The following is a 115,343-nucleotide window of genomic DNA, read 5'->3' as shown; positions in this document are numbered from 1 at the left end:
CGCAATAGGATTATCAATAATCACACTCATCCAGTATTTTAACAAATATTCATTTATGTCATCATCGCCATCGCGTATTTTGAGAGGTACTCCTTTGAAACGTCTTTTTGCATCGAGTTCATGGATTTGCTCGCCAAAAACAAGCGGAATATATGAGTTTGGTGTGTACAATGCGCAGATATTGTCCATTCCCTGTCCAGATTCTAGGATTTCAGAAAGATAATCCTTTTTTGTTCTACAACTGATACCAGTCAAATCATACAATACGGTTACTCTCCAGAAGTTCTTCTTCTCGACCGTATATGCGTTGTTGAGATATTTCGAAGCTGCAAAGAAACCCACTGTGGCCATAACCGCAAGCAAAAATACGGCCAATAAACGGCCAAAACGCACAAGCGAGATCGCATTACCTTTTGTCAGGTTTGGCATCAGCGAGGAGAATAGTAGAAAAACCATAGGGATCACCGCTGCCGCTGCATTATGGCGAGTCGACACGGCCGCAAACGCGATAACCAGTCCTATGATCGCAACAAAATATTTGACTGGTTTGCTTAATGTGTCACGTTCCGCTCCGAAACCAGTAATCACTGACAAACCAAGTAAAAACATAAGCAAGGAGGTGAGTGTGATGTCGGACCAAACAGCGCCCAATATTCCAATAATTGGTGGGAAAAAACCAAACAGCATACAAACTAGAGAACTCAGCCTTGAATAGGTTTTTGCCAGAGAGTAGCAAGCCATAAACAGACCAGCATAGTAAAGAAGCATGTTCAAGACCAACATACCAGCAGGTCCTTCAACAACATATTGATCTAAGAACTTCCAAAGGTACACATTAAAAATGGGAAATGAGTCAGAAATATTGTCTGTTCTAGCCTGAGTGAGAATATTTATCGAATCTGGAGACATCGCCCCTGGATAAAAATGCTGTACGACGAAGTAAAACGCTAAAAAACAAGGTAGCCCAATTTTAATTATTCTTGCAACGTTACTTGACTCTTTCTTTAGCAGCACATTTAACAAGCTGTTACTCAAAATAAAGAGTGGTTTATTTTTCATGTTCAACAGCCGAAAATTTATCTTCAATTTTCTTTTCTAGTATCGCTATATGCCTAACGAGCTTGGTATGCTTATCTAGCAATGCACGATTTTTCAAGTGCAGATTAAATACTACTATGGCACCACCCACAACAAAGAAATAAAGTAGAAGATCAGCCCCACGACCAACACCCAAGGCATTTGCGATCGAGTTAGACACTTCTGGAAATATAACCAGAAAGACACCAAAAAATGAAAAAACAGAAATCAATAACGAGACAAAAAAGAATTTCTTTCTCTGCTGAATAGCATAGATGAAAAAGATTAATAGAAAAGCCGCTAGTATTAACTTAATCATCATTTATATAACCTATTAATCAACAAATCTAATACTATGGAAATGGAATTTGAAATTTTCTGCCCTTTCGACACCGAATACTCAGTATATTTAATCGTCACTGGTACTTCGCACCATTTTAGATTCTTATTGCAAATTTCATCGATGATTTCAGATGCATGCGCCATACCACGTTGAGTGATAGAAATTTCGTTCACTGCGCGCGCAGTAAGCAACCTCAGACCATTATGCGAGTCAGTCAGCGTTACACCACTGGTTGCATTCGTAAACGCTATCGCCGCTTTTAGTGTGAGCAGCTTTTTCTTCGAGATATTTTCTACTCGACCAAGAAAACGACTACCCAAGGCAATATCCGCTTGCTCTTTCTCAAGCGCCTCCACCATCACGAAGATATCTTCGTACATGTGTTGTCCATCAGCATCAAACGTGACGACATAATCAAAGTCGATTCCTTTCAGATAGCTAAACCCAGTTTGCAATGCCGCACCTTGACCCAAATTATCACAGTGACTAATCACTTGAGCACCCGCAGCTTTCGCTATCTCTGCCGTATTGTCACTGGAGCCGTCATTCACTACCAACACATTGTTTGTAACGTTAAGCAGTACATCTTTGATGACATCACTGATAACACTCGCTTCATTATAAGCAGCAATTAAAACCCACAGCCTTCCATCAGAAAAACGGCGAGTACTATCTGAATTCATTTTTCATTTCCTAGTATGTACAGCAAACTAAACAGGTTTACTTTCGTTGACTAGCGCTACACTATTTTTAAATATTCTCTGGCAATCCTATCTGCGTTTGCCATAATCGTAAGAGTATGCGACTTTTCTGTGAGATTAGGTAAAGAAGAACCATCGACCAAGTACACATTTTCTAACCCAATAACTTCCCCTGACAGTTTACATTGCCCCAACACGGGTTTTTCTTTCATCGGAAATGTCGATGCGTAATGAATACATGCGCCAGGTTGTGTAAATTTAAAACTGAAAGGAAACAATATCGCACCAAGTTTTAAAAAATTACTCCTTAAAAGTCCTTTAACTTCCTTACCCGCAGCTTGGTATCGTTCATCATATTTCCCTTCAATTTTCATGTTACCTTTTTCATCAACAATAATTTTTGATTTAGAAAAATACCCTGGTAGGAACACATTACCTATGACACATGCGTTCATTAACCGGCTCAATAGTTTAAGTGCGTTAGCCTGTCCCATTGGCACATATCGGGAAAACTCAAACAGTGGTAAGCCTTGTGTTCCTAATATTGAACCAAACGCACTGTCTTTCTTTTTCGTTTTGACATTGAAGGAAAGTTGCCCCAGGCCAAACTCACTGCTTTCAACTTTGCGACCAAAAAAGCGAGGAATGAAAAGCAAAAATGCTGCTGCCGGGCAACTTTGCACTTCAATTTCCTTGTTTTTAATTTTTAACGATCGAACAAGAACTTTTGTACTTGAAAGAGTCCCAGCGGCCAAAAATACCGCTGAAGTACGGTAAGAATATGACACCCCATCTCTTCCGACGGCATGTATTTCGCTCCCTTCTGGTAGAGACTCAACATCCGTTACACGTCGATCTTTAATCAAGGTAAAGTTAGGTGAGCGAAGCAACGCATCAAGATCATATTTCGCTGAGTAAATAGCTTTCTTAGCACACCCCCAAAGGCAGTTTCCAGACTTGTCACACTTTTGTCTATCACCTCTTTGCTCATTGAGCACAGCGATGCGTGAGCGCCCTAGTTTGAATCTACTACTTCCAGCATTCTTAACTCTGTAATTATTATTAATGTAGGAAGCCAGAGGATCTATCTCGATGGGATCTGAAGACCAGCTATCCAGACCAAAATAATACTTCATATCATCTGAACAACGCCCACTGATACCCATACGATGTGCAACAGTCGCGTAAGATGTATACATTTCTCTATAGTGGTGCCCAAAGTGATAGATCAGATTTCTTGAATCCAATGCAGCAACACCAGCCCCCCACGCCGTCGACAGCCCACCGAGCGCCATAGAGCCTGCAACAAAAAAATTCTCTGTCTGAGTATTCAGTTGTTCACTAAAATCTTTAAACACATGTGATAGTGTTGGTACACGAAACTTAGGTGATACCGCACCAGCATTTTTTAAGGAGAAATAGGTTTTTCCCAGCATCCATTCCCACTGCATCTTATCATTTAGACGACTTATATAGTGAGGTACCGCTGGGCTGCTCAATGCAGTATCATTCCCCCAATCCAGCATCAATACTTTCTTTCCACTTGCTATTAATGGAAAGGCAGTTGAAGTCCCTGCTGGACCACTTCCGATAATGATTACATCATATATCATATTTTTTATCTCTCGTCGGGTGAAAACCATATAAGAGTTTAAAAATTGGCGCAGTAACTATGGCAACCACCTCTTTGAAAAGAGTTATTACAATATCTCTCATTGAACTGCTAACAGTTCTATTTCGACAGTTTACAAACTCATTAAATCCTTCAGGAGTCGTCTCAATCAATATCGATGCAGTCACTATTCTGTCAAACAGTTCTGGGTGTCGTGACAAGGTGTTATCGTAATATTTAATGAGGCTTGGCGAAAAAATAAGTCGCTCTTTCAAATAAAGAGGCACACCATCATACAATGTCTCAATGACGTGAACATAACGTTTTATCAGGCTAGCCGATGGCGGGCGACCGTATACATAACTTAATACCGCTTTGGCTTCTCGAATGAGTAAGTATCTATTGACATTGCAGCTTCTACAAATACTTGGTATAGGTTCATCTTGGCAAAGATCTGATTCAAATAATTGATATCCAAAACTCAGCGCTAGATAACGATCCAAACCAAATGGCTTCAAAGAGGAGTATTTCATCACTTCATTTAAAAGGTAACTTATCGGTTTGGGTATATAAAAAAATACTACACTTTTATTTAGCTTAAAAAAGGCTGCTTGACTAAGAAAATCGTCAAACGCCATCGTATTGGTTATTATATTTAGCTTCTGCTTTGTTGGGTTGTCATCGAGAATCGTTTTAACACTCGTGCAAACTTGCCCAATGTAAGACGTTTGAATTTTCGGTATCGGCTTAAATATGGGTATCAGTGGAAGTTTTTCACTCAAACCAAGCAACATTTGATAGAAACCTTGCGGCTCACCACCATACACTAAGCCTAATCGCAACACATAAGCATTAGGTAGAGAGGAAAGATAATTTTCAATCTCCAACTTTACTCTCGCATATTTGGTTTGAACGGATTTCTGTGCTGACAAGCTGCTGAAAAAGATAAACTTAGCTCCCATCGAAATAGTGTCTTCGTAGAGTTTTTTTGCCGCAGATATTTCTGTTTCTATTGACAAATCTGCTTCTTTATCAAGTTTGGTGATTGCGGCAAGGTGCACGACGGCATTTACATCTTTTGGAAGATAGAAATTCTGATAGTCTGCAAGACTATACTTCAACGAAGTTACTCTCCTCTGGCAGCTTTGTTCACCGCTCCTAGAGCAGGCAATGACGTCTACACCATCTTTCGTCAGCGCATTGATTAGCGATTTGCCGATGTACCCCGTTGAACCAGTAATTAGTACTTTCAATCAGTTATACCTTAAATATAATCTTTTTTGTCACATAGAAGCTAAGTATCATAATCAATACATCAGAACAGAACTTGAGTATAGATATATGTGTACTAAAATAATATTCAAACACAAGTAACAGTGTTGTGCCTAACATTGAGTTAGTAATTACAGCAAGTATATATTTCATTACTTGAGCCAATATGTGGTTTTGGTCGGCGTCTTTAAAGGTTACATAGCGATGCCCTAGAAAAGACATTGCTGCGGCAAAGATCTTCGATGAAACATTGGCGAGAACAACATCCAACTTTACGCCCATGGTCAGCAGCAAAAACATGCCCATCTCAAGCAAGTAAACCACTCCTTGAAGAAAGAAGTAGATGATTAATGATTTCATTTTTTATCTATCAGAAAAGACTGTCACTCACTTATTCATCAACAACAATTTTGATAGCAGAACGTACGGAGAAGTATTGTTCAAGCGTTTTACGTCCGTTTTCACCTAATTGCTCTCTCAGATTGGCATCTTCCGTTAATTTTCTAGCTGCCTCTGTGAGTAATTCATCCTCCCCATTGATATACGCAAACCCACACTGATTGTCGTTGATGTATATTGATAAGTCATTGTCGGGATTAAGACTACCTAAAATCGGGAGTCTATTTGCTTTATATCCGAGCAGTTTGCCTGGGAAATTATGTGCTTTATGACTTCTTGCTAATGAGAACAGACCTACATCTACCTGCGTGAGAATATCGGCGTAAACTTCCTGACTGACAGCCCCCATAACGGACAAATTGTCAAGCATCCACTCTTCTTTCTTTTCAAGAACCAGATCGAATTCATCACCCTGCCCAACAAAGAGAAAATGAGCAGAAGGAACGTCTTTCATACTCCTAACCAAACGAAGCAGGTTTGCCATATCTTGCGCATGGCCGATATTGCCACCGTAGAAGAAAAGGACTTTATCCTCTGTCTCGGTTTGTTTTCTAATATCAATCAGAGAACATGACATGCCATGGCACTCCATATTTGACCAATTTCGAAGCACTTCGAGATTCTTAAACTGTGGATGTAATGAACTGAAGTAAGTTATATTAGCGTCGGACATCAAGCCAATCTTATGAGACGCTTTATAATTTAAGCGTTCAAAACACTGGAAATATCGTGCGACGATTGACCCTTTTCGAATGATTCCCTCATCAATTGCCCACTGAGGAAACATATCTCTAAGTATCAGATAGATTCGCGAATTGTGCTTCTTCCTCATCCAGTGCATTAACGGCCCAAAAAAGATGGTCGGAGAATAATTAATACAGAGCTCGAACGGGTTTTCTTGAACTTTTTTGCGGATGGCCACCCAAGCCCGAAAAGATAAGAGCGACTCATTAATCGCCCTCTTTACCATGCCAACACCTCGAAGTGTACCGCTTCGAAAACGCCACACTTCAACATTGTTTACATAGTCAATAACCAGAACGCGCTCTTGATTAGACTTTCCCGGAGTAATAACAACAACGTCATGTCCTTGGGACTGCAATTCGACCGCCAACTCGTTGAACATTTTCGCGTGAACACGTGTTCCTTCAGGCAAATATTCATCGGGGAACAGAGCAATTCGCACTAGTAGCGCCTCCAGACAACACGGTTTATGTAGTCTGTATAACTCAAAATCGTTCGAACCACTTTGTCTGATACGTTAGGGGCAACATAATCTTTGACGACATTGATTAATCGATTCGAACCTGATGCTTTCTGGTCTTCTAAGATGCTAATCGCTTGAATAATACGATCGACGTTCATACCCGTGAACATGACTGCACCTTCTTCAAAACCTTCTGGTCTTTCTTGAGCGTCTCGAATGTTGACCGCCGCAAGATTCAAAATTGATGCTTCTTCTGTGATGGTTCCACTATCACTGAGAACGATAAATGCGTCCTTTTGTAGCCTAACATAGTCAGAAAAACCAAGTGGCTTTAGAAGTTGCACGTTTTTGTGAAACTCAAGATTCAGCGCATCAATTTTCTTGCGCGTACGTGGGTGCGTAGACACAATAATTGGTAGTTCGTACTTCTCACCGATCACATTTAGGGCTTCAACAAATTTATGGATATTAACCGAATCTACGTTCTCTTCGCGGTGCACACTCACCACAAAGTATTTATTTGGCAAAACGTTCAGCTGCCCAGTAATGGTTGATTGCTCAATTTTGTTTTTATAGAACGCCAGTACCTCATCCATCGGACTGCCCGTCTTAACGATAAAGTCAGGTGAAATCCCTTCTGCCAACAAGTATTCACGCGCAATATCACTATACGGCATATTGACATCAGAAATATGGTCAACAATTTTACGGTTGATCTCTTCAGGTACGCGTTGATCAAAGCATCGGTTACCAGCTTCCATATGGAATAACGGGATTTTGTGTCGCTTCGCGGAAATAGCTGACAGTGCGCTATTTGTGTCACCTAAGATCAGCACAGCATCGGGTTTCACTTCTGTTAGCAATTCATCTGACTTACAGATCACTTGAGATATAGTTTCTGCTGCCGAGCCACCGGCACATTCTAAGAACATATTTGGTGCGCGAATTTCTAAATCATCAAAAAAAATCTGATTCAGTTCATAGTCATAATTCTGACCTGTATGAACAAAGATATGCTCGAAGTACGTATCCAGCTTCGCAATCACGCGAGACAAGCGAATAATTTCAGGTCTGGTACCTACAAATGTAACAACTTTTAGCTTTTTCATTTTTTATACCATTTGACAAAGTCTGCATGCATGTAATCGACAAGCTCTTCCCAGGAAGGAGGTGTAAAGTCAATTTCAGTCCTTAACTTTGTAGAATCCAACGAACGATCAATATTAAGTGTATCGTCTGCGTTGATCACAATATATTTCTTATAGGCGTTGGATACCAACTTTAGTAGCGCGCATTTGTCAATTGGATCAACTGACAAATGATATAGACCATTGATATCACTATCGAAGATTTTTTCGGACAACAATTTGGCGATATAACACGTAGGCAAACCCGAGAAAATAGCTTTCGTGAAACCTTTAACTTGCCCTTCTTGAGACAAAAACCAGTCAATCAAACTCAAGTTCGAATTCAGTTCGTGACCAATAATTGAAGTGCGCAATGTCAAGTGATTACCGTATTCCACCTCACCCAGTTTCTTTGATAACCCATATAGGTCAACCGAGTCCGGTGCAATTTCTTCGGTATACATACCTTGTTTACCAGTGAAAACACAGTCGGTTGAGAAATGGATAAGTTTGGCAGAAACCATATCACATAGAGCTGCCAGTTTATGGGGTAATAGAGAGTTAATAGAAATCGCCGCAACATGGTTTTTGGCGACATCATGCTGCTTGATCAAACCCACACAGTTGAGAACAAACTGAGGTTTCAGCCCCTTGATAACGCTTTCGATTGTGCTGAAATCATCAACATCAATGTCCGTGAAGATACTGGTTTCATAACCTTGGAAGTGTTCGCTTAACTGATTTGCACGAACAGTACCAAAAACATTCAAGTTTTTATTTTCACTAAGGTTTGAGAACAAGCTGTAACCCAGCATACCCGAAGCACCAATGACGAGTACTTTCATTTATACACCCTCTGGCACAAAAATATTGCCACTTTCAATTTCACGAATAAAATCCAGTTTACGCAGTAGCTCTTTCATTTCTTCAACATTCAGAAGTTGGGTATTGTGAGAGTTGTAGTCTTCGATTGCTGACAAATCCTTTTCTCCATTCTCGAAGTACTTGGAGTAATTCAAGTCGCGGTTGTCAGAAGGAACACGAAAGTAACGACCTTGCTCTTCAGCAACAAACATTTCTTCACGGCTACAAAGTGCCTCATACAGTTTCTCACCATGACGTGTTCCAATCACGTTCACGGTATGATCTTCTTTACCCATAATTTCTAGGATTGCTTTTACCAAAACGTCAATTGTTGCTGCGGGTGCTTTCTGAACAAAGATGTCACCGTTTTCACCGTTCTGGAACGCGTGAATCACGAGGTCTACTGCATCATCCAGCGTCATCATGAAGCGGGTCATATTTGGATCAGTTACAGTAATAGGTTGCTTATTCACTACCTGACGCATAAATAGCGGGATCACCGAACCGCGTGACGCCATTACGTTTCCGTAGCGCGTACAACAAATAGTCGTGTTGGTATGTTCCAACGAGCGGCTCTTTGCAACGATGACCTTTTCCATCATAGCTTTTGATATACCCATTGCATTAATCGGATAAACAGCTTTATCTGTGCTCAGACACACAACCCTCTTCACATTGTTTGTGATCGCAGCTTCAAGAAGATTCTCAGTACCAACAACGTTGGTTTTTACCGCTTCCATTGGGTAAAACTCACAAGACGGCACTTGCTTTAACGCGGCAGCATGGTAGATATAATCAACGCCACGAGTTGCACTCAACAAGCTATTGTAGTCACGAACATCAGCGATATAAAACTTAAGTTTATTATTATTAAATTTTTTACGCATGTCATCCTGTTTCTTTTCATCGCGACTTAGAATGCGGATTTCTTTAATATCGCTATCGAGGAATCTATTTAGAACAGCGTTTCCGAACGAACCAGTTCCGCCTGTAATTAGTAACGTTTTATCTTTAAACACGCTATACCTCACACATATTATTTAATAATTTAAAAAAGTCATTCCAGCCGGAATCAAAATTGGGTTCGAATTTTTTAAAGGTTGTCAGATCGGACTCTAACAACCTTTGAATCGCCTGAGACCAAAGTAACTCAGAGTCGGAGACAAATATTACCCCTTCGTAACGTTCTAGTATTTCACGCGAAAAGCTGGTGTCAGCACTTATAATTGGTTGCCCGTTGCTCGCAGCTTCAAGCAGGGGTAAGCCAAAGCTTTCAATTTTACTCGGATATACCATTGCAGATGCTTGTATGTAAAATTTTTGTACATCTAAAAAGCTCAATTTACCCAGATACACCACATTGCTCGCCAGACCTAAGGCGTCTATCAAGCTGTCTAGATAGAGTGATTCTCCTCTGGCCATGGTTAAATAGAAGCCAATCTGCGAAATGTCATGATGCTGCATCAGTTCGTGGAGTGCCCTTAACACAACCTCATGGTCTTTAAACGGCTCAGGCGTTGCAGGGTAGAACAGCGACACTCGATGCTTAATTCTCTCGTCTTTTGGCTCATGGCCGTTTTTCACCGACAAATTCACATCTGGCTTTAGTACGTATGTAGCTTCATTACGAAGAGAAAACTTATTGACTAACGCCTCTTTCATCCAGTTTGTCTGAACGACAAAACGCGTGTGCTTGTCGTTGTACAGCAAGATGAAAAATGGATAGACGTACTTATAGAATGCCAGACCTCTTTCTCTTTTGGAGAAAAACGACCACTTCATGTCACTCAATGGAACCCCTTGATGGAGATATACTATCTTAGGCTTATTAGGAAAATATACCGAGGTATTCTGTAGTGAAACCACAGCATCAGGATCGATATTCTTTGCCTTTAGCGTTGCACGCAGCCCCTTCCAATCCCAAATAATTCTCTGAAAAGAAGATTGACGCTTTACGCGAGTAACATGAAAATTTTCTTTGTCGCGGACATTTTTGATCTCATCATTAATGAACAGATAATAGTCATGTTGGCTATCGCTGCATTCAATAAGTTGATTTAGTATTGTCAGCCCGCCACCACCAATCAGGCTAGTGGCCGAAATCGCTATTGCTTTTTTTTTCATCACATTAAATTTATTCTTGGCGAAAAACCATCACCACTTCTTCACCACACTTTTTGCTGAACATGGCTATCAGGTATGCCCCCCAAGAAAACGGAACCAACATTGACCATCTAACCACTTTTCCTAGTCCAGTAGCCCAAAACTGCCCAACAAATGACTCGTTATAGATGCCAAGAAACATACTGTTTTTCGTCATCACTTGACTCTTTGAAGAAGAGAATGATGAAAGCTCTATCAGCTTGCAGGCGCTGTGAACGCAAAAAACATTAACGTGTCTTGGTGTTTCCCAACCACGCCAGTTATCCTTAAATACTTTACGGGTCAAAGAGCCGGTGTTGGGTGTACTCGCATAAATAATACCTTCTTCATTGAGCAGTAACTTGAGACGTTCCAGTTCTTTGAGTGGTTCTGAGACATGCTCAATAACATGATTGAGAAAAATCACGTCAAATTTAGCGTCTGTAGCAAGTGATGGAAGTACTTCACATCCTGCATTTTTAGCAACTTCCATCGCTTTGCTGTCAAAGTCATATCCGTAGACATTCCCAATGCCAAAAGCTTTCAGTTTGCGAAGAAAATTACCGTTACCACAACCAAAATCGAGCACTGACGTGGATGCCAAATCTTGGCCAGTAAACAGCGTTTCCCAATCGGAATCGAAATGGCACATTTCTTTGGGGATCAAATGCGTCAATATTGACAAATTCTGTGGTGTTGTTTCTCTATGCGTTGAATACTCACCGTAAAGTGTCGATAAATCAAATTTTTCAGGCACTTTGGCAGAAACGTGGCCGCAGTTTGGGTTTAAGCACTGAACATAATCAAACTTAATAGATAGAGCACATTCATAGTCTGGCCTTCCTGGCAAAATTTTTTTCGTCTCACTCGAACAAAAAAGACATATATTCTCGTTTTTCAAGAGGTTCTCCGTTTCATCTAAGACTCTCACTCCTTCCATATTCCTTATAAAAATGAAAAGGCTCAATTATTTTTCAACGATCGTTTTAACAATTAAATTGATTAACACTGCTACTGATAAATAACTCTTGCGTTGAAGCGTTACTTGGCATTCATAAACTCAACGTATTTATCTACTGCTTCATTGATATTTTCGCAGTTTGCGATCACGGACTTACCACCGCTCGGCGTAGGATTTTTGAGCCTAATCAGGATGTTTTTCAATCGGTTAAGTTTTAACTTCACTTTTTCCATTATGAGAGACGATAAGCTGATTGAAACGCCTAATTCTTCACAATTTCTTTTCGCGATGGCAATTTTGTTACCGTATTCAGCATGATTTGTCTGACACAGAGAAATCAATCTCGCAAAGTTAAATTTGTCTGCGAGATTGTATATATGAAGAGTCTCAATTGCTGCCTGAGACCAAGTCGTCTCAACAGAGAAGAAACGAGGTATACGCTCGTCCCATTTAATATCCTTAAATGGCTTGATATGTTCGTCGTCATCGAGAGAGCCTTTGTGCTTGTTCAGCGCACTTCGTCCTGTATTACTACCTCCAGAAGCGCCAGGAATAGTTACTGGATAATCGAGAGTATAATATTCGTCCGTTTGCGCAGCTAATGAAATAGCAATAGATATGTCAGGACTGATTCCTAAAAAGTAGTTACCGTTCTTTTCTTTAATTTTTTCCAACAATGTTTTCTGTACTATTCCGTGATATAGCTTCGGTAGTTCATCAGTACCTTGACAGGCATTCCTCAGTGCTTGCTGGAGTTTTTTCTTACTGTCGCATCTCTTCCAATCACCACTAAATTTATCGATATACAATTTTCCTGCATGTTTGTCGCCCCAGACTTTAGTAATAAAGTCTGGCCAAGAGTAAGTCGCAATGATTCGCGGAGAGAGAACGCTAACCTCGCGTTCTTTCATTAATTCAATCACTCGCTCTATTTCAGGACAAACACTGTCATCATCCCCAATCAAACATACATACTCACCCATTGAGGATTCTACAGCGAAATTGTAGTTTTCTGTCATCGATAGACGTTGGGTGTGATGCGTATATTTCAGCCGAGATATATGGCTATATTTTTCTAACAACGATTTTAACGAGTCAGATTCACTGGTATCACTCACGACAACTTCAACATTTTCGTGAGTGTACGCTAGAATTGACTCTATCGAATGAACTGCATATTTCTGTCGGTTATGAGTTGCAATAACAATCGATAACAAATACTCATTTTTCATCTATATGTCTCATCATATAAAAAGCATAAGTGGTTATTAATAGTAATGACATCATTCCGATTGGGATAATAATCAAAAGTTCATTAATATTCGATAATGATTTCAGTAAAAAATTAGCAAGCAGAAGAGTTAACATACATATAAATATAGGTATAAGCATACTAAATGCTATCCATTTAAATTTATTCTCTATTGCTGTAACATTTTCAAGATTAATAAATATAAGTAATAATATAATAACATTATAAGCAAACCAACATTTCGCCACGTCTATCGGCGTTAAATATGACGCTGAATAAGTCTGAGCAATAATCATAATTATACCCAAAAAAACATTGACCTTCACCAGATATGAAATTCTACCAAATGCAATTTGTGCACAATAAGGGATCATTAAAACACCTTGAATCAGACTGCCTAAAATTAAGTACCTTAATACTCCCGATACCTCTGTTGCTAAAACCTCATTGCCAAAAAATAGTAAGAGAACATATTTTGAATATGCTGCAGCGTAAATGCAAACCGATGTAACGCCGATCATCATGATCAATGAATTCTTAGTTATTTCTGCTTGATAACGATGCATTTGGTTGGAGGATTTGAGCTCCACCAATTTAGGGAAAAGGTAATAATAAAATGCAGAAGTGAAGATCATAGGAAAACTTGCGATAGTGAACGCTAAAGAGTAATAACCAAGAGTTTCACTCGATACAAATTTTGCCAGAATTAACTTATCACTTTGGAAACACAGAGAAGACATTATGACGAGAAACAACATCTTATTTTTAAAGCTCTTGTTTTCTAAATTATCATGCTCGTTGATTTCAAAAATATCATTATATTGAGATTGATAATGACAAAATTTATTTTTTACCACTAATTGCAATGCGATAGTGTAAATAACATTAGCGATAAGAAATATTAAGAAGTATGCGAAAACATTAAGACTAAAATATAGAACAACAAAAGTTGCTAATGGGTATCGCATTATACTGAACGCAATATATAGTTTATTGAATTTTACTTGATGCCCTGTTCCACACAAAGTAGCCTGATAATATATTTGTAAAAATATCAATGACAGAGATGCCGACATCATGATATTTATTTTACTTAGGCTATCACCGTGTGAATTAGCGAAATAAGTAAAGAGGAATAGCGAAACGAAAAAAAGCAGAAAGGATACCTTCAAAAAAGTGATGAAACACTGCCTTACAAACGAACCTGTCAGTAAGATATCTCCGCGCGAGTAAGAGTTTGAGATATTTTTTGTATAAGCTGCACTTATCCCCCCATCAAGAAGCATGAGAACAGATTGCATTGCTGTAAAAAGTCCTACAAGCGCATACCCCTTTGGTCCAATAGCATCAATTAGAAAAGGAAGTGAGACCAACATCATCAATGCTGACAAACATTTTCCAAGTATATTAGCTAGTAACTCTCGATTCATCCAAATCACCAAAAAGACGACGATATAATGTCGATATATAGACTATAGAAAATCCACTTAGCATAAATAAAGAAAATAGTCCGTATCTGACTTTATTATTATTTGCATAATAGACAGTCATATACTTAGATTCTTGGTATAATCCACGATTTTCAACAATCGATATTAACTCTAGGTAGGGTTCAAGAAGGTTGGAACAAAGTCTATCGAAGTAATAACAAGTACTTTTAGGATCTCTGAATCCATCAACATATTCTAACGTTGTTTTACGATATATTCTTTCAATATTTTCTTTGAAAAGATCCATCGAATCCCTATATAAATTTAAGTCACCGACTACTTTTACCATATAAATACCTGTTCCGACCCGCTTTATGTCAATCATCTCTTTGATTTTATGATAAAGAGTAACTGAATCCTCAATCATTAATAATTCTGGACGTTCATCTTTTATTAACTCAACTAAACCCTTAGCAAAAACTATATCTTCGGTGAGATTTTTAGTAAGCTGATCTAATGGCGGTTTTGGGTTTCTAAAATTACCATATCCATCATAAGTTGGCGTAATGAATAAGTAACCCTCATAAACTGTAGTATCTTGTTTTTCTGGCATGAATTTATATCCTAAGTATCCAGAAATTATCGTAGCAACCAGTAGTATTAAGAAGTTTTCTCTCAAATTTAAAAATATAATCCTCATGAATTAATTACCCTTGAGTTTCCATAAATTACTGGTAAAAAATATATCATTGGGAATGCCTCAAATGTTATCGTTGTCATTCCAAATATTACGTATACAGCAATAATTGAAAGTCTCGAACTATTCTTATCGATTAGTGCCTTATAAGTAAAGTAAATCACAACACCAAGATACATTAGAGAACCTAAATATCCAAGATTTCCTTGAACTGATGCAATAACTGAATCAGCAGCTTCATAAGCCTTACTAGGATCTAACATTGAAAAAAGTAAATTAGCCGTATTAGTATTGTAACCAAACTCACCAGACAGAAAACCTACATTTTGGAATGCAACCATTATCAGATTAAATCGTCCAACACCAGATAAAGCCACATAGTTTTCACGATTTAACAGACTATCTAAGTTAAGTAGAATAGTAGGTAATATGATTATCAATGATAATGCAGAAAACATTATGTACCGGATAGGCACGATGAATATCGTCAATAAAGCAACTAATGTAATCAAACCAGTACCAGATCTGGTCAAAAATATAGAAAATGCTCCAACTAAAAATAATAACATTGTTGCTTTTCTATTAAAATATTCTTTTTTATAAGCAAGAAAAGCAATTGCTGCACATGTGAAGAATGCACTTGTATTCGGTGCCATGAATATACCGATAACACGGGAAGACATACCAAAATCAGTAGTTCCAAACCAATGAGGCATAAAGGATAACTGGTAAATTTGAGTGACTATGTTAATAATAAAAATGTATGAAATAAGATAGACAGATGTCTTTTCGAGTTTTTTTAGGTCAATAACCGTTAGCCATATTATTATAAAGACAGGTAGTATCCATCGAAATCCAGCAAGAAAATAAATTTCCTTTGTATCAATGTATGTATATACTGCACTAATCAAAACAAACAAACCAAACATTAAAGTTGTAATCAAAAGTGGTGTTTTTGATCTGTACAAAAACAGTGGTAATAATGTAAAAAAAAGCGCGATGACAAGTATATCTTTTATAAATTTAAAAATAGGAAATATTCCTGCACTAGCGAGTGATGTAAAAGCACCAGAATACATAGGAATTTGATCAAAGACACTCATCACCGTAGTAAACGAGAGTAATATGAAATAAAGCCTTATAATTAAGGCCTCCATTTCTTCTTCGTTGTGAAGTCTTTTGATACCCAAAATATTTTTCGATATTGCTGTCATCTAATGGCACTCCCTTATGCGCGGAATCCGCATAAGTACCACCGTCATGCCCATCGCCCTAGCTATCATAGAAGTAGAGGAAACACCATAACTAAGATCACCAAATCGCTTCAAGAAATCCAACCGAACTTCTACGTATAGGCTAATCGCTTTCCAGTCATCTCGGCCAGAAAGTACAGCACAAATTGTTAACAAAATGATGTCAGTTAACTTGTGCTCGACTTTACCTTTTTGGTGGTAATCTGGAGTGATATCGAAATACATAAATGGTTGCTGGTTACTCATCATTAGACCTCCAATTTGTCTATGGAGGTAATTAGAAAACGCTAAAAATGATCGTCAAATTGATCATTGATTAATTAATTGTTTGTTGTTTGTTGTGTGATGCCGTTATCCATCGACACAAGAAAACTGTGAGCTCACTATGCTACAAACCGTTTAAAGATGCGTATGTTCATGATTTTTCCTTGGGCACGCTACCGCCCTTAGGTCTAACTCCTACAAGCGGTTCTACCTTAAGTGAACTCTTCCTTTACAAAATCAGGAAGTACTATTGGGCAGAAATACTACATCAAAACAATACATAGCGCGAGACTGTCGCTAGCCTAGATTAGATTTTGTGATTACAGCCACTAGCTAAGCCGCTATAATGCGCATAATTGTTCGTATTATAACCATAGGAATTTTGTATGATCATCGTAACGGGTGGCGCTGGCATGATTGGTAGCAACATTATCAAAGCGCTAAATGAACAAGGCATTAGTGATATTCTTGTTGTCGATAACTTAAAAAATGGGCGTAAATTCAAAAACCTAGTTGATCTGGACATTGCCGATTACATGGACCGAGACGATTTCTTGGTGCAGATCATGTCTGGTGAGGATTTTGGTCCTATCGAAGCCGTATTTCATGAAGGTGCTTGCTCTGCCACCACCGAATGGGATGGCAAGTATGTGATGCTTAATAACTATGAGTATTCTAAAGAGCTACTGCACTACTGTTTAGAGCGCGACATTCCATTTTTGTATGCTTCATCAGCCGCAACCTATGGCGATACTGATACCTTCATTGAAGAAAAAGAGTATGAAGGTGCGCTGAATGTATACGGCTTTTCCAAGCAGCAATTTGATAACTATGTGCGCCGCATTTGGCAAGAAGCACAAACACACGGTGAAACTCTTTCCCAAATTACCGGTTTTCGTTATTTCAATGTCTATGGCCCGCGTGAACAGCACAAAGGCTCAATGGCTTCTGTTGCTTTTCATTTAAATAATCAAATGAATGCGGGTGAAAACCCGAAACTGTTTGCAGGTAGTGAAACCTTCCAGCGTGATTTCGTTTATGTGGGTGACGTTGCGGCTGTGAATTTATGGTTTATGAACAGCGGTGTATCTGGTATTTATAACTTGGGTACCGGCAATGCTGAATCTTTCCAAGAAGTGGCCAAAGCCGTTATCAAGCACCATGGTAAAGGTGAAGTTGAAACCATTCCATTCCCAGATCACTTAAAAGGTGCTTACCAAGAGTTCACCGAGGCCGATTTAACGAAATTGCGCGCCGCTGGTTGCCAGCATCAATTTAAGACGGTGGCTGAAGGTGTGGCTGAGTATATGGCGTTGATTAATAAGTAGTGATGGCTGTAATCACTACCTCCTAACCTCCCCCTAAAAGGGGGAGGAACTAGTAAACATATCTCCCTAAAAGGCTGCTCTCTTCTTACTGGAAGAGTAATATGGAGTAACGATTGGAAGGGGAGGAATGAAAAATTGAGCATGTTTCTTAGATATATGAAAAGCATTGGCTGCTAACTCGTGGAGTATTGATGAACATATTAATGGCCTTATCTCAACTTGAGGTCACTGGGGCAGAGGTGTACGCCACTACTGTTGGCGATGAACTGACAAAGCGTGGGCATAAGGTATTTTATGTTTCCGATACGCTAACAAAACCTCACCAAGGGCTATTTTATAAACTCCGTTTTAATAAACGCAGTATTCCTCGCCGCTTTTGGCATGTGGGTTTTCTTATTTATCTGATTAAGAAACACCATATCCAGCTAGTGCATGCTCACTCTCGCGCCTCCAGCTGGAGTTGTCACATTGCTTGCAAATTAACAAATACGCCTATGGTCACCACAGTACATGGTCGTCAGCCTGTACACGCATCTCGTAAAAAATTTCACGCCATGGGTGACAAAGCACTACCGGTTTGTGAGGCCATTGAACAACAACTCATGACTGAATTGAATGTTCCACAAAGCTCGCTCGTCGTAAGCCGAAACGGCATTGAAACGCAAGAATTCGCTTGGCAAAACGCTCCTCAAAATAGCAAACCTGTGGTCAGTATTATTGGTAGGTTAACCGGCCCCAAAGGAGATCTTTGCTATCGGTTGCTCGATGAGTGTTTAGACTCAGCAAAATACCAGATTCAGGTCATATCTGGCTCTAAAATTGAAGCGCGTTTTGATAAGTTTACTTCTGACGTTCACTTTCTTGGTTATTCACAAGATGTCGTCTCGATACTTGCTCAATCAGACTTAGTCATTGGGGCTGGCAGAGTAGCAATGGAATCTTTGCTGTGTGGACGGCCTACCCTGGCAATCGGTGAGGCAAGTGCAATTGGTATTGTCGATGACGATAATATCGCTGCGGCCATGACAAGCAACTTCGGTGACATCGGGCCTAAAGATCTCGATATTGATTTTTCAAAAGTTAGTCAATATGTAGAACAAGGGTTAAAAACGCCGCACTGTTCACCACAAGTCAGTGAGATAATCCACAACAGCTACAGCTTAACCAATGTGGTCGATCAAATAGAAGATATTTATCAAACGGTTTATGTTGAAAAGCTGCGTAAAGAGATGCCGATTATTATGTATCATCGCTTTATTAAGGATGAAAGTGAAAAGGGCGTACATGGTACCTATCTGCATATTGACATGCTTGAAAAGCACTTCAACCTGCTAAAAAAAATGGGGTTTGAAACGCTAACCTTTAAAGATTTAGCGGATAAAGGGCTTATTCACCGCCTTGAATCAGGCAGGCGCTATATAATCTTAACGGTTGATGACGGCTATCAAGATAACTACGAATTGATGTTGCCGCTATTACGAAAATACGGTTTTAAAGCGGTTGTCTATGTAGTAACGGGGGAGGATTTTAACCGTTGGGATGTTGAAGTACCGAGCAACCCAGAAAAACCAGTGCCTTTAATGTCTCGTCAGCAAGTCAAAGCATTACACGATTCAGGGCTAGTTGAAATTGGCGGCCATACAATGACTCATCTATTTCTCAGCAAACTCAGTGAATCTGAACAGCGTAAAGAGATCTCACGCAATAAGCTTGAACTCGAAGAGCTACTAGGCGAACAATTGGTTTCTTTTGCATACCCCTATGGCGATCATGATGCGCACTCAAAACAGATCGTGCATCAATGTGGCTATCAATTTGCGGTTGCAACCAACAGCGGCCCATTGTTAATTCATCAAGATCCATATCAAATACGACGTATTGCTATTTTCCCTAAAACCGATGTGTTTGGCCTATGGCGCAAAGTGCGCGGTAACTATACATTCAGAAAATCGACGAAATAATAAGAATGGAATCACGAATGAACAAACTTCTTAACGTGAATAATTTTGCGCTATCATCATTATTCTTAGTTCCAGCACTCCTTCTATCGACTAATAATTTTAGTGTTGTCATTGTCGCATTTATCGTTTTATTCTCAATTCACGACCTAGTTAAGAATAGAACTCATTGTGATTTTAATAAATATGACTTACTGATCACTTGTTGTCTTGGTGCCTATTTTTTTGCCAATTTACCAATTACAATAGTCGATGGTAGTACGTTCAGGTACTTTCAAGGCGGTAGTCGTTTATTGTTATGTATTCCTGTTTATTTAATGTTCAGAAAAGCTTTCATCCTACACTCGGCACAAGCCTATGAATGGTTATCTATTGGCGTCATAGTTGGTTCTTTTGGTGCGCTGGTTATTGCTCTTTATCAGTTCGTTATACTCCATATGCCACGTGTTGACGGTTTTCTCTTTAGTATCAACTTTGGTTATTTGGCGTGCTCATTGGCATTTCTATCTTTATGTTTATCTATAAAAAATCCTAAATATAGAGTCTTATTATTTTTAGCATTCATCGCCTCAATTATTTCAACAGTATTAACTTTAACTCGTGGCGCCATATTTGCTATTCCGCTACTTCTGATATTGTGTGCGCTACTAAATTGGAAAAGACTAAATCTAAAATTAACATCAACGTTCATTGTGGGTTTTATCGCTCTATCATTAGGGACTTATTGGAATTCCGATTCAGTAAAACAACGAATAGATTATACAGCTTATGAGGTGTCTCATATTATTTCCGGAGATGTAGAAGCGGCAACATCTACAGGTACTCGATTCTATTTATGGAAAGCTGCAACGGAAGCGTTTAAACAAAGCCCATTCATTGGTTTACCTTATAATGAACGAGAAACTCTCAATAAGCAGCTTTATGCTGAAGGTAAAGTGAATGAATACACTCGGAATTTAACTCGTGGTCATGCCCATAGCCAATATTTCGAAATGCTAGCGAGTAATGGAATATTAGGTATAGTTGCCATTATTATGATGCTTGTAGTACCTTTTGCGGTCTTTACTCAACACTACAGGAAAACCGATAGCCTCTGGGGTTACACAGGTACGGTATTTGTCGCTGGGTTCATGCTCTTTTGCTTAACAGAAGCACCATTACAAGCTAACTTAATCAGCGCATTCTATGGCTTTATGCTTGCAACCTTCTTTGCTCTTATTCGTATAGAAAAGTACAATGCCGTTCAACAGCCAAACTGATGAGCAGCAGGACATGAAGATTCTGATTATCGGCCCTTCTTGGGTTGGCGACATGGTCATGTCGCAAAGCCTCTACACCACATTGAAGCAAAACTACCCCGCTGCGACGATTGATGTTCTAGCCCCCGCTTGGTGCAAACCGATTTTGGAGCGCATGCCAGAAGTGAATTGCGCCATTGAAATGTCGATTGGACATGGCGCATTTAATCTTGTAGGTCGATGGGCACTGGCTAAAGAATTAAAGCGCAATGGCTATACGCACACATACGTTTTACCTAACTCGGCTAAGTCAGCTTTAATTCCTCTGTTTGCTGGTATTCCATCTCGTACGGGCTGGAAAGGTGAATTTCGTTATGGTTTGCTCAATGATCTTCGCCCAAATCGCAAAGTTTTTCAGTTTATGGTGGAGCGTTATGTTGCTCTTGCTTATTCTAAGGAAAGCATGCTTAGTGAAGTTCAGCTAGAAACCTGCCCTCGCCCTTCTCTATTCATCGATAGCAAAGCTCAACAGTATGCAATGTCAAGATTAGGCTTATCGACCATAAAACCGATTATCGGTTTATGCCCAGGAGCAGAATTTGGCCCAGCTAAAAGATGGCCAGATAAATACTATGCTGAAGTTGCGAAAGCTTTGATTGAAAAAGGCCAGCAAATTTGGTTATTCGGTTCAGCCAAAGATAAAGTGGTAACAAGCGCTATCCGCAATGCACTTCCAAAGGAATTACAAAATTCATGCTTTGATCTAGCCGGTGAAACTTCCTTAATTGAGGTAGTTGATTTGCTTGCAGCTTGCCATACTGTCGTCTGCAACGATTCTGGGTTGATGCATGTATCAGCCGCTGTTGGGTGTAATATTGTTGCAATATATGGCTCAAGCTCACCAAAATACACACCACCATTGGCAGATAATGTCGAAATTATACACACTGACATAGAATGCCGCCCTTGCTTTAAACGCGAGTGTCCACTTAAGCACCTTGACTGTTTGAACAAGCTATCACCAGATTTGGTAATGGCTGCCGTAAACAAATTTATTGGATAAACTTGATGCAACATCTTTGGTTTGAACGCGGTGCTTATGCATCCAAGCAAGCAAAAAAATACTTAACTCATGAGTTTTCACCCGAGAAGGTGAAAAAGATCGCGATTTTTCGTCACGCTGCATTAGGTGATCAGGTCATTGTTCGCCCCTTTCTTATTGAAGCGAGAAAATTTTTTCCTAACGCAAAAATCACGCTAGTGGGTGTCTCTAACTATCAATATGGAACACCTTCAGATCTCGCTGATGAAACCATTTTTATGATTGGTCGACATCGCAAGCATGAACTGAATTGGAAGCAGAAGATCCAGCAATTTACGCAATTAGAAGAGCAAGACATCATCTTTGATGTCGCAGGTACCAGCCGCTCTTACTGGATGACGTTGTTCAGCAAAGCCAAGCTGAAATTTGGTTTCCCATACAAACCTTATTTATGTGGAAGCTTGTACAATATTGCGGTATTTCGATCTGATTTTCAGCCAGAGCTTGAATGCATGCTCGATATGCTAAAAATGCTTGGACACAATCCACAAAGGCCATTAGATTTTGCATATCCAAGTCACCTAGAACTGTACGATAAAGGACAAACTAAACCTAGCATTCTTTATTTTAATGGCGCATCAACTCAATCAAAAATTCTGACTCGAAAACAAATGAAGAGTTTCATTGAGCTCGCAATTACAACTTTTCCAAACCATCAACATGTCTATCTAGAAGGAAAAAATGATTTTGAAAAAGGTGATTTTCTTCGTCATTTGGAAGTTAACCATAATTTCACGATTCAGCCTTGTCTGTCATTAGATGAACTAGTCGAATACATTGCCAAGGCGCGCTTAGTGGTGGCTCCTGATACGGGAGTGAGAAATATTGCGGTGTCAACTCATACACCGACCGTTGGTATTTTCTACTCAACCGTACCATTTAGATACACTCCATTAGAAGGTGATCACCGTATTGTCATGAATGCGAACGGTGATATTCCTAGTAACGAACAAATTATTGCAGAGATGGCTACTGCATTAGAACAAAATAAAGAGACAGTATGAATAACTTCCCTATTATGGTTGCAAACCGCACCATCAAGTTGATTGGTAATATTTTTAAAGTGCTTTCATACCCATTCCACTTTGTTTTTCCTAAAGTACGATTCACTATTCCTGAATATTCTCCAGCCAAAATTCAAACAAAAAATAGCAGTGGTGTACCTAAAATTATTTGGCAAACCAACTATTCAAACCGTAGTAGTCTACCTATCTATTTGAATTATCTATTCAATCGTCTAATGTCACTAAGCTACGATTATCGCTATGTCAGCACCGAAGCACGAGAAGAATATTTACGCGAAAATGCATCACAAGAAGTTTATGATGCATATATGAAGTTGACCGATGGTGCTGCTCAAGCCGATTTATGGCGTGTGACAACTTTATACCAACAAGGCGGTGTCTATATGGATATTGATGCCACATTGGTTTGGCCGCTTAGTCGACTACTAAAAGGCATCAATGACGCGTTATATATCAAGATCAAAAATGGGACTGAAATTACTAATTACTTTTTAGCGACAGCGCCACAAAACCCTCATTTCCAGAAAGTGATGGATACGATTGTGTATAACATCCAGAACTATGATGTTAAAAAAGGAGTTTACGGGACAACAGGACCTGCGGTATTCAATGATGTTTTAAAAGATGAATCCATTCAATATCGTCGTCGCCGTCATGTTTGTATCCAAGGCACATTTACCAATGAGTATTTTCAATATTTAGACAAGCCTCGTGGTAAATGGACTCACCAGAAACCTGAAGATCTAATCAAGAAGTAAACGAGGTCATTGTGCTCATTCGTTGGCTGTATACGTTCCTACTCACTATTGTTTCTCCATTTTTGATGTGGAGTCTGTACAGAAAACGAGATGGCAAGCCATCCGTGGGTGCTCGCTGGAAAGAACATTTTGGTTTCACACCGCCACTTGAAACTAATAAATCACCGATTTGGATCCATGCGGTATCGGTTGGAGAAACACTTTCCGTTTCTCCACTGATAAAAAAACTCAAATCACAATATCCTGATCAGCCGATCGTTATTACCACCACAACGCCTACTGGCGCAGAACAAGCGGCTAAATTACAAGGCATCGCCGAACATCGCTATATGCCATTTGACTTCTCTTTTGCCATTCGTGGTTTTTTAAATGCTATCAAGCCTAGCCAACTACTCATCATGGAAACTGAGCTTTGGCCGAATACGCTACATACTGTTGCAAGAGCGGGTATTCCGATCACTGTTATTAATGCTCGTTTATCTGAGCGTTCATGCCAACGGTACGCAAAAGTTCAGCCAATATTTAACATGCTAGCGAAAAATTTAACTCGAGTACTATGTCAATATCCCGACGATGCACAGCGCTTTATTCGATTGGGTGTGGCAAAAGAAAAAATTTTCGTCACTGGCTCAATTAAGTTTGATATCGATATAGACCAAACAACCATACAAAAAGGCCAGCAGTTAAGATCTAATCTGGGGAGAAATCGTCCAATTTGGATTGCGGCAAGCACTCATCAAGGTGAGGATGAACAGGTATTAGCAGCCCATGCTGAAGTACTTAAAGAGCACCCTAACGCATTGCTTATTCTTGTCCCGCGTCACCCAGAGCGATTTAATGCTGTTTTTGAGCTGTGTAAAACACAATTTATTAGTGTGCGACGAACTGAAACAGAGTCTGAACTTGATCCAGAAGTACAGGTGTATCTAGGTGATACAATGGGAGAAATGCTGGTACTAATGGGTGCTGCTGACATTTGTTTTATGGGCGGAAGCTTACTGGGTGATAAAGTTGGAGGTCATAATATGCTTGAGCCTGCAGCACTAGGTAAACCAGTGCTAACAGGACCAAGTTACTATAATTTTACGGATATAACAGAACAACTAATCAAAGCTGAGGGATTAGAGGTTGTCACTACGGCTAAAGCAATCTCAAAATCTATATCTCAAGCATTCAATGATAAAAATGTACTTCACTCTAAATCACAATCAACTCGACTCGTAATTGATAAAAACCGTGGATCACTAGCGAACACAATATCAGCCATTGAACTAATAATTTAATTAGGTTAGTGCTTGCTTTAGCTGTTCCTCTCCAAAATTATTGATATCTGTAATAGCAATAATAACATTTGCATGTTCAGAGTTAGGGTGCCAGTTGCTGAAATTAACCTTATCTTGTTTATAAATTGCAATCTGCGGTTTATTAAAACCAGATGCGACGTGAACTATTGATGTATCAACAGAAACCACTAACTTCGCTTTCTCGACAATAGCAATGGCATCATAAATAGAATCACTCTGATCAAAGTGACGAATACTTGCAGTAGTAAGGGACATAGCGTCCAAAAGATCTCTTGTATCAGGAGCCGATAATAGAACCACACTCAATGACTTATCCCATTCTTTGATTGCACTAATGATTTTATTTATCGAGTCCTTGTTCAACTTCCTTTCGTTGCCACTACCAAATGGATTAATCAGCACAAACTCATTGATATTATTTTCAGTCAAGAAAAGTTGTGCTTTTTCCATAGAAGAGGGAACAAGAGGAACTATATAATTCTCTGCTGATTCAGTTATACCCAATAGAGTTGCAATATAGTTAAACTTATCAGCATAATGCATATTTCTAATATCATCAGAAATTTTTAAATTAATCAGCTTTAAATCAGGATCTAGGCCAATATTTATTTTAGACTTTAACTTATTCAGCAAATAAATATCTTTCATTTTCATATCAAGATTAAAAGCGACTACTGCATCGACCGACCCAACTTGCGTACAGACTTCTTTCATTTCACTGTATGACGGTCGCTTACTTAGATGCACAACTTGATCAACACCAAAGTGTTCTGTAAACAATGGTGCCATCGCAGAGGTAGTCAGCACTTTAATTTTTATTTCTGGGCGGTACTTTTTAAGTTTCTTGAGTACCCCGGAGGAAACAATAGCATCACCCAATTTTGCATCATTACGGATAAATAGAATGCTATTAACATTCTCTAAATCTAATTTAGATACTTTTGATGAATCAAAAAGAATGATTCCAAGATGACGTCTTATTTTATCTCTGGTAATTTGAAGTCGAGATATGAGTCCCCTTATCATAGATAATTACCTTTTAATTGATTTATGCATAACATTCCACCATGCCAATCTGATGGTCCTTGAAAGCCTTTCTATTTCTCTAAAAATTTTATTCTTTAAGGCAACTTTGGCTAATTTTGTTTTGTTCTGAATTTGGCTTTCCATATCAGATGGATTGTATATAGCATATGGCAATAATCCCATAGAAGATATGTGATGTTTATATGGTTCGCCAATAAAATTATCGACAGCACATAACCATTGCTCACTTTCGTCTAAAAATCTACGTGCCGCTTTCGGTGTAATGCTATATCCCCTAGCTCCTCCAGCATTATCCATCCACATCACAACTTGAAAGCCATCATGAGTATTTTCAATCATTTTACAATTAAAGTTTGTATCCTGAGGCTCAAGACGTAAATAGTCGTATTTTTTATGTAACTCAGGAAGCTTATCAATAACGAGCGAAAAAAATGGTGTTGGTAAAAAATCATCTTCAAATATTACTATGGGCTCATCTAACTCAACGCATTTTTCCCAGAGTGAATAATGACTCGCATATACGCCCTTTTCCCCAGGAGTCAAAGGTCTACCACGATATTTGATTCGATAATCATCATTTGGTTTCATAGCCAACTTAGGTGGTAATCCACTAAAACCATTTACAGCTTCAAAAAACTCACATTCAACATCTATTTCTGACAGTTTTTTCTGGACCCGATCTCGTCTAGCATTGGCCTCTTTCAAGTTAATCACAAATAATTTCATTTTCTTTTACTCTCACTATACGCATGTAATAGTTGATCAAAACTTATCTTTAAGGTGTTGATAGATCTCTTTTTTTGTTCTTTCTCAAACGATCGCTTCAATCTATCTAAATTTCCTTTCTTCCAGCTCTCGCCTTGTTGCTGGCAACACTTATCAAAATCAATAATCCATACCTTCTCTTGATCATCAATCAAGATGTTATGGATATTGAGATCGGTATGATTGACTTGTGCATCATGCATTTTGCGGATTTCTCGACCTATTTTTTCATACATTTCAGTCGGTAATGGACGTTCTTGTAAAATAGACACCAGATCGCGGGCGTTCGGGATTTTTTCGCTGAGTAAATCTGCCTGATAACAAAAAGTGCGCTTTACTGCTCGCGCGGCAATCGGGCGTGGAACATTTACCCCAGACTCTCTCAGAGTATTGAGCAATTCGAATTCTTGGAAACTGCGCGTTTTCTTCCAACCGGAAAAAAAGTAGTGATCACTAACTAACTTACCGAACAATCCACCACGCTTATAGTGGCGTAGTGCTGCTTCTATTTTTTCAGCTTTTACAAACCATGTCGTACCGCGCCCAGTAGCACAACCTGTGACGCTACCAGCCTGCTGCCAAAACTCAGGGTTAAAACAGCGGAGCGGATCTTCAACTAGCAAATGCTCGTCATACCAAATTGTTTGATTCTCTTTTTTCAGCGTTTTCATCGTTTCACTTTTTAATGACGAGATTGAATGTGCTTCATCGTGCTTGTTTGGCATTTTACATTTATCAGCGCTGTCTGCATAATTCTTACTAACTTTCTCTATACCGATGTCACTTATGGCTCTCTTTTCTTCTGCTCCATGCTCAATTTGTATATTGCGTCTGTCGGCGATTGGCGATGTGTGCAATGCAGTGGCCGCCGTGCAAGCAATTCAACACCAATGGCCTGAAACTCATATCACTTGGATCACTGGAAAGCTTGAAGCACAGTTACTCACTGATTTACCGAATGTAAACGTGGTTATATTCGACAAAAAACAGGGATGGAAAGCATATCAAAAATTATGGGCAGAACTTAAAGGGCAATCCTTCGATGCGCTTTTGCATATGCAGTATGCCTTTCGTGCCAGTATTGCCACACTGGGTATTAAAGCTAAATATAAACTCGGTTTTGATGCCGCCCGCAGCCAAGATTTCCAGCACCTGTTTACCAATGTAAAAGTGATATCGCCTCAAGCACCTCATGTATTAGATGGCTTACTCGCGTTTGCTGAATGCCTTGGAGTCAGAGATCTAGAACCTAAGTGGTCACTCACTTATTCAGATTCCGATCATCAATGGGCCAAGCAGCAACTTGCACATTCAAAGCGTAATTTAGTCGTGGTTCCTGCCGCGAGTAAGGCTTATAAAAATTGGACTGCTGAAGGCTATGTAGAAGTGATAACGCATGCTCAACAACTTGGTTGGCATATCATTTTAGCCGGTAGCCCTGCGCAAATTGAAGTTGATCTAGCAGCCGAAATAGCGAGTAAACTTACTCAGCCGGTACTCAATGTCGTTGGTAAAAGCCAGCTTAAAGAGATGTTGGCACTGCTCGACTTAGCCGATTTAGTGATAGCGCCAGATACAGGCCCAGCGCACATGGCCAATGCAATGAATACCCCAGTTATCGGTTTATACGCTCACCATAATCCACAGCGCACAGGGCCTTATCAGTATCGTGATTATGTGGTGTCTGCTTATGAAGAAGCACTGTTTGCCGAAACAGGAAAAACGAAAGAGCAAGTCAGTTGGCGTACTCGCGTCAAAGATGAACAAGCGATGCAGCGCATTCAAGCAAGCCATGTTATCCAAATGTTTGATAAGATAACGGCTGATTTTCAGCTAAACCCAATATCCGAGGAATGAATGTGAGCAAACCTACTTTAGCCGTTGCGCTGATCGTTAAAAATGAAGCGCAACATCTGCAAGCTTGCTTGGAAACCGTTCAACAATGGGTAGATGAAATCGTCGTCTTAGATTCAGGTAGCAGTGATAATACCGAAGAGATTGCGCGCCGTTATACTGACAAGTTTTTTGTCAATTCGCAGTGGCCTGGGTTTGGCCCACAGCGCCGCTTAGCGCAGTCGTATGTCGAGTCTGATTATGTGTTGTGGCTAGATGCCGATGAACGCGTGACCAAAGAGTTAAAAGAGAGCATTCAGCAAGCGGTCACCGCTAATAAACCCAATACACTGTATCAATTTGCCCGTTTAAGTTGGGTTTTTGGCCGCTATATTCGCCACTGTGGTTGGTATCCTGATCGCGTGTTGCGCCTCTACCCGACTCAATTAACGCAATATAACGAGGCTTTAGTGCATGAAAAAGTCGAAGTCGCTGATGGCATGAAAGTCGAGAATCTTGCAGGTGATGCGATTCACTACACCTATAACGATATTCATCATTATTTAGTTAAATCAGCAGGTTATGCCAAAGCATGGGCAGAGCAACGAGAAAAACGTGGTAAAAAAAGCAGCATTAGCCAAGGTATTTTGCATGCGCTTGGCTGCTTTTTGAAAATGTACGTTTTAAAAGCAGGCTTTTTAGATGGTAAGCAAGGCTTCTTGCTCTCTTTATTATCGGCGCACTCAACCTTTGTTAAATACGCCGATTTATGGGTTAGAACCAGCACTGAGCCGCCCAAGGGTTAAGTTCAGCTAACACCGCATTTATATCAATGCGGCTCATATCGGCCTGAGTTTCTTTGTCCGCTGCTTGCGGTGGACAAAATGCAATGTGGCGGCCTTGTGAGTTCAATGGTCGCCAACGCAGTGGCGTGGCTGAACGTTTGGCGGGGAAAAAGCCAACTGTGGGCACATCAATCGCAGCGGCAATATGCAAAGGCCCGGTTGAACCTGCGATAAAAATATCAGCGCAAGCAATCGAGCGTGAGAAATCAGCAAGCCCTTCATTTTTATCATACAGTGCCGCTCGCCCGCCCTTTTCTTCAATCAAAGCTTTTAACTGCGCGGCTTTCGCCTCTTCTCCCGGCCCGGCGGTGAGGATAATTTCTTGCTTGCCATCAATCCCCATCACTAACTGCGTGTATTGCTCTAGCGACAAATTATTCGCCGAACCGCCGCTTCCAGCATGAACAAACACCCACGGTTTACTTGTATCGAGATGAAGTTGCGTAGCCAGTTTGCTTTTTTGTTCAACAAGCTTCGCTTGATCAAATTGTAGATAAGGTGCGCTCGGCTCGACAACCTCTTTGCCAATATCATGCAAAAAAGCGCGTACCAAATCTAAGTTATACTCATATTCTGGTTTGGCTGATTGAGAGCGTTTTTGCTTAATTCGTTTGTTGTAAAAAATTTGAGCGAATTTAGTCGCCGGCGCTAAACGATAAGGAATACGAGATTTCCAAACTAATAGTGCATTGTAAGTGGTCGAGAAGAGGTTGATCGAGGCATCAAAGTGTTGCTGTTTAATCGCTTGAATACATTGTTTTTTCTGCGCAGAGGACGCGTGTTCCGTTGGGTCGACCATCACCGCATCAATCCACGGGCAAAGCTCGGCCAGCGCGACGGTATAGCTGGGGACTAACGCGGTAATATGGCAATCTGGCAACGAGGCTTTTAGCATCGCAAAACTTGGCCAAGCCAGCATGAAATCACCAATTTTATCGTTACGGATCACCAACAAATTGTTCATCGTCTCTTCTCTCACTCGCTAAGTGTCACAGTTTAATGCGGGCTACATCATACCGAGTTCAATAGGTAATTTTGAGTCTTTTTGTTAATATCAGTGCCAGTTAACCAATATGAGCCTTCCAATGTGAGCCAAAAAAGAATTTCGCGTGTGATTTATCCCGGCACTTTTGACCCCATCACCAATGGTCATTTGGATCTGATCGAACGCGCCGCCAATATGTTTGATGAAGTGATCATCGCCGTCGCCGCCAGCCCAAGCAAAAACACCATGTTTACTCTGCAAGAACGGGTCGCCTTTGCCAGCGCAGTCACTCAACATTTAGAGAATGTCACTGCCAAAGGATTTGCTGGGTTAATGGTCGATTTTGCGCGTGATGAAAAAGCCAATGTGCTGATCCGCGGTTTGCGTACTACGGTTGACTTCGAGTATGAATTTGGTTTGACCAACATGTACCGCCGTTTGATGCCAGGGCTGGAAAGTGTGTTTCTTACACCATCAGAGGAGCATGCGTTTATCTCCTCCACCATTGTGCGAGAAGTGGCGATTCATGGTGGAGAAGTTGATCAATTTGTTCCTGACATTGTCGCTAACGCCTTGCATGGCAAGAAAATATAGCCTTTAGGACGTACCTTATTTTTGGCAAGCAGAGCAGAAAAAGGTGTTACGCTGACCAATTTTTAGCGCTTCAATCGCTTGCCCACACGCTGGGCAAGGCTGTTGCGCTTTGCCATACACATTAAGCTCTTGAGCAAAATAGCCCGGTTTGCCATCCGCTTGTGCGAAATCTTTTAAAGTTGTGCCACCTTGTTGAATCGCCGTTGCTAAGACTGATTTAATTTCTCGCACGAGGCAATTCCATTCAGTCAGTGTCAGCGAATGAGCGGGCCGAGTGGGGAGAATTCGCGCATTAAACAGTGATTCACTCGCGTAGATATTGCCTACGCCAACCACTACTTTATTTTCCATAATAAATTGCTTAACGGCGATACGTTTGTTGCTCGCTTTTTGCGCAATATAATCTGCATCAAAATCATCGGTTAATGGCTCAGGACCGATATTACTCAACACCGAGTGGCTTTCTCCTTGCTCGCACCATAGCCAAGCGCCAAATCGACGTGGATCGTGGTAGCGCAGTACCTTGCCATTGGTTAATCGCAGATCAACGTGATCATGCTTACCTGCCGGAAAATCACACTCCAATACTCGCAATGAACCTGACATTCCCAAGTGAACAATCGCACTGCCAATATCGGTCTCTATCAATAAATATTTGGCTCGACGGGCAATATTGCGGATCACTTGCCCTTCTAACTGTTTCAGCTCTTGAGGGATGGCCCAACGTAATTTGGGCGTGCGGAATGTCAGTTGTTGGATCGTTTGTCCAACTAGATGCGGGCTAATCCCCATTTTACTTACTTCAACTTCGGGTAACTCAGGCATGATACATCTCGATTCTTCATTCGTCGTTCTTGGTTTGTTCAACGCTCAAAGAGAAATAATGACTCAGTTCGGAAAAAGAAAAGCTTCTTCTACCGAAAGTGCCACCCATTTCTCTTGCCAATTTTTCAATAACCAAAACTGGGGGGTTTGGTAGTAGGTGATCCTTTGCGGCTCTTCGCGATCCTGATACCACACCTCCACGGTTTGTGGGTTACGTAGTAGAGATGCAAGCGACTCGTAAGTGGCATCATCAACTTCAGTACCAACTAAACTCTGCCAGCGTTGTGCCAATATTTCAGGAGCAACTGAAATTGCTTTGCTTGATCGCCAACGGTTTTGATTCAGTTCAAGTGACCAGTCAGTAAAATGCAGTGCTTGCAGCTGTGCATTTGGATTAATCACATAAGGATAAGGGCTAGCAGGCGGTTCAATAAGATAAGTTTTGATGACTGTGGGTAAATTCAAAATGGCAATAAAAGCAATAACAGCCAAGATAAGAATATTATTCCAACGGCGGCGATTGATACGCATAAGTGATCCCTAAGAGTTTATCTTTGAGTAACTTAGCACATTATAGTGAGAGCTGACATTGCAGGGTACAAATTCCAGACAATAAAAAACCCAGCCAAAGCTGGGCCTTTCAATGCTTACAAAGCGTAAAATCAATTACTTGATTTTGCCTTCTTTGTAAAGAACGTGCTGGCGAACTACTGGATCAAATTTCTTGATCTCAAATTTGCCTGGCATGTTGCGTTTGTTCTTGTCAGTTGTGTAGAAGTGACCAGTACCTGCAGAAGATATTAGTCGAATTTTCTCACGAATGCCTTTAGCCATTGCTCAATTCCTCTTAAACGTTTTCGCCACGTGCACGGATATCAACAAGAACAGCATCAATGCCTTTCTTATCGATGATACGCATGCCTTTAGCAGTTAGACGTAGTTTAACAAAACGTTTTTCGCTCTCTACCCAGAAACGATGAGTTTGTAGGTTCGGCAGAAAACGACGCTTAGTAGCATTTCGTGCGTGTGAACGGTTGTTACCCGTTATTGGACGCTTACCAGTTACTTGGCATACTCGGGACATGAATGTCTTCTCCAAATCGTTTCAGCTCGATATCAACCTTGGTGGCCGAACCTCGTTCTCGATGTATTAAGAAGTTTGAGGTTAAAAACCGTTATGGAAAATCCATACAAGGCTATCAAAGGTCGCGTATTATACTAACTTGACATGCATTGCTCAAGACCCGAACAGATCCTTTTTACGGATTTGGCGATCTTTTTTTAAGCAGAGCTGATTTAGGTTGATAATTTAGTGCGCGAATCATACCAGAATAATCTTAAGTCACAACCTAAAATGTGATTCAAATCCACCCTCTTTCTGCAAAAGAAATTACCTCGCCGTCGCCCACCACAAAATGGTCCAAAATACGGATGTCCACTAACGCAAGCGCATCGGTTAATCGACGTGTGATTCTGCGATCGGCTTGGCTAGGCTCAGCAACGCCTGACGGATGATTATGAGCCAATATTAATGCCGCCGCATTATGGTGGAGCGCTCTTTTAACCACCTCACGAGGGTAAACGCTGGCCGCGTCAATCGTCCCCTCAAACAATACTTCATCGCTGATCACTCGGTGTTGATTATCCAAAAACAGAATATAGAAGGCTTCTCGATGGCGATCGCGCAGCACACTCGATAAATAAAGCTTGGTTTGCTCTGGGCTAGTCAAAGCGCCACCTCGTTTGAGCGTTTCGGCCAAATAGCGCTGCGTCATTTCAAGCACCGCCTGCAATTGAACGTATTTGGCTTCGCCCAACCCTTTATGGCGGCAAAACTCTTGCTGGTTGGCCGAAAAAAGCGCTCGAAGTGATCCAAACTCACGCAGCAGCAGATCCGAGAGAGCGAGCACATTCATTCCTTGAGTACCAGTACGAAGAAAAATCGCCAGCAGTTCAGCATCCGATAATGCATGAGGACCGCGAGCGAGCAATTTTTCCCGCGGCATTGATTCTGTGGGCAGTGATTTGAGGCTCATTAAGCACTCCTAGGGTTAAAGGTACTCAGACAACATAGAGAAATAGCCAAGCCTGCAACTTTGCTTCTCTTTATTTAGGCTTGATTCATGGTTTTTTGTAATTGATAAGTGATGAAAGACGCAGAAACACTCGTCCAATATGAAAGGATTGAGCGGATCATAAGGTCACTCGATGCGAGAGTTGTGCTAACATAATGCGCAGAATTTTTGAGGAAAAGATAATGCAAACACTGGCAGGAAAAAAGATTCTGCTCGGCATTAGCGGCGGTATTGCTGCGTATAAATGTGCTGAGTTAACGCGTCGTTTGATTGAACGTGGCGCACAAGTACAAGTGGTGATGACTCACGCTGCAAAAGAGTTTATAACGCCACTGACTATGCAAGCCGTCTCTGGCAGGCCAGTTTCAGATAGCTTATTAGACCCAGCCGCCGAAGCGTCTATGGGCCATATTGAACTTGCCAAATGGGCAGACTTAGTCCTACTGGCTCCCGCGACAGCGGATCTCATCGCGCGCGTCGCCGCAGGGATGGGTAATGATTTACTCACCACTTTGATTTTAGCCACCAATGCGCCAGTGGCCGTCTCGCCGGCAATGAATCAGCAGATGTATCGCAATATCGCCACACAAGAGAATATTGCCACGCTTAAACGCCGAGGCATGATGATTTGGGGCCCAGCAGCTGGTGAACAGGCGTGTGGCGATGTTGGCCCGGGCCGCATGCTTGAGCCAATGCAATTGGTTGAGCGCTGCGAGTTTTTTTTCCAAACAGAGGTGGCAAACAACACACTGCTCGCCGGTAAGTCACTGTTGATTAGCGCAGGTCCAACCCGTGAAGCACTCGATCCAGTCCGCTATATCAGTAACCACAGTTCAGGCAAAATGGGCTATGCGATTGCGCAGGCCGCCGCTCAATTAGGCGCGAAAGTGACTCTGATCAGTGGCCCGGTCAATTTGCTCACACCGCCACAAGTACAACGTATTGATGTGGAAAGTGCCTGCGATATGCATCAGCAAGTGATGGCGCAAGCGCAATCACATGATGTGTTCATCAGTTGCGCCGCCGTAGCCGACTATCGCCCTGAGATCGTCGCCGATCAAAAGATCAAAAAAACCGATGCGAGCGATCACATGCTCATCACCATGGTCAAAAATCCCGACATCGTCGCCAGCGTAGCTGCATTGAAAGAAAACCGCCCGTTCACGGTAGGCTTTGCGGCTGAAACGCAGCAAGTTGAAAAATATGCCCGCGCTAAACTGCTCAACAAAAAACTGGATATGATCTGCGCCAATGATGTTTCTGTTGCGGGCCAAGGCTTTAATAGTAACGACAATGCGCTGACCATTTATTGGCAAGGCGGAGAGCAAGCATTACCTTTGAGTTCAAAATCTGCATTAGCTCACGCGCTGATGCAACTGATCGCGAGTCAACTGTAGGCTACAGACAGACGTTCTAAGCTTCTTTTAGGGTTCATAGCGTTTATTGGGTGGTAAAATCACCACCCAGTTCAATCATTTTCATTTTTACGCTACGCAGTCCGAAAACTGTCCGTTAAACTACTGCGCTTAATGGACAATACCCAAACCATCTGAAGGGTATAAATATTTGCTCACAAGCATGTGGTAACTAAAAGGAAATCGGGTCATGGCCGTCAATAAGAAAATCAATCGTCGTGAAGAGATTCTACAAGCACTCGCTGAAATGCTGGAATCTAACGATGGTGCATCACGCATCACCACAGCAAAGCTAGCCAAACAAGTGGGCGTTTCTGAAGCGGCTTTGTACCGTCATTTTCCGAGTAAAGCACGGATGTTTGAAGGCTTGATTGAGTTTATTGAAGAGTCTTTAATGTCGCGGATTAATCGCATTTTGGATGAAGAGAAAGATACACTCAACCGCATCCGCTTAGTGCTACAGCTTATCTTGGCTTTTTCGGAACGTAACCCGGGCTTGACACGAATTTTATCCGGCCATGCTCTAATGTTTGAAAATGAGCGACTGCGTGAACGGATCAACCAACTGTTCGAACGCATAGAAACGTCACTACGTCAGATCCTTCGCGAACGTAAACTGCGTGAAGGTAAATCCTTCCCCGTCGACGAAAGCATTTTAGCCGCGCAACTGCTTGGCCAAGTGGAAGGAAGCCTAAATCGCTTTGTGCGATCTGACTTTAAATACCAACCGACGGCAAATTTTGAAGAGTATTGGGCATTATTAAGCGCTCAGATTCAGTAAAAACAAACCACCACCGTCGTGACAAAGAATCATCAGTGAAAGAATCAAGAGTAATGAGCAAAGAAAAATACGGTAAACCTGAGTTTTCCCTCTCGCTACTGCACCCTAAATATTGGGGCGTGTGGCTTAGCTTTGGGCTACTCGCTTTAATAGTAAACCTGCTTCCTTATTCTGCGTTACTAAAAATAGGACGCAGCATGGGCGCGTTTGGAATGCGCTTTGCTAACAAACGAGTACACATTGCCACGCGTAATCTACAGCTATCTTTTCCAGAGAAAAGTGCAGGTGAGATTGAGCATATTGTTAACGAAAACTTTAAAAACACTGGCATGGCGCTGATAGAAACCGGAATTACTTGGTTTTGGCCGACTTGGCGTTTTGCTCGCCTGCTTGATGTGAAAGATGTCAGTGCCCTTTTGCAACTCAAACAAGAAAAACGTGGCGCACTGCTTTGTTGCGTACATGCGTTAAATTTAGAAATTACAGCACGCGCTTTTGGTGTAATAGGCTTTGAAGGCTATGGCGTTTACCGCCCACACAGCAACCCTGCGTATGAATTTATCCAATACCGTGGTCGCACACGCAATGGCAATAAACTAATCTACCGCACCGACATTAAACAGATGATCCGCGTACTCAAAAAGGGCGAGCGCCTATTTTATCTACCCGATCAAGATTACGGCCATAACAAATCGGTGTTTGTTCCCTTCTTTGCGGTCAAAGAAGCGTGTACCACCACAGGCACCAGTATTCTGGCTTATACTAGCCAATGCGCGATTGTCCCTGGTTCAGGGTTTCGAAACGCCAACGGAAAATATGAAATCATCGCCGATAAAACCATTGATGGCGACTATCCAAAAGATGACATGACCGCCGCCGCCGCTTACATGAATAAATACGTTGAAGAAGTGATTCTACGCGCACCAGAACAGTGGATGTGGCTGCATAAGCGTTTTAAATCTTTGCCAGATGAAACGTTAACTAACTCTCGCTATTTATAACTAGAAAAAGGTTTTGCTTTCAATGAGCAACAACGAAAACAGCACAGACAAACACTTGCACAACCCCACATTCCAATGGTCTTTTTTACACCCAAAACATTGGGGAACTTGGATTGGGATCTTCTTTGCCGCTCTGTTCGCCTTTATGCCACCCGTATGGCGAGATAGGCTAGCGCGCAAATTATCCACCTTTGCGGTACGCAAAAACGGCCGTGTTGTACGCCGCACGCGAGTGAATCTGGAAAAATGCTTTCCTGAAAAATCCCCGCAAGAACGCCAGGCTATTTTGGAAGAAACCTTTGTCAAAGCAGCACAATACATGCTCGGTTATTCGGAGTTTTTGGTTCGTTCCACGAAACACAATCAGCAACGCGGCATCATGATTGGTGAAGAGAACTTATTGCCATTGTTAGATGCTGGCGAGAACGTGATCATCCTCGCCCCTCATGCTTGGGCGGTCGATTACCCTGCGGTAATGCTTGCGGCAAAAGGCTATAAAGTAACCACCATCATGAAGCCACAGCGCAATCCTATCGGTGATTGGTTAATGCACGTCCAACGCATGCAATATGGCGGGCGTATTTTTGCACGTGATGCTGGGGTAAAACCGTTTGTACGTTCAATTAAAGATGGATACTTAGGCTACTGGCTGCCCGATGAAGACTTTGGCCCGGCCAACTCGGTCTTTGTTCCATTCTTTGGCACTGAAAAAGCCACGTTAAAAGGTTTTGGTAAAATGGCGCGCCTATCAAAGGCGAAAGTCGTGCCAATTTTGCCTGCTTATAACGATAAAACCTGTAAGTACGAAGTACATATTTTGCCTGCATTAGAAAACTTTCCAACGGGCGATGAAGAGCAAGATGCACGCGCTATGAATAAGGCGATTGAAGATTTAGTCACACCACGCCCAGAACAGTACATGTGGAATTTATCACTGTTGAAAACGCAGCGTGATGGCTCGGAAATTTACGATAACTCGCACCATGGCGATCAAAGTTAATCGCTAGAATAACTAAACTCATAACAAACAAGCCCCGAGCGACAAACTCGGGGCTTTTACTTTTCAACAAGTGGCTCTACGATTCGCAAATAAGTTGATGCTTAAATTCCGTACTGAGCACGATACGCTTTTACCGCCTCAAGGTGCTTAGCATCTGCCCCTTTCTCTTCAAGGTAAGTAACCAGATCGGTCAGGCTAACAATTGAGATGATCGCGCAACCAAAATCACGCTCGACTTCTTGAATGGCAGAAAGCTCTCCTTTGCCTTTTTCTTGGCGGTCAATTGCCACCAAAACACCAGCAAGATCCGCACCGTTAGCTTGAATGATTTCCATCGACTCACGAATGGCAGTACCAGCCGTAATGACATCATCCACCAGCATAATGCGCCCTTCTAATGCGCTACCGACCAAGTTACCGCCCTCACCGTGGTCTTTCGCTTCTTTACGGTTAAAGCAATACGGCGTATCAACATCATGATGATCAGCCAACGCTACTGCAGTTGTAGTCGCAATTGGGATCCCTTTGTACGCAGGTCCAAATAGCACATCAAACTCAATCCCAGAATCGACCAAAGCAGCGGCATAAAAACGCCCTAAGCGCGCTAAATCACGGCCAGTATTAAACAAGCCAGCGTTAAAGAAATAAGGGCTTTTTCGGCCAGACTTCAAAGTAAACTCGCCAAACTTCAAGACTTCTTTTTCTAGTGCAAATTCAATAAATTCACGCTGGTATGCTTTCATGATTTTCTCTCTCTTAACTCATACACTTTGGTTTATTTCTCTTTCCCAACAAGAACAACCCCCTCCTAGCCTCCCCCTAAAAGGGGAGGTACTAAGATGATGCATTCCCTCCCCTCAAGGGCAATATTGGGAACACTTCCTTTATTCCCTCCCCTTATAGGGGAGGGTTAGGGTGGGGTCATCACGTACAACAATACAATGAATAAAACGGGCAAAAAAATAGCCCCCAACTGGGAGCTACTTGATCAATCTAATAACGATGCTTTCTGCGCTTCAACAATATCAGCGATGCCTTTCTTGGCAACGGCCAGTAAATCCATCAGCTCTTCATGGCTAAACGGTTCACCCTCTGCGGTGCCTTGAATTTCAATCATCTTACCATTTTCAGTCATCACCACATTCATATCAGTGTCGGCGGCAGAATCTTCCACGTATTCCAAATCACATAAAATGTTTTCACCCAGGATGCCTACTGAGACAGCAGCAACATGGCCTTTCATTGGATTCTTCTTCAATTTACCGCTAGCAACCAGATGAGCAAACGCATCCGCTAGTGCCACACTTGCGCCCGTAATTGATGCAGTGCGAGTACCGCCGTCCGCTTGAATAACGTCACAGTCAACCGTGATCATCACCTCTGGCATTGCCTCTAAATCCACCACAGCACGTAAGCTGCGAGCGATGAGACGTTGGATCTCCATGGTGCGGCCACCTTGCTTACCGTTGGTCGCTTCACGACGAGTCCGTGAATGGGTTGCACGTGGCAGCATGCCGTATTCGGCAGTAACCCAACCTTTACCCTGACCTTTCAACCAGCGAGGAACACCCTCTTCGACAGTGGCATTACACAATACTTTGGTATTACCAAATTCCACCAATACTGACCCTTCAGCATAAGCAGTGTAGTTGCGAGTGATTTTAATTGGGCGAATTTGATCGGCCGCGCGGTCATTTGGACGCATAGTGCATCTACCTTTTATCGGGTGAGACGGAATCGATTGGGGCGAGATTATAGCGGATTAGCCGCCTTGACGCTAGGTTGGTCACCCTTTGCATTGGCGTGAACCTAGTACACGCGTGAAGCTAGTGCTAACATACCTCTCGTTTGATATTTCATCTTCGTGAGCAAAGGACAAATCAATGATTTACAGCATGACCGCGTACGCGCGTAAAGAAGTTAAAGGTGATTGGGGTACTGCGGTATGGGAAATTCGCTCGGTAAACCAACGTTATCTTGAAACCTACTTCCGCCTGCCGGAACAATTTCGTGGTCTTGAGCCTGTACTGCGTGAACGCTTTCGCCAACGTTTAGCGCGCGGCAAAGTAGAATGTCACTTACGTTATGAAGCAAACCCTGCGGCTAAAAGTGAGCTGAATATCAATGAAGCACTCGCCAATCAAGTGATTAAAGCCGCCAACCAAGTAATGCACATGACAGGCGAGTTAAGCCGCATTAATCCATTTCAAATCATGCAGTGGCCCGGCGTAATGGAAACGCCAGAACAAGACATGGACAGCATTAATAAAGCCTTATTAGCAGGCTTTGATGACGCAATCATTGAATTCATTGACGCACGTGGCCGTGAAGGTGACAACATGAAGGCGTTAATCGAACAACGCCTGACGGCGATCAGTGAAGAAGTGGTAAAAGTGCGCGCACGCATGCCAGAAATCCTGCAATGGCAACGTGAACGTCTACTGACTAAGTTTGAAGAAGCAAAGATTGAGCTTGATGCAACACGCGTCGAGCAAGAGCTGATTTTACTTGCACAAAAATCAGACGTTGCCGAAGAGTTAGACCGCCTCGATTCTCACGTCAAAGAAGCACGTAATGTGCTCAAAAAAGGCGGTTCATGTGGCCGTAAGCTCGATTTCATGATGCAAGAATTTAACCGCGAATCGAACACGTTAGCCTCGAAATCAATCAGCACAGACATCACGGCCTCTGGCGTAGAACTTAAGGTTCTGATTGAGCAAATGAGAGAGCAAATCCAAAACATCGAATAGTTTTTCAGCTTCGGCGATTCAGATTAAGTGGATGACGATGGATAAAAACACGGAAGGCACCATAGCCTTCCGTTATCTAGTTAACTCACAAAGTAACCATGCAGGCTACTTACTGACACTGATCATTTCGTTGAAGTACTCGACTTGCTGTTCCATGCTCAGACTTTGATTATTTGAACCCAACGCCCAGATAAAGAAACCACCGTAACCATTCTCTTTTTGCCACTTGGCACGGTTGAGGTTGTTTTCACGGCTCTCCACAAAATTGCCGTTTGGCCCCCACTGGCTATTGATCGTATTGCCTAAAACAATTTTCGACTTGTCTCCAATGTATTGAGCGTAATTGGCCATCGCAACATCGTAGAGGAAGTTTTGGCCAGCGTCATAGGTCATGACGTTGAAGAAATCGAAATCGTTCTTGGTTGCTTGTAACAGATCGATCACTTCACCATGGTGAGACGAGCGGCCTGATGGCTCAACGTAAGAACAATTTTCAAACACACTTGAATCCATGCATGCCACAGGATCAGCACCGACATGGTATGTGGTCAGCGACAACACTTTATTGTCGCCCACTTTTTGGCGTATCAGTTTAATCAATGCGGTTAGGTCTTGGTTCTCTTTATCGGTAATGCGCGCCGCTTTCTCGAAGTCAAAATCAAGACCATCGATTTGCACATAACCCGCTAATTGGTACTTGCTGTAATCACATTGGCCATCACCCCCCGTCGCAAGGCAGTCACCCACCACCTCTTCTGGTTTTAGGTTCTTCTTATAGACAGGGAAGGGTTTGTTGACCAATTCAACGAGGCCATTGGCCACCGCCTCCCGATTTGCATCGCTATCAATCGCAGACCAAATACTTTCATAAGTTTGACCACCAAACGCGACCATCATGGTGACATTGCTATTATCGTGTTTTAAGGTTGACCACGCTAAGTACTGAGATGGCATCCAATCTGGGTTGTAACTTGGTGGGGTTACCATGTCATCAGAAATCGTAATGTTACCGCTAGCATCCCATTTACCGAACGATAATAAATAACCGTCACCTTCAGAATTAAACAGTTTTTCATAATCGTTTAATCCCCAAGAAGTGAGATAACTAATGGCACGGTCTGGGTTATCGGCAAGGCCACCACCACCGGTACTCTCTTTCACTGTAATATTCGATGGGGCTGACATTTGCTCTTGATTGGCACTGTTGAGCGCCTTTGCGTAAATAGCGTAGTTGCCTGCTTGCGCTCCAATCCACTCATATTCATAAGGTGCTTCGGTGTCTTGATTCAGTACCTTGCCGTTGGCAATAAACGTCACGGACGTCACCTCACCTTCATAGCTCTTAGCATCCGCTTTGATTGAGATCGCTCGGCCTTCAAAGAAGCTTGAACCGTCTACAGGGGAAGAGAGTGACACCAGCAGATCTTTATCAGTAATGGCAATCGAAATCGGTGCAGTTTGAGCACTTGCACCTTGATCGTCATATGCGGCAACCGTGAGTGTGTATTGTCCTTCAACTTGAGCAGGCACAGTGATGGTGTAGAGGTCGCCCGAAGAAGAGGTGGATGTTGCAACGACTTCGCCATTCAATTGAACATCGACACGCGCCACTTGGGTATCGTCGCTCGCCTCAACGACCACCTCAAATGGCTGATTGGGTGCTATTTTTTGTCCATTTTCTGGCGATTGAACATGCACTTCAGGAACAGGGTTAGGATCGCACTCACCAACGTCATTCCATGCATCTTTCCATGCATCTGGATAATTTGGATGCCCAGTACCCGGTGTCCATACTGGGTTACCACACCAACCTGCGGTTTTACATGCGTAGATATGGCCAATATTGGTTACTTCATCTCCCACTTGATAGCTCACGCCATCTTGGTACTGTGCAACGTCACCGCAACTACCACTCACATCAGTAACCGTAATCGTCAGATTTTTTTGTGTTACATGCCGTTCATCATCTTGCGCTTCAACACGTAATGCAGCGCTTCCGGCCGTTTGAGGGGTCCAGTCACAAGAGAACACTTGCTCTGTTTTGGCATCGATACTGCAAACTTCGGTGTCATTAGCAAAAAATTTAACGGTAGCCAGATCATTATCAGCATCGGTCACTTCAGCAGAGATCGTCAAACTTGTGCCTTGTGGGTGGGATGATCCCGCTTCTGGGGAAATGAACTCAACGACCGGAGGATTAGGTGCCGTCGATTCTGACTCGACAGAAACAGGCACGCTTTGCTCAGAGAGCTTATCGCCTTCCTCATTGAACGCGATAACTGAAATGGAGGCCGCTCCTATCTCTTGCGGTTGCCACACTTGCTGATATTCGGTGACACCTTGCTTCAATGGTTGTTGAGCAATTTTGTCTTGGTTAGCCCAAAACTCAAGCTTACCGGCACTCTCACCATCAATACGAGCCATAATGCTGACGTCTGTGCCCGTGTATACCACTGAATTTGGCGCTGGAGAGAGAATATCTAGCGAAAAATCGGGCGGTGGTGTGATGCCCCCTTCCATTTTCACAATAACAGAATCTTCAAAAGCACTCAGGTTTTCCAATGAACCAGCAAAAGCGATCGTCAAGGAGAGTGATTCTGAGGCATTCAGAACGCTGTCAACCCAAGCACCTTCAGGGAATTTAAGCGCCACTGAATGGAGAATACCGCCTGCTTGAGCGGTATGAGATAAACTCCACGTAGGATGGGATAGCGCCGATGATTGCCAACCTATATCGTTAATCGCAACGGGTAATACAAATTCGATGACCGCATCGCGCATATCCGCTGACTCTGATCCTGTATTTTTAATCGCTAAGGTGTAAGTGCTCCACCATTGCCCCTCTGACTCAGCAACCGCATCAGCGCGAAACTCAGCAGCAATAGCCTGAGATATTGGATTTAAAAGTAGGCCAGAGAAAAGGATGGTTAGGCCTAAAGCCCGATAATAATTTTTATCGGCCACTGAGACTGGCGTGTTTTTTTGATTAAACATTATTTTATACCCTTATATTAAATTTATAATATTCGGTATGTTTATTAGCACCACCACCAATAATTAACATCAACAATTTTCGATTAAAATAATTTTTGGAATGACAATCAATATTTATTTAAAATCTAAATAATCGGCATGAATGAATTAAATTATATTGATTACATTTTAAGATAAATTAAAGACATGAAAAAACCTGATTTTTTATTCTAATTAAATGTAAAAATAAATATTATATTACCTATGTTTAAATAAGTGACATTAATCCAAGAAAAATATAACAAAGTGATAGGTTTCATCATAAAAATGAGCCCCCAATAGGAGGCTCATTTTATTTTGAGATTGCAGAGGTAGTACTGGGTAATATCTTAACGCTCAGTCGTTTGTCTGCTTGTAAATATTGATTAGCAACATGACGCAGATCATTCGTGCTCACTTGATTGATGGCGTGACGAACCTCCTGCCAACGACTATAGCGATGCGGATAAGTTTGAGTTAACGATGCGACATCAAGCCAAAATACATTCTTTTCTGGCAGACTATCTAACCATTGTAGAAGCGGTTGTTTCGCTCGTTGCAACATATCAGCATCAATGCCATGATCAGCTTTCACTCGAGACAATACCGCATCGAAACTCTCTTCCACTAATTTAAGTTGCGTTGTGTCTGTCACACTGAACAGCCCCAAATAACCAAATCCTGTGGGAAGAAAATCATTGCTGCTAAATGGGTAAGGTGAGTAACTCGCGCCAGCCTTTTCTCTCACTTCTTCCGTCAACAAAATACTGAGAACCTCTTCAAGCAGCATCAGTTTTGCGTAGTGTTCGGCATTCACCTTATCAGTCGTTGGCCACAGCCAAGCCAGTGCCGCGGCATTGGCTGAACCTTGATGCTCAACAATATGTGAAGCAGGCAATGATGGAAACTCAACGCGCTCAACTTGCAGCTCTTTTTCTGGATGACGCGGCAAAGCGCCCAGTGTTTTAGCAACCGATCGAATCGTTTTCTCTTCGTCAAGATCACCCACAATGGCAATTTCTAAAAGGCCTTTATCTACCGCCGAGGCAAACACTGGAACTAATTCTGAAAAATGACGCTTTAACAGTTCCTCGTCATGGCTACGAAATCGTGGGTCGTCAGGGTGCAATAATTCAGGTAACACCGTCCAAAATGCCTCTTCTGGCGTCGTGTTCTGGCTGTTACTCGCTGCCAGTACTCGTTGACGAAATTGGTTCATCCCCTCTTCTCGCCAGCCCGGGCTCGTTAAAAATGCCGTTTGCAGTGCTAACTGTTGGTCAAGCGACGCTTGATTGGTGAAATCCTGACTCGCAAAACCAAGCGTTCCGACATTGAACCCCGTCGTCACATTGGCAGCAGAAAAGAGATGAATTAACTGCTGAAACGAATGCTGCTCTAACCCACCAGCAACAAAGCCATCATTAAACAGTGCCTGAATTCCCTCTTTTCTAGGTAATGGATATTCGCCAAAACCTAATGAAAGATTGAGGTAGATGACGTTTTTCTCTAACTCGGTTGGCTTGATGTTGAGCTTAACGCCATTGGCAAATTTCAACATCCGAATCCCCGTTTCGGGATCTCGCTTGTCGTGAACGAGCGTGCCCGCCTCACCAAATTCACGGTAGGCAAATGCCTCGACCGATGATATTTGATAAGGCTCTACTGGCTGTTTTTGGCTTTGTTCATATACATCGAGTAGCGTTTGATTGATTTTCTCAACCTTGTATGGCCCAGAAAGATAAATCCACGGCTTACCTTGCCAACGTTCTGTAAGCAGGTCGTGCAATCGAGCGGCGGTGATTTGAGGTTGATAAGCTTCAAAAAGAGCAAGCGCGAACGTCGGTTCAATCGGGACAAATTGCTGAGCATCACTTGTCACTAGGCCTTGCGCAATCGAAAAACTATGCAAAGTATCGCTACTTGCTGCTCTTTGCTGATAATCAGCATGTATTGCCTTGATCGCTTGATCAATTTCGTTCTGATTAAAGCCGTATCGAATCGCTTGTCGCACCGTCTGTTCAAGTAATGTCAGCCCATGCCGCCACTGCTCGGGCAAGGTTACCAGTGACAATTCCATCCGTGATGCGATACCGAAATCTTGTTCAATATGAACAAAAACATTCGTTATCCCCTCTTGGTCTATCAGATGGGGAAGTAACCGTTGGTAGAGTAAGTTCGACAATATTGATTCAAGGATCATTTCATGGCGACTTTCAACGCTATCTGCTTGTCGCTCTTGTGGTGCAATCACACCAAGCGAAATTTGGGTCGGCAAGCGAGCATCAAAGAAAACATCGGCTTGCAAGTGTGTCCTTACTGCAGGCAACATCAAATGGTCAGCCCGTAGCGGTACTGCATCCCGGTGAGGTACCCAGTTAGAAAAAAGTCGTTTGATCTGCTCTTCGGCCTGAGCAACATCAAGGTCTCCCACCACAATGATCGTGGTACGTTCTGGCGTGTAAAAACGTTGATAAAGTGAACGTAACTGCTCTGAGCTAGCATGTTTTACTACATCGAGATCACCAATTGGCAAACGTTTTGACAAAGGGCTCCTCGGATATAAGAAGCTCAGCTGTTGACGATAATTCTCAACATCAGCGGAATTTCTCTCTTTCCATTCCGCCACAACAACCGGTTTTTCTTGCTCCAACGCCTTTGGTTCAAGCTTAAGGCGATCCGCAATCTCTCTCATAAGCCACAAACCAGTTGCTACTTTTTGTGAGTCTCCTTGAGCAATATTGAACTCATACACGGTTTGATTGAATTGAGTCACCGCATTGGTATCGGATCCAAAACTTAATCCTAAGCGTTCAAGTTGGCGAATCATCTCCCCTTCGGCTACAGAGTCCGAACCTTTAAACGCCATGTGTTCTAAAAGATGCATCAAGCCTTGTTCTTGATCTGACTCGACTAAAGAACCACCCGCAATGCGCATACGCATAATGACAGCATGAGCAGGTGTCGTGTTATGGACTAATTGGTACCTTAAGCCGTTTTCAAGCTGACCTTCGTGAATGCGATGACTTTTAGGTAACTCCGTCGATAGTGAACTGGCCGATATGACAAGCAGCAATAATAAGCTCAATGGGTGAAAAAATAGAATATTACGCAAATTAAGATTCTCAGTATGTATGGAACGACACTCATTCGAATTGAGCGCTTATTATTGCCCTTTTATTGGATTTATAAATACATCAAGACAATTCCATACAAAACAGTACAATATTTTCAACATCATGCAATGGTGATCAAACGCGTACCACGCCCCCTTGAATATCAGCTTGGCTGGCTTATATTGCTCTACAAAAACTTTGTGCAATAACGTAGCCAAATCACAAGAAAACACAGTATTATCACTCCTTATTCCACATACTTCGTGGAGATCATAAACGGAATAATTATGGAAAATATCGTCGAAAAACTACTCTATTCAGCGCGCTGGATTATGGCGCCTATTTATTTGGGGTTAAGTTTAGTGCTGCTGGCATTAGGCATTAAATTTTTCCAAGAAGTGTTTCATCTGTTACCTAACATCTTGAGCACCGATGAAGTCAGCCTGATTTTAGTGACACTTTCTTTGATTGATATTTCATTGGTTGGTGGGTTGATTGTGATGGTGATGTTTTCAGGCTATGAGAATTTTGTCTCAAAAATTGATATCGCCGAAGAGGATGATAAGCTCGGCTGGCTCGGAAAATTAGACACAGGATCGTTGAAAAATAAGGTTTCGGCATCGATTGTCGCCATCTCCTCAATTCATTTGCTGAAAGTCTTCATGAACACTGAAAATATCGACAGTGAAAAAATCAAGTGGTACTTACTGCTGCACATTACCTTTGTCTTATCGGCCTTTGCGATGGGTTATTTAGATAAAATCACCAAAAAATAGCCGCAAGCCCTGTATACACAGGGCTATTCGTTCACACTATCGATCATGTGGGTTACATATCATTGCTATGCCAATGCACTAGCATCATTTTATTAATAAGAAAAACGACTTATCTGGCACAGTGAGCAGCTTTGTTACGATGCTAAATACCATCGATGCCAATGGTAAATAGACTGAGCTTATTTTGAACGATTGACCAACAGTAACAGCAAGAAATAGCTCCCACCGAGAATCGCCACCAGCGTGCCAGCCGCAATTTGCATCGGATAAACGATCACCTGTCCGAGCCAATCCGCCCACAACATTAATGATGCACCGACTAAACTTGCCACCAGCAGTTGGGTTTTACTTTGCTGCGCGCCTAGCATCATTGCCATGTGTGGCGCAATCAAACCCACAAACGACACTGGCCCCATCGTCGCCGTCACCAGCGCACATAACAGCGCCACAATGGTCAATAAAATCAAACTGGTGCTTTGCGCATTAACGCCGCGTGCACTGGCAAAGCTACGGCCAATCGAGATTAAAGTCAGCCAACGCGACAGCGCGATGGTGGCTGCGGCCAGCAACAGCACCAACACGGCCAACAACAGCGCTTGGTCTGGCGTAACGCGATAGGTTGAGCCTGCCAACCACTGTAAAATTCGATAGCTGTCTTCTGACCCTTTAGCCAAACAAAATTGCACTAAGGATTCAAGCAGTGCGGTGATGGCTATCCCGGTTAAAATCAAACTCGACGCGGCGTATTGATGGCGCTTACCCAGCACAACTAATGCCGCCAACACCAGCAAACTACCCAACAACGCTGTCACCCAATGGGCGGCTAACAAGCTTTGACCTAAAAAGAGATTGGCAAACACCAACGCAAACGTCGCCCCTGACGAGACCCCTAAAATATCTGGGCTGGCTAACGGGTTGTATATCAAACGTTGCAAAATGCTACCTGCTAGGGCAAGACCAATACCGGCACACAATGCGGTGAGCATGCGCGGCCAGCGTAATGACCACTGATAGCTGCTTGGCAGCGCCAATTGCCAACTGAGTTCGTTCATTTGAAACAACGTATGCAACCCAAGTGCTGCCAGCATCATTAGCAACAACCCCAATAGTGCGACACGGCTTAATGATGCGCGCGACTGAGGCAGTGAGATAGTCAATGTATCTTGCGCCTTGAGCTGACGGCGACTAAACCAGATCAATGCGGGCGCGCCAATCGCCGCGGCTGTGATACCGCTGGCGATGACTTGCGTAGTCCATAGGCTCAACCACATTGCGAGCATATCGGTTAATAAAAGCAGTAACGCGCCAAGCAGTAAGCTCGAATAGAGCTCTTGTTTGGGCGTTCTTGCCCCCATAGCACGGGCGATGTTTGGCGTGAGTAGCCCGATAAAACTGATGACGCCCACCGCTGTAATCGAGGCTGAAACCAACCAAATCCCGAGCACCATTAAGATTAAAAATGCAGGAATGACAGGCAGACCACGAGCCGCAGCACCTTGATGACCTAAACGCAATAACGTCAGAACCCTTGGCGCAAACAGTAAAATCAATAAGGAGACCGATAACCGCGGCAGCAACCACTGCACCCAATCCCAGCCATTTTGCGCCAGATCGCCCGCGCCCCACATGAAGACGTTTTTGGCGTATTGTTCATTGAGTAGAATCAGTGCCGTCGCAATCGCGCCAAGTAGCAGGTTCACCACCATGCCTGCCACAATCAACGGCAAGCCCGTCATGTTACGCACGCCCGCAATCACCACGATCAACGCAAATGCGAGCAAAGCACCACTCATTGCCGCCAACGCACTGTAACTGGCAACTAGGCTTGGAAAACCAATGTTGAGAATAATCAGCGCCAGCCAAGCTCCAGATGAGGTGCCCAGCGTCAATGGTGAAGTGAGGTTATTCTGCGTCAGTTGTTGCATCACACTGCCGACCAAACCCAACATCGCGCCCACCAGCAGCGTCATCACCAAACGGGGCAATTGACCATATAGGAAATTGAACTCAGCAAAAGAGCTCGCTTCACGTTGCGCCCACAACAGTTGCCATTGCGTGACTAGATCAACGCCATTGCCAATTTGCACACTGAGCATCGCCGCAAGCAGCAGCGCACTACTCAGTACGAGAAACACTTTTCCGTTCATGACTTAGGCGCAACCTCAAGCAAACTGCGTGTCAGCGCTTCTGCAATGTATTGTAGTGACATCGCACCGCCGTAGTTCCAGACACTCTCAACCGAGTTCACTCGCGCTTGACGCACAAACGGCATCGCTTGCCAAAGCATTGATTTTTCTAGCTGTGCTTGCTGGGCAAATGGCAAGAAATAGAGCACATAACCTTGCTCAACATACTGCAGATCCGTTAACCGATGTTGCACAATCCCCCACTCTTTGGCGGGCTGAGGCAGCGCTTCATTCAAGCCCAATTGCTTTAACACATAATGAGTGGTGGAGTTTTCACCGTAAAGGAACACCGAGGTTGGATTAGCAAAACGCATCGCCACCACCGCGGGTGTTTGATGAGAAAATGCGATGTCAATTTGTGCTTTTAACTGCGCAAAACGTTCCGTCATTGTGGTCAGTTTTTGCTCAGCGAGCGTTTGCTTGTCAAAGAGCTGCGCTAATTGGTGAAAATGGTCAATCGCGACTGCGCCACTGTCATCACTGGCTTGAAAATTAGAGAAATAGAGCACCGGAGCAATGCGCTCTAACGGTGTGATTAAATCTTGCTGCGGCGCAGCGGCGAGAATGAGATCTGGTTGCAGTGCAGCAATTTTTTCCAAATTGGGTTCAACGCGCGTGCCGATATCTTCTACCCCTTGCGGCACTTGCGGTTTGACAACCCACTCTTGATAACTGGCAAGCTCTGGCGCGCCAACGGGTGTGATACCCAGTTCAATCACTTGCTCAAGTAAATCCCAATTGAGCACCACCACACGTTGTGGCCGCTGCTGTAGAGTTTGCTCTCCGCGGCTGTCGTGTACGGTCAATGGCGCGCTAAAAGCGACACTCGAAAAAACAGAGAGTAAGCCAGCAACCAGCCAGCGCTTTACAAGGTTTAAGCACATACAATCGCGACCTTATGCGTATGAGAATCTGAATTGGACATTGGGTGATCCAGCAGTTGGATCGGCGTTTGATAAAGCGCCGATAAACGTGCTTCATCGGCCAATAAAGAGGCATCGCCTTCAAAAGCAACCTTGCCCTGCTTGAGCGCGACAATGTGGGTCGCGTAACGTAGCGCAAGGTTCAGATCATGCAAAATGACGATAATTCCGCAGCCTTGTGTTTGGTTTAATTGCGCAAGCAGAGCCATTAACTGATATTGGTGCTGCACATCTAACGCCGAGGTTGGCTCATCTAAAATCAGCACCGGAGACTGCTGCGCCAACAGCATCGCCACCCAAGCGCGTTGCCTTTCACCGCCAGACAATTCATCTGCCAAGGTATAGGCAAATTCAGTGACGCCAGTTTGGGCGATCGCTTGATCGATGATCACTTCATCCTGATTTTGCCAGCGACCAAAAGGACCACGCCACGGAAAACGCCCAAGGCGTACTAACTCTCGTACCGTTAACCCCGCTGAAGTTGGCAATTTTTGTGGCAAAAACGCCACCGCTTTAGCCAGCGCTCTGGCGCTGAGCTCGGCAATCGGCTGCTGGTTAAGTAACACGTCACCACGGTCAGGTGCTTGCTGACCAGAAATCAAACTCACCAGCGTGGATTTACCAGAGCCATTATGGCCGAGTACCACAGTCAACTCTGTGGTGGGAATATTCAGTGATTCAATGGATAAAATGCTTCGCCCACCGCGTACCACTTGAACATTTGATAAGGTAAACATCACTCTCCCCCAAAAATCGAACCACCTAAAACACACATCCCCGCCAGCGCGGGAATGTTCAAAAACCGTCAAGCTCACCTTCAACGAAGGTGAGTTCATGCTGACTTACCAGCGGTAATTCACGCTTGCCACCATACGGCGTGATTCGCCGTAATAGCAGGTTCCGAAATCACAACCAGCAAGGGACTCGTCATCCAAAATATTATTGAGGTTAACCTGCACATCCCACTGTGTATTGATGGCGTAGCTTGCCATTGCATCCCACAGCATATAAGCAGGCACCTTTTTATCGAGCGAGGCATCCACAGACGTTCCGGTATAACGCACGCCAGAGCCCAACGTCAGCCCCTCAATCCCAAGGCCTGCAAAATCATAGCTCGCCCAACCTGTCGCTAAGTGGCGCGGAATCATCGACTTGCGCTTCTGGCTCGTTCCTTCACCCGTATGAGCATCGAGATAGGTGTAGCTGGCATTCAGCATCAGATTCTCTGTCACAGCCATGCGAGCTTCCACTTCGAACCCTTGCGTATTGGTTTTTGTGCCCGATTGACTGGTGGTTAACGCGCCATTGCTGCCGACGGTAGAGGCGGTTGCGTTTTTCTGATCGATATCAAACCACGCCAGATTGACATAGCCATCGAGCCAGCTTGGCATGTATTTCACACCCACCTCGGTTTGGTTGCTCTCAACGGGTTTGTAGAGTTTGTTGGTGGTGAAATCTAAGCTGCTGATCACATAGAAAGATTCTGAGTAGCTCACATAAGGTGACAAACCGTTATCGGCTAAATAGATCAAACCGCTGTTTAATGACAGTTGGCCATCATCAAGCTCATCTTTATTCAAACCTTTGCTTTCAACATCAATTTTGTCGTAGCGGCCACCTAAATTCAGAACCCATTTCTGTTGCCACTTCGTTTGATATTGCGCGTACACACCCAGTTGCTGTTTGACAATCTCATTGTCATACAAGCTGCTTGAGAGATCAGGCACATTGCCGTAGGTCGGATTAAGGCTGTTGATCACGCCCACCTGTGAACCAGTGCCATTACCCAGCCATTTATTTTGGTGATACTGAATGTCAAACCCGGTCAGTAAGCGGTGCTCAAATTGGCTACTTTGCCATTGTGCTTGGGCGTTGTTATCTAAGGTTACGCTGTGTGAATCGCCATCATTGATCAAGGTATAACGTGCCAATGTGTATGGGTCGCTGTCTTGCCAAGCATTTTGATAGGCCGAAGAGCTTCGCAGGTACAGATCAACATAGGCGTAGTTGAAGTTTTGCTTGAGGCTCCAAGTGTCGTTCAGTTGATGAGAGAGTTGGTAGCCGAACGACAATTGTGTTTTATCGAAATCATCGTGATCCGGCTCGCCAAAGTTGCGGTTAGGCGCAATCGTCTCACCATTGGGCAGCGCCACTAATGTGCCATCGCTTGGGAAGAAACCGTTTTGTGGCACGCCGTTATCTTTCAAGAAAGTGGCCATCAGCGTTAGCGTGGTTTGATCTGATAAATCGATAGCGTAGCTTGGCGCAACATAAACGCGCTGGCTCTCAATGCCATCCAATTCACCCTCTTTTTGATTAACCATCGCCACCAAGCGGTAGCGCTGGCTGCCATCTTGGTTGGCCCAATCGGCAATATCGACACCCAACTGCTGGTAATTTTTATTCCCCACCGACAGAGATACGGAATGCTGCGCGCCATCAGCCGGCTTTTTCTGCACCACGTTGGCAATACCGCCCGGCATGGACTCACCATACAGCACAGAAGACGGGCCCTTCACCAATTCAACTCGCTCTAAACCAAAGGGTTCAACCGTCCAAGCAAAGAAACCTTCTTTATAAAGACGGTTACCATCGAGATAGACACTCGGCTCAAAACCACGCACAAACATCCACTCGGCGTCGTTATCCGCGCCATAAGGTGAGGTGTACCCCGGCGTATAGCGCAATGCTTCATCCAGTTTTTGTACGTTATGCTGGTCCAGTTCATCACGTTCAATGACAGTGACCGACTTTGCAGTTTCTTGTGTCGGGGTATCGACTTTCAATGCCGATGCCGTTACCACGATCGTGTCTAAAACTGGTGGCGGTGTTTGCTCAGCTTGTGCCGTAGCCGAAACCATGAACAGACAAGGTAATGCGCTGATTTTTAATATGTTGTGAATTGCTGTCCCCAGCAAGCTTGGGCGAATGAGATCCATTAAAGGATACCTCCTGCTTTAATTAGTTTGAGAAACGTTTTTATTATCATTATTATTGCCCGTCATTTTACTGATAAATTCAATATTTAACAGATAAAAATAAGAATGAATCTCACTCGCACATCACCATAAGTTGATCACCTATGTTTCAATGGTTTGAAAATCTCACGACGGCGTTTCCTAAAGAAGAGCCGCAACAACCGCCTAACTCCTTATTAGCCTTCTGCCGTCATTACACGCGGGGTTTTGAAGTACCGTTATTGGTCATGTCACTGCTCAGTGCTTGTGTGGCGATTGCCGAAGTCACCCTCATTCGCTATATGGGTGAATTGGTTGATATGCTTGGCAGCCAACAACGTGCCACATTCTGGGCTGATCAAAGTGACCGCTTGTGGGTAATGGCCGCGCTGGTGGTGGTCATTATGCCGCTGCTGGCTTTCTTCCACTCCATGATCATGCACCAAACGCTACTGGGTAATTACCCGATGTCGATACGTTGGATGATCCACCGCTACTTACTCAAACAGAGCGTCAGTTTTTTCCAACGCGATTTCGCGGGGCGGATCGCCACCAAAGTGATGCAAAGCTCCCTCGCCGTGCGAGAAACAGTGATGAAACTGGTCGATGTACTGGTTTACATCGCGGTCTACTTCGTCTCGATGATTTGGATGATGGGCGAATCTGACCGCATCTTGATGATCCCGATTCTGATTTGGCTCGTGGCCTACATCATCATTCAATTGTATTTCATTCCCAAGATGAAAAAAGTGGCGACCGATCAAGCCGATGCTCGCTCAACTATGACGGGCAGCATAGTCGACAGTTACACCAACATTGCCACCGTGAAACTGTTTTCCCATTCACAGCGAGAAATGCAGTACGCCAAAAGCAGCATGAAACGGTTTTTGAACACCGTGTACCAACAGATGCGCATGGTGACGTGCCTGTTGTGGAGTGTTGACGCCATCAACTATTTACTGCTGTTTTCTATCGCCGCTTTATCAATCAATTTGTGGCTCGATGCCTCAGTGACTGTCGGTGTCATTGCGATTGCGATTAGCATTGCGCTGCGCGTACAAGGCATGTCGAAATGGATCATGTGGGAAGTGAGCGCACTATTTGAAAATATCGGTACTGTGGTGGATGGAATGAATACCTTGTCGCAACCAGTGACCGTAACGGATGTAGCCAATGCGCTGCCGCTACAAGTAACGCAAGGGCAAATCAGCTTCCATAACGTTCACTTTCACTATGGACAAGAGAACACTGTGTTTGAAGCGCTTAACTTTGAGTTAAAAGCGGGCGAAAAAGTGGGGTTAGTGGGTCGTTCGGGCGCGGGTAAATCCACACTGGTTAACTTGCTGCTGCGATTTTACGATTTGAATGGCGGCAAAATCTGCATTGATGGGCAAGATATTTCGCAGGTCAGCCAAGATTCACTGCGCCAACACATTGGTATGATCACGCAAGATACTTCGCTGTTGCACCGCTCAATCCGCGACAACATTCTCTATGGCAACCCAGAGGCCGGGGAAGAGGCGCTGATAGAAGCAAGCCGTCAAGCGCATGCTCATGATTTTATCGCGCAGTTGCAGGATGAGAATGGCAACCTTGGCTACGATGTTCAAGTGGGAGAACGCGGTGTCAAACTCTCTGGCGGCCAACGCCAACGCATTGCGATTGCCAGAGTGCTATTAAAAAATGCGCCGATTCTGATCATGGATGAAGCCACCTCGGCCCTAGATTCAGAAGTGGAAGCGGCTATTCAAGAAAATTTTGAAACGCTGATGGAAAACAAAACCGTGATCGCCATTGCGCACCGTTTATCAACCATTGCCGCCATGGATCGCTTAATTGTGCTGGATGAAGGACGAATCATTGAACAAGGCTCACACCAAGAGTTGCTGCAACAACAAGGCGTTTATGCTCAGCTATGGGCGCATCAAACGGGTGGGTTTATAGGCGAACTTGCGTAGTGGATGCTCTTTAGGCCAAAGAAAAGGCCTTTAGACACATCCAACAGAGAAAGAAGATGTGCTAAAGGCCGCGCTATTTCACCCAATACCCTCACTTGACCGAGTTTGGGTATTTTGCATACCATACATAGGGGGGGGTGGTGAATTAGCTTAAATCGACATCTTTGCAGCCAAAAAAGTAGGTCGCGAGAAAGCCAACAGTGTAGGAGATTAAAAGACCGCCAACAAACACCATCATCCCAGCAAAAATTCCTTGCTCGGAAGTCATCAATGGAATGGCGACAATGCCTGACGGGCCAAACACCGTATTTAATCCTACTGGCAAACCAAGGTAAGAAACTAAGCCGACAAAGAAACCGCCCGCCGCCCCACCAATGCAAGCGGTGACAAACGGTTTAACCCGCGGCAAGGTTACGCCATAAATCAGTGGTTCGCCAATCCCCAAAATACCGGGAATGATCGCCCCTTTCACTTGCGTGCGCAGCAACGCATCTTTATTCGCTTTGAAATAGAGTGCCAGCGAAGCGCCCACTTGGCCGCCGCCCGCCATCGCCAAAATAGGAAACAGAGAGTTAAACCCTTGTACATCCATCAGCGCAAAATAGACTGGCACAAACCCTTGGTGAATACCAAACACCACCGAAATTAAGAACAAACCCGACAGTAACGCCGCGCCCAACGGGTTATCATTGAGGTTCAAAAACAACCATGACATGCCTTTAAACAGCTCACCACCAATCGGCATGATCACCAAGAAAGTCACCGCGCCCATGATGAGTAACGTCACCACAGAGGTTAAGATCATATCCAAATCATCAGGCATGTATTGGCGCACTTTACGTTCTACTTGCGCGCCCAAAATAGAGGCCAATAGTACCCCGATGATGTTGCCGCGTGGGTCAATGGCGAAGCCAAAGAATTCACTCATACCCGAGTAGATACCCGTTGTCGCCTCTGGGTTGTACCCCAGCACAAACAGCGAAGCTAAAATGGCACCATTAACACCCGAGCCACCGAAAGCTTGCTGCGCGTTATAACCAATTAAAATACTCAAGAAAGCAAATAGCCCTTTACCAAACACTTTCATATAAGTAATGAGATCGAGCATAAACTGGCTAGGCGATTGATCGATAACGAACATTTGCTCCAGCAAAGTGGCAAAACCAAGCAACAAACCCGCAGCAATGAAACCGGGGATCAGCGGCGTAAAAATGGTCGCAAATTTGCTTAAAAAACGTTGTACGCCGCTGGTCTGTTTACTCTTCATCTGCTTTTTCTGCTCAGCAGCAATCGCGGATAGATCGGCAGTTACGGCCATATCCGTCTCAGCACCGTCACCGTTGGCGATCATCTCATTCATCATATCGGCCGCCGTTTGCGCTTTGCCCGGGCCTAAAATGATCTGCAGTTGTTGGTCACTCTCCACCACGCCCATTACGCCGGGAAGGGTTTTCAGCAGAGCCTGATCGGCCAATGCCGTATTATTTAATGTTAAACGTAAGCGCGTCATGCAGTTACCACACTTACCGATATTGCCACTACCACCGACTGCACTAAGCAGCTTGGCGATCATATTTGAGGTTATTTTTGCCATTGGGACATCCTTGGATAGATCCAGTCGGGTTATTGATCATTCAGTGCCGCGCGAATAAAACCATTATGCTTGGCCAGTTTTTGCGTCGCTTGCTCGGCGCTTAGCCCCGCAAGAATCATTACAATGGCGGTTTTGCAGTGACGATGGCAGGCGCTCAGTGCTTGTTCTGCTTCCTCTTTACTGCAACCTGTCGCTTCGACCACAATGTTATTTTGGCGCTGAATCAACTTAGCGTTGGTCGCCTCGACATCGACCATGAGGTTGCCAAACACTTTACCGCAACGAATCATCGCGCCGCTGGTTAACATGTTAAGCACCAGTTTTTGCGCCGTACCCGCTTTCATACGTGAAGAGCCCGTGACCACTTCCGCGCCCACCACTGGCACAATGGCAATGTCAGCCGCGTGCTGCATCGCGCAATCTGGGTTGCACACTACTGCCACAACCGTTGCACCCAGTGATTTAGCGTAAGCCATGCCGCCTAGCGCATAGGGTGTGCGACCACTGGCGGCGATACCCACCACCACATCATTGCGGGTCAAATTAATATTTTTCAGATCGCTTTGCCCAAGCTCAACATTGTCTTCGGCATTTTCAACCGCTTTAAGAATCGCTGGGTGTCCGCCCGCAATAAGCCCAACCACTTGTTTAGGATCAGAGCCGTAGGTGGGTGGGCACTCGCTAGCATCTAAAATCCCCAAGCGACCGGAGGTTCCCGCTCCCATGTAGATCAAACGTCCACCCGCTTGAAATGCCAAGGTAATGGCATCCACCGCTTGCGCTATCTGCGGTAAGGTTTTTTCAACCGCTAACGCGACCAGTTGATCTTCACGGTTAATGACTTGCAACATCTCTAAGGTGGAAAGGGTGTCAATGTCAGCACTGGCAGGGTTGCGGCTTTCGGTAACCAACTGGGTTAGGTCTAGGTTCATCGTCTATTTCTCGGTTTGAATTCGGAACTGAGGGCGATTCTATGGAATAAAATATTCCACTTTAGTGACAAAAATCACAACAAAGGTTATTCTTTGACCAGTCATTACATGGAATAATGGCCTACAATGCACCGACATCTTTTAAGCCTCTGAACAAAAGGCTAGTTAATACAAGCCACTACACTAATGTTCGTTATTTTAAATTTGGAATAATTTATTCTAAAAAATACAAGGATCGCGCATGTCTGTGATGCATAAAATCGTCAGCCGCCGCACTCAACTCTCTCGCAGTGAATTACAAATCGCCGATTGGATCATCGCTCATCCAGAAAAAGCCGCGCTCGCCACCAGCCAAGCATTGGCCGAACACGCAAAAGTCAGCCAATCGAGCATTGTCAAATTTACCCAGAAAATTGGCTTTAGGGGCTACAGTGAGTTTAAGTTAGCGCTGGCCGAAGAGCTTGGCCGTAAATTGGCGTTTCAGACCACGCCACTGCACAGCAATATTCTGGCTGACGACCCACTGGCGGTGATCGCACAAAAATTGGTGCAAGCGAAAACAGAGGCGATGTTTCACACCACCAACGCGCTTTCATTTCCCCATTTCAACCAAGCAGTACAGTGGATAAACCTCGCCAGCCGCGTGCAAATCATCGGTATCGGCGGCTCGGCGCTCACCGCAAAAGATTTGGCTTTTAAGCTCCTAAAATTAGGCATCACCGCGCTGACAGAACAAGATAGCCACGTACAAATCGCCACCGCACGCACGCTGGGTGCGCAAGATGTTCAAATTGTGATTTCATTTTCAGGAGAGAGAAAAGAGATTTTGATTGCCGCCGAAGCGGCCAAGCAGCAAGGAGCAAGCGTTATCGCGCTCACCTCTCCGAAGAAAAATCGATTACGTGAATTAGCCGATCTCTCTTTTGATACGATTGCCGATGAAAGTGAACATCGCAGCTCATCCATCGCCTCTCGCACCGCGCAGAACGTTCTAACCGACCTGTTGTTTATTACTCTTGTACAGCAAAGAGACGAGTCGGCGCGTCAATTGATCCAAGACATTTCATCTGATATTCGTCAAATCTTTTAACGGAACTAATCGCTCTCTTCAATGCAGTGCATGCGATGAAAAACGCGATGAATGATCGGCGCAAATAGGGTGGCCAATGAAACGAAAAAGACCGTTTCGATAAATAAGCTGTAAAAGGCTAAAAAGAGATGCAAGCTCGGCGCAAGATGCAGATTGATTATCGGGTAGGGAAGTTCGAGACCACTGACCATCGAAAGCGCATTCAACCACGCTTGCGCCGCCGGGAGATCTGCTAGGTAGACAAAACCCACCACTCCGGGAATGAGGCCAGTCAACAGCAGTAACGCAGCGATCGCCGCATAGCGTAAGCAGCGCCATGTAAAACGCTCAACGGAGATAACTTCTTGATGAATCGATTCAAATTTCACGCCAGCCTCCTTGATGTTTGCCTCATCATAAGCAATGGCGGCTTAATAATGAAGGACCAAAAGGCGGATATGCAGAGTTGATCTACACGCTTAGAAACCTCGCGCTAATAATTGCGCGAGAAACGCCAGCTCTTCTTGGCTCTCTTTGATGGCAAGTGCTTCAAGCCAAACCGACTCGCTGTAATGCTCGGCTTTGAGAAAAAGTAAGCAACCTTCAAAATCAATCAACCATGAGTGAATGTCCGCATCCCACTGTTTTTCTACCACTGTAGCCGAAAGCTGCTTGACCAAACGCTCGCCTAGTGCAGGAAAAGTATCGACGTCAAAACGCGGTGTACTCAGGACGAGTCGCCCTTCATCTTGTAAATTGTGTGCTAAACCGAACTCAGCCATGGTGGGTTAAGTGCTCCTGAATCAGGTCTAAAAATGGGTCGGCGTATTTTTCAAGCTTGCGTTGCCCAACACCATTAACGGCCAACATTTCTCCGTACGAAGTGGGCAATATTTCCGCCATATCAATTAAGGTCGCATCACTAAAGACCACGTAAGGCGGTAGGCCATCTTCATCAGCAATCGATTTACGCAATTTACGCAATTTGGCAAACAGTGGTTTGTCGTAGTTTTTGTTGGATAACTTATCTGATTTCGCCGCGCGAGCGGCTGTGTCTAAGCGTGGAATAGCTAACTCTAATGGCATTTCTCCACGCAACAGCGGCCGCGCCTCTTCCGTCAACTGCAAGGTCGAATTGCGAGTAATGTTTTGCTGCAACAACCCTTTATGGATCAACTGACGGAAAATACTCACCCAATAATCATGGCTATGATCGCGACCAATGCCGTAAGTCGTGAGCTTGTCGTGGCCATTTTCACGAATACGGATATTTTGCATACCGCGCATCACTTCCACCACATAACCAATACCGAAACTTTGGTTGACGCGATAAACGCACGATAATGCTTTTTGCGCCTCTTGCGTGGCATCGAAATGCTTGGGGGGATCAAGGCAGATATCGCAGTTGCCGCAAGGTTTGTCTCGATATTCACCAAAATAATTGAGCAACACTTGGCGGCGACAAGTTTGTGCTTCAGCAAAAGCGCTCATCGCGCCCAACTTATGGCTTTCCACCTGCTTTTGTGGCCCTTCCGGCTTCTCATCTAACATTCGACGCAGCCAACTGATGTCGGCCGGATCATAGAGCATCATCGCTTCGGCTGGCAAACCGTCTCGCCCTGCGCGTCCGGTCTCTTGATAGTAAGATTCGATGTTGCGCGGAATATCAAAATGCACCACAAAACGCACGTTGGGTTTATTAATCCCCATTCCAAATGCGACGGTAGCAACCACTATCTGAATGTCATCGCGCTGAAATGCTTCTTGCACATAAGCGCGCTCATCGGCGTCCATACCCGCATGGTAACTGGCCGCTCGTAAATGGTTGTTGCACAGTTTCTCTGTCAGCATTTCTACTTTTTTGCGACTGCCACAGTAAATGATGCCGCAATGTCCTCTTTGCGTATCAAGATAGCGGATCACCTGTGAAACCGGTTTGTGCTTTTCGACCAAGGTATAGCGGATATTAGGACGATCAAAGCTGCCCAGATAGACATGCGGTTCTTGCAACTGCAAACGGTGCAAAATATCTACGCGCGTGGCGTCATCGGCCGTTGCCGTCAGTGCCATAAAAGGCACGTGTGAAAAATGCTGTTTAAGTTGGCCTAACGCCGCATACTCAGGGCGAAAATCGTGCCCCCATTGAGAAATACAGTGTGCTTCATCCACGGCAATCATCGCCAATGGCAACTGCTGCAAGCGTTCGATGAAATCGGGCATCAAAACGCGCTCAGGCGACGCGTAAATCAGCTTCAGTTGCCCTGCATTCATCCGGTTATACACCGACATCAGCATCTCACGTGACATACTTGAATTAATACACTCAGCCGCGACACCGTTGGCTTTGAGCTGATCCACTTGGTCTTTCATCAACGAAATGAGCGGCGAGATGACTAAAGTGATGCCCTCTTTGACTAACGCAGGGATCTGATAACAGAGCGATTTCCCCCCACCCGTTGGCATGATAACTAAGCTATCTTGCCCCGCTAACGAAGCGTCAATCACCTCTTGCTGGCCGACACGAAACGACTGATAACCGAACACAGTCTGTAAAATACTGTGCGGTGTCTCAGGTTGAGGATCGGTTTGTTGAGCCATTAACGTTGCAGTCATGAAATTTCCAAGGGTGAACAAAAGGGGTAGAGCAACCGCTATACCGCAAAGCGTCTTATTGTAGTGGGGTTCGATGGTGAATAAAACCGCAAAATGTAGCGGTAAAGCGAATCACTTGATCCTCGGCCATTATTCGCCACTCAAACTCCCGAGTAGGCGGTTGATTAACAAAGCTGCAACTTACTTGAGGAACAGTATATACTGTCGAATCGTTTCGCTGGCTCAGCACTTCACTCCTTTGAGAATTCATCATGACCGCAGAAGAACAACAACGCTCCAGACAAGGCGTTTTACTCGCTATTGGTGCTTACACTATGTGGGGCATCGCACCGATCTATTTTAAAGCAATCAACAATGTTCCTGCACTTGAGATCCTCACTCACCGCGTAGTGTGGTCGTTTTTCTTGTTAGCAGCATTGCTTCATTTTGGCCGCAACTGGCGTAGTGTACGCAGTGTGATTACTCATAAATCAAAGATGATCTATCTAATGACCACCGCTTGTCTGGTTGCGGTGAACTGGTTAATTTTCATCTGGGCAATCAATGCTAATCATATGTTAGATGCCAGTTTAGGTTATTACATTAACCCACTGCTCAATGTGGTGCTCGGCATGCTTTTTCTTGGTGAGCGATTACGCAAACTGCAGTGGGTCGCGGTGGCGCTAGCCACCATTGGTGTCGCCATTCAGTTAATTGTGTTTGGTTCGATTCCTGTGGTCGCCATCGCTTTGGCGACCACTTTTGGCTTGTATGGCTTACTGCGTAAAAAAGTGGCGGTTGATGCCCAAACAGGTTTGTTTATCGAAACCTTGGTAATGTTACCCGCGGCGTTGATTTATCTGTTGTTTATCGCCAGCTCGCCAACTTCAGATATGGCGCTCAATCCGCTTAACCTCAACCTACTGCTGATCGCAGCTGGCGTCATCACGACCTTGCCTTTGCTTTGTTTCACAGGAGCAGCAACGCGTTTAAAACTTTCAACGCTGGGTTTCTTCCAATACATCGGCCCAAGCTTGATGTTTTTGCTCGCTGTCTTGGTTTACGGTGAAGCCTTTTCTAGTGATAAAGCCATTACTTTTGCCTTTATTTGGGCTGCATTGTTGCTGTTCAGTTTTGATGGTTTAAAAACAGGCCGAACCGCGCGACGCGCTCAACGGGCATCCGTTTAATTAGGATTGTTTATTCCCCTCGTTCGTCAAAGCGATCGAGGGCTCTGTGATCATTTTTTACAAGACAGTGGCGACATGGCTGGCTAAGCTTGCATTATTCAACCCTAAATTTTGGTCTCTATGGATAAAGTGAGCTACAGCCAAACGGCCTATCCTGCGATCGGTCTGATTGATGCAGACTATCGTCAGTTTGCGTTTGATCGCCACTACCATCTTGATATTCATATTGGCCTTATCACTCAAGGAACGCAGCGCTTCTACCACCAAGGCGCTTGGCATCAGGTACAACGGGGCGGTGTAGTTCTGATGTCGCCAGATGAACTGCACGATGGGCAAGCGCACAATGGCTCTGGCTACCAAGTGCAAGTGTTTGCCATTGAGCCCACTTGGCTACAGCAAACCTTAGAAGCCAAGCAGATTGAACAAGTGCTGGGTTTTGAGCAGTTAATAGTCGATGACGCGCCACTTTTTTGCTCACTGCTGCAACTTCATCACACCATGAAGCAGGATAAACTCAGTCAACTCGCTAAAGATTGCTTACCCTACCAAGGGTTCACACCTTTACTTGAACGCTATAGCCACTTGAAACTGCCGGTGGTTAAACCGCTTGGCCAGCGCAACCTCGCTACGCTGAAAGAGTGGGTACTCAGTCAACTCGACCAACCAATCCGCCTTGAACAACTCGCTCAGCTTTGCCAGCTTTCACCCACTCAGTTTCAGCGCCATTTCAAGGCGCAAACGGGCATCACACCTTATGCGTGGTTATTGCGTTTACGTTTAGAGCAAGCGATGAAATTGTTGAAAACCGGCACCTCTAGCACTGAAGTCGCCTATCAAGTCGGTTTTTATGATCAAGCCCATTTCAGTAAGGCGTTCAAAGCAACCTTTGGCCTGCCACCCTCCGCCATCAATCGCACACTTTACTAACCAAACTGTCAGAAATTTACAAGGCAAGCACGTTTTCTCCACGCATACTCACCGTAAAACATGAGGAGAATACATGAACGAACTTTCCATATTGGCCACATTGGCTGGCGTACATTTTATGGCATTACTAAGCCCCGGCCCAGATGTGGCACTGGTGGTACAAAATGCCACCCGTTACGGTCGCAGAACCGGAGTTTTTATTGCGCTAGGGTTATCATGTGGCATTGTCATTCACTCACTGCTGAGCCTCACAGGGATAAGCTATTTGGTGCATCAACAACCCGCACTGTTTGCGATGGTGCAACTGGCCGGCGGGGGGTATTTATTCTATTTAGGCTTGGGCGCACTCAAATCCATCTACACCACCTGGCGATCGCCACAAGCTGTCGGAGTCAACAATGAGCGCGACAAGCTGATCGAAAATCAACGCCAAGCCTTTTCCCGCGGTTTTATCACCAATATTTTTAATCCAAAAGCTTTGGTCTTTTTTATCAGCTTAATGTCGAGTTTAGTGCCTGTGGGGATGTCCTTTTCAGGCAAAGGTATCGCCTTGCTGATTCTTTGGGGGCTCTCTTTTATGTGGTTCTCAACCTTGGCGTGGATGCTCTCCACCGCCCGCCTACAAAAACGTTTGCAATCACTCACTGTGTATATTGATGCGGTATGTGGCATCATTTTTACGCTCATCGGTGGGCTTATTTTATTGCAAGCGCTGCTTAGCCTTAGCCATTGATGCAGCGATTCGCGCCCATTTTTGTGCGAGATCTCTTACAAACGAGTGAGCAAATATCGCTTTTTAAGTAGGAAAATCAACACCAAAAAACTTAACCAGTTGATTTTAAATGAAATAATAATTAGCTAGAGAAACCCTTTGCGAAAAAAGCGTTTCTCTAGCATTGCCGATAAATTAGAGATGGGTAATATGAACCTTGTCGGAAGGATTCTGACACGGAACAGGAAAGCACCACGGATTGGTCATCTTCAGGATGAAGAGACGACTGCTCAGGATGAATGGTCGGCACGGAAAGCAAATTGGACATTGAATGGACGCAATAGTAGCTAGGATGGTTACTACTAAGGAAAGACAATGGACACCTCTGGACGAGGCAAGGACTGAACATCAGGATGATGTAAAGGACACCGCTCAAGGAACAAGTGAAGCGCGCTAACGTGGATGGTTAGCAGACTAGGAAGTCACCAAGGACACCGCTAGGAAGGCGAAGAACGGATTAAGCTGACGGAATTCAGCCACTATCATGGATTTGATGCATGGAGCACTTTCGTAGCTGGATTGCTGCAAGTAAGACTATAACCCCGCAGGGCGCAAGCCCTCGGGGTTTTTCTTTTCTCGTAAATCTTACACTTTCTCTAGCTTGGCATAAGCAGTCACTAGCCATTTAATGCCTTCACCGTTAAAAGCGACTTGCACTCGACTTTGCGGGCCACTACCTTCGAAATTAATGATGGTGCCTTCACCAAAAATAGGGTGTTTCACGCGTGCGCCCAAGCTAAAGCCCGTCTCGTTAAAGTTCTCTTTGACCGCTGTTTGACTAAAACGCCCGGCACTGCTTGGTCGGCTCACTTGCGCTTTCATGCGCACTTCATCAAGGCAGTTTTCTGGCAGCTCACGGATAAAGCGTGACGGCTTATGGTATTTATCCTGACCGTATAAACGGCGAATTTCAGCGTAAGTAATGTAGAGCTTTTGCATGGCGCGCGTCATTCCGACGTAACACAAACGGCGCTCCTCTTCCAATCGCCCCGCTTCTTCGGCCGACATTTGGCTGGGGAACATACCCTCTTCAACGCCAACCATAAACACCAACGGGAACTCTAACCCTTTCGCGCTGTGCAGTGTCATTAACTGTACGGCATCATCAAACTCGTCAGCCTGCCCTTCGCCCGCTTCCAGCGCTGCGTGGGTTAAAAAGGCCGTCAACATGCTCATCTCATCCGCTTCTTCTGGCTTTTCAAATTGGCGTGTTGCGGTGACTAGCTCTTCCAAGTTTTCAATTCTGGCTTTAGACTTTTCACCCTTTTCAAGCTGATACATCTCAAACAAGCCAGAGGTTTTGATTACATGGTCGGTTTGACTGTGTAACGGCATCTCAGCGCTATCATCTTCAAGGGCATTGACCAGCTCAATAAACCGGCTTAATGCGCTTGCCGCACGTCCTGTGAGCACTTTTTCTTCCAACAGCACAAGGCTCGCTTGCCACAAGGTACAACCGCGATCTCGCGCCGCAAAACGAATGGTTTCCAGCGTTTTATCACCCAAGCCACGCGGTGGCGTATTTACGACTCGCTCAAAGGCCGAATCATCATTGCGGTTAGACATCAAACGCAAGTAACTTAACGCATCTTTGATCTCTTGGCGCTCGAAGAAGCGCATGCCGCCGTAGATACGGTAGGGCAAGCCTGCTTGAATCAAGGCTTCTTCCAAAACACGAGATTGGGCGTTGTTGCGATAAAGCATCGCACAATCCTCTAATGCGCCACCTTTATCTCGCCACTCTTTGATTTTATTGACGGTAAAACGCGCCTCATCAAGATCGTTGTAGGCCGAATAGATAGAAATTGGCTCGCCTTCGCTGCCATCTGTCCAGAGCTCTTTACCCATTCGCTCGGTGTTGTTCGCGATCAGTGCGTTCGAGGCTTGCAAAATGGTTTTGGTTGAACGGTAGTTTTGCTCTAAACGAATGGTATTAACGCTCGGAAATTCCTGCGTGAATTTGTCGAGGTTTTCAATTTTGGCACCACGCCAGCCATAAATGGACTGATCATCATCACCGACGATCATCACGTGGCAATCGCGCCCAGCCATCATGCGCAGCCACGCGTATTGGATGTTATTGGTGTCTTGAAATTCGTCGACCAAGATGTGTTTAAAGCGCGCTTGATAATGTTCACGAATGTGCTGCTTATCACGCAACATCTCGTGGCAACGCAGCAAAATTTCGGCAAAATCAACCAAACCTGCGCGATCGCACGCCTCTTGGTACGCGGAATAAAGCTGCAAATAGGTTTGAGTCACGGGATCGCGGTATGCATCGATGTGCTTCGGACGAAGACCTTCATCTTTTTTACCGTTAATCCACCAGCACACCTGGCGCGTAGGCCACTGCTTCTCATCTAGGTTTTGTGCTTTGATTAAGCGACGCAGCAAACGCAGTTGATCTTCAGAATCGAGGATCTGAAAATCCTCAGGCAGGCGAGCGTCAAGATAGTGAGCGCGTAAAATACGGTGGCAAATACCGTGGAAGGTGCCATTCCACATACCCGATGCACTGCCCATCATCAACTCTTCAATTCGGCCACGCATTTCCGCCGCCGCCTTGTTGGTAAAAGTCACCGACATCACTGAAAAAGGCGAGGCGTTTTCAACCGAGATAAGCCAAGCAATGCGATGCACCAATACTCGGGTTTTACCACTCCCCGCTCCGGCAAGCACCAGCAAGTTTTCTAAAGGCGCAGCAACCGCTTCGCGCTGTTTATCGTTGAGACCGTCGAGTAAGAGAGAAGGATCCATCATGGCTAAGCTACTGGTTATTTATACATAATTGCCCAGATTATAACCTCAAATCGCGGCAAGATGCTCGTCTCTATCACATTTTTCTGGGCATTCAAAAATGAAAAGCCCACCGCAAAGGTGGGCTAATTCGAGCTTCATCGCATTTTAAGCGCGTGACTACGCGGCGATCCCCGCATGACGCAGCAACGCATCAATTTGCGGCTCGCGGCCTCTAAAGCGTTTAAATAGCTCCATCGGCTCTTCACTACCACCCATTTCAAGGATGTTGTTCAAGAAACTTTGCCCAGTCTGTGGGTTAAAAATTCCCTCTTCCTCAAAGCGAGAAAACGCATCCGCCGAAAGCACTTCTGCCCATAAGTAGCTGTAGTAACCTGCGCTGTAACCGCCAGCAAAGATGTGGCTAAAGCTGTGTGAGAAACGGTTCCATTCAAGGCTTGGTAACACGGCCACTTTCTTTTTCACTTGGGCGAGAGTTTCCAACACTTGCGGCCCTACTTCAGGATCGTAAGTGGTGTGCAAGGTGAAATCGAACAAACCAAATTCAAGTTGGCGCAAAATAAACATCGCTGACTGGAAGTTTTTCGCCGCGAGCATTTTATCGAGCATTTCTTTCGGTAGCGGTTCACCCGTTTCGTAATGACCTGAAATAAACGCTAACGCCTCTTCTTCCCAGCACCAATTTTCAAGGAACTGACTTGGCAGTTCAACCGCATCCCACGGTACACCGTTGATGCCAGATACCGCACCCACTTCAACTTGAGTCAACATGTGGTGGATCCCGTGTCCAAACTCATGGAACAAAGTGACCACTTCATCATGAGTAAATAACGCAGGTTTATCACCGATTGGGCGATTAAAGTTACAGGTCAAATAAGCCACTGGTGTTTGTAGCTCGCCATTTTGAGTGATACGGCGGCCACGGCAATCATCCATCCACGCGCCGCCACGCTTATGTTCGCGTGCATACAGGTCGAGATAGAAGCTGCCACGCAGTGATCCTTTCGCATCAAAAATATCGAAAAAACGCACCGATGGATGCCAAGTATCAACCCCAGAGCGCTCTTTGACGCTCATGCCAAATACGCGGTTGAGCACTTCAAATAGGCCGCTCACCACTTTCGACTCTGGGAAATAAGGGCGCAGCTCTTCATCTGAAATATCAAACAAGTGCTGTTTCTGTTTTTCGCTGTAGTAAGCGATATCCCATAACTCTAGCGTGGTCACGCCAAACTCTTGCTGCGCAAATTGACGCAACTCTTCTACTTCACGCTCACCTTGCGGTTTCACTTTGGTGGCTAAATCATTTAAAAACCCTAACACTTGATCGGGCGTTTGCGCCATTTTGGTCGCTAGTGATTTTTCACTATAGGTATTAAAACCGAGCATACGGGCTATTTCATGACGCAGTTTGAGCTTCTCAGCGATGATTTCGCTGTTATCCCACTTGCCCGCATTTGGCCCGCGATCCGAGGCACGCGTAACATACGCTTCATAAAGCTCTTTGCGCAGAGCTTGGTTATCACAATAAGTCATCACTGGCAGATAAGAAGGAATGTCGAGTGTTAATAAATAACCATCGAGCTCTTTGGCTTGCGCCGCCGCTTGTGCAGCTGCCAACGCCGATTCTGGCATACCCGCTAATTGATTGGCGTCGGTAATGTGCTTGGTCCAGCCCATCGTGGCATCCAGTACGTTATTAGAGAACTTAGAACCCAACTCAGATTGACGTTTACTGATCTCGCCGTACCGTTTTTGCTCTGCCAATGGCAAGCCGATACCCGATAGCTCAAAATCACGCAGTGCATCATTGATGGTTTTTTGCTGCGCTTGAGAGAGCGAGGAAAAAGTATCGCTGGCTTTCATGCTCTTATAGGCTTCAAACAGGCCTTTATGTTGCCCAACCCAAGTGCCGTATTCAGACAGCAGCGGCAAACAGCTTTCGTACGCATCACGCAGTTCATCGCTATTGAGCACGGAATTAAGGTGGCTCACTGGCGACCAAATGCGGCTTAAGCGATCATCCACCTCTTCAATGGGTGCAATCAAGTTTTCCCATGTTGGGGTGCTATTGCCAGCAAGGCGTTTTTCAATTTCGGTGCGGCAATCTTCTATCGCTTTCTCAACCGCAGGCTTCACATGCTCTGGCTTAATGGCGGAAAACGGCGGTAAATCCGTGAAAGTGAGAAGTGGATTAGACATAAAACATTCCTTTTAAGTTAAGACGCGCCTGCACGTTGATGCATTTCTCTGCAACAGTCACTGATTGTTTCACGGCAACCGTCGATTTTGTTTATCTGAAATAGTAAATATAGGTAGGTTCAGCAATTTTCAATAGTGGCGTATAATCAGCCAATACGTTTGATTGATGAAACACACTCCATTTGGGGTGTTTTGAGAGCCTATTTTGCTAAGTTATCGCCACAGTTTTCACGCGGGCAACCACGCGGATGTATTAAAGCATATCGTACAAAGCCTTATCCTCAATGCATTACAGCAAAAAGAGAAGCCTTTTGTTTATCATGACACCCACTCTGGCGTGGGCCGTTATGACTTGACCCATGAATGGTCAGAAAAAACCGGTGAATATAAACAAGGGATTGCTCGTATTTGGCAACAAAATGTAACGCCACCCGCCATTCAAAGCTACCTTGAGGCAGTAAAAGCACTCAATGAAAGCGAAGAGTTACGCTACTACCCCGGCTCACCGCGCGTAGCGCGTGCTCATCTACGCGCGCAGGATCGTATGGTGCTCACTGAATTGCATCCGAGCGATTACCCTTTGCTCGAGCAAGAGTTCCACCGAGATCGTCAGGTATCGATTTACAAAGAAGATGGTTTCCAACGCTTAATCGGTAGCCTGCCACCGAAAGAGCGTCGCGGCTTAGTGTTGATCGATCCCCCTTACGAATTGGCCAAAGAGTACAGCGATGTCGTAAGAGCCATTGCCCAAAGTTATAAGCGCTGGGCGACGGGTATCTACGCCATTTGGTATCCCGTAGTGAATCGCGACACCATTGAGGACTTGCTTGAAGGGCTGGCAAGCCTCGGTATTCGCAAAATCTTACAAATTGAATTGGGCGTGTCGCCAGACACCCATGAACGTGGCATGACCGCTTCAGGCATGATAGTGATTAACCCACCGTGGACACTGGAAGGGCAAATGCAGGAAATTTTACCGTTTCTTCAGCAAGCGATTGCCCCGGTAACCGGTCATTTTAAAGTCGAATGGGTTGTACCAGAATAAACTGACCCAATCTATCAAAGAAGTAGAGAACCTTTTTCGCCTTGCTATGGTTGCCAACACCGTACAAAACCAAGGTCAAATAGGATGAAAAAAGAATAATGGAGAAAGTAATGACAACGCATTTTGATTATATCTGTATCGGTGGTGGCTCTGGTGGTATCGCTTCAGCGAACCGCGCGGCAATGTATGGTGCGAAAGTCGCACTGATTGAAGCCAAAGACCTTGGCGGCACTTGTGTCAACGTCGGTTGTGTTCCGAAAAAAGTGATGTGGCATGGCGCGCAAATTGCTGAAGCAATGCACCTTTATGCCAAAGATTACGGCTTCGATGTCGATGTCAAAGGATTAGATTGGTCAAAACTGATTGAGAGCCGCCAAGCGTATATTGGCCGTATTCATCAATCATACGACCGCGTATTGGGCAATAATAAAGTGGAAGTGATCCGCGGTTTTGCACGCTTTGTTGATGCAAAAACCGTAGAAGTAAACGGTGAACACTACACAGCAGACCATATCCTGATTGCCGTTGGCGGACGCCCAACGATTCCGGCGATTCCAGGGGCGCAATACGGCATTGATTCCAATGGTTTCTTTGACTTGACCGAACAGCCTAAACGCGTCGCGGTTGTGGGCGCAGGTTATATTGCGGTTGAAATCGCGGGCGTACTCAACGCACTCGGCACTGAAACGCACCTTTACGTGCGCAAAGAATCACCACTGCGCAGCTTTGATCCCATGATCATCGAAACACTCACTGAAGTCATGGCGGCGGAAGGCCCAACATTACATACTCATTCAGTGCCAAAAGAAGTGATCAAAGAAGCCGATGGCAGCCTGACTCTACACCTTGAAAATGGCCAAAGCCAAAACGTTGATACGCTCATTTGGGCAATCGGCCGCCACCCAGCAACCGATGCGATAAACCTAGCAGCAACGGGTGTGGCAACCAATGTACAAGGCTATATTAAGGTTGATGAGTACCAGCAAACCAACGTCGCGGGCATTTACTGTGTCGGCGATATCATGGAAGGCGGTATTGAACTCACACCTGTTGCCGTCAAAGCAGGCCGTCAACTTTCAGAGCGCCTGTTTAATGGCAAAACCGATGCGAAGATGGATTACAAACTGGTCCCGACCGTGGTCTTTAGCCATCCGCCAATCGGCACAATTGGCCTCACCACGCAAGAAGCCCAAGCGCAATATGGCGAAGAGAATGTCAAAGTGTATACCTCTAGCTTCACGGCCATGTACACCGCCGTCACCTCTCACCGTCAACCATGCAAAATGAAACTAGTATGCGCTGGCCCTGAAGAAACCGTTGTTGGCCTACACGGCATCGGTTTTGCGGCTGATGAAATGATTCAAGGCTTTGGCGTAGCCATGAAAATGGGCGCAACCAAGGCCGATTTTGATTCAGTTGTGGCAATACACCCAACGGGTAGTGAAGAGTTTGTTACTATGCGTTGATCGGGAAATCGGTCAGGCTTAACCTTTCTACCAATACTACCAATACTACCAATACTACCAATACTACCAATACTACCAATACTACCAATACTGCCAATACTGCCAATACTGCCAAGCGTTAAGTTAGCAGGATAACATCAAGGCCTTGAGTTCGCTCAAGGCTTTTTTAGAACCCGACTAAAGTAATTTTCCCTTGGGCTAACACCCCCATTTGGCAGGAAAAATCGACCCGTTTATCCGCTTCTTTGGCAAATAGGGTTTCTAGCTTTTCAAACGATTGAGGGATAAAACTGATATTTTTTAACTTCAAGCTTTTGCGGGTTTGATTATCAAGAAACGCTAATGCGGAGGCACTTAACACTTTCTGGCAAGTATCGAGAATATCTTTGCTGATCATTTTGCTGTGTACCGCTTGTTGTAGTTGCTCTTTGGTAATGCTGGGGTTACCTTTAGCAAAGACACAAACGGCGTAGATATCAAGCAGTGCCACCGCGCGCGGCTTTTGCGTTTCGCCATCTTCATAGACTGCCATCAAACAAGGAATTTTACTCTCATCAAACGATTGACGACGAATATTATTCAGCACAATATCAGCACTTACCGCTCTTTTTAGCAGCTTCTCTAACTGCGAAAGCTTTGGTAAAGCCAACTCATCTTGCAGCTCAACCATTTCATCTAATTCAATGCAGCTCTCTTCCGCTCCTTGCACTAAAGGAAGCAACTTTTGGTGTAGTTCACCATCGTCAAACGGTTTCGATAACACAAACGACGCTCCAGCTTCAAGCGCCTGTTTGATTTGTTGCTCATCGGCCACCGTGGTGAGCATCGCCACTTTTATCCCGAGCTTACGTTTGGTTATCGCTTGTGTCAGCTCCAGCCCCGTCATGCCGGGCATATGCCAATCTGTTAAGACAATATCCGGCTGCCAACTGCCAATCAGCTTGAGTGCGGCCTTACCATTGTCTGCCTTTTGAATGGACAAACGTCGGTAGCCAAACGCCTCTAAGGCTCGTCTGACTATTTCAAGTGTCGCTTTACTGTCATCAACAATGAGAATCTTCACAGCATATTTTTCTATGTCCTAACTTGTTCAAAGTATAGGCACATTTTTTTACAACAACTAAACTTACCTGAAAATACAGCAACAAAAGTGGGTTTATGTGATGCCAATACAAGAGTTCCTCACCGAAAAGGTTTTATCGCTCTTAGCGATCGATCTCGGGCTTATTATCTTGTTGGCTTGGTTTTTTATCCTACTGCTGATCCTGCGTGAATTTAGGAAATTTGCACATGGTTTTACTCGTAATAAAAGTGATAGCGATGAAGACACGCTTCATTTATGCCAACAATCGGTTGAAAATGCGTTGAACTACACCGCAGAGCATAGCTCGACTCTGAATGATTTAATCATCATTCAAAAAGCGCTCGAGCAACAGGTTTCTCTCATCAAAAATTCCTCTTCTCAGGGCATTAGTGCAGAAGATCAGGCTTCAATTGATGAGCTCAATGAGAAATTGAGTAAATCGCATAAGTTGATACGCAAACTGAAAGGCGATCTCGATAAAAGTGTGAAGGGGTTACGAATGACGCGTAAAAAACTCTTTGCTCAAACTGATACCGTTGACAGTTTGAAAGAAGAAAAAGCCACCATCGAAAAAGAGTTTGAACAGTTAGAAGCGGAATACATTAAGATCAGTAAAGCGGGTGATTTCTACGAAATGGCAAAAAATTATCAAGCCGAGAAAAAAGAACTACTAGAGACCATTGAGAAATACAAAGAGCAAGCCAAACAAGGTGGCACTTCTGTCGATGTCGAAGCGATGAAAAAACAGTTGTATCACATCAGTAAAGAGAAAGATTTTATCGAACAACGCTATCTACAATTACTCGAAGAGGGAAAGAAAGAGTAGCGCTGCCGCCATTTCTGACGGCAAACTGAGAGACTTATTTAACGCAAATCACATTGAGTAATGAGGAACCTTTCAGTTGGCTGACTTTTCCGTTGGTAAAAAGCCCTTTTTGCGACCATCCCCAATAAGGTAAGTGCATTGGCCATTGGTTACTGTCCATCTGTTTTGAATCCAAAAGGCGTTGCCACTCCTCTTCCGTTACCAAGCGCATCGCCATTTGTTGGCAGGTTTTTTCTGCCACCTCATAGTTTAGGCGGCTCCATGCTAGGCCATGTTCCATATAGAACTGTTCATCACTCGAACGTAAATGAGGCACCACAAACTGCAAACCGTTTGCGGTGGTGCTCAAACGAATTTCAACCGCTGGCGGAACATTAAGAGCTGGCGCTTTGGTTGATGGTTTCGTTGATAATGGCGAACTCGCCATTTCCACTTGTGGTTTAGGTAAAGACTTTTTGGTGATTTGTTTTGCGGCAGACGTTGCTTGAGCGGAAGTTGTCTTTTTTATCGGCGAGCTCGACTGCGCGCGCCCTTTGACAACCTCACGAATGAAAGCTTCTTTGTAACCGGGGATTTGCTGGATAAGAGGCAGTTCTTTTTTTACTTGCTCATAATCAGTATAAGGACCGATTAAGCAACGATACGTTTTCGCTTCTGGTTTTAGCCATACATCGGTAGAAATATGGGTATAAAACGCTTTGGCTTTCAGCAAAGATAATGGCTTATTTAACACACCACACTGAATCCAAAAAGTGGATGATTGCCCTTTAGGCTTTTTCTTTCCCCATAAACCTTGCCCTATTGGGCATGCTTTATCGAGAATGGGCAGCTGATCGACAGAAGCTTGAGTCGCATCACAAAGAAAATCTTCCGCCCAAGCGGGTTGAAATAAAGCCAGCGACGCCAACACCGTTAGGCTTGATGTCAAACACAGGGTCGTTTTCCGCATCAGGGTCATCATATTGAGTCCATATACTTGCTTAATAGTAGTGACAACATTACCGATTCAATGTTCCCTAGTTCAATGGATTTGGGTTGGGTATAACAAAAATACTAGCAAAAAAAGAGCCGCATTTGACGGCGGCTTTTAGTTTAGGGATTTTCTTTAGCAAAAATCAATTGCCACATCACCCTTTGTAAATTTTTGGGTTAAAAACATCGCGTAGCCAGTCACCCAACAGATTGATCACCAACACTAATGTGACGAGTACAAAACCTGGGAAAGCCGTAATCCACCAAGCGCCAGAGAAGATGTAGTTAAAGCCCATGCTAATCAAAGCACCCAATGATGGCTGATCGACTGGCAAACCTAAACCTAGGAAAGAGAGTGCCGCTTCAGACATGATCGCATTGGCAATTTGTACAGTTGAGATAACCAAAATAGGCGATAAACAGTTAGGTAAAATATGGCGAAACATGATGCGTGGCGATTTAAAACCCATCACACGAGCCGCTTCCACATACTCTTTTTTCTTCTCGGCGAGCACGGACGCACGAATTGTCCGCGCATATTGTGGCCACTCAGCCACGCCAATAATCACCACCAGCATCACAACTGCATACTGACTATAAAATTCACTCCCAAAACTGGCTTTGAAAATTGCCGAAACAATGATCGCCACCATCATGGTGGAAAACGATAGCTGTACATCGGCAAAGCGCATCAAAAAGCTATCAATACGCCCACCAAAGTAGCCAGCTGAAAGGCCAATCACGATACCAAGTAGCAACTGTAAACCGACCGCCAAAAAGCCAATCGTCAGTGATAGACGCGAGCCATACAGTATGGTCGACAAAATATCGCGCCCTTGCTCATCCGTGCCAAGCACAAAGCGCTCATCGGCTCCGTCCATCCAAGAGGGAGGTAATTCTGCATCCATCAGATCAATCGATGATAGGTCGTACGGGTTACTGGGTGCAATCAGTGGCGCCGCGACAGACAAAGTTAAGAATACCAAAAAGATGACGAAGCTGGTCATCGCCACTTTATCACGCAAGAAATAGTACAAAAAATCAGACTGTTTAAAACGCTCCCAACGAGATGGAGCAGCAGCAAATTGGCTCATGATTAAGCTCCTTTTCCAGTAAGGTTCACAGTCGGGTTAATCAGACCGTATAACAGATCGACAATGGTGTTGGTCACAACGAAAATCAGGCCAACAAAGATGACGTAAGCAGTGATCAGCGGAGTATCAACTCGGTTGATCGCTTCAAGGAAAAGAAAGCCCGTACCCGGCCACTGAAAAACGGTTTCGGTCAAGATGGTGTAGGCCACCATAGTCCCAATTTGTACACCGCCGACGGTTAGCACCGGTAACATGGTATTTTTAAGTGCATGTTGGTAGTAAATTTTGTTCAATGCCAAGCCTTTAGCTTTAGCAAATTTGATGTATTCCGAGCTCAGCACTTCCAACATTTCAGAACGCACTAAACGAATAAACAGCGGCAGCATGATCGACGCCAGTGAAACACAAGGCAGCACCAAGTGTGCTAATCCATCAGCCGTGAAAAAGCCAGATTCCCAACCCAACCAATTGGCAGTTTCCCCTCGTCCATACGATGGTAACCAACCTAACGTGATCGAGAAAACGTACATCAACATAATTGCAGTTAAGAACACTGGGATAGAAATACCAATACTGCTGCCCGCCATCACCACTTTGGTAAAGAAGCTTTTGGGATGAATGGCTGTGTAAACCCCTAATGGAATGGAACAGACAATGATGATTACGGTCGCACCGAGCACAAGCTCTAACGTTGCGATTAATTTATCGAGAATAACGTCTACCGCAGGACGTTTGAAAAAGTAGGACGTGCCTAAATCACCCTGCACCGCGGCCGTAATAAAACGAGTATATTTGGCAATGAAAGGATCATTCAGTCCAAGTTCATCGCGCAGCGCTTGGCGCTCGCTTTCTGAAACAGACTGCCCAACAAGCTCACGCAATGGGTCGCCTAAGTTATCCTGAATGGCAAACGCCACCAGACTGATCACAAACATCACTATCAGTGCCTGAAACAGGCGCTTGACCAGAAACGAAAACATTCCTTGCCCCTTAAACTATCCATGATGGTTCTTTTTAAAATTGAATTAACTTTAATAGGAACGAAAAAATTCAGCCTAAAAAATGACACTCGACCCGACTGAAATAAAGCAAAGTGCGGAGATCTTAATAAGGCATCCAAGCGGATGCCTTGAGTGACTTAAGCGCCGCCCACATTACAGAGCGGCCAACTTAAGTAATTACTCGCTAACAACTAGGTCGCCGAAATAAGGGAATTCCATCGCGTTAACAATCGGTTTGATATCTAAAGTAGATTTCGCACCCCACGCTAGGTTTTGCCAGTGCAGTGGAACAAATGCTGCGTCGTTGTACAAAGTCACTTCGACTTTTTGCAGCATCTGTGCACGTTTCGCAGGATCGGTTTCTACGTTTGCCGCTTCAACCAACTTATCCACTTCTGGATTTGAGTAGTGACCACAGTTGTACTGGCCTTTACCACTCTCTTCGTTACGTGTCATGGTTAAGAACTCGGTGAAGTTTGCTGAGTCTTCAGTATCTGAGTGCCAGCCAATCATTAGCAGATCCGCGGCGCACTTATCAAACTCAGGCCAATATTGCGCTTTTGGCATGGTTTTAAGATCAACCTTAATACCAATTTTCGACAACATCGCCGCTGCAGCTTGTGCAACTTTCGCATCGTTCACATAACGGTTGTTTGGCGCGATCATGGTGAGCGTCAGCCCTTTCTCATAACCAGCCTCTTTCATCAGCTCTTTCGCTTTTTTCAAATCAAAACGAGGCACAAGGTTCGCGTCATAACCAGAATAACCCGCTGGGCCTTGTTGGCCAGCTGCTGTCGCAAAACCTTTCATGATTTTGTCAACGATACCTTGGTTGTTGATGGCATGAACAATGGCTTGACGCACGCGAACATCTTTCAGTGCTTCATTGCTGTTTTGGTTCATTTGGAAAGTGATGATGCGCGTACCCGGTAAGGTCACAAGATCAATACCTTTGGCTTCTTCCACACGTTTATGATCGTTTGGCGCAACAGGTGCAATCATATCCACATCACCAGAAAGGAGCGCCGCAACACGAGTGGCATCTTCTTTAATCGGTACTAAGGTCAGTTTGTCTACGTTGCCTTTTGATGCGCTATCCCAATAATCTTTAAAGCGTTCAAATTCCACTTTTACGCCTTGCTCGCGGAAAGTCACTCTAAATGGGCCAGTACCAGAAACGTTGGTCGAAGCAAACGAGTTGCCGTGTTTCACAATTTCAGATTTCTCTTTACCATCAGCCGCTTTGCCCGAATAGAACTTGCTGTCCATAGGGAAGATGTAGGTTGCGGTTTGCAGAACCAGCGGATAAGCGCCTTTGGATACGATCTCGACGGTGTAATCATCCACTTTGACCATCTTTTCATACGGTTCAAAAATAGCTTTGAAATCAGGAGAATCTTGTAAACGATCGAACGTCCAGACCACATCGTCTGCCGTCATTTCGTTACCTGAATGGAATTTCACCCCTTTACGCAGCGTAAAACGGAACGTTGTATCATTGACACGTTCCCATTTCTCAGCAAGGCGAGGTTCAAAATCAAATGTCTGGGTGTAACGAACGAGAGGATCAAACACCATGTGAGACATTTGTAGCGTACCACCAGATAGCTGCTCATGCGGGTCAAGTGACACTGGGTCAGCATCATAAGCGACGGTAATATTGGCCGCGCTAGCTGCAAAGCTTAAGCCTGCCGCCATCAAAGCTACTGTTAGTTTGCTTTTCATGGTTTTCATTGCATAACTCCTTATGCGGGAATCCAAATCCCTAGTTGTTGTAATTGCTTCTGTTTATTCATTCCAAGCACGCTTGGTCATGATATCTCTATCTGTAACTTTTTTGGCTTATGCCGTTACGACATCTTCTCTTAAGCCCGTAAACTCAGGCATTAAAGAAATCAAATGCTGGCTGTATTGGTGTTGAGGTGACTTAAACAACTGCTCTGTAGGGGCGACCTCCAGTAAGGTCCCCATTTGCATGACGCCGACACGATCGCACATTTGGCGGATCACAGGTAAGTCATGGCTGATGAACAGCATGGTCAAATTGAGCTCATCTTGCAGATCTTTTAATAGGTTTAAGATCTGCGCTTGCACAGACACGTCGAGCGCGGACGTGGGTTCATCACAAATCAATAAGCGAGGACGCGTGGCGAGTGCGCGAGCAATTGAAATACGTTGACGTTGACCGCCGGAAAACTCGTGCGGATATTTCACTCCCGCCATTTTACCTAGGCCTACGTGCTCTAAAAGATCATGCACAATTTGCCGTGTTTCCGCTTCGCTACGGGTTAATTTATGAAAACGAATCGGCTCGGCAATGATATCGAAAATCTTCATTCTCGGATTCATTGAGGTATAAGGGTTTTGAAACACCATCTGCATCTGGCGGCGCATCGGACGGCGCTCGTTTTCCGATTTCAGCGCAGTAAGATCAATCCCTTCAAAACAGACTTTGCCTGAGTTTGGAGCGTACAGGCCCGCAATCACGCGTGCGATGGTTGATTTACCGGAACCTGATTCCCCAACCAAACCAAAAGTTTCCCCTTCAAACACCTCGAAACTGACGTCATTTGAAGCTTGGACATATTCACGGCGACTTTCAAACAATGAGTCTTTGGTCGTAAAGCGTAAATTCACGTTTTCCACTGTCAGCAGTGGGCCTGTGTATTGGCGATTATCTTGGCTCTGACCCAACCAATGGTTTTTAACATCCAGTGGTTTTAACTCACTTGCCTCTTCGATATAGCTCACCAGCGGAAAGCGATCGAGTTTTTTATCTGAGCGAGGAACGGCGGAAATCAAACTGCGCGTATAGGAGTGATCCGGAGCGCCCAACACTTTAGCTGTCGGTCCAAATTCAACCAAGTCACCGCGATACATCACCGCGACGCGATCCGTCACATTCGAGACCACCCCCATATCATGGGTGACCAGCATACAACCAACATTGTTTTTAATGCATAGCTCGCGGATGAGGCTCAAGATTTGATCTTGAATAGAAACGTCTAATGCAGTGGTCGGTTCATCGGCAATAATAAGATCAGGTTCACCCGCCAGCGCAATGGCAATCACAACACGTTGACGCATGCCACCAGAGAATTGGTGTGGATACTGCTTCAAACGGTTTTCAGGCTGAGGAATACCCACTTGCTTCATCAAAGAAAGTGCACGTTGATACGCTTCTTCCTCAGTCACTTTCATATTGGCGTGGATGGTTTCTGTCAGTTGATGTTCAACAGTAAATAGCGGATTAAGCGACGTCATTGGGTCTTGAAAAATAAAGCCAATTTTAGATCCGCGAACTTGGCGCATCTGCTCAGGCGATAGGCCTGAAATCTTCTCACCATCTAAGAACACATCGCCACTGGCAATGAGACCGGGTGGGCTCAATAAATCGATAACCGCATTACCTACGGTCGATTTTCCGGCGCCTGATTCTCCCACAACCCCAACAATTTCACCCCGCTCGATATTAAACGAAAGCGATTTCACAGCAACGTGAACACCATGACGCGATGGGTATTCAATACGCAGGTTTTTTACTTCTAAAAGTGACATCCCAGACCTCTACGACTTGGGCAGTGTTGTGCCCTGTCTGTAACTACCTTTGAACAACAAAGCGTTCAAAGCCAGTAAAAATGAATCCATTCATACCAGTACAATATTCTGGTAATTAACAAGGCCATCAATTTGGCAAATATTTCACAGAAAAGCAACATCGATAGGATAAAAAGTCGATATCAAATCAAACCAAAGCAGTAACATCGTATTTTTATGCACCACATATGCATTAATCATTGGTATGACCAATATTCTAGCACGCAGTAATACACCCCAAAACATAGACGTTAAGCCTAAGAAAACGCCAATTTACCATGCATTCTAAAAAAGAATGCAGAATAAAATTTCAAATTATATTGCGGCATATCACGTAACACATTAGAAACAAAAACCAGAATAACCAACAAAATGCCAGACTAAAAACTAATGAAAAGGCAGAAAAGCAGTGAATTCATCTGAACAGAAAATTTAGGGTTTAGCCTTTAAACATGATAATTCACTGACTTAATGAGATAGGAGTCAATAAGGAATCGAACATTGAATAGAGAGAATGGTCTTTCAACTGAGGCTTATTAAAGTGGTCGGTGAAGAGCCCGGTTTTGAAAATCAGACGAACCCCACTTTGGCTCTCATTACCTTGATTAAGGCTCCAAACACCAGATGTTAAAAAGCCCCAGTCTTTCGACTGAGGCTTTTTAAGGTGGTCGGCGAAGAGCCCGGTTTTGAAAATCAGACGAACCCCACTTTGGCTCTCATTACCTTGATTAAGGCTTCAAACATCAGATATTAAAAAGCCCCAGTCTTTCGACTGAGGCTTATTAAGGTGGTCGGTGAAGAGCCCGGTTTTGAAAATCAGACGAACCCCACTTTGGCTCTCATTACCTTGATTAAGGCTCCAAACATCAGATATTAAAAAGCCCCAGTCTTTCGACTGAGGCTTTTTAAGGTGGTCGGTGAAGAGGGATTCGAACCCCCGACCCTCTGGTCCCAAACCAGATGCGCTACCAAGCTGCGCTATTCACCGATATATCTCTTTCTTCTCGATTTTCACCAAGAACGGAAACCGAAGTTACCGAATAATGGGGTGGCTAACGAGACTTGAACTCGCGACAACCGGAATCACAATCCGGGGCTCTACCAACTGAGCTATAGCCACCATCAAACTTTGCAATAACCGCTTGCTTGCCGTTATTTTTCTTTTCATTTTTAACCAATGAGAAGAAAAGAAAAGTGGTCGGTGAAGAGGGATTCGAACCCCCGACCCTCTGGTCCCAAACCAGATGCGCTACCAAGCTGCGCTATTCACCGATACAAATTCATTTTTTGGAATAAGCGATAGAGAACCCTCTGCTCCGCTATTCCTAACATCATGATGCACTATCAAACTAGTCTATTCATCGATGTAAATCTTTTTTCTCGACTTTCACCAAGAAAGGAAACCGAAGTTACCAAATAATGGGGTGGCTAACGAGACTTGAACTCGCGACAACCGGAATCACAATCCGGGGCTCTACCAACTGAGCTATAGCCACCACTGTTTTGCCAATTTGCTACTTATTTACATAAGCATCCGGATGGCGCGCCCGAAAGGATTCGAACCTTCGACCTTTGGCTCCGGAGGCCAACGCTCTATCCAGCTGAGCTACGGGCGCATGCCCTATCGGCGGAGTGGAATAATACGGAGTTCACACTAGGGCGTCTAGTACTTTTTCAACTTTTTTTATCGTTTGACGCCTTTTTCATCAGATAACCATTATTACCTCTATAATAAGGATGTGACTCACCCCTTGAAGATCGCAACTTGTTGTTTATTGCAACAACTTATCGGGATATAATCACCCAATATTTACATTGATTTAACAGCTTGAATGGCTTTTAAATCAGCCACACTCTAAATCTAAGTATAAATAGGTAAGCATGAACTTACCTTTGGAATATAAAGTGAGTTTAATGGATATGTCTCGACGAATCATAAGCGTGTTATTCGCTGCTTTAACCTTTTCTAGTGTTGCATTGGCAACCAGCCAAGCTGAATACGATGCCATTGCTGATCGCATTAAACCTGTAGGTGATGTTTACTTAGCGGGTAGTGAACCCGTTGCGGCAGAACCGACAGGCCCTCGTGATGGCGCGCAAGTTTATGGTACATTCTGTATCGCTTGCCACTCTACAGGCATCAGTGGCGCACCTAAAATTGGCAATGCTGAAGAGTGGGCTCCACGTATCGCCCAAGGTAAAGATGTATTGAAAAATCATGCACTGCAAGGCTTTAATGCCATGCCAGCTAAAGGAACCTGTATGGATTGCTCTGACGACGAAATCGTTGCCGCCATTGAGCATATGATTGCAGGTCTTTAATACATTAATTCCTATAAAACAAAGGTTTGGCTTTAATTCCAAACCTTTGTTTTTATTATTTTTTAAGCACTATTTCTTAAACATGGCAGCGCGCAAATTAGCAATATGACTTTGTCCTTTCGCCATTCGCTCTTCTTGACTTACTGGCTTTTTGCTCTGTTCCCACTCAACATCGTCAAAGGGTAATTCATCCAAAAAGCGACTTTGTGTGGGTTTAAGCAGTTCCCCGTATTGACGACGTTCTTTACACATAGTTAAAGTCAGTTCTCGCTGCGCGCGAGTTATCCCGACATACATCAAACGACGTTCTTCTTCGACGTTGTCCTCATCGATACTGGTTTGATGAGGAAGAATACCCTCTTCAGTGCCAATCAAATAAACGTAAGGAAATTCAAGGCCTTTCGATGCATGCAATGTCATCAACTGAACGGCATCACTCTCATCCTCTTCTTCACTTCGCTCCATCATGTCGCGTAGGGTTAAGCGCTGTACAACTTCTTTGAGTGATTTTTCTTGTTGGTCATAGTTGTCACCTTCAAGGTCGGCCACAATCCAAGAATAGAGATCAGAGACGTTTTTCATACGCATTTCGGCCGCTTTGGGACTGGAAGAGGTTTCATACAGCCAATCTTCATAATGAATATCTCGGACTAACGATCGCACCGCTTCAACGGTATTGCCTCGTTCAGCTTGATCTGAGATAGCCACTAACCATTGCGTAAACTGACGCAAGTTGTCGAGCCCTCTTCCAGACAAATGATGCTCTAAGCCAAGTTCAAAACTGGCCGAAAACAAGCTTTTGCCACGCATATTGGCGTAACTACCCAATTTCTCTAACGTGACTGGGCCAATTTCTCGTTTTGGCGTGTTCACAATGCGTAAAAAAGCATTGTCATCGTCAGGATTCACCAACACTTTGAGGTAAGCCATGATGTCTTTAATTTCGGCTCTGGCAAAAAATGACGTTCCACCGGATAACTTATAAGGCACGCGGTTTTGCAGCAGCGATTTTTCAATTAAGCGTGACTGATGATTACCGCGGTACAATATCGCGTAATCACGATATTCGGTGCGATTGAGAAATTTATGCGCAATCAGTTCACCAGTGACCCGCTCCGCTTCATGATCTTCATTTTTCGCTAGCAAAACTTTGAGTTTTTCACCCTCAGGGATCTCAGAAAAAAGCGTTTTCTCATACACGTGTGGGTTGTTAGCAATCAGAATATTGGCCGCTCTCAAAATACGGCTGGTTGAACGGTAGTTCTGCTCAAGCTTAATCAGTTTAAGATTTGGGTAATCTTGCCCCAGCAACACGAGGTTTTGCGGTTTCGCCCCTCGCCAAGAATAGATGGATTGATCATCATCACCCACCACGGTTAAACGGCCACGTTCTCCAACCAACAATTTCACTAACTCGTATTGACTGGTATTGGTATCTTGATATTCATCCACCAGCAAGTAGCGAATGCGGTTTTGCCAACGCTGACGAACTTCGGCGTTGTTTTGCAATAACAGCACCGGCATTAAAATAAGATCATCAAAATCGAGCGCGTTATACGCTTTCATTTGCTTTTGATAAAGATCGAAGCAGTAAGCGAACAGCTGTTGTTGTTCACCTTGAGCAAAACCTTTCGCTTGCTCTGGCGTCAACATGTCGTTCTTCCAGTTGGAGATGGTGCTGAGCAATTGGCGCAGCAGATCTTTATCGCCCTCGAGCTGTTTCTCTGTCAACTCTTTGAGCAGCGCAAGCTGGTCTTGGTCGTCAAACAGAGAGAACCCCGCTTTCAAGCCCAAAAATTTATATTCCCGACGGATAATATTGAGGCCTAAAGTATGAAATGTGGAAACGAGCAGCCCTTTTGACTCAGCTTTTCCAAGCGTTTGTGCTACCCGCGCCTTCATTTCTCGAGCGGCTTTGTTAGTAAATGTAACGGCAGCAATGTTGCGCGCTTTATAATCACACTGTTGAACCAAGTAAGCGATCTTGTTGGTAATTACGCGCGTTTTACCCGAGCCAGCCCCCGCCAATACTAGACATGGGCCCGATACATATTTGACGGCTTCGTCTTGTCTTGGATTCAGCTTCATGAGGTACTCGTATCACTTTTATTTGGGCCGTCTATGATAATGCCGCGCTTTACTGATTACTACGTCATTCACCATAAGATTTTTGTCATTTTACTACACTAGTGTATTGCATAAGGGGCTATAGTTTGGTCTATAATGAATGAACGTTCATTCACTGTGGGATGTCAGCATGTCTAACTGTATTCACGTGGATAAGTACCAGCAGATATTGGTGGCCGCTGAAAAGCTGATCGCTGAATCTGGATTTCAAGGCTTATCGATGCACAAATTAGCCAAAGAAGCCGGTGTCGCAACGGGAACAATTTACCGTTACTTTGATGACAAAGATCATCTTCTCGTGACAGTTCGCTTACACGTTTGTCAGCACATTGCTGACGCGGTGCAAGCCAATATTGATGATGAGATGCCTTTGAAAGAACGCTTTAAAATGATGTGGCTTAATATCTGGGAATTAGCACAATCAAGCAGTGCAACACTCAGCAACCGAGTTCAATATGAATCATTGCCAACAACAATCAGTTGCAATGTTAAGGAACTTGAGCGAAAAATGTTTGCCAAAGTGGATTTACTATTTGATCAAGGTAAAGAGCAGGGATTATTCAAGCCGTTGGATAACCAGATTTTGTCTGCTTTAAGCTTCGAAACAACGGTCGCCCTTGCCCGTAAAAAAGCGATGGAATGTTATCAACTGGATGACAGCGCACTCAGTGCTGTGATTGACGCCAGTTGGGATGCAATTACTCAACACTAACTTGGAGTTCTGACTAGAATGAAAAAGTGGACATTCTTTATGTTACTTATCGCCTTCCTACTGTTTGGTAGCGTGATAGGTTTTAATCTGTTTAAACAACAAAAAATTGCCGAATTCATGGCCAACCGTCCTGAACCTGAATTTCCAGTGACAGTGACTGATGTAACTCCTGTTGATTGGATCCCAGTGATTGAAGCGATTGGTTTTATTGAACCCAATCAAGGCGTGACACTGACATCTGAAACCAGCGGCGTGATCGATAAGATTTCATTTGAATCAGGGACACAAGTTGAGGAAGACCAACCTTTAGTTTTACTTGATTCTGCGGTTGAGAAAGCTAATTTAAAAAGCTCACAAGCTCGCCTACCTGCTGCAAAAGCGAAATACGAACGCTATAAAGGTCTATTCGCTAAAGGGTCGATTTCAAAAGAAGCTTATGATGAAGCCGAAGCAAACTACTACTCTTTGTCTGCAGATATTGAAAGTTTAAAAGCTTCCATTGATCGTCGTGAAATCAAAGCTCCCTTTGCTGGTGTGGTGGGTATCCGTAATGTGTATTTAGGCCAATACCTACAGCCAGGCACCGATATTGTTCGCTTGGAAGATACCAGTGTAATGCGTCTGCGCTTTACCGTTCCACAAACGGATATTTCACGTATTTCATTAGGCCAGCAAGTAGATATTTTTATCGATGCTTATCCTAATGCAGCGTTTACAGGATCCATTACTGCGATTGAGCCTGCCGTTAGCGTTCAAAGTGGTTTAATCCAAGTGCAAGCCGATATTCCAAATAGTGACGGTAAACTACGCAGCGGTATGTTTGCTCGTGCCAACATCATCCTGCCGAAATTAGAAAACCAAGTCACGCTTCCTCAAACCGCCATTACCTTCACCCTGTATGGTGATAATGTTTACGTGTTGAAAGAAGAAGATGGCGTTAAACGAGTAGAGCAGCGCGTTGTAAAAGTAGGTGAACGCAAAGGTGCTGTGGCGCATATTTTAGAGGGTGTACAAGATGGAGACATCGTGGTCACTTCAGGTCAAGTGCGCTTAAGTAACCATTCGAAAGTTCGGGTAGTCGAAAGTAATGCGACTACACCACCTGCTGAAACACCGATGCTGTAATTGGAGGAATCATGCGTTTTACTGATGTTTTTATAAAACGTCCAGTGCTCGCGGTATCGATCAGCTTTTTGATAGCTCTGCTTGGTTTTCAAGCTATTTTCAAAATGCAGGTTCGTGAATACCCTGAAATGACGAATACCGTTGTTACAGTGAGTACAGGCTATTACGGTGCAAGTGCCGACTTAATCCAAGGTTTTATCACTCAACCTTTGGAACAAGCAGTCGCACAAGCCGACAACATTGATTATATGACTTCTTCTTCGGTATTGGGTAAATCAACGATTACCGTAACGATGAAGCTCAATACCGATCCCAACGCTGCACTTTCAGATGTGTTAGCAAAAACGAACTCGGTACGCTCACAGCTTCCTAAAGAGGCCGAAGATCCGACGGTAACTATGTCTACCGGCTCAACCACCGCGGTGCTGTATATTGGTTTCACTAGTGATGAACTTAGTTCAAGCCAAATTACTGACTATCTTGAGCGTGTATTTAACCCTCAAATATTCACCGTCAACGGCGTCTCTAAGATTGACTTGTATGGTGGCATGAAATACGCCCTTCGCATTTGGCTTGATCCAGCAAAAATGGCAGGACTACAGCTCACTGCGGGCGATGTGATGAACGTGCTGAATGCCAACAACTATCAATCAGCAACAGGACAAGCCACTGGCGAATTCGTGCTGTATAACGGTAGTGCCGATACGCAAGTGTCAAATGTCGATGAGCTGAAAAACCTGGTGGTTAAAACGGGCGACGGCAATGTTATTCGCCTAGGTGATATTGCAAACGTCACGCTAGAAAAAAGCCATGATGTTTACCGCGCAAGTGCAAACGGCCGAGAAGCGGTTGTAGCAGCCATCAACGCAGCACCTAGCGCAAACCCAATCAACATTGCTCAAGATGTGCTGGATCTGTTACCGCAGTTAAAGCGTAATCTACCAAGTAACATCGAAATGAACGTGATGTATGACTCCACGGTGGCGATCAATGAATCGATCCACGAGGTCATAAAAACCATCGCTGAAGCCGCCTTGATCGTACTTGTCGTCATTACTCTATTCCTAGGCTCCTTACGTGCCGTTATCATCCCGATTGTTACCATTCCACTATCCTTAGTTGGTGTTGCTATGGTAATGCAGGGAATGGGCTTCTCATGGAACTTGATGACACTGCTAGCGATGGTACTGGCTATCGGCCTTGTGGTGGATGATGCAATCGTTGTACTAGAAAACGTTGACCGCCACATTAAGCTGGGTGAATCACCATTTCGTGCCGCGATTATTGGTACTCGTGAAATCGCCGTTCCGGTAATTGCGATGACGCTGACACTGGGCGCCGTTTATGCACCGATAGCGATGATGGGTGGCATAACAGGCTCACTCTTTAAAGAGTTTGCACTCACACTGGCTGGTGCTGTATTTGTTTCAGGTATTGTTGCACTGACACTTTCACCCATGATGTGTTCTAAAATGCTTAAAGCGCACGAAGAGCCCAACAAGTTTGAACAAAAAGTGCATGGATTACTTGATTCAATGAGTAACCGCTACGCGAAATTACTCGAGAAAGTAATGCAGCGCCGTCCTGTCGTGATTGCCTTTGCGGTGATCGTGTTTGCCAGCCTGCCTATGCTGTTCAAATTCATTCCAAGTGAGCTTGCCCCTTCTGAAGATAAAGGCGTGGTCATGTTAATTGGTACGGGTTCTTCGAATGCGAACTTGGACTATTTACAAAACACCATGAATGACGTGAATACGATTCTGTCTGAACAGCCAGAAGTTCAGTTTGCTCAAGTCTTTACCGGTGTTCCAAGCTCCAACCAAGCGTTTGGTATTGCCTCTATGGTGCCTTGGAGTGAACGCCAGGCAAGCCAAGCTGAGGTTGCCACTCGAGTCGGCACCTTAGTGCAAGATATTCCAGGCATGGCCGTGACGGCCTTCCAAATGCCTGAACTTCCCGGCGCAGGCTCTGGATTGCCAATTCAATTTGTCATCACTACACCCAATAGCTTTGAAAGTTTGTTTGCTATTGCCACTGAAGTGCTAACAGAAGTGAAAGCAAGCCCGATGTTTGTGTACTCCGATTTAGACCTCAATTACGATTCTGCGACGATGAAAATCAATATCGACAAAGATAAAGCTGGGGTTTATGGCATCACGATGAAGGATATTGGCACGACATTAGGGACCATGATGGCGGATGGCTATGTCAACCGCATCGATCTCAATGGCCGCTCTTATGAAGTGATCCCGCAGGTTGAACGTAAATATCGCCTCAACCCTGAATCGATGAATCACTACTTTGTGCGTGCCGTTGACGGAAAAATGATCCCATTAGGAAGCCTAATTACCATTGATGTGATTGCAGAGCCGCGCTCACTGCCGCACTTTAACCAGCTAAACTCGGCAACCGTCGGAAGTGTACCGGGCCCAGGAGTTGCAATGGGTGATGCGATTACGTGGTTTGAGGATGTTGCCGCGACTAAACTGCCCGCTGGCTACAACCACGATTATATGGGTGAAGCGCGTCAATACGTGACTGAGGGAAGTGCACTCTACGCGACCTTTGGTTTGGCACTCGCCATCATCTTCTTGGTACTGGCGATTCAATTTGAGTCGTTAAAAGATCCATTGGTTATCATGGTATCTGTTCCTCTCGCCATTTGCGGAGCATTAATTGCACTAGCTTGGGGCGCAGCAACCATGAACATCTACTCGCAAGTAGGGTTGATTACACTGGTTGGTCTTATCACCAAGCACGGTATTCTTATTTGTGAAGTGGCGAAAGAAGAGCAGCTACACCATAACAAATCTCGCATCGAAGCGGTGATGGAGGCAGCCAAAGTGCGTCTTCGCCCAATTCTAATGACGACAGCAGCGATGATTGCAGGTTTGATCCCGTTGATGTACGCAACGGGTGCAGGTGCAGCTCAGCGCTTTAGTATTGGTATTGTGATTGTGGCAGGTCTTGCGATTGGTACACTATTTACGCTATTCGTACTGCCTGTAATTTACAGCTATCTAGCCGAAAAACATAAGCCACTGCCTGTGTTTGTTGAGGATAAAGACCTCGAAAAGCTAGCCAGAGTTGACGAGGCCAAAGCAGCACAACGCCGACTCGCTGAAAATAAATAACACAATATAATTAAGACTGCTTCAAAAAAGGCCACCTCAGTGGCCTTTTTCTTACCTTGAATAACGACATTCTCAGCTCAATTGCTTAGAATGGAAACAAACTGACAGGAGTGTAAGCCGCTATGTTTGACCCTAAAAAACTTGAGCAAATTGCCAAACAAATTCACGATTCAATGCCTCAACCCGTAAAAGATTTGGGTGCCGACGTTGATCAAAAAATCCGCCAAGTGATCCAAGGCCAATTAAATAAATTGGACGTGGTAAGCCGTGAAGAATTTGATGTACAGACTCAAGTATTGATGCGTACTCGCCAAAAGCTCACTGAAATGGAGCAAAAATTGGCCGAGCTAGAAGCGAAAATCACCGCCAAATAATATTGCCCGGTTGAGATAAAAATTTCCCAATAAAAAAGGCTTGGTCAACGGCGACCAAGCCTTTTGTTTTATATTGTGTTTGCTTTTGTATTTATTCTCTCCAGTCAGTCTGGAGCTTTACATCATCATTCTCGTCATTGAAAAGGGGCGAACTCTCGACCCCTTCTTAACCACCGGAAGGTGAATTAGCCTTTAGCCACCGACAGCAATGCGTTTCATATCTGTCATGTAACCGCGCAACTCTTCACCGATGTACTCAACCGGATGGTTGCGAAGAATTTCGTTAACTTCAATCAAGGTCGCGTTATCAACGAAATTCGAGCTTTCACCAAGGCCTTTACCAATCACATCAGTAGATACTTTTGGCATGAACTTTTCGCGCAGTAACGGTGTTGCGACATTGGCAAACAGGTAATTACCATACTCTGCCGTATCAGAAATAACCACGTTCATTTCATACAAACGCTTACGTGCTACTGTGTTGGCAATCAGTGGCAGCTCATGCAGGGATTCATAGTAAGCTGACTCTTCAACAATACCGGAAGCCGTCATAGCTTCAAATGCCAGCTCAACCCCAGCGCGAACCATGGCAATCATCAAAATACCTTTGTCGAAGTACTCTTGCTCAGTGATCTGTACATCAGACTGTGGGTAGTTTTCAAACGCAGTTTCACCGGTTTCAGCACGCCAACCCAGTAAATCAGCATCATCGTTAGCCCAGTCAGCCATCATAGTGCTAGAGAAATGACCAGAAATAATGTCATCCATATGTTTGTTGTACAGTGGGCGCATCAAGTCTTTAAGCTCTTCAGACAGCTCAAACGCTTTGATTTTTGCTGGGTTTGATAGGCGATCCATCATGTGAGTGATGCCACCAAATTTCAGCGCTTCGGTTACCGTTTCCCAACCGTATTGCAGCAGTTTACCTGCGTAACCTGGGTCAATACCTTCTGCTACCATCTTCTCATAGCACACAATCGAACCCGCTTGTAGCATGCCACACAAGATGGTTTGCTCGCCCATAAGGTCCGATTTTACTTCGGCAACGAAAGAGGATTCCAAACAGCCAGCACGATGACCGCCCGTTCCGGCCGCCCAAGCTTTTGCGATATCCCAACCTTCACCTTGGGGGTCATTTTCTGGGTGAACGGCAAGCAAAGTCGGCACGCCGAAACCACGCTTATACTCTTCACGCACTTCGGTTCCCGGGCACTTAGGCGCCACCATCACAACCGTGATGTCTTTACGGATCTGCATCCCCTCTTCAACCACGTTGAAGCCGTGAGAATACCCCAATGCTGCACCTTTTTTCATCAGCGGCATGATGGTTTCGACAACATTGCTGTGCTGTTTATCTGGCGTTAGGTTAATGACCAAGTCTGCTTGAGGGATGAGCGTTTCATAGCTACCCACTTCAAAACCGTTCTCTTTAGCATTTTTATAGGACTGACGCTGTTCGTCGATCGCCGCTTGACGCAATGCATAAGAGACATCAAGGCCAGAGTCTCGTAAATTTAGACCTTGGTTTAAACCTTGTGCACCACAACCGACAATCACCACTTTCTTACCTTTGAGGTACTCGGCTTCGCTTTCAAACTCAGAGCGATCCATAAAGCGGCAACGACCAAGTTGGTCAAGTTGTTGGCGTAGATTTAGGGTATTGAAATAGTTAGCCATGTTAGCGCTCTCCTTTAAAGATTCTTTCCATCAGGTCGGTTTCTAGAACCGAATAAACTGATACTAAAGCAGACATCAAGTTGCTTAAAGTGATATATTCACAATTAGTTATTGCAATTTATGCAACGTGATGTGATTAACTTATGAACATTAAAAACCTGCAGATGTTTATCCATCTGTGTGAGAGTAAAAACTTCAGTAAGACCGCCGCCGCGATGCACATCAGCCCATCCGCGCTCAGCCGGCAGATCCAGAAGCTGGAAGAAGAAACTAGCCAAAGCTTATTTGTGCGTGATAATCGTAGCGTTGAGCTAACGCCAGCAGGCAGTAAACTGGTTCCTGTTGCACTCAAAATCATTACAGAGTGGCAGCAATATAACGTACAAATGAAAAACCAAAACAGCGTATTACAAGGGGAAATTCGCTTGTTTTGCTCAGTCACCGCCAGCTACAGCCACCTGCCTCAGTTACTGTCCGATTTTCGAGTTCGCCATCCGTATATTGAGTTCAAACTCTTGACTGGCGATCCTGCTCAAGCGATTGATAAGATTTTGAATGATGAAGCGGATATTGCCATTTCAGCCATGCCCGAACAGCTACCAGCTCGCGTTGAATTTGAAACGATTGGTGAAATACCCTTATCGGTGATCGCGCCGCTCGGGATCAGTAGCTTTATCGAACAACTGCAAAATGACACACCCGATTGGTCAGTTGTCCCTTTTATTGTTCCTGAAGCGGGAACGGCAAGAGATAGAGCCAATGCATGGTTTAAAAAAATGAAGATCAAACCCAATATTTACGCGCAGAGCTCAGGGCATGAAGCGATTGTCAGCATGGTCGCGCTTGGTTGCGGTATCGGCATTGCGCCGGATGTAGTGATCAACAATAGCCCGGTGAGAGATAAGATCCAGCGCCTTAAATTAGCACCCGTAAAACCATTTCAGCTCGGTGTGTGCTGCAAACGCTCGCAGCTTGATAACCCATTAATCAAAGCATTGTGGGATGTTGCAGCGAATAAATACCTTACGCCATAACTCATCCTTCTCTTTTCAAAGAAAAAGCCACTGACGAGCAGTGGCTTTATGATTCATGGTAAGGGCGTTAAATTACCCGCGAAAATTGTTGCTGACGAGCACGAACACGCAAGTATTTATCAAAGCACATGCAGATGTTGCGGATCAACAACCGCCCGCGCAAAGTAACGCGGATCTCTTTTTCATCGACTTCCACTAACTCATCATCAATAAAAGTTTGTAGTAACTCAAGATCTTGCTTGAAGTAGTGATCAAACGTCACGTTAAACTGTGCTTCAATTTGGCTTTTATCCAGTTTGAAATTGCAGATAAGCTGCTTGATCACTTCGCGACGAAGTAAGTCATCACTATCCAGTGCCACCCCTTTCCAGAGTGCATGACGTAACTCATTAACTTGCTCATAGTATTTTTTCAGCTCTTTTTGGTTCTGCGCATACGCATCCCCAATCATTGAAATGGCTGAGACACCAAAGCCAACTAAGTCGCAGTTACCTTGCGTGGTATAACCTTGAAAGTTGCGATGTAAAATGCCTTCACGCTGCGCGACGGCCAACTCATCATTGGGCAGTGCAAAATGGTCCATGCCAATGAACTGATAACCAGCACCCGTTAAGGTCGCGATCGTGTCTTGTAATATGGCCAGTTTTTCTTCCGCCGTAGGTAGATCTTCATCTTTAATCTTACGCTGCGCAGCGAACAGCTGCGGCATGTGCGCGTAGTTAAATACCGACAATCGACCCGGCTTCATCTCCAACACTTGCGCTAATGTTTTAGCAAAAGAGCCTTTAGTCTGCTTAGGCAAGCCGTATATGAGATCAAGGTTGGTTGAGCGAAAACCCAGTTGTTTAGCTCGTTCCGCCATAGCAAAAATAAAGGTTTCATCTTGCTCGCGGTTCACCAGCTTTTGCACTTCTTTGTTGAAATCTTGTACGCCGATGCTCAGGCGGTTAAATCCTTCGCTGCGCAGGTGATTAAGCATCTCTAACTCGATTTCACGCGGATCAACTTCAATACTGATTTCTGCGTCATTTTCAAAGCGGAACTCACCACGCAAAATGGCCATTAAACGGCTAATTTGCAATTGAGTTAAAAAGGTTGGTGTGCCACCACCGAAATGCAGTTGTGTGACTCTACGGCCATGCAGCAAAGAGGCTCGTTGGCGAATCTCATGTTCGAGCACATCTAAATAGTCGTCAGCTTTATGCGAATGACGGGTAATCACCTTATTACAACCACAGTAGTAACAAAGTTTGTGACAAAACGGGATATGAATATAAAGCGAAAGTGGCCTGTCAGGGTATTGGGCACACGCCATATCATAATCGGCAATAGTAAATGCTTCATGGAATTCAAGTGCTGTAGGATAAGAGGTATAACGCGGGCCTGAATAGTTATACTTATCTAAAACAGCTTGATCCCATACGATCTGTTGGCTGGGTACGACTTGCGAAGACATGCTGTGCTTTCCGTTCGAAACTTTGACGGGCTATTTTGCCACATGACAATGATGGACGTCGGGTGACAAAACGAAATTTGTGTATAAATGTTCTAAACTGCTAACGCGATCACTCACTCGAAAGAGGCAGTCGAGCCATTACATCATTTGAATCGGAATTTGACTATTCAAAGGGGCAATGCGTTTTTGCAGAACTTTTAACTCTTCAACAATCGCATCCATTAAACGGGCCTCCGCCTTTTGGCGCACTAAGTTATGCTTCATTCGCTCTTGTTTAGCGAGTTGGCTGCGCTCTTCGCCACGCGGCATATCCTTCACTATATAATAAAGTTCGGAAATAGCGGGATACGAACTATCAAAGTCGATTCTCTGTTCGCCTTGAACATAATCCATAATGCAGTAGACACGGATGCTGATCTCGGAGAGATCACATTGGCCTTGAATCCCAGCCATGCAAAGCGTATTTACGCTATCAAAAATATTTGCATTGCGTTTTTCAATGGCCAATGTTTGATGTTGAAGCTGCAAATCCTTTTGCTTTTTCAGTTGCAGCAGAAGGTAACCAGCGTAAGACGCTAAGCCGAGAATAATGATTCCACCAGCAATGGCTAACAAGGTTACATTCATGGCACTTTCTATCCTTTTAAATCATTTAGGTCGAAGCCTTCAAAATCTGATAATAAATCATCATCTGAACGTGATTTTTTGGCACTATCGCCAGTCACGATTGGCTCGAAAACATCTTCTTGCTCTTCAGCATACAGACCAAGTTGCCTCATCAGTGCTTCAATACGCTCGAGTTTCTCATCAACGTATTTTTGCAAGCCGGCACCTAGGTTTTCGCCATTATCAATACGATCGAGCAACACGTTCAATTGCGCATCATTTTCCAGCATTTCGAGCTCTTGCTCAGCCGACAAACGACGCTCTTGCTTGGTCATTTTCTTCGCTGGCTCAACCACCAGAGGAATTTTTTTCTTGCTGCCTAAACGTGGATCGCGCGCTTTAGCGGCTTCTCGCTGCTGCTGATCTGAACCATCGGAATGGCGGCTACCCGCTTTCAGACCTTTCTGTTTTTTAACTCGCTTACGCAAACGGCCTTCAACATCTGCCTCACTGCGATTACGAGTGACAATCACGTCGCCTTCACCGGCTGAACCCGGCTTTCTCGATTTTTTACTACGGCTCATTACTGGGGTTTCCTCAGTAAAATTACATCATTACCAATAAATTCAAGTTCAAGCTCATCCCGCTTGGCCAAGTACTGGAAGGTTTCACGACTAAAAAAGATCACATGTGTGAGATCATTTTTGTAGTGCCACCCAGCAAACGCCTCCACGTCTTTGACTAGTTTGGTCATTAACCCAATCCAGCCTCCTGGCTTAACTAAATTTAACCATTGCTGCCAAACTTGGTGCGGCTTATGTAAATGCTCAATCACTTCAGTGGCAGTCATAAAATCATAGGTCGCCTGCAACACCTTTTCATCTGGATGAAAAAAGATATCGTATAACGACATTGTGTGCCCAGCCTCTTCCAACATAATGGATAAGGTTGGCCCCGGCCCACAACCAAAATCTAACCCGTTAGATGCCGGAGAAAGCCTCTCCAACATCGGCGCACAAACGCGTGACAAAAACTGGCGATAACCCCTATCCTGCGGGTTATTTTCATGCAAATCATAAAATGCTTTTTCCGCTTTTTCGTCAAGACGATGTTCAGGGCTAACAAACACAAGTGCACAGTGTTGGCACTGCAGATAAGGGCGAACTTTATCGGCAAAATAAGGAACTATTTGTTCACTAAAACATAATGGGCAAATGTGCATGTAACATCCTCAAACAGGGATGCGCAACATACCAGAAAGTGGCATTAGAGTGGAGAGTCAGCGCGTATTTTTTCACCAGCTAGGCAAAAAAAAGATAAAAAAAGCGATAGGTAAGCCGATCATTGAGCAAAAAATTACGTTTTCTTCAGCACAAAAGAAAACGCCCTAGCTCAGTGCTAAGGCGTTTTCAAACAACAGTGCTCGAACGGTGTAGAGTTTAGTGAAGGCCGCCAACGTATTTAGAAAGTATTTCGATGTCAGTGTCGCTGAGCTTTTTCGCGACATCACGCATCATGGCATTCATATCATTATTACGAGCGTCATCGCGGAATTTTTGCAGTTGAGCTTTGATGTAGTCAGCATGCTGACCAGAAATTTTAGGGAAACCTGAAAGCTCAGTACCATTACCACGTGGACCATGACACGCAATACAAGCGGTTAAACCACGCTCTGCATCACCTGCGCTATAAAGTGCTTTTCCTTTCACTGCAACGTCTTCAGGCGTTGAGTTCGCTGAAATAGTTTGTGATGCAAAATACGCTGCAAGATCAGCTATATCTTCGTCGCTAAGAGGCATCGCCATGGCACTCATTACGGGATCGTAACGACCTTGTTTGCCACCGCTTGTCATTCCCAGCTTGAGATCATGCAATTGCTTCTCTATGTATTTCTCATGCTGACCAGCAATTTTAGGATAGATTGTAAGTAGACTATTGCCATCAGCACTGTGACAGGCAACACACGTTTGGGATTTTGCTTTACCAGCTTCAATGCTGCCTTGGGCCCACACTGAGCAGCTGGCTAAAAGACTCAAGATTAGCGCTAATTTCTTCATGACATTCCATTTATAATTATCAAGCTTCCAGTACCACTTTGCAGTTGCTACTCACTCTCAGTGGCGACTCATGGTACAATAGGCGACCTTATGCCGAGCACGGTTATTTTACACAATTTCACAAAAAAGTAATCAATCGACTACACAAAGTCGAGATGGAGTTAACAGTGAGCGTAAAAATTCATTATCAAAACACGCATTTCATTACCAGTGCGCCTGACATTCGTCATCTACCTGATGATGAAGGGATCGAAATTGCGTTTGCAGGACGCTCCAATGCAGGTAAGTCGAGTTCGTTGAATCGCTTAACGAATCAGAAGAGCTTGGCTAAAACCAGTAAAACTCCGGGTCGAACCCAACTGATCAACCTATTTAAAGTCACTGAAGGTTGTCATATTGTGGATTTACCGGGCTATGGTTTTGCTCAAGTTCCTTTGGAACTAAAGAAAAAATGGCAAAAATCATTAGGTGAATACCTACAAAAGCGCAAGAGCTTAAAAGGGCTGGTTGTGCTAATGGACATTCGCCATCCGATGAAAGATCTCGACCAACAATTGATTTCTTGGGCTGTCGATTGCTACATCCCAGTGCTAGTACTACTGACTAAAGCGGACAAGCTAAAAAGTGGCGCACGTAAAGCTCAAGTGTTAAAAACTCGTGAAGAGGCACGCTCTTTTGGCGGCGATGTCACTGTCGATGCTTTTTCATCATTGAAAGGCTTAGGCGTCGATGTGCTGCGTAATAAATTGGATACGTGGTTTGCACCCGCACTCGCACATTTAGCTGAGCAAGAAACAGTGGAAGAGATGGATGAGTGTGATTCAACTCACTTAGAAGAGATAGAAGAGAATCCAGACCATTCTGCACAACACTAATTCTGTAGAACACTAAAAATCGTGACTCCAACAGAGCCCTACTTAATCGTGGGGCTTTTTTATAGGCTTTAAATCCAAATGCGAATGGTAAAAAGAAAAATCCCCACCATCCTGGTGGGGCAACGGGAGAGAAGTAGGAGGTAATTTATTATTGTTTTGCTAAGCATTCCTTAATCCCTCCAACTTTTCAATAGGTCAAAGAGTCATCAATTCACTCACCCACAGAACACTCCTCTGGCTCATCCCAATAAAATCAACATAACATAATGAATACTAATGATATTTAAACATATTTTTTGCGTTTGAGGCGAACTTGATTTCTCATTAGAAATAATCAAAGTGTGACTGTTAGCCAGTTACAGAATTGGGTGTTTATAAAAGAAATAAAGTAACTACTCAGCAATAGAATAGTGTGTTTTTATCACCTAAATTCTCGTAAAAAACAGTGATGAATATTTTCTTTGGCCCAATAAAAAACGCCCCAGTCAAATACTGACTGGGGCGGCTGAATCAGCCTAATCCAATAACGTGAAACAAAAGGTCTGAAAGATAGAACATCTTACCTCTGTACCCTACGAGAGTTAATGTATAACAAATGGTCAGAAATGAAAACTATTTTTGTAGTTTTTTTTCATGAAAATTTTATTAAACAACACAAAGTTTAAAATCAAGAACACTTGTTTCTAGGCCATAAAAAAGCCGACATTTGTGCGTCGGCTCATATAAATTAGCTAATTTTGCTCAAAAAACAACTAATGCGCCTGATCCCAGTTGTCTCCATGACCAGTATCCGCGACCAATGGCACCGCTAGCGTTGCCGCTGATTCCATCAATTGTTGTACTTTAATTTCAATTTCGGCTAAAGCCGTCTCTTGCACCTCAAACACCAGTTCATCGTGCACTTGCATCAAGAGTTTAACGCGTCCCTGTCCATGCTCCTCAATCCAAGCATCGACTAATAGCATCGCTTTTTTGATGATATCCGCCGCCGTACCTTGCATTGGAGCATTGATCGCGGCACGTTCAGCGGCTTTGCGGCGCATCCCATTACGCGATTTAATTTCAGGCAGATGCAAACGACGACCAAATAAAGTTTCAACATAGCCAAGTTCACTAGCCGTAGAGCGTGTATCTTCCATGTATTGCATCACGCCAGGATAACGCTCAAAGTATTTATCCATATATTCTTGGGCTTCATAACGAGGAATGCCGAGCTGCTTAGCTAAACCAAAGGCGCTCATCCCGTAAATCAAACCAAAGTTAACCGCTTTCGCACGGCGACGCTGCTCACTGCTGACTTGCTCAATACTCACTCCAAGAATTTCAGCCGCGGTCGCTGCATGGATATCTTTCCCTTGCTGGAATGCTTCAAGCAGCGCTTTATCGCCGGACAAGTGCGCCATAATCCGCAGCTCAATTTGCGAGTAATCGATGGCCAGAATTTTCCAGCCATGAGGAGCGATAAAGGCTTGACGGATCCGGCGTCCTTCTTCGTTACGGATCGGAATGTTTTGCAAATTTGGATCGGTTGAAGACAAACGACCAGTGGCGGTTACAGCTTGGTGATACGAGGTATGCACTCGCCCTGTGGTTGGGTTGATCATTTTAGGCAGTTTGTCGGTGTAGGTCGATTTCAACTTCGCCAAACCACGATGTTCAATGATCACTTTAGGCAGAGGGTAACCGTCGAGTGCCAACTCTTGCAGTACTTCTTCATTGGTGGAAGGTGTACCTGTTGGCGTTTTCTTAATCACCGGTAGTCCCATCTGTTCAAACAAAATGGTTTGCAGCTGTTTTGGTGAGCTTAGGTTGAAAGGTTGACCCGCGATATCAAACGCTTGCTGTTCTAGTTGCTCTAAACGAGCAGCGATTTCATGCGATTGCGCGCCAAGCAACATATCATCGATCATCACGCCTGTACGTTCCATACGTGACAACACGGGAACAAGAGGTACTTCTATCTGTTGGTAGATGCGATTAAGCTTCTCATCTTGCTCAATATGACTCATCAAACGGTGATGAAGTCGCAAAGTCACATCAGCATCTTCCGCAGCGTACGGTGCCGCTTGCTCAAGTTCGATTTGGTTGAAGGTCAGCTGGTTTTTACCTTTGCCCGCCACCTGTTCAAATGAAATACAGCTGTGTTGCAAGAATCGTAGCGCCAAACTGTCCATATCATGTTTGCCACCGACGCTGTTGTACACATAAGATGCGAGCATCGTATCGTGCTTGATGCCTTTCATATTGATACCGTAACGCGCAACAATGCTGGCATCGTATTTTAGGTTCTGCCCCACTTTGGCTTGGCTTTCATCTTCTAAAATGGGTTTAAGTTGGGCGAGCACCCAATCACGGTCCAGTTGCTTTGGTGCGTCAAGATAGTCATGCGCAACAGGAACATACGCTGCAACGCCCTCTTCGGTCGCAAAAGAGAGGCCAACTAAATTCGCTACCATATAATCGAGGCTGTCGGTTTCCGTATCAAACGCAAACACTTCTGCCGCTTTCAGTTTTTCTAACCAAGTATTAAATGTCTCTTCATCTAAAATGGTTTGATATTGGCTGCGATCAATCGTGGCGGCGGTTGTATCCATCTCCCTTGCTTGTGAAGAAGAAGTGTTTACCGCACCCACTTTTTCATCAGCGTCAATCACCCCATTACCACCATCCAGCAATTCTGTTAACCAAGATTTAAACGTGAGCTGACCATAAAGTTTAATCAACTCATCAATATTGGGCTGGGTTTTGCGCAAGGTTTCTGGTTTCTCTTCCAAAGCGACATCCAGCTTGATGGTGGCTAATTGGTAAGAGAGAAAAGCGTTTTCACGGTTATCCGCCAGTTTTTGCGCCATGGTTTTAGAGCCGCGAAAACCCAATTGCGCAATTTTATCGAGGTTGTCGTAAATTTTCTCTAGGCTGCCAATGCCTTGTAGTAACGCAATCGCTGTTTTCTCACCGACACCCGGTACACCAGGAATGTTATCGACTTTATCGCCCATCAAGGCCAGATAATCGATGATAAGCTCAGGAGGGATACCGAATTTTTCAATCACCCCTTCACGGTCAAGTACCACATTCGTCATGGTATTGATCAAGGTGACATTCTCGTCCACTAGCTGTGCCATGTCTTTATCACCAGTGCTGATCAGCACTGGCATGCCGGCTTGTGATGCTTGAGAAGCTAGCGTACCAATCACGTCATCGGCTTCGACACCTTCAATCGATATCAGCGGTAGCCCCATCGCACGGATAACATTGTGCAACGGCTCAATCTGACAACGTAGATCATCAGGCATTGGTGGACGGTTAGCTTTGTATTGTGGGTACATATCATCGCGGAAGGTTTTTCCTTTCGCGTCAAAAATAACCACCATACGCTCAGCGGAAAACTGGCGCATCATGCTACGGAGCATATTGACCACGCCATAGACAGCATTAGTTGGAATTTCGCCATTACTCATGGTGCCTGGGTAGGCATGAAATGCACGGTAAAGGTAAGAAGAGCCATCAATCAGAATGAACGGGTTGTCAGGTATGCGAGCCATAGTCTTTTGCAATCCAAAGCGAGTACGAAATGTAATGACTAAGGATGCCATGACTGTCTTGAGGATTCCACGCCAATGCACCTTGAGCAACGAAACATTTTGCTGATTTGTCCACCACCGCAAATGACATTCTGTGGATAACTCTGTTCATAGTTTTTATCCACTGGTTATTAAACAGTGATTAACGAGGAAAACAATGGTATTAACTTATTGTTTATAAATGAATAAAACAAAGATCGAACATTCCTATCATGATCTTTTTACGATCATTGATTGTGGAAAAGACTATCGATGGCCTTTTATTCACAACAAAAGCATCCTCTTGAAAATGAGCGATAAAAAAAGCGACACCCGAGGATGTCGCCTAGCAAAAACAGGTAAAACTAAGTGAAGTGATTCATTCAGCCTTACGATAAAGCTATAAATTACACTGGAAGCAATGTGAGCAATGTCGTGTCAAAAAGAACTTGCGCAAGTTCGTCGCCAATTTGTCTTGTTACTTTTAACACCTAGCAATTCGTTAATCGTAAACTCGACGTCCTTGTGAACTTCGCCATTCCCTAAGACATGGTTAATAATAATGATTCTCATTTAATTATCAACCCCTAAATGAGAAAAAATCTCATTTATTTTCTAATCATGCTAAAAACACCTAACCATCTATTTCATGAAATCTTTTTTTAATTGATTTTCAAATAGATAGAAAAATTCGCTCCCCTGCCTAAATTCACAACTTAGTTGTCTTGATGTAAATATTGTGCCGTTTTGGCGTTATCTTCTGCCAGCCACTGCGCAACGTCTTTAGCAAAATAGGTTAAAATGCCGTCTGCCCCAGCGCGTTTAAAGCACAATAATGACTCCATTACGGTTTCACGTTCTTTAAGCCAACCATTTAAAATGGCCGCTTTATGCATCGCATATTCGCCAGACACTTGATACGCAAACGTAGGAACTTGTAATTCAGATTTCACGCGGCGCACCACATCAAGGTATGGCATGCCGGGCTTCACCATCACCATGTCAGCCCCTTCATTGATATCCATCGCCACTTCGTGCATGGCTTCATCGCTGTTGGCCGGATCCATCTGATAGTTTTTCTTGTCTCCCCCTTTCAGGTTCGAAGAGGAACCAACCGCATCGCGGAATGGGCCGTAATAACATGACGCGTATTTCGCAGAGTAAGCCATGATCTGTGTATGAATAAAACCCGCCTCTTCAAGCGCTTCGCGGATCTTACCAATTCGTCCATCCATCATATCGGAAGGGGCAACCACATCGGCACCGGCTGCAGCGTGAGACAGCGCTTGTTTGATCAACACCTCGGTGGTTTCGTCATTCATCACATAGCCACTTTCATCGATGATGCCATCTTGGCCATGGGTCGTGAAAGGATCCAGCGCGACGTCGGTAATGACACCCATTTGTGGTATATGCTCTTTTAATAATTTCACCGCACGTTGCACTAAGCCGTCAGGATTATGTGCTTCAGCAGCACACAAGCTTTTAGCATCTTGATTAACCACTGGAAAAAGTGCGATGGCTGGCACGCCGAGATTAGCCAAATACAGCGCTTCTTCGAGCATTAAGTCGATAGAGAGACGCTCAATACCGGGCATAGACTCCACTGGCTCGCGGCGATCTTTACCCATCAAAATAAACATGGGATAAATTAAATCATTAACCGATAACTGATTCTCAGCCATCAAACGGCGGCTAAAATCATGCTTGCGTAAGCGACGCATGCGACGCCCTGGGAACTGACCTTGAATGGATACTGACACTCTCTTCTCCTTGTTTATACGCGGTGTGAGAAAGCATTCTTTCTTCACTACCGCTATCGCTCAAGTGTGGCGAAATCATATCACTCTCGCTTTTTGACGCTAGCGCCAATCGACAAAAATCAGAAAAATGACCTCAGGCTCACACTTCCGTATACTGTTCTCCCATTCTCTGTTTATCGAGACACACCATGATTGACACTCACGCTCACATTTATGCCACTGAATTTGATCACGATCGAGATGAGGTAGTGCAACGCGCTAAGGCACAAGGCATTGAGGCTATTTTGTTGCCCAATATCGATCTTGCCTCCATTGAGCCTATGCTTAAAACAGAAGCGGCTTACCCTGAACTTTGCCGATCGATGATGGGGCTGCATCCATGCTATGTGGATGGAAATGTGAGGCAAACGCTAACGGTTATCGAATCTTGGCTAGATAAACACCCCTTTATCGCCATTGGTGAAATTGGCATTGATCTGTATTGGGACAAAACCTTTCAGGCCGAACAAGAGATGGCTTTCGTCACTCAACTTAATTGGGCCAAAGAGCGCGATTTGCCTGTTGTCATCCACACCCGTGATTCCATCACTCAAACTCTACAACTGCTGGAAAAAGAGCAAGATGGCTCACTTAGCGGTGTATTCCACTGTTTTGGCGGCACGCTTGAAGAAGCTAAAGCCATTAATGAGCTAGGGTTTCATCTTGGGATTGGTGGTGTATCAACGTTTAAAAATGGTGGTATGGATAAAGTATTACCGCATCTCGATATGAACTTTGTTCTGCTAGAAACGGATTGCCCCTATTTAGCCCCTGTCCCTCACAGAGGTAAGCGCAACGAACCAGCTTACACAACGCTAGTTGCCAAACGCATCGCAGAACTCACCGAACTCTCGTTGGGTGAAGTGAATAACATTACAAACACTAATGCTAACTCACTGTTTAAATTATAATTTATAAAACTATAGATAGAATAGCATACACATCAGTGTGACCTGAATCACAAAAACAATCATACAAACACTATAGTATGCGGCAAAATTTTAATACATAAACGTGGCTAATATGTGTGAACATGGTAATCACTTACAACGTCAACATCGAACCTTCTGGCAAAAACTTCTGGGCATCAAGGAAGTCTATCGATGCTCTCAATGCGGTTATCTTTTGAAGATTAAATAGTCCACTATCATAGGTACAAAAAAGCGGCTATTCGCCGCTTTTTTCATGTATTAATGACTTTCATCTTCCGGCTCTTCCTCATCTTTGCGCACATAAAAACGAGCAAAGAAAAGTCCAACCTCAAACAATAAACACATCGGAATGGCGAGCAAGGTTTGCGACACCATATCAGGCGGCGTCAGTAACATACCCACCACAAATGCCCCAACCACGATATAAGGCCTTTTCTCACTCAAGGTTTTCGGCGTCGTCGCCCCCGTCCAACACAGTAAAATGATGGCGACGGGAACCTCAAAGGCGATACCAAAAGCAAAAAAGAGCGCAAGCACAAAATCGAGATAACTGGCAATGTCCGTTGCAAACTCAACACCGCCTAAAGAGATGGCCGTAAAAAAGCCAAACACCAGTGGAAATACCACAAAGTACGCAAACGCCACACCGCAATAGAACAACAATGAGCTTGAAAACATCAATGGCATGACTAAACGGCGTTCATGCTTATACAAACCTGGAGCGACAAAGGCCCAGATTTGATAAAGGATAAAAGGCACCGCGAGAAAGGCGGACGCGATCAAAGTAAGTTTGAGTGGCGTGAAAAAGGGCGAGGCAACATCGGTCGCAATCATCGTCGCCCCTTCAGGCAAACGCTCAACCAATGGTTTGGAGACAAAATCGTAGATGTCGCTAGAGAAATAGACTAAGCCGATAAAAATCACGATCACCGCAGCTATTGAACGCAATAAACGATCGCGTAGCTCTAGCAAGTGACTGATTAAAGGCTGTGTCTGCTCAACGGAAGACATATCGAACCTCGTATAAATAGAGCATAAGAGGAGGAGTTACAGTGGTAACAATAACGCCTCCTACAAAGATGAGTCGGCTTTCTTATCGGCCGTTTCAGGCGACGAAATCGTTGTAGCGGAAATCACTTCAACGCTTTGTTCATCGCGCTCTGTTTTTGTTTCAGAGGGCGATGAGTTCGCATAAGGGCGTTGTACATCTTGCGCAGCCTGCTTGAGCTGATCCACAGAAGATTTCAGCTCTGGAGATAAATTTTCCATCCCCATTTGCTCTGCTTTACGCAAGTTTTCTTGCAGCTCTTGAATTTTGAGCTCATGTGCTAATTCATCTTTGACACTGTTCGCCATGTTCTTTGCCGTGCTAACAAATTTTGCCACACTGCGAATAGCATGCGGTAAACGCTCAGGGCCAAGAACGACCAACGCGACAACCGATATTAATACCAGCTCCCAGAAACCGATATCAAACACGTATTAGGCCTGCTCTTTATCTTTTTTAGTTTCAGCAGTCGCTTCTGTCTTCTGCTGCTCGATATTTTTAGGTTCAAAATCTGCGTCTTTCTTGGCAGGCTCTTCATCACTCATCGCCTTTTTGAACCCCTTAACCGCACCACCGAGATCGCTACCGATACCACGCAGTTTCTTGGTTCCAAATAGTAATACAACAATCACGGCAATAATTAGAAGTTGCCAAATACTGATACCACCCATTCTCTACACCTCAGGAATTTCTCAACAAATTGATTTCAAATAAAAGACCGCTTAACGACGGTAAGCACTCCAACTGAGTAGCCAAAATACAACACCTGCAATCGCACTGGTTATTGCAAACGGCTGATAAGCACTGGTCACTAATATCGCCGAGCATACGACCAAAGTGGCGCCAATACCAAATAAAAACTTTCCTGTTGCCTGTTGACGCTTACTGGCTCGATAACCTTGGTACAGCTGATCCAACCTTTGGTTCATTGCTTTACCTTGTTTGAGGCTATCGTAAAGCAGCTCTGGCAACTCAGGTAATTTTTCAGCCCAAAGCGGAGCTCGCTCTTTCACTGCGCGGATAAACGCTTGCGGCCCAACTTGGTTCATCATCCATTTTTCTAAAAATGGTTTAGCGGTTTGCCACAAATCCAATTGAGGATAAAGCTGACGCCCTAACCCTTCGACATACAATAGCGTTTTTTGCAACAAGACCAATTGCGGCTGCACTTCCATATTGAAGCGACGAGCCGTGTTAAACAAGTTTAGCAACACATGACCAAATGAAATTTCGCACAATGGCTTGGCAAAAATTGGCTCACAGACCACGCGAATAGCAAACTCAAATTCATCGATGTTGGTTTCACGTGGAACCCAACCAGAATCAACGTGCAATTGTGCCACTCGGCGGTAATCTCGGTTGAAAAAAGCTAAGAAGTTTTCGGCTAAATAACGTTTATCTTCACCGTTTAAGGTACCGACAATACCACAATCTAAGCCAATCCATTGTGGATTGTCAGGATGCGCGGGATTAACAAAGACATTGCCCGGGTGCATATCGGCATGGAAAAAACTGTCGCGGAACACTTGGGTAAAGAACACGCTCACCCCGCGTTCAGCAAGCAACTTCATATTAGTGCCGTTGGCCGCTAAACCTTCAATATCAGAAACTTGAATGCCGTATATTCGCTCAGAAACCATGACAGTTTCATTACTAAAGTCAGGAATTATCTCTGGAATGTATAACTCTTCACTATTTTCAAAGTTACGACGCAGTTGAATGGCGTTGGCTGCTTCTCGGCGTAGGTCGAGTTCAGCAAGGAGAGTTTTTTCGTATTCACGTACCACTTCAACGGGCTTAAGTCGCCTTGCTTCAGGTAATGCTTTGGCAACAATTTTCGCCATGCGATACATGAGTTTGATATCGGCATCAATCACTGGCCGAATATCTGGCCGAATCACCTTGAGTACGATTTCCCGGCCAGATGATTTGAGTTTGGCGGTATGGACTTGAGCAATCGACGCCGAAGCAAGTGGTTCAATATCAAATTCATCAAACCAAGTTTCTAAAGCGCCGCCCAACGCTTTTTCCATCTGAGTTTTAGCAAGTACACCATCAAACGGAGCGACTTTATCTTGCAGTAACGCAAGTTGGTCTGCGATGTGCGGTGGAAACAGGTCACGCCGCGTTGACATCATCTGACCAAACTTAATCCACACTGGACCAAGCTCTTGCAAGGCTAAGCGCAAGCGCTCACCTAATGGTTTGTCCGCATGCTGATTTTTAATCCAGAACAATCCTTTACGCGCTAATATTGGCGCTTTAGTGAGTTGATGTTCTGGCAACAATTCATCTAGACCATATTCCAATTGTACCTTGATAATTCGGTACAACCGCTTGAGTTCAGTTGGCGTCATGCTTGCTCCAACAAGTGTTGAATTTTGGCTTCGATACGCGCCGCTTGGCTATTGAGATCATCCACTTGGTCACAAAAATAGGCCACCTCGAGCAAGCTGGGCAATAAACGCCACTCTTCCGTTAACACTTGGCTAAGGTGGTTTTGATGCTTGCTTCGTTGTGATTGCAGCGCTTGGCCTATGTCTTTCACACCCTGCACTAAAGCGTGAGCCAGCACATCGCCCGTCAGGCGTGACAGCCACTCTTCAACATCCGGCTTGCAATCGGTGATCAACTGGGCAAATTTTTGCGCCAGTTGAATATCGCCCTCCAACACCAACTTATCTTGTTTGATCAGTTGGGTGATGTTCGCTTGCTCGCGTAGCTCGGGCAAAATGGAAACATTGAGCGACAGGTAGCAATTCGACTCGCCTTCGTAAGCCGCTAACACATCAATTTGCTGGCTAAAAATGAAGGTCAGCGTTTTATTGAACTCTTTGAGATGCACTTGGATGACTTGCCCTTTCAGGCGTGATAATCGGCGCACCAATTCAGGATCGTCTTGAATTAAGGTGTTGAGTGTGGTCTCAATCGCGGCGGTAACTAAAGGCTCAAACGGCATGCTTAATCCTTAGAATTTGTAACCACGGTGCAGCGCAACAATACCGCCCGTTAAGTTGTAGTAACTCGTTTGCTCAAAACCAACCTGATCCATCATCCCTTTTAAGGTTTCTTGATCGGGATGCATGCGGATAGATTCCGCAAGATAGCGATAGCTGTCGGCATCATTGGCAATGATTTGGCCCATTTTCGGCAATAGATGGAACGAATACGCATCGTATACTTTGGATAATGGCTCAAGCACTGGCTTGGAGAACTCAAGCACCAACAAACGGCCACCCGGCTTTAAAACGCGGAACATCGAGCTCAGCGCTTTATCTTTGTCCGTCACATTACGCAGGCAAAAACTGATGGTGATGCAGTCGAAATAGTTATCTGGAAAAGGCAGCTCTTCGGCATTGGCTTGCACGTAATGTACGTTGCCCACTACACCTTTATCACGCAATTTATCGCGTCCGACATTGAGCATCGAGTTGTTGATATCAGCCAGAATAACATGACCTTTTTCGCCCACAATGCGTGAAAATTTGGCGGTTAGATCGCCCGTGCCACCGCCAAGATCCAAAATACGTTGGCCCGGGCGGGCGCCACTGCAATCAATGGTAAAACGCTTCCATAAGCGATGAATGCCACCAGACATCAGGTCATTCATCATGTCGTATTTGGCCGCAACCGAGTGAAAAACTTGCGCGACTTTGGCGACTTTTTCTTCTTTCGCTACGGTTTCAAAACCAAAGTGAGTGGTATTTTGTGTCTCTAATGCTGTTTTTGATTGCACGCTGGTATCCGTCATGAAGGTTCCTCTTGGGCAGCACTGTATTGTTAAAGGCGACTGCGAGCGATCAGTTTACTTTATCCTCAGCGTGATGTCTTTCTACTAAAGGTGCATTTTCCACCGCACTGTCTGCCCATGCCTCATTTTGTGCTTGTTCGACCCATTCACTGTTTATGGAACGTTTTATCTCGACGCCAAGTTGTTTAAAACTTTCGGCTTGACGCAGTGCGTTGCCACGCCCTGTCGCGAGCTTATTCATCGCCCCTTGATAGTTTTGGTTTGCACGGTCTAACGCGCCGCCCAGCCCTTCCATATCCTCCATAAACAAGCGTAATTTATCGTACAATTTGCTGGCCCGCTCAGCGATCAACTTCGCGTTCTGGTTTTGTCGATCATTGCGCCATAAATTATCGATCGTACGCAGCGCAACCAACAAGGTGGTTGGGCTAACCAGTAAAATATTTTGCTCCATCGCCTCTTTTACCAAGCTGGGATCAGCTTGAATCGCCACTTGGAATGCAGGTTCGACGGGAATAAACATCAGCACGTAATCCAAACTTTGTAGCCCTTTGAGCTGATGATAATCTTTCTGACCGAGTCCTTTTATATGGGCGCGCAGTGCAAGTAAATGCTCACTTAATGCGCGAGCACGTTCAGTTTCAGTTTGAGCATGGAAATAACGCTCATAAGCCACCAGCGCCATTTTCGAGTCAATCACCACCTGTTTGTCGTGTGGCAAATTGACGATCACATCCGGTTGATAGCGCTTACCCGCCTCGTTTTGCAAACTGACTTGAGTGTGATATTCGTGCCCTTCACGCAGGCCCGATTCGGTCAGCACCCGCGCGAGAACCACTTCACCCCAATTGCCTTGCTGTTTATTGTCACCTTTCAGCGCTTGGGTCAAATTGAGTGCCTCTTGCGCCATCTGTTCATTGAGGCGTTGCAAGTTTTTCAATTCATGAACCAACGTATGGCGCTCTTTCGCTTCATGATTGAAGCTGTCATTGACCTGCTTTTTAAACCCTTCGAGCTGCTCTTTCAGTGGAGAAAGTAGCCCTTCCAAACTTTGACGGTTCTGCTGATCCACTTTCGCGGTTTTGACTTCAAATAACTGATTGGCTAGCTGCTCAAACTGCTGCTTTAGGCGTTCCTCAGCGTGTTCAAGTAACTGTAGTTTTTCTTGGCTCGATTGAATTTGCTGTTCATGCCGCGCTTCTTGCTCACGCAGTTGAGCCTCAAGTTGCGATTTCTGCTCACGCAGAGCGTGCGCATCTTCCATGCTCTGTTGCCGCTCTTGCTTGACCACTTCGAAATAGCGCAACTTTTCCATCCCGGCCATGAATTTCCCGTGCGATTGCTTAAGCTCAAATGCGGCTTTATCTCGTTCTTCATCCAGCTCATCTAGCTCTTGTCGCGCCTGCTGCAAAGCTTGTTTGAGTTCGATTATCTGCTGCTGATGGTGAGCTTGATGAGTCTCTAACTGCTGTTGTAATAGCTCACTTTTCAAATTGAGCTTCTGCTTAACCCACCAACCAGCCACTGAGCCGCTCAGCACCGCGCTGCCTAACGTTGAAAGCACTAACGCTTGATTTTCGATAATCCATTGCATGATAACGGGTTAACTCATTTTATCAGTCATGGTCAAATGGTATTTCGATACTGGATAAATGTCCAGTTTGTACAAGTTAACAGCAAATTATAGACTTGCGCCGCTGAACACTATTTCAACAATTATTCTAACGAGGATTCATGGACGAACGACGCGCACTCGGCTTTGGCTTATCTGCCGTATTATTGTGGTCAACGGTTGCTACGGCTTTCAAACTTACGCTGGCTGAATTTACGCCGATCCAGATGCTGACGGTTGCGAGTGCTGTCTCTGGATGCATACTGCTGGGCATTTGCGCGCAACAAAGCAAACTCAACCAAGTGGTGAGTACCTTTCTCGCTAACCCTTGGTATTACTTGTTATTGGGCTTAATTAATCCTCTCGCATACTACCTCATTCTGTTTAAGGCCTACTCACTGCTGCCCGCCTCTCAAGCGCAAGCGATCAACTACAGTTGGGCCATCACCCTGACACTGATGGCCGCTGTATTTTTAGGACAAACCATTCGTAAACAAGATTGGATAGCGTGTGCACTGAGCTATTTTGGAGTGGTGGTTATCGCGACTAAAGGTGATATTTTGGCCATGCAGTTTGATAGCCCGTTGGGTGTTGGGCTAGCGCTTTTATCCACTTTGCTTTGGGCGGGGTACTGGATTTTAAATACCAAAAACCAAGCAGATCCTGTTGTTGGCGTACTACTCGGCTTCTTAGTCGCGACTCCGCTTGCTTTTGTGCTTAGTTATTATGAAGGAGCACAATGGCAGCACATTAGCCTTCAAGGATGGGCAGCTGTCACTTACGTCGGCTTGTTTGAAATGGGGATCACCTTTGTTTTGTGGCTGAGCGCTCTCAAACTAACGCAAAACACCGCCCGCATCAGCAACCTAATCTTTGCCTCCCCATTTATCTCGCTCATTCTGCTAGCAACGATTATCGGGGAAGCCATTCACCCGACAACACTAATCGGTTTGATATTTATTATGTTGGGATTATTAGTACAGCAAATGAAGCGAAAAAAAGCACTGCCAACCCTCAATGAAGGCTAAATTGTGGCTCTGTTGTGCTGATCAGCTCTGCTATACTGATACACTGCGATAGCTATCGCAGTAAGTAACGAAGTGTGACGATGATGAATAAAGAACCTAACAACCAGCTCCCGAGCTTACAGGAGTTTTTAGACAGTCTTGATGAGCATGTTTGGTTAAAAGATCTGAACGGCGTGTATGTACTGTGTAACAAGGCTGTAGAACAAGCTTGGAACAAAAAAAAGTCACACATTGTAGGCAGCACGGATGAGCAACTTTTTGGCGCTGAACTTGCTCAGAAATTCATCGAAGCAGATCAATGGGTTGTAGACCAAAAACGACCTTTAGTAACCGACCGCTGCTCACAACTTACCTCCAACGAACAACAGCACTGGTACGAAACAAGCAAATCCCCGGTTTATTCTACTGATGGGCATACCTTGCTTGGCGTGCTCGGCATGACTAGAGATATCTCCCGCTATCGCCAACTCGAAAACCAACTCAACCTCACCACACAAATATTTAATCATTCACGTGAAGGTGTCGTGATCACGGATGCACAAGCCAACATCATCAGCGTCAATGTTGCCTTTAGTGTCATTACGGGGTACCAAGCAGAAGAAGTACTAGGTAACAACCCGCGCATTCTACAGTCGGGTTATCATGATGCCTCCTTTTACCAGCAGATATGGCAAACCATCCGCGATAAAAAGCCGTGGAAAGGTGAATTTGTTAATCGACGCAAAAACGGTAGCCTCTATCCTCAGTTATCGACCATTACTCCGGTATTTGATAATGAACTAGAAGTGGTCAATTACATTTGTGTTTTTGAAGATATTTCCCTTCGCCGCGAGCACGAAGAAACCATCAAACAGTTGGCGCATTTTGATGTATTGACGACGCTACCCAACCGAACAACCGCTCTACGAGAAATGGCAGTACAAATCAAACATAGCCAAAAGATTGGGGAGTCATTCGCCATACTGTTTTTAGATATCGACCACTTTAAGCATATTAATGACAGCTTTGGCCACTATAGTGGCGATCAGGCACTTATTGAGATTGCTAATCGCCTCAAAACCTGCTTGACCGATACGGATCACCTTGCACGAATTGGTAGTGATGAATTTGTAATATTATTAACCCACCTTGCTCAAGATAGTCACTTAAGCCCTATTATCTCTAAGATTTTTTCGATTTTTGAACAGCATATTGTGCTCGGGGAAGAGTCATTACGTTTATCGACAAGTATCGGTGTGGCAATCTACCCACAAGATGGTGAGACACCAGAAGCATTATTAAAAAATGCTGACACAGCCATGTATCAAGCGAAAAAAAATGGCCGCAATGGTTATGCGTTCTACTCACCAGAACTGACTGACATAGCCTTAACGCAAATCCGCTTGCAATCAGCACTATACCAAGCGCTGGAGCATGACCAATTTTATCTCGTCTATCAGCCCCAATTTGAACTAAGCAGTAACAAATTGCTCGGTTTTGAAGCCCTGATTCGTTGGCAACACCCTCAACTTGGTCAAATTTCTCCCGCCGAATTTATTCCGATTGCCGAAAAATCTGGCCTCATTACTTCAATTGGAGAGTGGGTACTGCGTACGGCCTGCGAACAAGGAAAAAAATGGTTCGATGATGGATATCATATCGATACTTTGGCTATTAATATTTCAACCATTCAGCTTAAGCAAGCTAACTTTCTTAGTAAACTGAAGGCAATTTTAGCGCACTCACAATTCCCCGCATGTAAGTTAGAACTCGAGATCACGGAAGGCTTTCTAATTGAAAACCAACAAAAAGCGATTCATGACCTGCAAAAAATTGTCGAACAAGGCATTCGTATCGCATTAGATGATTTTGGAACGGGCTACTCATCACTATCGTATTTAAAAGGCTTACCGCTGCAGAAGCTTAAAATCGATCGCTCCTTTATTCACGACATACCCGACAACTCGGAAAGTAACGCCATTGTTGCCGCCGTTGTGGCCATGGGAAAAAGCCTGTCACTCAACATTACAGCCGAAGGTATTGAAGATGAACAGCAACGTCATTACCTTAACAGCATTGGTTGCCAATTCGGTCAAGGCTATTATTTAGGCAGGCCGGTTGGTGTTAAAGAAGCAACGGAGTTACTAAAGCAGCACCAAAACCCATAATGGGAGTATTTTAGTACCATAAGGACCAAGGTGTGCTGAATTGTTCAGGAACAATAAAGTTTGTACACTAATCAAAAATTGGAATAATAAAGTTTGTACACTAATTTGAAATCAGAGTATGTCTTAGTTACGCATTCCAATCATTAGATTAGGCTGATAAATATCTATAGGAGACGGAAGGTAGTCATTGATGATCTTGCTAAGCAGATACCTGTGAGAGAGTAACAAAGCCTCATTCCAAGTAATAAAGATTAAAGCATCATACTAAAATGGCGGCGATCGCAGTCGATACGCTGCCATTCTAAATCAAAAATTCACCAAACTGCGCTAGAGCAAGTACCCTTAGCATATCTACTGGCTTGTCTTTGACTGAACTAATCTGATGCATTTAATATCGTTACTGCGCATATCAGGGGTAATGGTAAAACAAAAATGCCGATTGCAATGTGTCTATTGCTTAGGTAGAAGTTAGTGCTGAGCCTGAGCTTAATCACTTTCGATATTGTTAAATTTTTCAAGAAAACTGAATAACATTGTTACCTAAAAAAGCCACCTTGATAGGTAATGCCGTTCACTTAAGAGTGAACGGCATTTTTGTTCTTAGCATACCGTTGTGGTCTAGGCTTAACTGTTCTAGGGAATGTTCTTTCCCTTCGCCCTTCAAGTATTAAGCTTTCAGCCATGTT

Annotated in this window: 97 protein-coding genes, 5 tRNA genes and 1 pseudogene (1 of these 103 running past the window's edge); 34 read left to right on the top strand and 69 right to left on the bottom strand. The window is 44.3% G+C overall.

Annotated elements, in window-relative coordinates:
* From EXZ60_RS04870 to EXZ60_RS04790, 17 genes and pseudogenes are all read right to left on the bottom strand, one after another.
* Window positions 1-1,059, bottom strand: the 5' portion of a protein-coding gene (locus tag EXZ60_RS04870; protein ID WP_277435389.1) for a hypothetical protein. Its footprint begins 441 nt before the window's first position; only the first 1,059 of its 1,500 coding nucleotides appear in the window; its start codon is at window positions 1,057-1,059; its stop codon lies beyond the left edge, outside the window.
* Entirely contained in the window at window positions 1,049-1,399 is a 351-nt protein-coding gene (locus EXZ60_RS04865; protein WP_000972858.1) for a DUF2304 family protein, read from the bottom strand. The genes EXZ60_RS04870 and EXZ60_RS04865 overlap by 11 nt, the downstream gene beginning before the upstream one ends.
* Window positions 1,396-2,103: a glycosyltransferase family 2 protein gene (locus EXZ60_RS04860; RefSeq protein WP_277435388.1), complete on the bottom strand. Its 708-nt coding sequence runs from the start codon at window positions 2,101-2,103 to the stop codon at window positions 1,396-1,398. Before EXZ60_RS04860 ends, EXZ60_RS04865 begins: the two co-directional genes overlap by 4 nt.
* A gap of 56 nt (window positions 2,104-2,159) precedes the next feature.
* On the bottom strand, window positions 2,160-3,734 hold the full coding sequence (locus EXZ60_RS04855; protein ID WP_277435387.1) for a GMC oxidoreductase: 1,575 nt from the start codon (window positions 3,732-3,734) through the stop codon (window positions 2,160-2,162).
* Window positions 3,724-4,986, bottom strand: coding sequence for a sugar nucleotide-binding protein (locus tag EXZ60_RS04850; protein WP_277435386.1), 1,263 nt, complete (start codon window positions 4,984-4,986; stop codon window positions 3,724-3,726). Before EXZ60_RS04850 ends, EXZ60_RS04855 begins: the two co-directional genes overlap by 11 nt.
* A gap of 4 nt (window positions 4,987-4,990) precedes the next feature.
* Window positions 4,991-5,365 (bottom strand): GtrA family protein, encoded by a 375-nt coding sequence (locus tag EXZ60_RS04845; RefSeq protein ID WP_277435385.1) that lies wholly within the window; start codon window positions 5,363-5,365, stop codon window positions 4,991-4,993.
* A gap of 31 nt (window positions 5,366-5,396) precedes the next feature.
* Window positions 5,397-6,590, bottom strand: coding sequence for a glycosyltransferase family 4 protein (locus tag EXZ60_RS04840; RefSeq protein WP_277435384.1), 1,194 nt, complete (start codon window positions 6,588-6,590; stop codon window positions 5,397-5,399).
* Window positions 6,590-7,720 carry a UDP-N-acetylglucosamine 2-epimerase (non-hydrolyzing) gene (wecB, locus tag EXZ60_RS04835; RefSeq protein WP_277435383.1) on the bottom strand — a complete coding sequence of 377 codons (1,131 nt, stop codon included), beginning with the start codon at window positions 7,718-7,720 and terminating at the stop codon, window positions 6,590-6,592. The genes EXZ60_RS04840 and wecB overlap by 1 nt, the downstream gene beginning before the upstream one ends.
* A complete protein-coding gene (locus tag EXZ60_RS04830; protein ID WP_277435382.1) occupies window positions 7,717-8,583 on the bottom strand; it encodes an SDR family oxidoreductase in 867 nt (288 codons plus the stop codon). Before EXZ60_RS04830 ends, wecB begins: the two co-directional genes overlap by 4 nt.
* Window positions 8,584-9,621, bottom strand: coding sequence for a polysaccharide biosynthesis protein (locus tag EXZ60_RS04825; protein ID WP_277435381.1), 1,038 nt, complete (start codon window positions 9,619-9,621; stop codon window positions 8,584-8,586).
* Between the two features lies 1 nt (window position 9,622).
* Window positions 9,623-10,726, bottom strand: a complete 1,104-nt coding sequence (locus EXZ60_RS04820) for a glycosyltransferase (RefSeq protein ID WP_277435420.1) — start codon at window positions 10,724-10,726, stop codon at window positions 9,623-9,625.
* A gap of 10 nt (window positions 10,727-10,736) precedes the next feature.
* Window positions 10,737-11,645, bottom strand: coding sequence for a class I SAM-dependent methyltransferase (locus tag EXZ60_RS04815; RefSeq protein ID WP_277435380.1), 909 nt, complete (start codon window positions 11,643-11,645; stop codon window positions 10,737-10,739).
* Window positions 11,646-11,785: 140 nt separating this feature from the next.
* Window positions 11,786-12,937, bottom strand: coding sequence for a glycosyltransferase family 2 protein (locus EXZ60_RS04810; RefSeq protein ID WP_277435379.1), 1,152 nt, complete (start codon window positions 12,935-12,937; stop codon window positions 11,786-11,788).
* Window positions 12,927-14,387 carry an oligosaccharide flippase family protein gene (locus EXZ60_RS04805; RefSeq protein WP_277435378.1) on the bottom strand — a complete coding sequence of 487 codons (1,461 nt, stop codon included), beginning with the start codon at window positions 14,385-14,387 and terminating at the stop codon, window positions 12,927-12,929. Before EXZ60_RS04805 ends, EXZ60_RS04810 begins: the two co-directional genes overlap by 11 nt.
* Window positions 14,365-15,000 carry a hypothetical protein gene (locus EXZ60_RS04800; RefSeq protein WP_277435377.1) on the bottom strand — a complete coding sequence of 212 codons (636 nt, stop codon included), beginning with the start codon at window positions 14,998-15,000 and terminating at the stop codon, window positions 14,365-14,367. Before EXZ60_RS04800 ends, EXZ60_RS04805 begins: the two co-directional genes overlap by 23 nt.
* Before the next feature lie 83 nt (window positions 15,001-15,083).
* The gene (locus EXZ60_RS04795; RefSeq protein ID WP_277435376.1) at window positions 15,084-16,298 is read right to left on the bottom strand and encodes a hypothetical protein; all 1,215 of its coding nucleotides are present in this window, start codon (window positions 16,296-16,298) and stop codon (window positions 15,084-15,086) included.
* A gap of 45 nt (window positions 16,299-16,343) precedes the next feature.
* Window positions 16,344-16,583, bottom strand: a pseudogene (locus tag EXZ60_RS04790) (transposase family protein); the annotation flags it as partial.
* A gap of 404 nt (window positions 16,584-16,987) precedes the next feature.
* Between EXZ60_RS04790 and rfaD the strand changes: the two are divergent.
* From rfaD to waaA, 7 genes are all read left to right on the top strand, one after another.
* Window positions 16,988-17,929, top strand: coding sequence for an ADP-glyceromanno-heptose 6-epimerase (gene rfaD / locus EXZ60_RS04785; protein ID WP_277435375.1), 942 nt, complete (start codon window positions 16,988-16,990; stop codon window positions 17,927-17,929).
* A 191-nt stretch (window positions 17,930-18,120) separates the two neighbouring features.
* On the top strand, window positions 18,121-19,890 hold the full coding sequence (locus tag EXZ60_RS04780; protein WP_277435374.1) for a polysaccharide deacetylase family protein: 1,770 nt from the start codon (window positions 18,121-18,123) through the stop codon (window positions 19,888-19,890).
* Between the two features lie 5 nt (window positions 19,891-19,895).
* A complete protein-coding gene (locus EXZ60_RS04775) occupies window positions 19,896-21,146 on the top strand; it encodes an O-antigen ligase family protein (RefSeq protein WP_277435373.1) in 1,251 nt (416 codons plus the stop codon).
* 13 nt (window positions 21,147-21,159) lie between these two features.
* Complete coding sequence (waaF, locus tag EXZ60_RS04770; RefSeq protein ID WP_277435372.1) at window positions 21,160-22,188, top strand: lipopolysaccharide heptosyltransferase II; 1,029 nt, start codon at window positions 21,160-21,162, stop codon at window positions 22,186-22,188.
* Window positions 22,189-22,193: 5 nt separating this feature from the next.
* The gene (locus EXZ60_RS04765; RefSeq protein ID WP_277435371.1) at window positions 22,194-23,231 is read left to right on the top strand and encodes a glycosyltransferase family 9 protein; all 1,038 of its coding nucleotides are present in this window, start codon (window positions 22,194-22,196) and stop codon (window positions 23,229-23,231) included.
* Entirely contained in the window at window positions 23,228-24,010 is a 783-nt protein-coding gene (locus EXZ60_RS04760; RefSeq protein ID WP_017045911.1) for a glycosyltransferase, read from the top strand. Before EXZ60_RS04765 ends, EXZ60_RS04760 begins: the two co-directional genes overlap by 4 nt.
* An 11-nt stretch (window positions 24,011-24,021) precedes the next feature.
* Complete coding sequence (waaA, locus tag EXZ60_RS04755) at window positions 24,022-25,293, top strand: lipid IV(A) 3-deoxy-D-manno-octulosonic acid transferase (RefSeq protein WP_277435370.1); 1,272 nt, start codon at window positions 24,022-24,024, stop codon at window positions 25,291-25,293.
* On the opposite strand, the gene EXZ60_RS04750 is transcribed toward waaA, so the two are convergent.
* The 3 genes from EXZ60_RS04750 to EXZ60_RS04740 are packed head-to-tail and all read right to left on the bottom strand — an operon-like array spanning window position 25,294 to window position 27,797.
* Window positions 25,294-26,340, bottom strand: coding sequence for a glycosyltransferase family 9 protein (locus EXZ60_RS04750; protein WP_170895470.1), 1,047 nt, complete (start codon window positions 26,338-26,340; stop codon window positions 25,294-25,296).
* A 6-nt stretch (window positions 26,341-26,346) separates the two neighbouring features.
* A complete protein-coding gene (locus EXZ60_RS04745; protein WP_277435369.1) occupies window positions 26,347-27,087 on the bottom strand; it encodes a glycosyltransferase family 25 protein in 741 nt (246 codons plus the stop codon).
* Window positions 27,084-27,797, bottom strand: a complete 714-nt coding sequence (locus EXZ60_RS04740) for a 3-deoxy-D-manno-octulosonic acid kinase (RefSeq protein WP_234911103.1) — start codon at window positions 27,795-27,797, stop codon at window positions 27,084-27,086. The genes EXZ60_RS04745 and EXZ60_RS04740 overlap by 4 nt, the downstream gene beginning before the upstream one ends.
* 115 nt (window positions 27,798-27,912) lie before the next feature.
* Here EXZ60_RS04740 and EXZ60_RS04735 point away from each other — a divergent pair, with 115 nt between their 5' ends.
* Together EXZ60_RS04735 and EXZ60_RS04730 are read left to right on the top strand one after the other, a co-directional pair.
* Complete coding sequence (locus EXZ60_RS04735; RefSeq protein ID WP_277435368.1) at window positions 27,913-28,983, top strand: glycosyltransferase family 9 protein; 1,071 nt, start codon at window positions 27,913-27,915, stop codon at window positions 28,981-28,983.
* Window positions 28,980-29,765, top strand: a complete 786-nt coding sequence (locus EXZ60_RS04730) for a glycosyltransferase family 2 protein (protein ID WP_277435367.1) — start codon at window positions 28,980-28,982, stop codon at window positions 29,763-29,765. The genes EXZ60_RS04735 and EXZ60_RS04730 overlap by 4 nt, the downstream gene beginning before the upstream one ends.
* On the opposite strand, the gene EXZ60_RS04725 is transcribed toward EXZ60_RS04730, so the two are convergent.
* The gene (locus EXZ60_RS04725) at window positions 29,734-30,768 is read right to left on the bottom strand and encodes a glycosyltransferase family 9 protein (protein WP_277435366.1); all 1,035 of its coding nucleotides are present in this window, start codon (window positions 30,766-30,768) and stop codon (window positions 29,734-29,736) included. The two genes, EXZ60_RS04730 and EXZ60_RS04725, sit on opposite strands and share 32 nt — an antisense overlap.
* 123 nt (window positions 30,769-30,891) lie before the next feature.
* On the opposite strand from EXZ60_RS04725, the gene coaD reads away from it, so the two are divergent.
* Entirely contained in the window at window positions 30,892-31,383 is a 492-nt protein-coding gene (gene coaD, locus EXZ60_RS04720) for a pantetheine-phosphate adenylyltransferase (protein WP_026028196.1), read from the top strand.
* A 15-nt stretch (window positions 31,384-31,398) separates the two neighbouring features.
* Here coaD and mutM read toward each other — a convergent pair whose 3' ends face one another.
* From mutM to radC, 5 genes are all read right to left on the bottom strand, one after another.
* Window positions 31,399-32,208 (bottom strand): bifunctional DNA-formamidopyrimidine glycosylase/DNA-(apurinic or apyrimidinic site) lyase, encoded by an 810-nt coding sequence (gene mutM / locus EXZ60_RS04715; protein ID WP_277435365.1) that lies wholly within the window; start codon window positions 32,206-32,208, stop codon window positions 31,399-31,401.
* Window positions 32,209-32,271: 63 nt separating this feature from the next.
* Window positions 32,272-32,739 carry a hypothetical protein gene (locus EXZ60_RS04710; protein ID WP_013855728.1) on the bottom strand — a complete coding sequence of 156 codons (468 nt, stop codon included), beginning with the start codon at window positions 32,737-32,739 and terminating at the stop codon, window positions 32,272-32,274.
* Between the two features lie 135 nt (window positions 32,740-32,874).
* Window positions 32,875-33,042: a 50S ribosomal protein L33 gene (gene rpmG / locus EXZ60_RS04705; RefSeq protein ID WP_010318992.1), complete on the bottom strand. Its 168-nt coding sequence runs from the start codon at window positions 33,040-33,042 to the stop codon at window positions 32,875-32,877.
* Between the two features lie 13 nt (window positions 33,043-33,055).
* Window positions 33,056-33,292, bottom strand: a complete 237-nt coding sequence (rpmB, locus tag EXZ60_RS04700) for a 50S ribosomal protein L28 (protein ID WP_004397476.1) — start codon at window positions 33,290-33,292, stop codon at window positions 33,056-33,058.
* A gap of 277 nt (window positions 33,293-33,569) precedes the next feature.
* A complete protein-coding gene (gene radC / locus EXZ60_RS04695) occupies window positions 33,570-34,244 on the bottom strand; it encodes a DNA repair protein RadC (protein WP_194576646.1) in 675 nt (224 codons plus the stop codon).
* A gap of 194 nt (window positions 34,245-34,438) precedes the next feature.
* On the opposite strand from radC, the gene coaBC reads away from it, so the two are divergent.
* The 4 genes from coaBC (at window position 34,439) to lpxM (ending at window position 38,480) form a co-directional block, all read left to right on the top strand.
* Window positions 34,439-35,680, top strand: coding sequence for a bifunctional phosphopantothenoylcysteine decarboxylase/phosphopantothenate--cysteine ligase CoaBC (gene coaBC, locus EXZ60_RS04690; protein ID WP_094165798.1), 1,242 nt, complete (start codon window positions 34,439-34,441; stop codon window positions 35,678-35,680).
* Between the two features lie 208 nt (window positions 35,681-35,888).
* Window positions 35,889-36,479 (top strand): nucleoid occlusion factor SlmA, encoded by a 591-nt coding sequence (slmA, locus tag EXZ60_RS04685; RefSeq protein WP_013855724.1) that lies wholly within the window; start codon window positions 35,889-35,891, stop codon window positions 36,477-36,479.
* Window positions 36,480-36,532: 53 nt separating this feature from the next.
* Window positions 36,533-37,480 carry an LpxL/LpxP family Kdo(2)-lipid IV(A) lauroyl/palmitoleoyl acyltransferase gene (gene lpxL, locus EXZ60_RS04680; protein ID WP_277435364.1) on the top strand — a complete coding sequence of 316 codons (948 nt, stop codon included), beginning with the start codon at window positions 36,533-36,535 and terminating at the stop codon, window positions 37,478-37,480.
* 22 nt (window positions 37,481-37,502) lie between these two features.
* The gene (gene lpxM / locus EXZ60_RS04675) at window positions 37,503-38,480 is read left to right on the top strand and encodes a lauroyl-Kdo(2)-lipid IV(A) myristoyltransferase (RefSeq protein WP_029189937.1); all 978 of its coding nucleotides are present in this window, start codon (window positions 37,503-37,505) and stop codon (window positions 38,478-38,480) included.
* A 101-nt stretch (window positions 38,481-38,581) separates the two neighbouring features.
* Here the strand turns inward: lpxM and pyrE are convergent, their stop codons facing one another.
* Together pyrE and rph are read right to left on the bottom strand one after the other, a co-directional pair.
* Window positions 38,582-39,223: an orotate phosphoribosyltransferase gene (gene pyrE / locus EXZ60_RS04670; RefSeq protein ID WP_013855722.1), complete on the bottom strand. Its 642-nt coding sequence runs from the start codon at window positions 39,221-39,223 to the stop codon at window positions 38,582-38,584.
* A 245-nt stretch (window positions 39,224-39,468) separates the two neighbouring features.
* Window positions 39,469-40,185, bottom strand: a complete 717-nt coding sequence (gene rph, locus EXZ60_RS04665; RefSeq protein WP_017042236.1) for a ribonuclease PH — start codon at window positions 40,183-40,185, stop codon at window positions 39,469-39,471.
* Window positions 40,186-40,363: 178 nt separating this feature from the next.
* Between rph and EXZ60_RS04660 the strand changes: the two genes are divergently transcribed.
* Window positions 40,364-41,230, top strand: a complete 867-nt coding sequence (locus tag EXZ60_RS04660) for a YicC/YloC family endoribonuclease (protein ID WP_013855720.1) — start codon at window positions 40,364-40,366, stop codon at window positions 41,228-41,230.
* A 105-nt stretch (window positions 41,231-41,335) separates the two neighbouring features.
* Here EXZ60_RS04660 and EXZ60_RS04655 read toward each other — a convergent pair whose 3' ends face one another.
* Window positions 41,336-44,224: an Ig-like domain-containing protein gene (locus tag EXZ60_RS04655; RefSeq protein WP_277435363.1), complete on the bottom strand. Its 2,889-nt coding sequence runs from the start codon at window positions 44,222-44,224 to the stop codon at window positions 41,336-41,338.
* Between the two features lie 331 nt (window positions 44,225-44,555).
* Window positions 44,556-47,354, bottom strand: coding sequence for an insulinase family protein (locus EXZ60_RS04650; protein WP_277435362.1), 2,799 nt, complete (start codon window positions 47,352-47,354; stop codon window positions 44,556-44,558).
* 288 nt (window positions 47,355-47,642) lie between these two features.
* On the opposite strand from EXZ60_RS04650, the gene EXZ60_RS04645 reads away from it, so the two are divergent.
* The gene (locus EXZ60_RS04645; protein ID WP_017045929.1) at window positions 47,643-48,131 is read left to right on the top strand and encodes a TIGR00645 family protein; all 489 of its coding nucleotides are present in this window, start codon (window positions 47,643-47,645) and stop codon (window positions 48,129-48,131) included.
* 179 nt (window positions 48,132-48,310) lie between these two features.
* Here EXZ60_RS04645 and fhuB read toward each other — a convergent pair whose 3' ends face one another.
* From fhuB to EXZ60_RS04625, 4 genes are all read right to left on the bottom strand, one after another.
* Window positions 48,311-50,278 (bottom strand): Fe(3+)-hydroxamate ABC transporter permease FhuB, encoded by a 1,968-nt coding sequence (gene fhuB / locus EXZ60_RS04640; RefSeq protein ID WP_277435361.1) that lies wholly within the window; start codon window positions 50,276-50,278, stop codon window positions 48,311-48,313.
* The gene (locus EXZ60_RS04635) at window positions 50,275-51,201 is read right to left on the bottom strand and encodes an iron-siderophore ABC transporter substrate-binding protein (RefSeq protein ID WP_277435360.1); all 927 of its coding nucleotides are present in this window, start codon (window positions 51,199-51,201) and stop codon (window positions 50,275-50,277) included. The genes fhuB and EXZ60_RS04635 overlap by 4 nt, the downstream gene beginning before the upstream one ends.
* Entirely contained in the window at window positions 51,192-51,977 is a 786-nt protein-coding gene (locus EXZ60_RS04630; RefSeq protein ID WP_026028190.1) for an ABC transporter ATP-binding protein, read from the bottom strand. The genes EXZ60_RS04635 and EXZ60_RS04630 overlap by 10 nt, the downstream gene beginning before the upstream one ends.
* 105 nt (window positions 51,978-52,082) lie before the next feature.
* The gene (locus EXZ60_RS04625) at window positions 52,083-54,179 is read right to left on the bottom strand and encodes a TonB-dependent siderophore receptor (RefSeq protein WP_277435359.1); all 2,097 of its coding nucleotides are present in this window, start codon (window positions 54,177-54,179) and stop codon (window positions 52,083-52,085) included.
* Between the two features lie 143 nt (window positions 54,180-54,322).
* Between EXZ60_RS04625 and EXZ60_RS04620 the strand changes: the two genes are divergently transcribed.
* Complete coding sequence (locus EXZ60_RS04620) at window positions 54,323-56,155, top strand: ABC transporter ATP-binding protein (RefSeq protein WP_277435358.1); 1,833 nt, start codon at window positions 54,323-54,325, stop codon at window positions 56,153-56,155.
* A gap of 145 nt (window positions 56,156-56,300) precedes the next feature.
* Here the strand turns inward: EXZ60_RS04620 and murP are convergent, their stop codons facing one another.
* Both murP and murQ read right to left on the bottom strand, forming a co-directional pair.
* Window positions 56,301-57,749 carry a PTS N-acetylmuramic acid transporter subunit IIBC gene (gene murP / locus EXZ60_RS04615; RefSeq protein WP_019281275.1) on the bottom strand — a complete coding sequence of 483 codons (1,449 nt, stop codon included), beginning with the start codon at window positions 57,747-57,749 and terminating at the stop codon, window positions 56,301-56,303.
* 29 nt (window positions 57,750-57,778) lie between these two features.
* Window positions 57,779-58,681: an N-acetylmuramic acid 6-phosphate etherase gene (murQ, locus tag EXZ60_RS04610; RefSeq protein ID WP_017043039.1), complete on the bottom strand. Its 903-nt coding sequence runs from the start codon at window positions 58,679-58,681 to the stop codon at window positions 57,779-57,781.
* Between the two features lie 241 nt (window positions 58,682-58,922).
* Between murQ and EXZ60_RS04605 the strand changes: the two genes are divergently transcribed.
* Window positions 58,923-59,771, top strand: a complete 849-nt coding sequence (locus EXZ60_RS04605; RefSeq protein WP_277435357.1) for a MurR/RpiR family transcriptional regulator — start codon at window positions 58,923-58,925, stop codon at window positions 59,769-59,771.
* A gap of 5 nt (window positions 59,772-59,776) precedes the next feature.
* Here EXZ60_RS04605 and EXZ60_RS04600 read toward each other — a convergent pair whose 3' ends face one another.
* The 3 genes from EXZ60_RS04600 to recQ form a co-directional block, all read right to left on the bottom strand.
* Window positions 59,777-60,139: a hypothetical protein gene (locus EXZ60_RS04600; protein ID WP_017043038.1), complete on the bottom strand. Its 363-nt coding sequence runs from the start codon at window positions 60,137-60,139 to the stop codon at window positions 59,777-59,779.
* A 90-nt stretch (window positions 60,140-60,229) separates the two neighbouring features.
* Window positions 60,230-60,532, bottom strand: a complete 303-nt coding sequence (locus EXZ60_RS04595; protein ID WP_277435356.1) for a DUF3630 family protein — start codon at window positions 60,530-60,532, stop codon at window positions 60,230-60,232.
* Window positions 60,525-62,363 (bottom strand): ATP-dependent DNA helicase RecQ, encoded by a 1,839-nt coding sequence (recQ, locus tag EXZ60_RS04590; protein ID WP_064626057.1) that lies wholly within the window; start codon window positions 62,361-62,363, stop codon window positions 60,525-60,527. The genes EXZ60_RS04595 and recQ overlap by 8 nt, the downstream gene beginning before the upstream one ends.
* A gap of 251 nt (window positions 62,364-62,614) precedes the next feature.
* Between recQ and rarD the strand changes: the two genes are divergently transcribed.
* The 3 genes from rarD to EXZ60_RS04575 all read left to right on the top strand — a co-directional run bounded on the left by rarD (window position 62,615) and on the right by EXZ60_RS04575 (window position 65,192).
* Entirely contained in the window at window positions 62,615-63,532 is a 918-nt protein-coding gene (gene rarD, locus EXZ60_RS04585; RefSeq protein ID WP_013855691.1) for an EamA family transporter RarD, read from the top strand.
* Between the two features lie 120 nt (window positions 63,533-63,652).
* Window positions 63,653-64,459, top strand: coding sequence for an AraC family transcriptional regulator (locus EXZ60_RS04580; RefSeq protein WP_277435355.1), 807 nt, complete (start codon window positions 63,653-63,655; stop codon window positions 64,457-64,459).
* 73 nt (window positions 64,460-64,532) lie between these two features.
* A complete protein-coding gene (locus tag EXZ60_RS04575) occupies window positions 64,533-65,192 on the top strand; it encodes a LysE family translocator (RefSeq protein WP_277435354.1) in 660 nt (219 codons plus the stop codon).
* A 624-nt stretch (window positions 65,193-65,816) separates the two neighbouring features.
* Here EXZ60_RS04575 and uvrD read toward each other — a convergent pair.
* The gene (gene uvrD / locus EXZ60_RS04570; RefSeq protein ID WP_277435353.1) at window positions 65,817-67,991 is read right to left on the bottom strand and encodes a DNA helicase II; all 2,175 of its coding nucleotides are present in this window, start codon (window positions 67,989-67,991) and stop codon (window positions 65,817-65,819) included.
* A gap of 156 nt (window positions 67,992-68,147) precedes the next feature.
* Entirely contained in the window at window positions 68,148-70,190 is a 2,043-nt protein-coding gene (gene prlC, locus EXZ60_RS04565) for an oligopeptidase A (RefSeq protein ID WP_013855686.1), read from the bottom strand.
* 205 nt (window positions 70,191-70,395) lie between these two features.
* Here prlC and EXZ60_RS04560 point away from each other — a divergent pair, with 205 nt between their 5' ends.
* Window positions 70,396-71,235: a 23S rRNA (adenine(2030)-N(6))-methyltransferase RlmJ gene (locus EXZ60_RS04560; RefSeq protein ID WP_017045941.1), complete on the top strand. Its 840-nt coding sequence runs from the start codon at window positions 70,396-70,398 to the stop codon at window positions 71,233-71,235.
* 110 nt (window positions 71,236-71,345) lie between these two features.
* Window positions 71,346-72,701: a glutathione-disulfide reductase gene (gorA, locus tag EXZ60_RS04555; RefSeq protein WP_277435352.1), complete on the top strand. Its 1,356-nt coding sequence runs from the start codon at window positions 71,346-71,348 to the stop codon at window positions 72,699-72,701.
* Window positions 72,702-72,867: 166 nt separating this feature from the next.
* Here the strand turns inward: gorA and EXZ60_RS04550 are convergent, their stop codons facing one another.
* Window positions 72,868-73,764 carry a response regulator gene (locus tag EXZ60_RS04550; RefSeq protein ID WP_088721427.1) on the bottom strand — a complete coding sequence of 299 codons (897 nt, stop codon included), beginning with the start codon at window positions 73,762-73,764 and terminating at the stop codon, window positions 72,868-72,870.
* A 97-nt stretch (window positions 73,765-73,861) separates the two neighbouring features.
* Here EXZ60_RS04550 and EXZ60_RS04545 point away from each other — a divergent pair, with 97 nt between their 5' ends.
* The gene (locus EXZ60_RS04545; RefSeq protein ID WP_017043950.1) at window positions 73,862-74,611 is read left to right on the top strand and encodes a hypothetical protein; all 750 of its coding nucleotides are present in this window, start codon (window positions 73,862-73,864) and stop codon (window positions 74,609-74,611) included.
* A gap of 34 nt (window positions 74,612-74,645) precedes the next feature.
* On the opposite strand, the gene EXZ60_RS04540 is transcribed toward EXZ60_RS04545, so the two are convergent.
* From EXZ60_RS04540 to EXZ60_RS04495, 10 genes are all read right to left on the bottom strand, one after another.
* On the bottom strand, window positions 74,646-75,572 hold the full coding sequence (locus tag EXZ60_RS04540; protein ID WP_277435351.1) for an SPOR domain-containing protein: 927 nt from the start codon (window positions 75,570-75,572) through the stop codon (window positions 74,646-74,648).
* 166 nt (window positions 75,573-75,738) lie between these two features.
* Window positions 75,739-76,677 (bottom strand): ABC transporter permease, encoded by a 939-nt coding sequence (locus EXZ60_RS04535; protein ID WP_010319654.1) that lies wholly within the window; start codon window positions 76,675-76,677, stop codon window positions 75,739-75,741.
* A gap of 2 nt (window positions 76,678-76,679) precedes the next feature.
* Window positions 76,680-77,657, bottom strand: a complete 978-nt coding sequence (locus EXZ60_RS04530) for an ABC transporter permease (RefSeq protein ID WP_013855660.1) — start codon at window positions 77,655-77,657, stop codon at window positions 76,680-76,682.
* Window positions 77,658-77,855: 198 nt separating this feature from the next.
* Window positions 77,856-79,412, bottom strand: coding sequence for an ABC transporter substrate-binding protein (locus EXZ60_RS04525; protein ID WP_026027967.1), 1,557 nt, complete (start codon window positions 79,410-79,412; stop codon window positions 77,856-77,858).
* A 108-nt stretch (window positions 79,413-79,520) separates the two neighbouring features.
* Window positions 79,521-81,236 (bottom strand): ABC transporter ATP-binding protein, encoded by a 1,716-nt coding sequence (locus EXZ60_RS04520; RefSeq protein ID WP_019281822.1) that lies wholly within the window; start codon window positions 81,234-81,236, stop codon window positions 79,521-79,523.
* A 950-nt stretch (window positions 81,237-82,186) separates the two neighbouring features.
* Window positions 82,187-82,263 (bottom strand) — tRNA-Pro (locus EXZ60_RS04515).
* Window positions 82,264-82,319: 56 nt separating this feature from the next.
* Window positions 82,320-82,395 (bottom strand) — tRNA-His (locus EXZ60_RS04510).
* 75 nt (window positions 82,396-82,470) lie between these two features.
* Window positions 82,471-82,547, bottom strand: a tRNA-Pro gene (locus EXZ60_RS04505).
* A gap of 148 nt (window positions 82,548-82,695) precedes the next feature.
* Window positions 82,696-82,771: transfer RNA gene (locus EXZ60_RS04500), tRNA-His, on the bottom strand.
* A gap of 43 nt (window positions 82,772-82,814) precedes the next feature.
* Window positions 82,815-82,891 (bottom strand) — tRNA-Arg (locus tag EXZ60_RS04495).
* 298 nt (window positions 82,892-83,189) lie between these two features.
* Here EXZ60_RS04495 and EXZ60_RS04490 point away from each other — a divergent pair.
* Complete coding sequence (locus tag EXZ60_RS04490) at window positions 83,190-83,597, top strand: cytochrome c5 family protein (RefSeq protein ID WP_088718017.1); 408 nt, start codon at window positions 83,190-83,192, stop codon at window positions 83,595-83,597.
* A gap of 69 nt (window positions 83,598-83,666) precedes the next feature.
* Here EXZ60_RS04490 and rep read toward each other — a convergent pair whose 3' ends face one another.
* Window positions 83,667-85,685: a DNA helicase Rep gene (rep, locus tag EXZ60_RS04485; RefSeq protein ID WP_277435350.1), complete on the bottom strand. Its 2,019-nt coding sequence runs from the start codon at window positions 85,683-85,685 to the stop codon at window positions 83,667-83,669.
* Window positions 85,686-85,854: 169 nt separating this feature from the next.
* Here rep and EXZ60_RS04480 point away from each other — a divergent pair, with 169 nt between their 5' ends.
* The 4 genes from EXZ60_RS04480 (at window position 85,855) to EXZ60_RS04465 (ending at window position 91,069) form a co-directional block, all read left to right on the top strand.
* Window positions 85,855-86,436 carry a TetR/AcrR family transcriptional regulator gene (locus EXZ60_RS04480; protein WP_026028267.1) on the top strand — a complete coding sequence of 194 codons (582 nt, stop codon included), beginning with the start codon at window positions 85,855-85,857 and terminating at the stop codon, window positions 86,434-86,436.
* Window positions 86,437-86,454: 18 nt separating this feature from the next.
* The gene (locus tag EXZ60_RS04475; protein WP_017042454.1) at window positions 86,455-87,561 is read left to right on the top strand and encodes an efflux RND transporter periplasmic adaptor subunit; all 1,107 of its coding nucleotides are present in this window, start codon (window positions 86,455-86,457) and stop codon (window positions 87,559-87,561) included.
* An 11-nt stretch (window positions 87,562-87,572) separates the two neighbouring features.
* On the top strand, window positions 87,573-90,695 hold the full coding sequence (locus EXZ60_RS04470) for a multidrug efflux RND transporter permease subunit (protein WP_013855651.1): 3,123 nt from the start codon (window positions 87,573-87,575) through the stop codon (window positions 90,693-90,695).
* 122 nt (window positions 90,696-90,817) lie between these two features.
* On the top strand, window positions 90,818-91,069 hold the full coding sequence (locus EXZ60_RS04465; protein WP_010319855.1) for an accessory factor UbiK family protein: 252 nt from the start codon (window positions 90,818-90,820) through the stop codon (window positions 91,067-91,069).
* Between the two features lie 192 nt (window positions 91,070-91,261).
* On the opposite strand, the gene ilvC is transcribed toward EXZ60_RS04465, so the two are convergent.
* Complete coding sequence (gene ilvC, locus EXZ60_RS04460) at window positions 91,262-92,746, bottom strand: ketol-acid reductoisomerase (protein WP_013855650.1); 1,485 nt, start codon at window positions 92,744-92,746, stop codon at window positions 91,262-91,264.
* Window positions 92,747-92,889: 143 nt separating this feature from the next.
* On the opposite strand from ilvC, the gene ilvY reads away from it, so the two are divergent.
* The gene (gene ilvY / locus EXZ60_RS04455; RefSeq protein WP_013855649.1) at window positions 92,890-93,780 is read left to right on the top strand and encodes an HTH-type transcriptional activator IlvY; all 891 of its coding nucleotides are present in this window, start codon (window positions 92,890-92,892) and stop codon (window positions 93,778-93,780) included.
* 67 nt (window positions 93,781-93,847) lie between these two features.
* On the opposite strand, the gene hemN is transcribed toward ilvY, so the two are convergent.
* The 5 genes from hemN to EXZ60_RS04430 all read right to left on the bottom strand — a co-directional run bounded on the left by hemN (window position 93,848) and on the right by EXZ60_RS04430 (window position 97,899).
* Window positions 93,848-95,236 carry an oxygen-independent coproporphyrinogen III oxidase gene (hemN, locus tag EXZ60_RS04450; RefSeq protein ID WP_277435349.1) on the bottom strand — a complete coding sequence of 463 codons (1,389 nt, stop codon included), beginning with the start codon at window positions 95,234-95,236 and terminating at the stop codon, window positions 93,848-93,850.
* 138 nt (window positions 95,237-95,374) lie between these two features.
* Window positions 95,375-95,863 carry a DUF2489 domain-containing protein gene (locus tag EXZ60_RS04445; protein WP_013855647.1) on the bottom strand — a complete coding sequence of 163 codons (489 nt, stop codon included), beginning with the start codon at window positions 95,861-95,863 and terminating at the stop codon, window positions 95,375-95,377.
* An 8-nt stretch (window positions 95,864-95,871) separates the two neighbouring features.
* The gene (yihI, locus tag EXZ60_RS04440) at window positions 95,872-96,426 is read right to left on the bottom strand and encodes a Der GTPase-activating protein YihI (RefSeq protein WP_277435348.1); all 555 of its coding nucleotides are present in this window, start codon (window positions 96,424-96,426) and stop codon (window positions 95,872-95,874) included.
* Window positions 96,426-97,064 carry a class I SAM-dependent methyltransferase gene (locus EXZ60_RS04435; protein WP_013855645.1) on the bottom strand — a complete coding sequence of 213 codons (639 nt, stop codon included), beginning with the start codon at window positions 97,062-97,064 and terminating at the stop codon, window positions 96,426-96,428. The genes yihI and EXZ60_RS04435 overlap by 1 nt, the downstream gene beginning before the upstream one ends.
* Before the next feature lie 217 nt (window positions 97,065-97,281).
* The gene (locus tag EXZ60_RS04430; protein WP_013855644.1) at window positions 97,282-97,899 is read right to left on the bottom strand and encodes a c-type cytochrome; all 618 of its coding nucleotides are present in this window, start codon (window positions 97,897-97,899) and stop codon (window positions 97,282-97,284) included.
* A 167-nt stretch (window positions 97,900-98,066) separates the two neighbouring features.
* Between EXZ60_RS04430 and yihA the strand changes: the two genes are divergently transcribed.
* Window positions 98,067-98,774 (top strand): ribosome biogenesis GTP-binding protein YihA/YsxC, encoded by a 708-nt coding sequence (yihA, locus tag EXZ60_RS04425; protein WP_194575326.1) that lies wholly within the window; start codon window positions 98,067-98,069, stop codon window positions 98,772-98,774.
* Between the two features lie 752 nt (window positions 98,775-99,526).
* Here the strand turns inward: yihA and polA are convergent.
* From polA to hemB, 3 genes are all read right to left on the bottom strand, one after another.
* Window positions 99,527-102,319, bottom strand: a complete 2,793-nt coding sequence (gene polA / locus EXZ60_RS04420) for a DNA polymerase I (protein ID WP_277435347.1) — start codon at window positions 102,317-102,319, stop codon at window positions 99,527-99,529.
* The gene (locus tag EXZ60_RS04415) at window positions 102,303-102,470 is read right to left on the bottom strand and encodes a hypothetical protein (RefSeq protein WP_156117117.1); all 168 of its coding nucleotides are present in this window, start codon (window positions 102,468-102,470) and stop codon (window positions 102,303-102,305) included. Before EXZ60_RS04415 ends, polA begins: the two co-directional genes overlap by 17 nt.
* A 583-nt stretch (window positions 102,471-103,053) precedes the next feature.
* Window positions 103,054-104,100 (bottom strand): porphobilinogen synthase, encoded by a 1,047-nt coding sequence (gene hemB, locus EXZ60_RS04410; protein ID WP_026027224.1) that lies wholly within the window; start codon window positions 104,098-104,100, stop codon window positions 103,054-103,056.
* Between the two features lie 188 nt (window positions 104,101-104,288).
* Between hemB and EXZ60_RS04405 the strand changes: the two genes are divergently transcribed.
* Window positions 104,289-105,050, top strand: a complete 762-nt coding sequence (locus EXZ60_RS04405; RefSeq protein ID WP_277435346.1) for a TatD family hydrolase — start codon at window positions 104,289-104,291, stop codon at window positions 105,048-105,050.
* A 279-nt stretch (window positions 105,051-105,329) separates the two neighbouring features.
* Here EXZ60_RS04405 and tatC read toward each other — a convergent pair whose 3' ends face one another.
* The 7 genes from tatC to rmuC are packed head-to-tail and all read right to left on the bottom strand — an operon-like array spanning window position 105,330 to window position 111,464.
* Window positions 105,330-106,082 carry a twin-arginine translocase subunit TatC gene (tatC, locus tag EXZ60_RS04400; protein ID WP_010319843.1) on the bottom strand — a complete coding sequence of 251 codons (753 nt, stop codon included), beginning with the start codon at window positions 106,080-106,082 and terminating at the stop codon, window positions 105,330-105,332.
* Window positions 106,083-106,142: 60 nt separating this feature from the next.
* Window positions 106,143-106,550 (bottom strand): Sec-independent protein translocase protein TatB, encoded by a 408-nt coding sequence (gene tatB, locus EXZ60_RS04395; RefSeq protein WP_277435345.1) that lies wholly within the window; start codon window positions 106,548-106,550, stop codon window positions 106,143-106,145.
* A 3-nt stretch (window positions 106,551-106,553) separates the two neighbouring features.
* A complete protein-coding gene (gene tatA, locus EXZ60_RS04390; protein WP_010319841.1) occupies window positions 106,554-106,790 on the bottom strand; it encodes a Sec-independent protein translocase subunit TatA in 237 nt (78 codons plus the stop codon).
* Between the two features lie 51 nt (window positions 106,791-106,841).
* Window positions 106,842-108,476: a ubiquinone biosynthesis regulatory protein kinase UbiB gene (gene ubiB / locus EXZ60_RS04385; protein WP_277435344.1), complete on the bottom strand. Its 1,635-nt coding sequence runs from the start codon at window positions 108,474-108,476 to the stop codon at window positions 106,842-106,844.
* Entirely contained in the window at window positions 108,473-109,078 is a 606-nt protein-coding gene (locus EXZ60_RS04380) for an SCP2 domain-containing protein (protein WP_194566415.1), read from the bottom strand. Before EXZ60_RS04380 ends, ubiB begins: the two co-directional genes overlap by 4 nt.
* Window positions 109,079-109,087: 9 nt before the next feature.
* Complete coding sequence (gene ubiE / locus EXZ60_RS04375; RefSeq protein WP_010319838.1) at window positions 109,088-109,870, bottom strand: bifunctional demethylmenaquinone methyltransferase/2-methoxy-6-polyprenyl-1,4-benzoquinol methylase UbiE; 783 nt, start codon at window positions 109,868-109,870, stop codon at window positions 109,088-109,090.
* 49 nt (window positions 109,871-109,919) lie between these two features.
* Window positions 109,920-111,464: a DNA recombination protein RmuC gene (gene rmuC, locus EXZ60_RS04370; RefSeq protein ID WP_277435343.1), complete on the bottom strand. Its 1,545-nt coding sequence runs from the start codon at window positions 111,462-111,464 to the stop codon at window positions 109,920-109,922.
* A 140-nt stretch (window positions 111,465-111,604) separates the two neighbouring features.
* Between rmuC and EXZ60_RS04365 the strand changes: the two genes are divergently transcribed.
* The gene (locus EXZ60_RS04365; RefSeq protein WP_277435342.1) at window positions 111,605-112,510 is read left to right on the top strand and encodes a DMT family transporter; all 906 of its coding nucleotides are present in this window, start codon (window positions 111,605-111,607) and stop codon (window positions 112,508-112,510) included.
* A gap of 80 nt (window positions 112,511-112,590) precedes the next feature.
* Entirely contained in the window at window positions 112,591-114,657 is a 2,067-nt protein-coding gene (locus EXZ60_RS04360; RefSeq protein WP_194575321.1) for a GGDEF and EAL domain-containing protein, read from the top strand.
* Window positions 114,658-115,343: the final 686 nt, after the last annotated feature.

Source organism: Vibrio sp. 1151_11, assembly GCF_029478525.1.
Classification (GTDB): Bacteria; Pseudomonadota; Gammaproteobacteria; order Enterobacterales; family Vibrionaceae; genus Vibrio; species Vibrio anguillarum.
The sequence above is the reverse complement of the archived record's forward strand: the minus strand, read 5'-3'. Positions and strand labels throughout refer to the sequence as shown.

Bases quoted from the DNA above. Each gene is read 5' to 3' on its own strand.
- yihI (WP_277435348.1), bottom strand. From the start codon at position 96,426: ATGAGCCGTAGTAAAAAATCGAGAAAGCCGGGTTCAGCCGGTGAAGGC.
- slmA (WP_013855724.1), top strand. From the start codon at position 35,889: ATGGCCGTCAATAAGAAAATCAATCGTCGTGAAGAGATTCTACAAGCA.
- EXZ60_RS04730 (WP_277435367.1), top strand. From the start codon at position 28,980: ATGAATGTGAGCAAACCTACTTTAGCCGTTGCGCTGATCGTTAAAAAT.
- mutM (WP_277435365.1), bottom strand. From the start codon at position 32,208: ATGCCTGAGTTACCCGAAGTTGAAGTAAGTAAAATGGGGATTAGCCCG.
- EXZ60_RS04465 (WP_010319855.1), top strand. From the start codon at position 90,818: ATGTTTGACCCTAAAAAACTTGAGCAAATTGCCAAACAAATTCACGAT.
- EXZ60_RS04725 (WP_277435366.1), bottom strand. From the start codon at position 30,768: ATGAACAATTTGTTGGTGATCCGTAACGATAAAATTGGTGATTTCATG.
- hemN (WP_277435349.1), bottom strand. From the start codon at position 95,236: ATGTCTTCGCAAGTCGTACCCAGCCAACAGATCGTATGGGATCAAGCT.
- EXZ60_RS04750 (WP_170895470.1), bottom strand. From the start codon at position 26,340: ATGATAAGGGGACTCATATCTCGACTTCAAATTACCAGAGATAAAATA.
- EXZ60_RS04765 (WP_277435371.1), top strand. From the start codon at position 22,194: ATGCAACATCTTTGGTTTGAACGCGGTGCTTATGCATCCAAGCAAGCA.
- EXZ60_RS04845 (WP_277435385.1), bottom strand. From the start codon at position 5,365: ATGAAATCATTAATCATCTACTTCTTTCTTCAAGGAGTGGTTTACTTG.
- EXZ60_RS04740 (WP_234911103.1), bottom strand. From the start codon at position 27,797: ATGAAAACGCTGAAAAAAGAGAATCAAACAATTTGGTATGACGAGCAT.
- EXZ60_RS04575 (WP_277435354.1), top strand. From the start codon at position 64,533: ATGAACGAACTTTCCATATTGGCCACATTGGCTGGCGTACATTTTATG.
- murQ (WP_017043039.1), bottom strand. From the start codon at position 58,681: ATGAACCTAGACCTAACCCAGTTGGTTACCGAAAGCCGCAACCCTGCC.
- EXZ60_RS04580 (WP_277435355.1), top strand. From the start codon at position 63,653: ATGGATAAAGTGAGCTACAGCCAAACGGCCTATCCTGCGATCGGTCTG.
- EXZ60_RS04795 (WP_277435376.1), bottom strand. From the start codon at position 16,298: ATGACAGCAATATCGAAAAATATTTTGGGTATCAAAAGACTTCACAAC.
- EXZ60_RS04865 (WP_000972858.1), bottom strand. From the start codon at position 1,399: ATGATGATTAAGTTAATACTAGCGGCTTTTCTATTAATCTTTTTCATC.
- recQ (WP_064626057.1), bottom strand. From the start codon at position 62,363: ATGACTGCAACGTTAATGGCTCAACAAACCGATCCTCAACCTGAGACA.
- EXZ60_RS04860 (WP_277435388.1), bottom strand. From the start codon at position 2,103: ATGAATTCAGATAGTACTCGCCGTTTTTCTGATGGAAGGCTGTGGGTT.
- EXZ60_RS04435 (WP_013855645.1), bottom strand. From the start codon at position 97,064: ATGCACATTTGCCCATTATGTTTTAGTGAACAAATAGTTCCTTATTTT.
- EXZ60_RS04810 (WP_277435379.1), bottom strand. From the start codon at position 12,937: ATGAAAAATGAGTATTTGTTATCGATTGTTATTGCAACTCATAACCGA.
- ubiB (WP_277435344.1), bottom strand. From the start codon at position 108,476: ATGACGCCAACTGAACTCAAGCGGTTGTACCGAATTATCAAGGTACAA.
- radC (WP_194576646.1), bottom strand. From the start codon at position 34,244: ATGAGCCTCAAATCACTGCCCACAGAATCAATGCCGCGGGAAAAATTG.
- EXZ60_RS04405 (WP_277435346.1), top strand. From the start codon at position 104,289: ATGATTGACACTCACGCTCACATTTATGCCACTGAATTTGATCACGAT.
- EXZ60_RS04470 (WP_013855651.1), top strand. From the start codon at position 87,573: ATGCGTTTTACTGATGTTTTTATAAAACGTCCAGTGCTCGCGGTATCG.
- EXZ60_RS04605 (WP_277435357.1), top strand. From the start codon at position 58,923: ATGTCTGTGATGCATAAAATCGTCAGCCGCCGCACTCAACTCTCTCGC.
- rpmB (WP_004397476.1), bottom strand. From the start codon at position 33,292: ATGTCCCGAGTATGCCAAGTAACTGGTAAGCGTCCAATAACGGGTAAC.
- rep (WP_277435350.1), bottom strand. From the start codon at position 85,685: ATGAAGCTGAATCCAAGACAAGACGAAGCCGTCAAATATGTATCGGGC.
- rfaD (WP_277435375.1), top strand. From the start codon at position 16,988: ATGATCATCGTAACGGGTGGCGCTGGCATGATTGGTAGCAACATTATC.
- EXZ60_RS04645 (WP_017045929.1), top strand. From the start codon at position 47,643: ATGGAAAATATCGTCGAAAAACTACTCTATTCAGCGCGCTGGATTATG.
- fhuB (WP_277435361.1), bottom strand. From the start codon at position 50,278: ATGAACGGAAAAGTGTTTCTCGTACTGAGTAGTGCGCTGCTGCTTGCG.
- EXZ60_RS04800 (WP_277435377.1), bottom strand. From the start codon at position 15,000: ATGCCAGAAAAACAAGATACTACAGTTTATGAGGGTTACTTATTCATT.
- gorA (WP_277435352.1), top strand. From the start codon at position 71,346: ATGACAACGCATTTTGATTATATCTGTATCGGTGGTGGCTCTGGTGGT.
- waaF (WP_277435372.1), top strand. From the start codon at position 21,160: ATGAAGATTCTGATTATCGGCCCTTCTTGGGTTGGCGACATGGTCATG.
- rph (WP_017042236.1), bottom strand. From the start codon at position 40,185: ATGCGTCCAAATGACCGCGCGGCCGATCAAATTCGCCCAATTAAAATC.
- EXZ60_RS04415 (WP_156117117.1), bottom strand. From the start codon at position 102,470: ATGAACAGAGTTATCCACAGAATGTCATTTGCGGTGGTGGACAAATCA.
- EXZ60_RS04535 (WP_010319654.1), bottom strand. From the start codon at position 76,677: ATGAGCCAATTTGCTGCTGCTCCATCTCGTTGGGAGCGTTTTAAACAG.
- wecB (WP_277435383.1), bottom strand. From the start codon at position 7,720: ATGAAAAAGCTAAAAGTTGTTACATTTGTAGGTACCAGACCTGAAATT.
- uvrD (WP_277435353.1), bottom strand. From the start codon at position 67,991: ATGATGGATCCTTCTCTCTTACTCGACGGTCTCAACGATAAACAGCGC.
- EXZ60_RS04625 (WP_277435359.1), bottom strand. From the start codon at position 54,179: ATGGATCTCATTCGCCCAAGCTTGCTGGGGACAGCAATTCACAACATA.
- ubiE (WP_010319838.1), bottom strand. From the start codon at position 109,870: ATGACGGATACCAGCGTGCAATCAAAAACAGCATTAGAGACACAAAAT.
- ilvY (WP_013855649.1), top strand. From the start codon at position 92,890: ATGAACATTAAAAACCTGCAGATGTTTATCCATCTGTGTGAGAGTAAA.
- EXZ60_RS04490 (WP_088718017.1), top strand. From the start codon at position 83,190: ATGGATATGTCTCGACGAATCATAAGCGTGTTATTCGCTGCTTTAACC.
- EXZ60_RS04775 (WP_277435373.1), top strand. From the start codon at position 19,896: ATGGAATCACGAATGAACAAACTTCTTAACGTGAATAATTTTGCGCTA.
- EXZ60_RS04855 (WP_277435387.1), bottom strand. From the start codon at position 3,734: ATGATATATGATGTAATCATTATCGGAAGTGGTCCAGCAGGGACTTCA.
- tatA (WP_010319841.1), bottom strand. From the start codon at position 106,790: ATGGGTGGTATCAGTATTTGGCAACTTCTAATTATTGCCGTGATTGTT.
- tatC (WP_010319843.1), bottom strand. From the start codon at position 106,082: ATGTCTTCCGTTGAGCAGACACAGCCTTTAATCAGTCACTTGCTAGAG.
- EXZ60_RS04780 (WP_277435374.1), top strand. From the start codon at position 18,121: ATGAACATATTAATGGCCTTATCTCAACTTGAGGTCACTGGGGCAGAG.
- pyrE (WP_013855722.1), bottom strand. From the start codon at position 39,223: ATGAAAGCATACCAGCGTGAATTTATTGAATTTGCACTAGAAAAAGAA.
- EXZ60_RS04745 (WP_277435369.1), bottom strand. From the start codon at position 27,087: ATGAAATTATTTGTGATTAACTTGAAAGAGGCCAATGCTAGACGAGAT.
- lpxM (WP_029189937.1), top strand. From the start codon at position 37,503: ATGAGCAACAACGAAAACAGCACAGACAAACACTTGCACAACCCCACA.
- rarD (WP_013855691.1), top strand. From the start codon at position 62,615: ATGACCGCAGAAGAACAACAACGCTCCAGACAAGGCGTTTTACTCGCT.
- EXZ60_RS04655 (WP_277435363.1), bottom strand. From the start codon at position 44,224: ATGTTTAATCAAAAAAACACGCCAGTCTCAGTGGCCGATAAAAATTAT.
- polA (WP_277435347.1), bottom strand. From the start codon at position 102,319: ATGGCTCGCATACCTGACAACCCGTTCATTCTGATTGATGGCTCTTCT.
- EXZ60_RS04630 (WP_026028190.1), bottom strand. From the start codon at position 51,977: ATGTTTACCTTATCAAATGTTCAAGTGGTACGCGGTGGGCGAAGCATT.
- rmuC (WP_277435343.1), bottom strand. From the start codon at position 111,464: ATGCAATGGATTATCGAAAATCAAGCGTTAGTGCTTTCAACGTTAGGC.
- EXZ60_RS04365 (WP_277435342.1), top strand. From the start codon at position 111,605: ATGGACGAACGACGCGCACTCGGCTTTGGCTTATCTGCCGTATTATTG.
- EXZ60_RS04805 (WP_277435378.1), bottom strand. From the start codon at position 14,387: ATGAATCGAGAGTTACTAGCTAATATACTTGGAAAATGTTTGTCAGCA.
- EXZ60_RS04760 (WP_017045911.1), top strand. From the start codon at position 23,228: ATGAATAACTTCCCTATTATGGTTGCAAACCGCACCATCAAGTTGATT.
- EXZ60_RS04660 (WP_013855720.1), top strand. From the start codon at position 40,364: ATGATTTACAGCATGACCGCGTACGCGCGTAAAGAAGTTAAAGGTGAT.
- EXZ60_RS04595 (WP_277435356.1), bottom strand. From the start codon at position 60,532: ATGGCTGAGTTCGGTTTAGCACACAATTTACAAGATGAAGGGCGACTC.
- EXZ60_RS04540 (WP_277435351.1), bottom strand. From the start codon at position 75,572: ATGATGACCCTGATGCGGAAAACGACCCTGTGTTTGACATCAAGCCTA.
- EXZ60_RS04445 (WP_013855647.1), bottom strand. From the start codon at position 95,863: ATGAATGTAACCTTGTTAGCCATTGCTGGTGGAATCATTATTCTCGGC.
- EXZ60_RS04820 (WP_277435420.1), bottom strand. From the start codon at position 10,726: ATGAAAAAAAAAGCAATAGCGATTTCGGCCACTAGCCTGATTGGTGGT.
- murP (WP_019281275.1), bottom strand. From the start codon at position 57,749: ATGGCAAAAATAACCTCAAATATGATCGCCAAGCTGCTTAGTGCAGTC.
- lpxL (WP_277435364.1), top strand. From the start codon at position 36,533: ATGAGCAAAGAAAAATACGGTAAACCTGAGTTTTCCCTCTCGCTACTG.
- EXZ60_RS04620 (WP_277435358.1), top strand. From the start codon at position 54,323: ATGTTTCAATGGTTTGAAAATCTCACGACGGCGTTTCCTAAAGAAGAG.
- coaBC (WP_094165798.1), top strand. From the start codon at position 34,439: ATGCGCAGAATTTTTGAGGAAAAGATAATGCAAACACTGGCAGGAAAA.
- EXZ60_RS04735 (WP_277435368.1), top strand. From the start codon at position 27,913: ATGGCTCTCTTTTCTTCTGCTCCATGCTCAATTTGTATATTGCGTCTG.
- EXZ60_RS04530 (WP_013855660.1), bottom strand. From the start codon at position 77,657: ATGTTTTCGTTTCTGGTCAAGCGCCTGTTTCAGGCACTGATAGTGATG.
- EXZ60_RS04475 (WP_017042454.1), top strand. From the start codon at position 86,455: ATGAAAAAGTGGACATTCTTTATGTTACTTATCGCCTTCCTACTGTTT.
- EXZ60_RS04635 (WP_277435360.1), bottom strand. From the start codon at position 51,201: ATGTGCTTAAACCTTGTAAAGCGCTGGCTGGTTGCTGGCTTACTCTCT.
- EXZ60_RS04830 (WP_277435382.1), bottom strand. From the start codon at position 8,583: ATGAAAGTACTCGTCATTGGTGCTTCGGGTATGCTGGGTTACAGCTTG.
- EXZ60_RS04480 (WP_026028267.1), top strand. From the start codon at position 85,855: ATGTCTAACTGTATTCACGTGGATAAGTACCAGCAGATATTGGTGGCC.
- EXZ60_RS04710 (WP_013855728.1), bottom strand. From the start codon at position 32,739: ATGCGTATCAATCGCCGCCGTTGGAATAATATTCTTATCTTGGCTGTT.
- rpmG (WP_010318992.1), bottom strand. From the start codon at position 33,042: ATGGCTAAAGGCATTCGTGAGAAAATTCGACTAATATCTTCTGCAGGT.
- ilvC (WP_013855650.1), bottom strand. From the start codon at position 92,746: ATGGCTAACTATTTCAATACCCTAAATCTACGCCAACAACTTGACCAA.
- EXZ60_RS04360 (WP_194575321.1), top strand. From the start codon at position 112,591: ATGATGAATAAAGAACCTAACAACCAGCTCCCGAGCTTACAGGAGTTT.
- EXZ60_RS04380 (WP_194566415.1), bottom strand. From the start codon at position 109,078: ATGCCGTTTGAGCCTTTAGTTACCGCCGCGATTGAGACCACACTCAAC.
- prlC (WP_013855686.1), bottom strand. From the start codon at position 70,190: ATGTCTAATCCACTTCTCACTTTCACGGATTTACCGCCGTTTTCCGCC.
- EXZ60_RS04520 (WP_019281822.1), bottom strand. From the start codon at position 81,236: ATGTCACTTTTAGAAGTAAAAAACCTGCGTATTGAATACCCATCGCGT.
- EXZ60_RS04525 (WP_026027967.1), bottom strand. From the start codon at position 79,412: ATGAAAACCATGAAAAGCAAACTAACAGTAGCTTTGATGGCGGCAGGC.
- EXZ60_RS04430 (WP_013855644.1), bottom strand. From the start codon at position 97,899: ATGAAGAAATTAGCGCTAATCTTGAGTCTTTTAGCCAGCTGCTCAGTG.